The sequence below is a fragment of the Pseudomonas sp. FP603 genome, assembly GCF_030687415.1.
Lineage (GTDB): Bacteria > Pseudomonadota > Gammaproteobacteria > Pseudomonadales > Pseudomonadaceae > Aquipseudomonas > Aquipseudomonas wuhanensis.
Window position 1 is genome coordinate 1943341 of the sequence record NZ_CP117431.1, and the last position, 115343, is coordinate 2058683.

Consider the following 115343-nt stretch of genomic DNA (forward strand, 5'->3'; position numbering starts at 1 on the left):
CAGCGATCTTTTGATCTTGTCTTTTAAAACAAAGTCAAAAGATCGCAGCCTTCGGCGGCTCCAAGGGGAGGCGTGTGTGGGGGCTATTGATTTATTAAATTGCACACAATTCAATTGCTCGCTATGTTTGATCTTCCTTCATTCGGAGTTCGTGCCATGAGCGACAACCTGCTGAGCATCCCTTGTACCACCATCAAGGGCGAGCAAAAGACCCTGGCCGATTTCGCCGGCAAAGCGGTGCTGGTGGTCAACACCGCCAGCAAATGCGGGTTCACCCCACAGTACAAAGGCCTCGAAGAGCTGTGGCAGACCTACAAGGATCAAGGCCTGGTGGTGCTCGGCTTTCCCTGCAATCAGTTCGGCAAGCAAGAGCCGGGCAACGAGGGGGCGATTTCCGAGTTCTGCGAGTTGAATTACGGGGTGAGTTTCCCGCTGTTCAAGAAGATCGAAGTGAATGGTGCCGACGCCCATCCACTGTTCGTGCAGCTGAAAAAGCGCGCCCCGGGCGTGCTGGGTTCCCAAGGTATCAAGTGGAACTTCACCAAGTTCCTGATCGGCAAGGACGGCCAACTGGTCAAGCGCTTTGCTCCAGCGACCAAGCCGCAGGACCTGAGCCGCGAGATCGAAGCCCTGCTCAAATGAACACGTTGTCAGTTGATTCGCTGAAGCTCGACAGTCAGCTCTGCTTCAAGCTGTACGCCGCTTCTCGGGCGGTGATCCGTGCCTACAAGCCGATGCTCGATCAGTTGGGCCTGACTTACCCGCAATACCTGGCGATGCTGGTGTTGTGGGAATGGCAGGAGACGGCGCCGGAGCAGCCGACGGTCAAGGCCTTGGGTGAGCGTCTGGCACTGGATTCCGGGACCCTGACGCCGCTGCTCAAGCGCCTTGAGCAACTGCAGCTGGTGCAGCGTCAGCGTTCGGCGCGCGATGAGCGTGAGGTGCACTTGAGCCTGTCGCCCGCCGGCAAAGCCTTGCGCGATCAGGTCGGGCCGCTCAAGGCCCGGCTGTTGTGCGATAGCGGCGTCGATCTGGATCGCCTGAATGATCTGCGCGATGGCCTCGATCACTTGTTGGGGCAAATCAAAGCGCTGTCGTAGTGGGTATCCACAAGTCGAGCAGGGCGGCCAGTTCTTCCCGGCGGAAAGGTTTGGCCAGGTAGTCACTCATGCCCGCCGCACGGCAGCGCTCGCGTTCTTCGGACATGGCGTTGGCGGTCAGGGCGACGATGGGCAACTGTGGCCAGCGCCCGCTGCGACGAATCTGCCGACTGGCTTCATAGCCATCCATCACCGGCATGTTGCAATCCATCAGCACCAGATCGAATTCGCTCTGCTCAAGCTGATCCAGCGCTTCGCCGCCGTGGGCCGCGACGCTCACCTCGCAACCGAGTTTTCCGAGCATTCCCTTGGCCACCAACTGATTGACCGGATTGTCCTCCACCAGCAGGATGCGTCCGCGTCGCTGGGGTGAGATGGCTTCGATCCGGGCACCGTTGATCGTGGTGAGTTCCGGCTGCAGGATCCGCCGCAACGCCTGGTAAAGCGCATTGCGCGCCAGAGGCCGCGCCTGTTGCTGCAAGGGCGCGAGGGCGTTGACTTGCTCGCTGGGCAGGAAACTGCCGTAAGCGGTCACCAGCAGAATCGGCGCGGTGAAGGTGGGACGCAGGCCAAACAGGCATTCGGGGCAGTCGGTGATCAGCACATCCGGCTGCAGGCCGATCAATCGGTCATCGATGGAACGCTGCTGATAGTTGAGCCCCCATCCAGGCAGCAGACTGCTCAATAGCTCCGCCAGACCGCTGCTGGCGGCGGTAATCGCGACGATGTTGCCCCGCAGTGCTGCCGGGGAAATGGCCCGGGTATGGCAGGGCAGGGGCAGGTCGGCGCAAAACTGACTGCCGAAGCCCGCTTCCGAGCTGATCGTCAGACGCCCCTGCATGGCTTCGCAGAGGCTATACGTCAGCGCCAGGCCCAACCCGGTCCCGCCGAATTGCCGGGTAATGCCGGCACCGGCCTGGGTGAACGGCTGGAAGATCTTGACCTGCGCGTCCTGGGCGATGCCGATGCCAGTGTCGCAGACTTCGATTCGCACACCGTCTTCGAACGTTGAAAGACGCACATCGACCCGTCCGAAACGAGTGAATTTGAGGGCGTTGGACAACAAGTTGCTGACGATCTGCCGGACCCGGGTCGGATCACCGAGCACCAGTGCGGGAAATTGCGGGTCAATCAGGCATGCCAGCTCGACACTCGGCGCGGCGTTCTGGGACAGCAGGTTGGCGGTGTCTTCGATCAGCGAACCAAGGTCGAATGGAATGTGTTCGAGTTCGAGCTGGCCGGCATCGAACTTCGACAGGTCGAGAATATCGTTGAGCAGTTCCACCAGCACTTTGCCCGAGTCATGGGCGATGGACAGCTGTTGCTGCTGCTCGGCATTGAGCGGGCCGTCCAGCGAGAGCGCGATCATCCCCAGCAAACCGTTGAGGGGCGTGCGGATTTCATGACTCATGTTGGCCAGGAACACCGAGCGTGCTTCGGCCATGTCCAGGGCTGTGCTGCGGGCGACTTCCAGTTCCTCGTTGGATTGGCTGAGGCGGGTATTGATCGCCTTGAGCTCCGCGGTGCGGGCCGAGACGATGTTTTCCAGTTGCGAGAGGTAATCGGTCAGGCGGTTCTCGGCGTTGCGCCGTTGCTGGATTTCGGTGGCGATGTTTTCAAACTGCTGATTGGCGACCTCGACCAAGACCCCGATTTCATCGTTTTCATGCCCCGTCGGACACTCCAGCAGTGTCGGTTCCGCGCTGCGCGGATCACGACCACTGAGTTCGCGGATAACCCGCACCAGCGGTTTGGTCAGCATCACGTAAAACAGCGCCAGCAGAATGCCCGTGAGAATCAGGCTGCGCGCGAAGCCGTTGAGCAGGGTCACTTCGGCCCGGCGCAGGAAACGACTGCCGAAGGTGTAGGTATCGACTTCCAGGCGCAAGGTCCCGAGGGATTCGTCCGGCAAGTGGTCGAGATAAAGACGGTCTTCGAACTGCCGGTTGGCGCCGAACAGGAAGTCGCTGATCATCCGGTCATTGTTTTCCAGGCCCGGACGTTTGACGCTGGCCAGCACGGTACTGTTGTTGTCGGTCAATTGCGCGCCGATGATTGCCGGGGAGCGCAACAGACCCAGGGCCAGTTCCTGAGCGAGTTCAGCATCGATGTTGTAGGCGATGCGGGATGCGGGGTTATGGCTGATTTCCAGCAACGACAGTATTTCACGGTTGATGGAGGCGTCTTCGCTGGCATAATCGATGCCTATTTGCAGCAGGCTGAGCAGCGTGCCCAGAATGAAGCCAGCCAGTACCGTAATCCTGGCTTGTTTGTACGACAGCCGGTGGCTGAACTTGATGTCCATGGGATGTTGAACCACTTCCGTTTCCCTTCGCTGCTCAAGCATAGTCGATCATCAATGGATACCGATGTTCTCGCAAAACACCTGGAGGGGGTGTAGACGCTGTGTTTCGTCGCTGTATCGCCATCATTACCGTGAATGAGCCCGAGGAGAAGACGTGGATTCCCGATTGAATGCTTTTCTTGAACGCGCCGATGCCGTTCTGGCTCGTATCGAGCCGTTGCTTCCCGCGCCTCGGCAAGCCATCGACTGGACGCACTGCCTGGCCGCACGCTGGCAGCGCGAGGGGCGCAGCGGTTTTCTGTTGCCGCTGCAAGTGAGCCTGGACACGCGTTTGTCCGACTTGATCGGTGTTGACCGGCAACTGGAGCAACTGGGCCGCAACACCCGGCAGTTTCTCGACGGCATGCCGGCCAACCACGCTTTGCTCTGGGGTTCGCGTGGCACCGGTAAATCGTCGCTGGTGCGCGCCTTGCTGTCGGAACACGCCAAGAGCGGCCTGCGACTGATTGAGATCGAGCGCGATCATTTGGCTGACTTGCCGCGCGTGGTCGAGCAGATCGCCAAGTTGCCTCAGCGCTTTGTACTGTTCTGCGATGACCTGTCGTTCGAGTCGGGCGAGGGCGATTACCGCGTGCTCAAGAGCGTGCTCGATGGTTCGCTCGAACAGGCGCCAGACAACGTTCTGCTGTACGCCACCTCGAACCGTCGCCATCTGGTGCCGGAAAAGGAAAGCGATAACGAAAACTGGAAAAGGGTCGATGGCGAACTCCATCCCAGTGAGGCGGTGGAAGACAAGATCGCGCTGTCGGACCGTTTTGGTCTGTGGCTGTCGTTCTATCCGTTTACTCAGGAGCATTTCCTCAACGTCGTCGAACACTGGATCGGCCAATTGGCCGACAAGGCCGGCCTTGAGTGGCAGCGTGACGAAGAACTGGACATCCTCGCAGTGCGCTGGGCCACGGGCCGGGGCAATCGCAACGGACGTTGCGCGTATCAATTTGCCCGCTATTGGGTCGGGCTGAAGCTGTTGGAGCACAAGGCATGATCGATTTACAAAAGAGCGGCCAGGGCCTGGAGGGCTACGGCATGCTATGGGCACAGCTGGAATCATTGCTGGCAGACGAGCGTGATTTTATCGCCAACGCCGCACAATTTTCGGCGTTTCTGTTCAATCAGCTCGATGACCTGAACTGGGCCGGTTTCTACCTTAATCGCAACGAAGAACTGGTGCTTGGCCCGTTTCAGGGGCAGATCGCCTGTGTACGGATTCCATTCGGTCGCGGTGTGTGCGGAGCGGCGGCGGCCACCTTGCAGACTCAACGGGTTGAAGACGTACATGCGTTCCCCGGGCACATCGCGTGCGACAGTGCCTCGAACAGCGAGCTGGTGGTACCGCTGGTCAAGGACGGTCGACTGATCGGTGTGCTCGACCTCGACAGCCCGAAACTCGCGCGTTTTACTGCGGACGATCAGGCAGGTATCGAGCAACTGGCGGCGATTTTCCTGCGTCTGACCGACTGCTGATCAGGCCATCAAGCCGGCCTTGATCAGCAGGCTTGACGGGTCGACCGCATCAATCTGTCGTGGGTCGAGAAAACGGTTGGCGTACTGCAAATAGACTTCGTCATTGATGAACAGCCCGAACAACTCAGCGTCAATGTGGGCGTCACGGCACATAGTGGCCATGATGCCCAGCGCTTCGCTCAAGGACTTGGCTTTCTTGTAGGGGCGATCGGCGGCGGTCAGCGCTTCGAAAATATCGGCAATCGCCATCATCCGCGCTGGCAAACTCATGTCTTCGCGCTTCAACCGTTTGGGATAACCGGTGCCGTCCATTTTTTCGTGGTGGCCGCCGGCGATCTCCGCGATGTTACTGAGGTGGCCGGGGAAAGGCAGGTGACTGAGCATCAGAATCGTCTGCACCATGTGATGATTGATGATGTATCGCTCCTCGCGGGTCAGTGTGCCTCGGGTGATGCTCAGGTTGTAGAGCTCGCCCCGGTTGTACTTGTAGCGAGGTACGTCGAGCTTGAACCCCCAGGGATTGTCGGCCGGGATCAGTTCGCTGTCGGCGCGTTCGAGCAAGTGTTCGGGTTTATCCGCCAGCAGCGGCTCGCTGACTGGCAGGGTCGGCGTTGGGGTCCGGGCCTGGCGACGGTTCTCTTCCCACGAAACCCCAAGTCGATCATCCAGGGTTCGAGTCCAGGTGCGTTGGGCGATGGTGTTCAGGCGTTGCAGATCGGCCTCGGCCATAGCCTCGCTGCCGAGGTTGCAGCGGGCGATGAACGCGAAATCATCATCCAGCGCCGCCAGGTTCGCATTGCGCAATTGCGCCAGATGCTGCTCGTCACCTCCCAGGGCGATGGCCTGCCAATAGTTGATCCAGGCATCACGCTTGAGCACTTCGAAACGGGTACGGATTTCGTGGATGCGGTCGTTCAAGGTCTCAAGCTTGGTGGCTTTGTCGACCACGTATTCAGGGGTGGTGACCTTGCCGCAATCATGCAGCCAGGCAGCGATGTGCAGGGCTTCCCACTCATCGTCGGTGGGCTGATAGCTGCTGAAGGCCGGGTCCTGACTGGCTGCGGCCGCCTGCGCCAGCATCAGCGTCAGTTCCGGCACCCGCTGGCAATGACCACCGGTGTAGGGACTCTTGGCATCGATCGCGCCAGCCAGTAGTTGAATAAAAGAGTCCAGCAACTGTTTCTGTTTGGCTTGCAGGCGCTGACTTTCGATACTCACGGCGGCGGCACCGGAAACCGCCTGAAGAAATGCGATGCGATCCGGGCGAAGTTTTTCCAGGTCATCCTGCGTGCCGCTGTCGGCCAGCAACAGCACCAGCAGCCCGACGGTTTCGTTATGACGATTGTGCAGCCGGATACCGATCAGATGAACCCGTGGGTACTCCAATGCTAGCAAAACCTTCTGCAAATCCCCCGCTTCTTCGAAACCCAGGCTGGTGACGACATTGTTGGCGTTCGACAATGTCTGCATCCATTGAGGGCTCTGCGGACCCTGAGGTGTGTGTCCTTGAATGGCGAATGACGGCAATGCCTGTGAGCTGCCATTGATGACCAGCGCATGAGGCTCCACGCGATCGTCATCACTTTCCCGCAGGTAGAGCAGGCCGGCCTGGGCCTGGCCGATCTTCACGGTTTCAAACAACACCCGTTGCAGCAAGGGGGCGAAACGGGTCTCGGCGCTCAGGCTGTCGGTGATCCGGAAAAAACTCGCCAGGGTGTCTTTCATGCGTGCCATCGACACGCTCAGTTGGTCGACTTCAAGCACCGGCGAGCGACGGGAGGCCGGAAAATTGAAATCGAAACTGCGAATCGCATCGGCTTCCTGCACCAGGGCGCGCAAGGGTTTGACCAGGATTCTCGAGGTCAGCCAACCCATCGGCAGGCACAACAGCAGCGTCGCCAGGGTAATCAATGCGCCTTGCCAGCGCATACGGTAGGCATCCACGAGCAATTCGTCCTCCGGCACCAGTAGCGCCAATTGCAGCCCCTGCGGGCCACCCTCCTGGATGCTGCTGCGCGCCACGATCCATTGGCGGCCTGCGGCGTTCAGGCGTTTGACCTTGTGGGGGCTGGTGAGCAGGGCTGCGAGGGTGGGGCTCAGGTCTGCGGCTTTGATCAGCCGGGCCGACTGGTCGTCGACGATCAGTTTGCTGCTATCTGGGTAAGCGATGGCATTACCCTCGGCATCGAACAGCACAATTTCGGTACTGGGGGTCACCACATGGTCGGCCAGGGTCGCCGACAGTTCAGCCAGCGTAAGGTCGGCCCCCATCACCGCATGCTCGCCACTGCGCCGGGCCAGAGTGGTGCCGACGTTGTGGGTGGAGAAAAAAAGGTAGGGCTCGGTGGTGATCTGATCATGGTCGCCGCGGGCGCTGGAGAACCAGGCGCGGGCACGGGGATCGTAGGTTTCGTCGGGGTTGTCCTGACGGCTGATGAGGGCCAGGTTCTGATCGAAAAACAATGATTGGGAGCGGATCTGACCGCTGCCTGGGTGCTCGATGCTCCATACCTGAAACGCCGCCGTCTCCGGTGCCTTGACCAGCGTTTTCAAGGCGCCGGTGCGCAAAGGACGAACCATGAAGAAGTCGCCATTGCTGTAGCCCAGGTACAGCGAGGCCAGGTCGGGGTTGTCCTTGAGTGATTGGCTGAAGGGCTTGAGCAACGCCAGGCGCTGCTCAAGGTCGGGCGCCTGGGTCGCCGGATTGTCCGCCAGCAGGCTCAGCAGATGACGAATCGGCTGATAGGTGCGATGCAGGTCCAGACGGACATCCTGCTCGATGCGGTTGAAGAGCTTTTCGCTGCTGGAAAGAATGATCTGGGTGGTTTGCTGATAGTTGAAAATGCCCAGTACCACCCCGGCCAGTAGCAACAGGAAGGTGAACATCACGCTGATATGGATGTGCAGAGGGAACTGGCGTTGATCCGGGCGCAGTGGGCTGGGCATTGCAGCTTTCTCCATGATGATTAACTCACTGCTCAGCCTTCAAGCATAGTTAATGCTCCTTCATTTTGCTTTTGTCATGGCGTGCCATCTGTTGTTGCAATGCCTGCTCCAGTTCGAGCATGGCGCGCTCCATGGACTTGCTACAATCGGCCACTTCATTGTGGTGGAATCTGTTATTGCAGGCCTGTTCGAGCGCCTCGCAGCTGTCGATCAGTCGCGATGCCTGGACGATTCGGGCCGCGCCCTTGATTTTGTGGGCAATGTCGAGGAGTGACTGCCGGTCCTTTGACCCGGATAACGCCAGCAGCGCTTTGCAGTCCAGGCGATTGCTGTTCAGCAGTTCGGTCAACAATCGCTGGTTCAGTGTCGGGTTGCCACCGGTCAACAGGTGCAACCCTTCCAGACTGAAGGCCGGCTCGCGGACCGACGGCGTGATGCCTTCGACCCATTGGCTCAAGGCCGTCAGGCTGAGGGGTTTGAACAGGCAATCGTCCATCCCGGCCAGTTTGCAGCGTTGTCTTTCCTCAGGCTGCGCGTTGGCGGTGAAGCCCAGAACGGTACAGGGAGGGCGCTGCAGGTGCTGTTCATGTTGGCGAATGGCACGGACCAGCTCATATCCATTCATGATCGGCATGTTGCAATCGGCAATCACCAGGTCGAATGGCTGACTTTTCCATGCCTCGAACCCCGCCTCGCCATCCGCTGCGACGTTGAACCGATGCCCCAGAAACTCCAGTTGTTGGCACATCAGCAAGCGATTGGCCGGGTGATCATCGACCACCAGTACGTTCAAGGGGGCAGTGCTCGGGTGAATTTGCGGCTCGACAGGTTCCGGCATTCGTTCCGTCGGCAGGGTGGCCAGGTTCAGCGAAACCCTGACTTGGGTGCCGACTCCCGGCTGACTGTTCAATTGCAGGTTGCCGCCCATCATTTCACACAGATTGCGACTGATTACCAGGCCCAGCCCCGCACCGCCTCTGGCTGACTGGCCGGAGTTATCGGCCTGGACGAAAGGCTCGAACAACCGCTGTTGATCCTCCTCGCTGATCCCTGCGCCACTGTCTTCAACCCGCAACTGCAACTGGACCCGGTCGGGCGCGTCGGTCGGCTGCAACTCGACGTTGATCCTGACCTGGCCCTGTTGGGTGAACTTGATGGCATTGCTGATCAGATTGGACAGCACCTGCTTGAAACGCATCGGGTCCAACACGACATCGGTCGCCGGTTTGGCAGGACTGAATTGCAGTTGCAGTCCGAGATTTTTCTGTCGGGCCAACCCCTCGAAGATCCGCATCACCGACGCTACGGTTTCGGCCAGATTGACGCGCTCCGGGCTCAGGCTCAGACGTCCGGATTCGATGCGCGCAATATCGAGGATATCCCCGATCAGTTCCAGCAGGTCTTTCGCCGAGTGGTACGCGACGTCGATGGCGGGTCGATCCGGATGACTGTGATCGATACGTTTGAGTGTCAGTTCGAGCATGCCGATGATGGCATTCATGGGCGTGCGAATCTCATGGCTCATGGTCGCCAGGAAGGTGCTTTTAGCTCGGTTGGCAGCATCGGCCTGCTCTTTTGCGGCCCGCAGTTCATCGAACAGTTGCCGGCGTTCGCTGATGTCGATCCAGCCGCCAATGATGCCTTGTACGTCACCACTCGAGTCTCGATAGGGGAGAATCCAGTGATAGATCGTCAGCTTGCGGTCGTCGATGTGCAACGGACGGTCGAGAATCAGCGGTGTTCCCTCGGTCATGACGCGCTGGTAGTCCGCCTGATATTCCCGTGCTTCGAAGGCGTTTCCGAGGCTGCCTTGCATGACACCTTTACCGATGATGTCTTCGCGTTTCGCGCAGAAGGTTGCCAGGTAACTGTCGTTGCAGCTTTGCAGCAATCCCTGGCGATCACGCACGTAAATGGGATGAGGTGTGCCATTGACCAGCGATCGCATGAACTCCAGTTGATCGTTCAATGCGCGCTCGGCCGCCTGCCGCTGTTTTATCTGGCGTCTCATGTAGGCGTTCCAGGCAACGGATATCAGCAGCAACACGCCGGCGCTGATAACGATCTGATAGAACACTCGGTGATAGTTACGCCAGGTACTTTGCGTGACCGCTGAATAACCACGCCAGCGGTTGTTGATGATCCCCAGCTCTTCCGGTGCGATGCTCAGCAGTGCCTTGTCGAGGATGGCATTCAGTTCTTTGGCGTCGCGTCCGGTCGCCAGGGAAAACGCTGCCTGTCGGGTGCCAATGGTGGTGGTGATCTGAAGTGTCTGTTCGAAGATCCGCGATGAGATGAAGTAGTTGGCGATCACCAGAGAGTTCACTGCACCTTCTGCCTGGCCCTCGGCGAGCAACTCCACGGCACTGAACGTGTCCGGGGTTTCAACCAGATTGATCCGCGGAAACTCGCTGCGCAGGTAGTCCACCAGTGGATTGCCTTTGGCGATGGCCAGGCGTTTGTCCTGCAGTTGCGTGAGGTTTGTCGGGCTGTCGGCCGCTTTGCGCGTCAGCAGTACAAAGGAATTTTCCAGATAGGGGCGGCTGAAGTTCAACATCGTTTCACGTTGGACGCTGGGGAGCAGGGCAGCGATCAGGTCGGCCTGATGGTTAGCGATCTGCTCGATCATCTCGTCATCGCTGCGGCTGCGCTGGATTTCGAAACGCAAACCGGTGCGCAATCTGATCAGCTCGAGCAGATCAGCCGTGACGCCTCGAAAGTTGCCGTCGCTGTCAAAAAACGTCAGCGGCGCAAACGCTTCATTGACCACGACGCGCACGACCGGATGTTGTGCCAGCCAGCGTTCTTCGCGGTGGCTGAGTTGCAGTTTGTGATCGGTAAGAAGAATGTCGCTGCCGGCACTCCAGCGTTTGGCGATGTTTTCTCGCTCGCTGGTGGGGATGGCCTTGAGTACCGCGTTGATGATCGTGAGCAGATTCGGGTTGCCCTTTTGCACGGCAAAGCTGAAACCATGGGCTTCGTGTTTACCGAAGTTGGCCATGCGGATGTTGTTCAGATACCCCTTGTTGATCATGTAGTGGGTTGAAATGGTGTCGCCGAGAAAAACGTCGGCCTGGTCGAAGGCAACCGCATTGATCGCATTCTGGTAGGACGGATAGGAGGTGATGATTGCCTTCGGATACAGCGCCCTGACCTCGTCCAGAGGCAGATAGTGATACACCATGCTCAGCCGCATGCCGGCAAGTCCATCGGTCAGCGATCTGGTTTCTCCTTCTCGTGTCACCAGCACGGGTTGATCCACCGCATAAGGCGTGGATAGGGCAATGTCGGCATTGTCGGCCTCGAACCCATTGGCGGTGCCAAGCATGTCGACCTGGCCTTTTTCCAGCGCCTCGATCGCGCTCCCCCGGGAGGCGAAGCGCTGAATCTTGACCGGTAACCCTATGGCCTTGCCGAGGATGCCTGCGTAATCGGCGGTGAAACCTTCATAGTCATGGCCGCTGAGGGTCAGGTCGAAAGGAGGATAATCCGGGGCCGATGTACCCAGGATCAATTCACGTTTGTCTTTAACCCATTGTCGTTGTGAGGCATCCAGTTGGACTTCCATGTGCCCGGCCGTCGAGCGACTGAGCAGAGTGTAGTGCTCGCTGGCTGTCTGAGCCGCGAGTACTGAGGTGCTCAGGCATAAACCCGCGGCCATGAGTATTAGGCAATCCTTGAAACGACTGGGCATCCTGTTTCTCACACTAATGCGTTACGTTTTGCCATATCGATGAGTTCAACCAGGGATTTGGCTTTGAGTTTTTGCATGAGTCGTTTTTTATAAGTGCTGACTGTTTTGTTGCTGAGAAACATGCCTCTGGCGATTTCTTTGTTGGTGCGACCCTGAGCGAAAAGTTGTAATACCATCAGCTCTCGATCATTAACGGATTTAAATAATTCCAGGTCGGCCCAGCGCTCATCGTCACGACGAACAGGGTTCAAGGCTTGACTGGGGAAATAGTTGTAACCTGATAAGACCGCTTTGATCGCACTCATCAGTTCACTGAGGTCTTCTTGTTTGCAGACATATCCCGATGCACCGGATTGCATGCAGCGAATACCGAAAAGTGTCGGGCACTGTGCAGTTAATACCAGTGTTTTTAAGGGTGTGCTCATGGCGTTGAAACGGGAGAGAACTTCCAGCCCATCCAGTTTGGGAATGCTGATGTCGAGGATGATCAGGTCAGGCATGCATTCGCGAACCATCTGCATTGCATCGACCCCATTATCAGTTTCGCCGACGACTTTGTAACCTTCATGTTCCAGCAGCATTCGAACGGCAAGGCGGATAACAGGGTGATCGTCGACAATAAAAACGGAGTTCATAATCAAATCCCATACGTGCACAAATAAAGCGCGCACCTTAGCTCAGATAGTTGAGGGGGCGCATGAACTGATGTGGCTGTAGTGGCATTATAGGAAAAGTCCTACAACCGAAGAAGAACAGGACTACGTATCAACTAGGTTTTGCATGAGGAAGGGCAAAAGTTCGGTGGGGATAGTCAAGAGGTTGAAAGCGCTGAGTTAGAGGTGTGAATCTATGTTTTGGTCATGATTTTAGTGTGTTTGGTTTTTTTCATTTTTATGGTGAGGCCAAGGTCAACAAATTTCTGAAGTCTGATTGTTTCAATGGCTTGATCAAGTAACCGAGCAAGGGCAGTCCATGCTCGTAGGCCATTACTTTAAGTTCGTCCAGTTCGACGGATGTCAGGCTGCTCAGAAGTATTGCCTGTCTGATCATCCCCCGGTGACTGGCGTATTCGATCAAATCGAGGCCTGGAAGGTCGGGCAGGCATTGGTCGCACAGAAGGATATCGAATGGTTGCGCAGCCTTGAGCATTTGTTGCAAGGCGCCTTTGGCACTGTCAGTGGCGGTCAGTTGGGTGAAGCCATAACTCTCGAGCAGGTATTGAGTCGCCCGTAGCTGAAAGGGATGATCTTCCACCAGCAAAATGCGCCAATCATGTTTGAACATAGGAGTTTTCATGCGCCATCTGTCGAGCAGGGGGAGTGCGATTATTTCGCGAGACGGCCGAACAATCGATCAGTCAGCTCTGCACAAGGTGTAGGGCGATTCTGTCGACGTTGAAATACAGATGAATGTCGAGAGGCTCGATCAGCCGTTCAGGCGTCTGACACGGCTGATCGAGGCGCTTTTATCCGTGGCTTGAACGACCGGTCATTTCCAGCGCCATTTCACTGGCATAGCTGTCGGTCATGCCGGCGATGAAATCAATCATGCGCAAGAAGGAGGTGTGTAATGGGCCATGAGGATCGGGCGCATTGTTGCCCAACAGGTCGAGTATGCGACGGCTCTTGAAGGATGGCGTACGGCCGTTGTGCTGCTCCAGTGCCGCGCCGCAAAAGGCGTTGAGCAGAATTTCCAGGGTGGTGTAGGCGCCGATTTCATGGAGCGTCTTGCGCTTGTCCTGGAAGATTTTTTTGCGCGCCATGTCCTTGGCATTCAAGACGCAGCGTTTGGCGGGGCCGTGCATGTGTTCCACCAGGTCGCCAGGCAACGTGCCGGCCAGCAGCGCATCCTGTTGCTCGACGAACGCTCGGGCTGCTGCGTTGGTCAGGTGTTCGATGGCTTTGCCCCGCAGGATCGCCAGTTTGCGCCGACGCGAATCCTGCGGACCGAGTTGGCGATAGGTTTGCGGGAGGTCATCGCCCACCAGGTTCAGCAGCAGGGACTCGACTTCGGTGTATTCCAGCAGTTCCATCTCCAGGCCATCTTCCAGATCGATCAGCGCATAGCAGATGTCGTCGGCGGCCTCCATCAGATACACCAGTGGATGGCGCGCCCAGCGCTGTTCGTCCAGCTGGGGCAGGCCGAGTTTATGAGCGATTTGCTCCAACAGCGGCAGTTCGCTCTGATAGCAGCCGAACTTGTGCTTCTTGTAGCCCAGTGAGTCGGCGTGTCGAGCAGTCCATGGGTATTTCAGGTAGGTGCCCAGAGTGGCGTAGGTCAGCCGGGTTCCCCCTTCGAACTGGTGGTATTCAAGCTGGGTAAGCACCCGGAAACCTTGGGCATTGCCTTCGAAATTGAGGAAGTCATTGCGTTCGGCTTCGCTCATCGCATCCAGCCAGCCACGGCCTGCGGCCTGCTGGAACCAGTGGCGGATCGCGTCTTCACCGGAATGACCGAAGGGCGGATTACCGATGTCATGGGCCAGGCAAGCCGATTGCACTACCATTCCCAGGTCGCTTGGTTCGCACCAGTCGGGCAGGGCGCTACGGATGGTTTCACCTACGCGCATGCCCAGCGAACGACCAACGCAACTGACTTCCAGCGAGTGGGTCAGGCGCGTGTGGATGTGATCGTTGCTGGAGACCGGATGGACCTGGGTCTTGCGCCCGAGACGGCGAAACGCGCCCGAAAAAATGATGCGGTCGTGGTCTTTATGGAAAGGGCTGCGGCCGAGTTCTTCCGGGCTGTGCACAGGCTTTCCGAGGCGTTCGCGGGTAAGCAGGGTTTGCCAATCCAAGGCTGGTTTCTCCGTCAGGTGACTGATTCCCTAGCTTCCCGGTTCGCGTCGGTCCGTGCAAGAAGAACTACAGCCCCGCGGCATCGATATCGAGCGGATTAACCTCTCGATAAAGAGGTTAATCCTTGTGGTGGGACCGATTAGTGTTTGCGCGAGTTCTGCATGATCAGCTTGATCAGTGGCCCCAGCGTGACGCCCAAGCGAGCCAGAGTCAGGTTGCCGATACCGCCACCCTTGGCACCCTTACCGGTCAGAAAGCCCAACCCGATCACGGCCGCGATGCCCCAGAGCGGGGCGTGTTTGATACCGAGGCCGTCTTGCAGGTTTTGCGTCATGCCACGCACCCGTTGCAGGGGGGTGCAGCAGGTGTTGGGATTCGTGGCGAATTTCCTGGCGATGCATTTCCATGCGCAGGCGAATCAGCGCCTTGCGCATTTCTGTGCGCGAGCTGTTGCGGGGAAGTTCAGGCATGTTCATGGCAACAGACGCTCCCGATCATTGGCCAACTCTTCCAGGGTGCCGTGGAAGGGCGAGGACTCATCGAAAATCGCTGCTCTCAAGCGCATCGCACAGAACAACGCCGCGAGGGTATAGAACACACAAAGCCCGATGATTGCTGCCAGGCGATAGGTGTCCCAAAACAGGATCAACACCAGCGTCGACAAGCCCACCAGCAATAACAAGGCAAAGACCAGCGTCAGGCCGGCAAACAGTAACAGGCTTACGGTGCGTGCTTTTTGTTCCTGCAATTCAATGCCGAACAGTTCGACATGACTGTGCAGCAGTCCAAGAAACGCGGCACCGAGGCGCCGCGGTGATGAGCCGGTGCCCGTCGCGGACGGGCCGGATTCGCCGATCGCCATATCAGCGCCGAGTGGCTAGCAGGCCAATCAGGAAACCCACGCCAGCCGCGATTCCGACCGATTGCCATGGGTTGGCCTGGACGTAATCTTCCGTGGCAGTGACAGCCGCTTTGCCGCGCTCGCGCACAGAGTCTTCGGTCAATCTCAGGGTTTCCCGCGCGCGCAGCAGACTGTCATGGATCTGCTGGCGCAACTCATCGGCTTGATCGCCAGCCAGGGATTTGGTGTGTTCCAGCAACCTTTCAGTGTCGGTGACCAGCGTCTGAAAATCTTCCATCAGAACTTCTTGAGCAGTCTTTGCTGTGGTGCGTGCCATTGGTGATCTCCGTAAGTGGCTTCTGAAGCGTTCGAGTATGAGCCTTGCGTGAAGGTTCAGTACAAATGACTGGTACAACTTTTGCTGTGTCGTGGTGCGTCAGCCTGCGCCATTGCGCTGTTGCCGGGCATGATTTCAGGAAAACCTTAACTCAAATAATCAAAACTCGCGCAGAGGCAGCGGTTTTGTGCGCCAAACCGGTTCATCCAGATCAGCGCTGCGGTCTGGGTGAGCTGCAACTTGGTGCGTAAGCCATCTGCGCGAACTGCTTTGGTGCTTTTTTCAGCCTTCAGGTCTGCCAATCCATGGAAAATCTGCAAAGTGCTGTGGACAGTCTGGTCCATAGCTCCAATACGTTGTTCATCCTTATCGGTGCGGTCATGGTCCTGGCCATGCACGCCGGTTTCGCCTTTCTCGAGGTGGGTACGGTTCGACAAAAGAACCAGGTCAATGCCTTGTCGAAGATCCTCAGCGACTTCGCCATTTCGACCCTGGCCTACTTCTTTATAGGCTATTGGATTTCTTATGGGGTCACTTTCATGCAACCGGCGGCGGTGATTACTGCCGACCATGGCTATGGGCTGGTGAAATTTTTCTTTCTGCTGACCTTTGCTGCGGCAATACCGGCAATCATTTCCGGTGGCATCGCCGAGCGCGCCCGGTTCGTCCCGCAGTTGTGTGCGACGGCGCTGATCGTGGCGTTCATCTATCCCTTCTTCGAAGGCATGATCTGGAATGGCAACTTTGGTCTGCAAGCCTGGTTGCTGGAACGTTTTGGCGCCAGCTTCCATGACTTCGCAGGCTCCGTGGTGGTTCATGCCATGGGCGGCTGGCTGGCACTCGCGGCGGTGTTGTTGCTCGGCCCAAGGCAAGGTCGTTATCGCGACGGACGACTGGTGGCATTCGCACCGTCGAGCATTCCCTTTCTCGCGTTGGGTTCGTGGATTTTGATCGTCGGCTGGTTCGGTTTCAACGTGATGAGCGCCCAGACCCTGCAAGGGGTCAGCGGGCTGGTGGCGGTGAACTCGCTGATGGCTATGGTCGGCGGTACCGTGTCAGCGTTGATCGTCGGGCGCAATGACCCGGGCTTCCTGCATAACGGCCCATTGGCCGGGTTGGTGGCGATCTGCGCCGGTTCGGACTTGATGCATCCGGTGGGCGCATTGGTGACCGGTGCCATCGCCGGGGCTCTGTTTGTCTGGTGCTTTACCGCGGCTCAAGGCAAATGGCATATCGATGATGTGCTGGGCGTCTGGCCTCTGCATGGACTGTGCGGTGTCTGGGGCGGAATCGCTTGCGGCATCTTTGGTCAAGCCGCCTTGGGTGGTTTGGGGGGCGTGAGCCTGGTCAGCCAGTTGATCGGCACTTCTCTGGGGGTGATTGTGGCGCTGGCCGGCGGTTTTGCGGTGTATGGCGTGATCAATGCGTTGTTTGGTCTGCGCCTGAGCCAGGAAGAGGAGTATTACGGCGCGGACTTGTCGGTGCACAAGATCGGTGCCGTGAGTCAAGATTGAATCACTGTTCCTCATCGTCAGCACCGGGGTAAAAACCGTGCAGCAGGCGATAACGGTCACGCCGTACCTGGTCGACCCGGTCTCGCACCTGCTGGCCGGGTATGCCCAGCATGATCAGCGCGTGTGAGGCAAGCATCAGGCTCGACTCCAGCAACTCGGGTACGACTTCGCTGGCGCCAGCCGCCTTCAACTCGGCCAACTGACTGTCGTCCCGTGTGCGCACCAGGATCGACACACTCGGGTTGAAGCGGCGTGCTTCCTTGAGTATCAATAGTGCGATGTCCGTCTTGTCCACGGCGACCACCAGCAGTCTGGCGCGTTCCAGCCCTATCGCGACCAGCAGCTCGCCGCGACGTGAGTCGCCGTAATGAACACAGCGTTCATTGACGGCTGCTTCCTGAACCCGCACCGGGTCGGTATCCAGCGCAATGTAAGGTTGATCTACATTACGCAAAACCCGCCCGATGGACTGACCTACGCGACCGTAGCCACAAATCACTACGTGATTGTGCAAGCCCGCGTTGAGCGCACTGATTTCTTCGAGTTCGGCTTCTTCGTTGGGCTTGTGGTGCAGGCGCGTGGCGATGTGGGGCGCGGCGCGCAGCAGTAAAGGCGTCATCAGCATCGAGCAGAACGTGGCGGCCAGCAGCAGGCCACCGAAGTCGGCGGGCATCAGTTTGCTCTGCTGCATCTGCGCCATCAGGGCAAAGCAGAATTCGCCCCCTTGAGCCAATGCCAGGCCGCTGCGCCAGGCGGTTTCGACATCGCTGCCGCGCCATTTGACCAGCAGCGCGACCACGGTGCCTTTGATCAGCAGCAATCCCAGCGTCAGGCCGAGAATCAGCAGGCCGTGGCTGGCAAACAGCCGTAAGTCGATCAGCATGCCGATGCTGACGAAGAACACCCCAAGCAGAATGTCGCGGAACGGACGGATGTCCGCCTCGATCTGATGTCGGTAGTGGCTTTCGCCTAGCAGCATGCCGGCGAGAAAGGCGCCCAGGGCTGGGGAGAGGCCAAGCAAGTGAGTCAGCCAGGCCGTCAGCAAAACGATCACCAGCGCCAATAGCACGAACAGCTCTGCGGAGCGGGACGCGGCGACTTCATGGAACAGCCGTGGCAGAAACCAGCGACTGACCAGCAGCAGACAGACGAATAGCACCATGGTCTTGCCCAGCGTCAATGGCAGCGCCCAATACCAGGCCTGATCGCTGCTGCCGGCGAACACCGGCACCAGGGTCAGCAGCAACACCGCGACCACGTCCTGGAACAACAACACGGCGATGGCATTCTGGCCGTGGCGGCTGAAAAGCTCACCGAGGCTGCCCAACTCCTTGCTGACAATGGCGGTGGACGACAGCGCCAAACCGGTACCGAGTAACAGTGCAGGTATGGTTGGCATGCCAAACAGCATCAGCAACCCCCCCAGCACTATCCCGCAAAGCAGCACTTGCAGGCTGCCCAGGCCAAATACCACTTGGCGCAGTGCAAACATTTTCGACAGGGAAAACTCGAGCCCGAGGGAGAACAGCAAGAACACCACGCCCAACTCGGCAAGGTCGGGCAACTCTTCGCTTTCATTCACCCAGTTGAACGCGGTCGGCCCGATCATCAGCCCTACGCACAGGTAGCCCAGCACCGGTGGCAAGCGCAGGCGCTGGAACAGTGCAATCACCACCAGAGAGGAGGTGAAGATGATCAACAGATTGGCGAACACAAAAAACTCCGGTGAGGGTTCTGGCTACTCAAGCGTAGAGGCAAAAAAGAGGCGAGCATCGCGCAAGTGACAGTCGAGGCGAATGATTTGCGTCAGGAGTTTGCCGAAATCTCTTGAAATCAGCCATTGCTCAGACAGATCGGGCAGCGGCTCGACGGCTTTTGATAGCGGGCCTAGAATGAGCGCTTACTTCGATGGGTCTTGTTGTCATGCCTCCTGAATGTCGCCTATTCGGCACCCTTGGTTGCCATCTTTGTGAAGTCGCCGAAGCACTTCTGATGCCCTTTGTCGAAAACGGTTTGTTGGTGGAGTTGGTCGACATCGCCGAAAACGAAGACTGGGTCGAAGACTATGGTTTGCGTATACCGGTGCTGCGGCGTCTTGATAACGGCGCTGAACTCGATTGGCCCTTCGATGCGGATCAGGTTGTAGCGTTCCTGAGCCGCGACGCCGGTTGAAGACGCCCCACCTGTCGCAGTCCTCGTTTCATCCATTGGCGAAAGGTTGGTTATTCGGTTACTGTATGGGCATACAGTTATTCAGATTGCCTGCCATGCGTTCCCTGTTTCGGGTTTGGCAGCCGATCCCGGACGTCAGAGGGATGAGCCTTGGTCAATGTCGAACAATTGAAAAACAGCGTGAACCGGATGTCGGCGGACGTGGTGCGTGAGGCCGTCCTCGAATTGCGTTTGGATGGCCTGGTCACGGAGGGGAAAACGCCCTTCAACAAATTGCATTTCAATACCTGTTTCGCCGAAATTGAAGCCTTGTTCCAGCGTGCGGGCTATCACCGACAACTGGACGTCGTGGGCTATCAGGGTTTGTTGTATGCGCTTTATGATCCGGGTCGCTGGGAAGCGGTCGATGTGCTGCGCTGGCTCAAGGAGTTCACCGAAGCGGCTGCTCGAACACAGTCGATACCGGCCTGAGGATTCTCTTCTAGGTTCGTTCCGGCCACTGTTGGATAATGGCGCCCTGCATTGAGGGTTAGAGCTTTTCGTATGTCCATTTCATCTTTTTCTGCTGCACATAACCAGGCCAGCACGCTCTATCTGCCGCCGGGGCCGTGGCAGACCGTACTCGATTGCCTGTGCGAGCACTTCAGCGCCATCGGTCGTGAACAATGGCTGGACAGAATTGCTCGCGGTCGTGTCCTCGATGGGCAAGGGCTGCCGATCGCCCTGGACCTGCCTTACAAGGAAGGTCTGCGGATTCATTATTTTCGTGAGGTGCCGGACGAAAAAACGATCCCGGTGGTGGAGTCGATCCTCTATGCCGACGAGCATCTGGTGGTAGCAGACAAACCACACTTTCTGCCCGTGACTCCGGCGGGCGAATACGTGGAGCAGACATTGCTGCGGCGGCTGATCCGTCGCCTTGATAACCCGCATCTGGTGCCTTTGCATCGCATTGACCGGCATACGGCGGGGCTGGTGCTTTTTTCAGCCAACCCTCAGAGTCGGTCGGCGTATCAGTCATTATTTCCTACACGCCAGATCGAAAAGCGCTATGAAGCAATCGCCCGGGCATTGCCGGAACATTCCTTCCCGTTGGTCCATAAAAGTCGACTTGTCGATGGCGAGCCGTTTTTTCGCATGCAAGAAGGTCCGGGTGTCAGCAATACCGAGACGGCTGTCGAGGTCAGGGAAAAAAACGGTGAACTCTGGCGTTATGCGCTGTACCCGGTGACGGGCAAGAAACATCAGTTGCGAGTTCACATGACCGCCCTGGGGGCCAGCATCTGCAATGACCCGTTCTATCCGCAGGTGCTCAAGGACGTAGAAGATGACTATGCCAACCCCTTGAAGCTATTGGCTCAGGGGCTGCGATTTGTTGATCCGGTCACGGGGCAGGAAAGAGAATTCGAAAGCACCATCACCTTGCAGTGGTGATCACAGGGCTAACGACTCTGCTTTTCTTCAGTCACGAAAAAGCCCGCTTTTAAAGCGGGCTTTTCTGTATCCGGTTGTCGCCGTAAAGATTACAGATCTTTAACGGTACGGACCTGATCTTTGTTGACGCGGGTGTGCTTGCCATCCAGTTGTTCGAATTCGTAAAAGCCCGATTCTTCATCGTACTTAGGCGCGTCGACGGCCTGGATTTCTCGACCGTCATTCAAGGTGATCACTGTAGGCGATGCGCAACCGGCGAGGGTCGCAAGGCCCAGTGCGAGCATGAAAGTGGCGAGGGTCCGTTGAGTCATGAGTGTGTCTCCGAATGGGAATTCTTTTGATTGCTGAGCTTGAGACGTATACAACGCGCGCAAGTTCCTTCGCGTGTCAGTCTGACACAGTGCGGTGTGTGCTTAACAGTTCTGGCGTATTGAGATTGGCCAGGCGAGGGTCGTTATCCGGGCATTGCAGGGCTGTGGCGCCTAGTTTGCGCATAAGGCGGCCCGGGCTGCGCTCGCCTTCGTTCCAGGCGGTCTCGAAAGCTGCTGAAAGGGCGACGGGAATCATGCACAGCAAGGGTTCCCAGTGTTCGCCATGGCGCAGCATCAGCGGTTTGTCCGGATGTTGCCCGGCGGTTTCACGCATGCTCTGGAGCAGCGCGGCATCGATGCGTGGCACATCGCAGGGCAGCACCAGCAGATGAGGGTGGCGGGCAGCTTTCAGGCCTGCGCGAATACCTGCCAATGGTCCCGGAAAGTCGCCTTCGTCGTCATGGACCAACTGATCCGCATAAGGCGCATATTTTTCCAGGTTTCTGTTGCAGGAGATGATCAGGTCATCACTCAGCGGGCGCGTCTTACGGTGTAGATGCGCGATCAGTGGCTCGCCGTGCCAATCCAGCAAACCCTTGTCCTGACCACCCATGCGTTGGCCGCGACCGCCGGCCAGGAGCAGAATGGAGCAAGGCGCCAGAGGTGTATTCGAAGTCATCGCACTTCTCCATGGGGGCGGCGAATAAATGAGGCGCTGTGATATAACACCGGGCTGTTTCTCCTACAACTGGACGAGCCTATGAAAGCCAAGGCTGATGTACCTTTCGCACCGCTCAACATCGCGGTGCTGACTGTCAGCGATACCCGTACCCTGGAAACCGATACCTCAGGCCAGGTCTTCGTCGACCGTTTGAGCGCTGCGGGTCATAACCTGGCGGCCCGTGTGCTGCTTAAAGATGACCTCTACAAAATTCGCGCGCAAGTCGCCAACTGGATTGCCGATGAGGTCGTGCAAGTGGTGTTGATCACCGGCGGTACCGGGTTCACCGGTCGCGACAGCACGCCCGAAGCCGTGAGTTGCTTGCTGGATAAACAGGTGGATGGTTTTGGTGAGTTGTTCCGGCAGATATCGGTAGCGGATATCGGCACCTCGACGGTTCAGTCCCGGGCCTTGGCGGGGCTGGCCAATGGCACGCTGGTGTGCTGTTTGCCGGGCTCCACCAATGCGGTGCGCACCGGTTGGGACGGCATTCTTGCCGAGCAACTGGATTCGCGTCACCGTCCGTGCAATTTCGTGACCCATCTGAAACAGGCGGCACCCTGTGAATCCCGGGGGTAAGCCAGGCAAGACTGGCAGTCTGATGGCTGTCGAGGTGGCACTGGCGCGTTTACTGGAAATGGCTGACGCCTCGAAGATTGGTGAGCACGAATGCTTGCCGTTGGCACAGGTTCAGGGGCGTGTACTGGCCACTGACCTGGTCTCGACACTTGATTTGCCGCCTTGGCCCAACAGTGCAATGGACGGTTATGCCTTGCATTTGGCCGACTGGACGGGAGAGCCGTTGGTGGTCAGTCAGAAGATTTTTGCAGGCCAGGCCCCTGAGCCCTTGAAGCCGGGTACCTGTGCGCGGATCTTCACCGGCGCGCCTGTGCCCGCAGGTGCCAACTGTGTCGAGATGCAGGAGAACGTCGAGGTTCAGGCGGATGAACGGGTGCGTTTCACCGAGACCATGACCCCAGGAAAGAACATCCGTCCACAAGGCCAGGAAGCCACCGTTGGTGAGCTGATCTTGCCCGCCGGAACGCGTCTGGGGCCAATCGAGCAGGGGCTGGCGGCATCGCTGGGATGCGCTGAGCTGGACGTGGTTCGCAAAATTCGTGTTGCGGTATTGTCTACCGGTGATGAGTTGATTGAGCCAGGTCAGGTCCTTGGGCCGGGACAGATCTACAACAGTAATCGGGTATTGCTCTGTAGCTGGTTGCAGCGCTTGGGTTGTGAGGTGATCGATGCCGGCATTCTTCCCGATGATTTAGCGACCACTCGTGCCCGCCTTGGTGAGTTAAAGGATGTCGACCTGATTCTCTCGACCGGTGGCGTATCGGTGGGAGAGGCCGACTTCCTGGGCATTGCCTTGCGGGAAGAGGGCGAATTGACTCTGTGGAAGCTTGCCATCAAACCAGGCAAACCACTGACGTTCGGGCATTTTCGTGGCGTGCCTGTGATTGGTTTACCCGGCAATCCGGCATCGACCCTGGTGACTTTTGCTCTGTTGGCAAGGCCTTACCTTTTGCGCCGCCAAGGCGTAAAAGAGGTTGAGCCCCTGAAGTTTCAGGTGCCGGCAGGGTTTGTCTGGCCAAAGGCCGGCAACCGACGTGAGTACTTGCGCGGACGTCTGGAGAATGGCCGGGCAATCATCTACAGGAATCAGAGCTCTGGCGTACTGCGCAGTGCTGCCTGGGCTGACGGTCTGGTTGAAGTGCTGGAAGACCGTACGCTGATCGAGGGTGATTGTGTGAGCTTCATCCCGCTGAGTGAAGTCTTGAGCTGATACAGGTACTGGTATTCCCACGCAAGCCCGGTTGATCGCATTGGGCTTGCGTGCATGACCATTCCTTAACGTGCCAGAAGTGTCACGACCTGGTCGAAGCGGCTGTTGGCGATCCAGGCCAGAAGCCCCAGGATCACGGCTGTTCCACCAGCTGAATAGGCAAGCCGGTGTTTGATGGATTTGACGTCATCCCGGACTTCATCCATGTCTCTTCGGATGTACTTGAGGTGTGTCTCCAGTTCAATGACGCGAGGTTCCATATCAACTTCTCCGGCGGATTTTGCGCTGTTTTTGAGTTCAGCCTGATGATTGGCGCGATTTTCTGCGAACGGCGCGACCGGAGTTACCGGTAGTCTGAGGTCATGGCTTTGCATGGAGTAACTGGCTCCTTGCGTTAAAACCATTCAAGTGGTCGATGCCGTTGTTGCTTGCGCTTGTTGAGGCCCTTAAGGGGGTTCCATTCATTGTTTTTCACGTCCCTGTGTAAATTAACGGGTGATGACTGATACCGAGACACAACGGTGTACCAATTGCCCGGTTGGGTCAATTGAGCCGATTCCTCACGTTTTGTAAGAAAAAATACCGCTCTGTAGGACTCACGTTTCCTTCCCTTGGAAATAATTAAAATCCTTTCGACTTTTATGAGGGGCTGCGAGGTCAACATGTCCCATGGATATGCGGATATGGGAGTGGCAAAAATGAGCGAGCGCAAGGCGCTGTTGATTCTACATGGCAAGCAGGCACTCAATGAGGAGGTCCGTGCAGCCGTCGAAGGCAAGCGCCAGCAGGGCTGGGAACTGGCTGTTCGACTGACCTGGGAGGCCGGTGATGCGCAGCGGTTGGTGGATGAAGCGCTGACGGCAGGCTATACGCAGCTGATTGCCGGCGGCGGTGATGGCACCTTGCGTGATATCGCCGAAGCCATGGCAGCGCATTCGACGCAGGCCAGCCTGGTGCTTTTGCCCTTGGGCACCGCCAACGATTTTGCTCGCGCTGCCGGTGTGCCTCTGGAGTCCGCTCAGGCGTTGGACCTTCTGGAGGCTGCCCCGCGAGCCATTGATCTGGGAGAAGTCGGCGGGCAGGTTTTCCTGAACATGGCCACTGGCGGCTTTGGCAGTCAGGTCACGGCCAATACCTCCGAGGATCTGAAAAAAATTCTTGGAGGCGCCGCTTATCTCTTCACGGGTTTATCACGCTTCAGTGAGTTGCATGCGGCCTATGGCGAGTTGCAGGGGCCGGATTTTCACTGGCGCGGCGAATTGTTGGCATTAGGCATTGGCAATGGTCGACAGGCTGGCGGTGGTCATGTGTTGTGCCCGCAGGCGCTGGCTGACGATGGTCTGCTGGATATCAGCATTTTGCCCGCGCCACAGGAAGTGGTCGGTACCTTGAAAGACCTGCTGAGCGATGGCTTTGGAATCGACAACATGTTTGTGCGAGCTCGCTTGCCATGGGTCGAGATCAAGGTCTCGGAGGGCCTTTATATCAACCTTGATGGGGAACCTCTGGAGGGCGATAGCCTGCGTTTCTCGGCGCGCCCGGCGGCATTGCGTGTGCATTTGCCCGAGGGCTCGCCACTGCTGAGCGTCTCGAACCCAGCTAATCGTCCAGACTGATGATTTGTTCGCGCACGGCGAACAGCACCAGGCCGGCCACATCATAGATCTGCAAGCGTTTCATGATCTGTGAGCGGTGCGTTTCGACGGTCTTGATGCTCAGACCCAGGCCATTGGCGATTTCCCGGGTGGATTTTCCGCGAACAATCAGTCGCAGAATTTCCAGCTGGCGTGCCGTCAGGTTGTGCGAGTCTTGGGGTTGCGCCTGATTATTCTGGGTTCGGGTCAGTGCCTGGTTGATGACGGTATGGGCAATGGCCGGGCTCAGGTAGCGTTCGTTATTGCGCAAGGCATCCAGGGCATGTTCGAGCTCGGTGGCCGTGGTGTCCTTGAGCAGGTAGCCATGCGCCCCTGATTCCAGTGCCTGCATGATGAGCGCCGGGTCGGTATGCATCGACAGGATGAGCACTTTGCACTGCGGACGTACTCGCTTGAGTCGCTGCAAGGCTTCAAGGCCACCGGTTTCCTTCATGGAGATATCCAGCAGAATGATGTCCGGGGATAGCTGTTCGACCATTTCGACCAACTGCGAGCCGTCATTGGCCTCCCCGACTACCGCATAGCCGGGAATATCCAGCACCAGAGCGCGCACGCCAGCCCTGATAAGTGAGTGGTCGTCCACCAGAAGTAAGTTACAAGTCAATGCATAACCTTATTCGTACTGGCCCGTTCTAGCGCGCGGGGCGCCCAGGGGAAGAGTGCTTCTATTTGAGTGCCTTTGCCCGGTTCGCTGGTCACGGTCAGTGTGCCACCTAACTGATCGATCCGTTCCGACATCCCGGCCATTCCCCGTTGCCCTTCGCGAGCGGGATCTGCCGCTGGCGCGAAACCCAGGCCATCGTCGCTGATCAACAGCGTCAGGCCTTGGGGCAGGCGTTGCAGGCGGATCAATAGATTTCTGGCCTCGGCGTGACGCAGTATATTGGTAACGGCTTCTTGAGTGATTCGAAAAGCTGCCACCGCTATTTCCTCCGGTATGCCCGTCAGGCGTTGATGGCATTCCAGGCTCCAGTGCACGGAGGTATTGGCCAGGGTCCTGAGTAAATGTGCTCGCAGGCTGGCTTCCAGCCCGAGACTGGCCAGTTGCCGCGGATTGAGGATGGCCGAGACGTCGCGAACCTTGGCCAGGGTTTCGTCCAGCGTATCGCAGAGTACCGAACACTGACCCTGCAGTTCTTCGGGCAATCGACGTTTGAGCCATTCACCTTGAAGTTTTGCGGCGGTCAGCAATTGACCAATGTCATCATGCAGCTCTCGACTGAGCCGGTGGCGTTCGTTTTCCTGCACTTGCAGCAGACGGTCAGCCAGTTCTTGAGGTTGAAACTTTATCGATTTGCGCGAGAGACAATGTCCCACCCAGACACAGGCCAACGCCGCACTGTTGAGCACCAGCAGACTCACCGGCAGAGGGATGGACAAGCTATAGACCAGCAGGCTGCCAAGCGCCGAGCAGATGCACAGAAAAAGCGTGAACCGGCGCGCGTTTTTTCGGGAGGGTGGCCACAGGGTAATTGACTTGAGGCTGGCGTACATAGCGGATGGAGCCAATGGATGTTCGCTGCGGGCAGACCGGCCATTTAGGGGCTGACGGGTCTCTGTGTGGAAATCGTTGTGTGAAGTCGCTTTCAATGGCTGCGGTGCAGTGATCGAAATACAGCTTTCAATGTGCTCGCCTAGAGTCACTCTGTCATTAATTGACGTCAACTAATGGTCGGCATAATACCACTTAAGATACCGTTGGTCGCGTTCGGGTATATACCTCTATACCGTCAGGAAATATAGTTTCTGGACGATAGTTCCACAATGAAAAAACATTCGATTTTTATCGTCGGAAGATATCGATTGCCAGGGATTTTGTTTTTATTGCCAGGCACTCTCTGACGTCGACACAGGGATAACTATTTATTTAGGGCTGTTGTCGACTGGTATTCAATTGCGATATGAGCGCATCAAGTTATAGGGCTGCGTCATGGCAATAAAAAGCGCAAGACGGCTAGAAACTGGTGATTTTAAGCTTGCCGTTCCGAGAACGAAACGAGCCTGAACGGTCTGGAGTGGCTGGGCGGCTGAAATTGACTTTGTCCCACATGAAACGCAAACGCTTCAATCAGCGAGGTCTGTTCAGTGTCATCAAGACTGAGTTGGCCGGTAGTCTGATCGATGAGTTCGAGTTGCCAGGCCATGAGTGTGAAGCAGTCCTTGAGTGCATCCAGGGCTTGATCGTGCAGGTCCATGTGGTTCTGCGCGTGGCTCAGCAGTCCATGAATATGCAGCGAGAACTCCGAGACCGTCGCCAGTGCCAAGGCATCGGCTTTGCTGGACAGCTTGAGAAGGGTGCTGAGCATGCAATCGATGGCGTCCCTGTCATTGCTGATCAGTTGCAAATGACTCAGGCATTCCTCGGATTTGGCCAAGAGTGTTTCAGCCTCGACGAGAAACTCTGGAAATCGCTGAGCCCACTCTTTGGTGTCGTTCGGCATGCTTATCTCCACAACGTCATGTCAGATGAGGGAATGTCGTGCGTGCCGACGAAAAGCACAGGTGTCCCGGCACCGCCAGTCCTTTGTGAAATCGCGCTCCAACAGGTTTGAGCGCCGGCTGGGGAACTCGAGAGGGTGGGTGGCCACTGACCTGCGATCGCACACAAAAGCCTGACTCCGTTCATGCAATGAGAATGGCGTCACATTAATGGCTATTGGATATTGCGAATATCAGGTTGGGCCTGATTGTTACTAGGGGAATCCCTTACACAGGGGAACCTAACGTGCAAACCGAGGTCGCGCCGCAGGGAATGGAGCAGATGAAATCCCGGAGTCAGTAAAGCATGATGTTAATGTGACATCAATGCCTGATCGTGGCATTTTGTCTGGGGGTCAAGGTCCGGCAAAAACAGCCGATAACTCCCTTTAGTGAATTCATCAGAACAAGCCCAGGAGTCATTAATGGCCGGCATTCTCGACACGGTAGACCAACGCACGCAACTGGTGGGTGAGAATCGCCTGGAAATTCTCATGTTCCGGCTGGCCGGACGGCAATTGTTTGCGATCAACGTCTTCAAGGTCCAGGAAGTGCTGCAGCTACCGAAGCTGACCCTGATGCCGCAACGTCATCCCTTTGTTTGCGGTGTGGTCAACCTGCGTGGCCAGACGTTGCCAGTGATCGACCTGTCCCAGGCCATCGGCATGCGCCCGCTGGTGCCAAGCCCCACCAGTACCATTATCGTCACCGAGTACAACCGCTCGGTGCAGGCGTTCCTGGTCGGTGGTGTGGACCGCATCGTCAACATGAACTGGGAAGCCATTTTGCCGCCGCCAACCAGCGCCGGTCGCCAGCATTACCTGACCGCCATCAGCAAGGTCGATGATCAGTTGGTGGAAATCATCGATGTCGAAAAAGTCCTGGCCGAAATCGTTCCATACAACGCCAAGGTATCGCGCGACAAACTCGACGATCCGGTTCTGGAGCTCGCCCGGGGCCGTGAAGTGCTGCTGGTGGATGACTCGAACGTGGCCCTGTCGCAATTGCGCGACACCTTGGGTCAGTTGGGCGTGAAGATGCACATTGCCAGCGATGGCTTGAAGGCGCTGAACATGCTCAAGGCCTGGGCCGATACGGGCGAAGTCATGACTGACAAGCTGCTGATGATCTTCACCGATGCGGAAATGCCGGAAATGGACGGTTATCGCCTGACCACCGAAATTCGTAACGATCCCCGTTTGCGCAGCCTTTATGTGGTCTTGCACACTTCGCTGTCGGGCAGCTTCAACGACTCGATGGTGAAGAAGGTCGGCTGCGACAACTTCCTCTCCAAGTTCCAGCCCGACAAACTCGTCGACGTGGTGCGCCAGCGCCTGATGCTCGACGCAGTTCCGGCCTGAAATGGGCATGTAGGAGCCAGCGGTGCGGCGATCCGACTTGCCGGCGAAGGCGTCCCTAAGAGCGCCTTCGCCGGCAAGCCTGGCTCCTACGAAAAGCGGGCAAGCCCTCGCCACAGGGTCTTTGATTCGGCGATCAAGCTCGTATAGGGTGGCGTTTTTACCCACCAGGGAGCTGGCCATGCGTCTGAGCGCGCTTTATCGTTATCCGTTGAAATCCGGCAAGGGCGAGAGCCTGAATCAGGTCAGCCTGGACAAGCTGGGACTGGACGGCGATCGACGCTGGATGCTGGTGGACGAGGCCAGCGGGCGCTTCCTGACCCAGCGCGCGGTCGCGAAAATGAGTCAGCTGTCAGCGTTGTGGAATGCCGACGGCGGCTTGACCCTCAGTGCTCCGGACCATTCACCGATCGATATTGCGTTGCCCGACGGTGAAGCCGAGCTGCGTGGCGTGACCATCTGGCGCGACACCTTGCGCGTTCCCGATGCCGGCGATGCGGCGGGTGCCTGGGTCAGTGAGTTCATCGGCAAGCCGACGCGCCTGGTGCAAGTGCCGCTTGATCGCGCGCGGACCACCCAGGCGGGCTACGGAAAGGATGATGATCAGGTGGCTTTTGCCGACGGCTTTCCGTTGTTGCTGATTGGTCAGGCGTCGCTGGAAGACTTGTCGAACAAGGTCGGTCGGCCGCTGGAGATGTTGCGTTTCCGGCCCAATCTGGTGATCGAGGGCAGCGAGGCGTATGCAGAAGATAGTTGGAAGCGCGTCCGCATTGGCGACGTTGAGTTTCGCGTGGTCAAGTCCTGTTCACGCTGCATTCTGACCACCATCGACCCGCAGACCGGCGAACGCAGCGAAGATCGTGAGCCGCTGGCGACCTTGCAGAAATACCGCACCGTGGCCGATGGCGCGATGTTCGGTCAGAACCTGGTCAACGACGGTAACGGCCGCCTGGAAGTCGGCATGCCGGTGACGATCCTCGAATAAAGCTCTTCAAGATGAAAAAATGCCCGTGTCCAAGGACACGGGCATATTTTGTCGCTGTGAAAACCCGGGGGTTTAGCCGCGGTATTCGCACAGGTAAGCGGTGTCGACGGCCACTTTCAGCTGGAACTGGCTGTTGGCGGGCACGTTGAACTGGCTGCCAGCGGCGAAGGTTTCCCAGGTGTCGCTGTCAGGCAGTTTGACGGTCAGGGCGCCGGACACCACGTGCATGATTTCACGCTGGCTGGTGCCGAATTTGTATTCGCCCGGTGCCATGACGCCGATGGTCGCTGGACCTTCAGCGGTGCCAAAGGCGATCGACTTGACGGTGCCGTCGAAGTACTCGTTGACTTTAAACATGGGCGGTTCCTCGAAAAGGGCTGAAAAGGGCCGGCCAGTATGCACAAGGTGTCGATAGGCGTCACCTCCTGCACTCAAGGATTAGCGGGGAAAACCAGCGGTAACAAACGCGCAGTATTGCGCGCGTCTTCCAGCGCCCGATGCTGCTGACCGTTGAACTGCAGGCCCGCCAGTTGCAAGGCTCCATTAAGCCCCAGCGGGCGCTCGAGCCGACGAGCCTTGGCGAAGCGTTGCTTGAGATTCATGTGCGGTACCCGGCTCAGGGCGCTGTCGAGTTGCAGGCGCTGCCAGTCCTGAAGCAGTTGCTTGCGGTCGTAATCGCCCCAACTGGCCCAGCCTTCCAGGCGCGCGTGATGTTGACCGAGCCAGCGTTCGAACGAGGACCAGACATCGGTGAGCGGCTGTGCGGCATCGATATTGGCCTGGGTGATGTGGGTCAGTTCCCGGCAAAACGGCGTCAGCAAGGGCCGGCGCAACGGGCGCACGAAGCACTGGAAGTGATCCAGTTCCTGGCCCTTGCGGTCCACGAGGGTGGCACCGATTTCGATGATTTCCATTTCCGTTACTGGCCAGCCACCCTCATCGGTGGTGGCTTCCAGATCAATGACCAACCAGTGAGGCATCGCAGGGTTCCTGGTATCCGCGTCCTGATAGGGCTTGAGCGTAGCCAAACCCGGCGGATCCGCCTAGCGGCTTATTCGACCTCCAACAAAATCTGACGATTTTTTACCTGATCGCCGACCCTGACCTGCAAGCGTTTGAGCACGCCGTCGATACCCGATTTGAGCGGATGTTCCATTTTCATCGCTTCGAGCACCACCAGCAGCTGACCTTTGCTGACCGGGCTGCCCTCACTGACCAGTACATCGACGATCGCCCCGTCCATTGGTGCCTTGAGCGTGCCGGAACTGACACTGGCCTGGCCGCTGACCCGCGCCTGGGTCCGATCGACCAGCCGCAGGCTGCCGGGGCGCGTGAACAACCAGAGTTGCCCGGCCTCGAGGCGATAGGCATGGCGTTGGCGGGTGCCGTCGATTTCCAGGGTGGCCCAGCGTCCGTCGCATCCGATGATCTTCAGTTCGAGGGCACGAGCGCCGATCTGAGCACGGTAGGGTTTGCCGGGTTCAGCGTTCAATTCCACCGGCCAATCATGATCCTCCAGGCCGATTCGGTAGTGCAAAGGCACGCTGGCGTTGTTGCGCCAACCGGCCAGCGGGGCTCGGTGAGCCTGTGCCGACGCGTGATAAAAAAGCGCCGCGGCGATGGCCAGTTCTTCGGCGCTCGGCACATGGGGATGCAGGCAGGGATGATCGGTAAAGTACGTGGGGATGAACCCGGTGCTGAACTCGCCGCCGATGAACTGTGGATGTTCCAGCAGGCTGGCGAGCAAGCGCTGATTGCTCTGTACGCCCAGCAGTACGCTGTCCTGTACTGCCCGCAGCAACTTGCGCCGGGCTTCTTCGCGGGTGGCGCCGTGGGCGATGAGCTTGCCCAGCATCGGGTCATAGAACGGGCTGACAGACTGGCCTTCGATCAGGCCATGGTCGATCCGCACGCTGCCCGGCAACGCAGGCTCCCAGGCTGCGATTCGCCCGGTTTGCGGCAGAAATCCCTGGGCCGGATCTTCGGCGTACAGGCGCACCTCCATGGCATGCCCGTTGAGCTGCACCTGCTCCTGTCGTAGTGGCAGCGGTTGTCCTTCGGCGACGTGTAATTGCCAGGCCACCAAATCGAGGCCGGTGATCAGCTCTGTCACCGGGTGTTCCACTTGCAGCCGGGTATTCATCTCCAGAAAGTAAAACTGCCCGCGAGCATCCAGCAGGAACTCCACAGTGCCAGCGCCGACGTAATTCACCGCGCGCCCTGCCTTGAGCGCCGCTTCGCCCATGGCCTGGCGCAGCTCGGCGGTCATTACCGGGCAAGGCGCTTCCTCGATGATTTTCTGGTGGCGGCGCTGAATCGAACAGTCGCGCTCACCGAGGTAGATCAGGCTGCCGTGCTGATCGCCGAACACTTGAACCTCGACGTGACGCGGGTCGATCAAGGCTTGCTCGAGGATCAGTTCGTCGCTGCCAAACCCATGCAGCGCCTCGGAGCGTGCGGTGCGAATCTGCTCCAGCAACTCTCCAGCGCTGTGCACCAGGCGCATGCCACGACCGCCGCCGCCGGCACTGGCCTTGATCATCAGCGGGTAGCCGATGCGTTCGGCTTCGCGGCTCAGGGTCGCGTCATCCTGTTCGCTGCCCTGATAGCCTTTGATACAGGGCACGCCCGCTTTGATCATGGCGAGTTTCGACAGGCGTTTGCTGCCCATCAGTTCGATGGCCTCGGGGCTGGGGCCGATGAAGATGATGCCGGCCTGTTGGCAGGTGAGGGCGAATTCTGCGTTTTCCGAGAGGAAGCCGTAACCGGGGTGGATCGCATCGGCACACGTGCGCCGGGCGGCGTCGATGATTGCCGGGATGTTCAGGTAAGACTGCTGCACCGGGGCCGGGCCGATGTTCACGGCTTCGTCGGCCATCTGCACATGCAATGCGTCGGCGTCGGCCTCGCTGAACACGGCGACGGTGCGGTAGCCCAGCGCTTGTGCGGTGCGCTGGATGCGGCAGGCGATTTCACCGCGGTTGGCGATCAGGATTTTGCTAAAGGCGGGCATGGGTTATTCCCTTTGTATTGCGGTGAATGTGATGGCCCCATCGCGGGCAAGCCCGCTCCCACAGGATTTTGTGAACGACACAGATCCCTGTGGGAGCGGGCTTGCCCGCGATGCTTTTATGGCGCCCACCCCGGTTTACGCTTCTGCACAAAGGCCATGGTCCCCTCGACCCCTTCATCCCCAGTCACCGCTTCGCTGAACCACTCGGCCGCCTGATCGAGCAGGCCATCCGAAGGTTGTCCGGCACTCGCCAGCAAGAGTTTTTTGGTCGCCGCATTCGCCCCCGGGGCGCAACACAACACATGGGCCAGCACTTCATCGAGGCGCTCGGCCAAGGCTTGCGGGTCATGCTCGACAAAATGCACCAACCCCATCCGCCGCGCCTGGTTGCCATCGAACCGTGCGGCGGTCAGGGCCAGTCGGCGGGCTTGGGTCAGACCAATGCGCTGCACCACGAACGGCGCGATCTGCGCCGGCAGCAGGCCGAGGCTGGTTTCCGGCAGGCCGAATTGCGCCTGATGATCGGCCATCGCGATGTCACTGACACAGGCCAGGCCGAAACCACCGCCAAGCACCGCGCCTTGCAGCACGGTGATCACCACTTGTGGCGCGTGCTGTGGTTTCTTCCAGCAAGGCGCCGAACACGCGGTTCAAATCGCGATAGGCCGTTTGGCCCTGAGTGCGGGCGTTGGCCATGTCCTTGATGTCGGCACCGGCACAAAAATGCCCGCCGGCACCGCCAATCACCAACGCGCGAACCTGCCGGTCATCCCGCACCGCCGCCAGCACTGCACGCAATTCGGCAACCATTTGCAGGTTCATGGCGTTGCGACTGTCGGGGCGGTTTAGGGTGATGTGCAGGACGCCGTTATGCCGTTCTAGCAACAGGGTCTGACAAACGGGAAGGGTGCTCATTTCTTTTTCCCCGGCAGGATGCCCATGAGTTTGCAGATGATCCCCAGCATGATTTCGTCGGCACCGCCGCCGATCGACACTAGCCGCACGTCGCGGTAAGCCCGGGCCACCGGGTTGTCCCACATGAAGCCCATGCCGCCCCAATATTGCAGGCAACTGTCGCTGACTTCCCGACCGAGTCGCCCGGCCTTGAGTTTGGCCATGGACGCCAGACGGGTGACATCCTGGCCTTTGATGTATTGCTCGGTGGCCTGATAGACCAGCGCCCGCAGGCATTCGATTTCGGTTTGCAATTCGGCCAGGCGGAAATGGATGACCTGATTGTCGATCAGCGCATTGCCGAAGGTTTTGCGCTCCTTGCAGTACTCGATGGTGCTGTCGACGCAGTATTCCAGGCCTTTGATCATGTTCGCCGCGCCGAACAATCGTTCTTCCTGGAACTGCAGCATCTGCATCATGAACCCGGCGCCTTCGTGGCCGATGCGGTTGCGTTGCGGTACGCGCACGTTGTCGAAGAATATCTGGGCGGTTTCCGAGCTGCGCATGCCGAGCTTGTCCAGGTGCGAGCTGAGGCTGATCCCGGGGCTGTTCATTGGCACCATGATCAGCGACTTGTTGATGTGCGGTTTGTCGTCCGAGGTGTTGGCCAGCAGGCAGATGAAGTCGGCGCTCGGCGAGTTGGTGATCCACATCTTGCTGCCGTTGATCACGTAGTCATCGCCGTCCTTGCGGGCGGTGGTTTTCAAACCTGCTACGTCGGAGCCGGCGCCGACTTCGGAGACGCCGATACAGCCAACCTGCTCGCCGGTGATCGCTGGCCGCAGGAACTCTTCACGCAGTTCATCGGAGCCGAATCGTGCCAGAGCCGGGGTACACATGTCGGTCTGCACGCCGATGGACATCGGAATGCCGCCGCAATGAATGGTGCCGAACTCTTCGGCCGCCACAATCGAATAGCTGTAATCGAGCCCCATGCCACCGAATTTTTCCGGTTTGGAAATCCCCAGCAGACCGAGGTCGCCCGCCTTGCGGAAGATCTCATGGATCGGAAAACGCCCGGCCTTTTCCCATTCCTCGACATGAGGATTGATCTCGTGATCGACGAATTGGCGGATGGTGCGACGCAGTGCTTCGTGTTCCTGGGTGAAGATCATTTTTTATTGTTCTCCTGTCGAACCCGATCGTTCCTTTGCTGCGCATGGGAACGATCAATCAAAACCTCGCGACGCCGAAACTGTTGGGTTGCAGCGAACGAACCTCGGCCTCATGGCAGATATCCAGCAGGTACCCGAGCAGGGTCCGGGTGTCCCGCGGATCGATCAGCCCGTCGTCCCACAGATTGGCGCTGCCATACAGCGCTGTGGACTGGCTGTCGAGTTTCTGCGCGGTGACCTGTTCCAGCATGTCGAGCATTTTCGGGTCGGGCACCACCCCGTCCTTGAGCTGTTTGGCTTCGGTGACGATCCGCAACACTTTGCCGGCCTGGGCGCCGCCCATCACCGCGGTGCGGCTGTTGGGCCAGGCGAAGATGAAACGCGGGTCGAGGCCACGGCCGCACATCGCGTAGTTGCCGGCACCGTAGGAGCCACCGACGACGATCGTCAATTTAGGCACCCGAGCATTGGCCACCGCTTGAATCATTTTGGCGCCGTGCTTGATCACCCCTTGTTGCTCCGACTCGGTGCCGACCATGAAACCGGTGGTGTTGTGGAAAAACAGCAGGGGCGTCTGGCTCTGGTCGCAGAGCTGAATGAACTGTGCAGCCTTGCTCGCACCTTTGGGCGTAATTGGGCCGTTGTTGCCGATGAAGCCGCAGGCTCGACCCTGAATCTGCAAATGCCCGCAGATTGTTTGCGGGTCGAACTCGCCCTTGAATTCGAGGAAGTTCGACGCGTCGGCAATCCGCGCGATGATTTCGCGCACGTCGTAGGATTTTTTCGGGTCATCCGGGATCAGGCCCAGCAGTTCGTCGATGGGGTAGAGCGGTTCTTCCCACTGACGTTCGGGTAACCATTGCAACTGATCGTTCCATGGCAACAGGCTCATGATCTCGCGCACCTGGCGCACGCCATCGGCATCGTTCTCTGCCAGGTATTCGGCGGTGCCGGCGGTTTGCGCGTGCATCTCGGCGCCGCCCAGTTCTTCGTCGGTGGCGACTTCACCGGTGGCGGCCTTGAGCAGTGGGGGACCTGCGAGAAACAGCTTGGCCTTGCCGCGCACCACCACCACGTAATCCGACAACCCCGGCTGATAAGCACCGCCTGCCGTGGCCGAGCCATGGACCACGGTGATTTGCGGCAAGCCCATGGCCGACATCCGCGCCTGATTGGCAAAACTGCGCGCGCCTTCGACGAAAATCTCCGCCGCGTAATTGAGGTTGGCGCCTCCGCTTTCCGCGAGGGTGATTACCGGCAGTTTGTTTTCCATGGCGATCTGTTGCAGGCGCAGTGATTTTTTCAAACCGCTGGGGGAAATGGTTCCACCCTTGATCGCGCTGTTGTTCGCCACCACCAGCACTCGTGCGCCGGACACGTAACCGATCCCGGCGATCAAACCGCCGCCGGCCGAGCTGCCGTCCTTGTCGTCGTGCAACTTGTAGCCGGCCAGGCTCGCCAACTCGAGGAACGGTGCGCCGGGGTCGAGTAATAAATTGAGGCGTTCACGGGGTAGCAGTTGCCCGCGCTTGTCGAACCTGGGCTTGGCTTCGGCGGCTTTGCTCAGCAGGTTCTGCTCGAGCTGACGGACCTGCTCGATGCCGGCCAGCATGGCCACCCGGTTGCGGGCAAACGCTTCGCTGAACGGATCTACCTGGGACTGGATGACCGGCATGGTTATTCCTTGTCCTTGAGCTCGTCTGGTTTGGACGCGTCTGGTTTGGGCACGTCGGGTCTGAGTACTTCGGGTAAATACGCGCGGTGAAAGCCGTTGTAGGAGTGACTGTTCTGCGCCTTGTGCATCGGCCAGGCCCGCCCGCCGAGGCTGGCGGCACCGTCGATGCGTAGCGTGCTGCCGCTGACAAAAGCGGCTGCCGGGCTGAGCAGGAAAACAATCGCCGCGCTGATTTCCGATTCGGTGCCAATGCGTTTGAGTGGTACGTGTTCGCACAAGGTCGGGATCACGGCCCGGAACGCACCTTCGTAGGTGTCCATGCCGCTGGAGGCGACCCAGCCTGGCGCGACGGCGTTGACCCGCACGCCGGCATAGCCCCATTCAAACGCGGCGGTCTTGGTGAAGTTGTCCATGCCCGAGCGCGCCGCACCTGAGTGGCCCATGCCGGGCATGCCGCCCCACATGTCGGCGAGCATGTTGACGATGGCGCCGCCGTGCTTGCTCATGGACTGATTGAACACCTCACGGGCCATCAGAAAACCGCCCACCAGGTTGGTGCGCAGTATGGTTTCGAAACCTTTCTGATTGATCGACGCCAGGGGCGAGGGGTACTGCCCGCCAGCATTGTTGACCAGTCCATGAATCGGTCCGTGTTTGCGGATTAGTTCGCTGACCAGTTGCGTGACGGCGTCTTCATCGCGGATATCGCAGACCTGCCAACTGGCTTTACCCCCGTCTTCGGTGATTTCGGCGGCGACCTTTTTCAGTTTCTCGGTATTCCGTCCCACCAGCAGCACATGCGCGCCGAGGGCTGCGAGCTCGTGAGCGGTGCAACGGCCGATGCCGCTGCCGCCACCGGTGACGATGATGTTTTGGCCGGCGAACAGGTCGGGTTTGAAAATCGAGTCATAAGCCATGGCGACAGTCCTCTAATTGACCTGATCGGCGATGCGCTGCGGCACCGGAATCTGGATCTCCAGCAGTTGTTGGGCGAAGGCCTTGCCTTGCGGATCGATCCGCAGGCTGGCCACGCCACCGCCGCCGAGCGCGTTCTCCAGAAGAAAATTAAAGCTCTGAGTGCCTGGTAAATACCAGCGTTCGACACGCCCGTGGATCGGATCGAGGACATGGCTCATCCAGTCGACCATCACCGCAGGTGTCAGCGCTTCGGCGATCCACGGCAGGTAGTCGGGATGGCGGGCCATGACGCCGATATTGCTGTGATTGCCCTTGTCGCCGGAGCGCGCCACGGCGAGTTTGATCAGGGCCACGCTGGCGTCGGCGCGTTCTGTGGGTTGGGGCGGATCGAACGGTAGCGGCAAGTCATCCGGGTCGAGTACATCGAGGGCGGGCAGGGCGCACGGGTGGCGCTCACCGGCGAGGTCGATTTCCAGGCTGCAGGCCGTTTTGTCGATCAGGAATGAAAACAGCCGGATCAGCGGGTACACCGTCGGCCGCCCGCCGACGATCCCGGTCAGCCCCGGCGCCATGCCGGTGGCGGCCTGGGCGATTTCCCGGGAAAACAGAATCAAGGCTTGTTTGCTCGGATGGCGCACGGCGAGTTTGATCACCACTTCGCGGCTGTCCTGGCGCTGGCCATGAGGGCCATAAGTGGCTTCGCTGCCCAGCAGTTCGATGTTCACTTCGCTGTAGGGCGCCCAACCGCGCTGGCAGAAGATTTCCGCGGTCTTGTTGATGATCGCCTGGCTGACCCGTCGGGCCTTGGCCACGGCATCGATCCCGGCGATCAGGCAGCTGGCGGTACAGCGAAAACCGTCCGGATAGGTGGCGCTGACCTTGTACTGATCGGTCGGCGGCAAGCCTTTTGCGCCATGCACCTGCACCGCGTTTTTGCCTTGCTGCACGAGTTTGACCTGACTGAAGTCGCACACCACATCGGGCAGCAAATAGGCCTGCGGGTCACCGATTTCATAAAGCATCTGCTCGCCCACCGTCAGGGGCGTGACCAGGCCACCGGAACCATCGGGTTTGCTGACGATGAACTGGCCGTCGGCGCCGACTTCGACGATCGGAAAACCGATGTGTTCATAATCGGGCACGTCGTGCCAATCGGTGAAATTGCCGCCGGTGCACTGGGCGCCACATTCAATAAGGTGCCCGGCCAATGCAGCCTGGGCGAGTTTGTCGTAGTCGTGCCACGACCAGCCAAACTCATGCACCAGCGCGGCGCTGACCACGGCGCTGTCGACCACGCGCCCGGTAATCACAATGTCGGCACCCAGGCGCAAGGCTTCGACAATGCCTGGCGCGCCGAGGTAGGCGTTGGTCGACACACACATCGGCGGCAGGGGTGCGCCACTGAACATCTCATGCAGGCCAAGGCTGCTCAGGTGTTTGAACTGGGGTTGCAGGTCGTCACCCGACAGCACGGCGATCTTCAACGTCACCCCGGCCTTGTCACAGGCAGCTTGCAGGGCAGCGGCGCAAGCCTGTGGATTGACGCCACCGGCATTGCTGATAACGCGAATCTTCTGTTCCGCGAGCTGGTTGAGGAGGGGGCTAAGGACTTCGATGAAGTCGCTGGCGTAGCCGGCCCCCGGATCCTTCATCCGCGCCCCGGCCATGATCGACATGGTGATCTCGGCCAGATAATCGAACACCAGATAGTCCAGTCGTCCACCTTCCACCAATTGCGCGGCGGCGGTCGAGGTGTCGCCCCAGAATGCGCTGGCGCAACCGATACGGATTGTTTTAGGCGCAGCCAATTCCATAACCACCTCCGGCAGAAGTGCTTCGAGACTACCAAGCAAGCGCTTGGTTTGTAAACGACTGAAATATCTTCTGCCCAAGCGCTTGCTTGGTCGCCCCCGCCAGCTTAAATTGCCCGCGCAACCCCGCTGTTTTCGCGGGCAGCGGCGTAATTGATTGATCGACTGTAGGAGAGAACGGGTGGACGAGCAAAAAGCCCTGAGGGTGATGCGCGAATTGGTCGACAGCGGCCAATTGACCGACCCGGACAGCGCCCGCGGCAAAACTGCTGCAAGTGGCCGCTCACCTGTTTCGCAACAAGGGTTATGAACGGACCACTGTGCGCGATCTGGCCAGCGCGGTGGGTATTCAGTCAGGCAGCATCTTTCATCACTTCAAAAGCAAGGACGAGATCCTGCGGGCCGTGATGGAGGAGACCATTCGCTACAACACCGCGTTGATGCGTGCAGCGCTGGCCGAGGCCGGCAGTGTGCGCGAGCGGGTTCTGGCGCTGATTCGTTGCGAATTGCAGTCGATCATGGGCGGCAGCGGCGAAGCCATGGCGGTGCTGGTGTATGAATGGCGTTCGCTGTCAGCAGAAGGCCAGGCGCAGGTTCTGGCGCTGCGCGATATTTATGAAGACATCTGGCTGCAGGTACTGGGCGAAGCCAAGGACGCCGGGTTTTATCCGTGGCGACGTGTTCATCACCCGCCGTTTCCTGACGGGCGCGTTGTCCTGGACCACCACCTGGTTTCGTGCCGATGGCAGCATGAGCCTCGATCAATTGGCTGATGAAGCGCTTATTCTGGTGCTTGAAGAACGGCAGTGAGCCGTCTATCTCGGCAAGAAACTGGCTAAGTTAGCAAAACCGCCTAGCTTGAATGCATTGATGGGTATTTTTCTCGGGGAGTAGGCTGTTTTGATGTCTTCACCAATTCGGACAGCGTCCCGGCTTTTGCTGGCGGCGCTTGCAGTGTGCTGCGTGTTGCCGTCCCAGGCTGCACAGTTGGTGCGGGTCGGTGCCGCGCATTTTCCACCCTATACCGTGCGTCCGGAGTCCGGTGCCGACACCGGTCTGTTGCCGCAACTGGTGGAAGCGCTGAATCGGGTGCAAACCGACTATCAGTTTGTGCTGGTGCCCACCTCCATTCCTCGACGTTTCAACGACTTCAAGGAAGGCCGGGTCGATATGGCGATTTTCGAGAACCCGGACTGGGGCTGGAAAGACATCCCGCATAGCCTCGTCGACATGGGCCTGGAAGATGCAGAAATCTTTGTCGCGCAGAAGAAACCCGATCGCGATGAGAGTTACTTCAAGGACCTGATGGGCAAGCGCCTGGCCCTGTACAGCGGCTATCACTACGAGTTTGCCAATTTCAATGCCGATCCCAAGTACCTGGCCGACGCCTACAAGGCCACGTTGACCTATTCCCATGACAGCAACTTGTTGATGGTGCTGCGCGCACGAGCAGACATTGCTTTGGTGACACGTTCCTACCTGAGCGATTACCTGCTGCGCAACGAGAAAGTCGGCGAACAATTGTTGGTGTCCCAACGCATTGATCAGGTCTATCACCATTACGCCCTGATTCGCCCGCAGGCACCCATTACTGGCGAAGCATTCGGCAAGTTGCTGCAAGGCCTGCGAAACAATGGCCAGATGCTGAAGATTTTCGATCCCTACAAAATTGCCCTGGTGCCGGTGGGCAAGCACTGACAGATAGAGTTTCCAGGGGCAGGGGGGGCGGACGACCATTCATCTGGTATTTATGTTCTGCTGTTCGAATGGTCGAATTGACAGTAGACGCTTCGCCTAACGTGGTCTTAGCTCCTTTCCTGTGTCCGACCCCATGGAGGGGTTGGCGCTCATTCAGAAAGGATTTCTGTCATGACAACCCCCTCGTTGGTTTCTCTCTCCTGTGTGCCCGCTCCTGTGGTGCCACAAGCCGTCAACGATGTACTCATTCTGAAAAAACCTGATGATTCGGCCGGTGTCACGGTCGAGGTGGCGCGTTGGCCATTCATGGTGGTTAATCAAAAGACAACGCTGCATGTCTGCGGTCAACAAGCCGACGGCTCGCCAGTGATGCTGCGAGTGGCTGACGCCGAGCCCGTCACGCAACAAGAGTTCCAGGAGGGCTGGCGTCGCAATATTGCCTGGGCGTCTTTGCAGAATCTGAAAGACGGGAGCCATCTCGCGTTTGTTTTTCAGGCGGCGCTGGATGGAGGCAGTTGTGCTAGTCCGGTGCTGTTCCCGACATTGTGTCTTGAGGTTCAGGCGCCTTTTGACGATACAACGACCTTCTCGGAAAAAGACGGTACCAATAACTGGAATGGCTGGATGAGGGGGGAGGCTGCGGCTGATCCACGGGATCTCACCATCACCAGAGATGGAGATATCTACGTATTATTCGACAACACCTACACCAACAACTCTGCCGGGACAGTGTTGAAAAAGACCTTTCAGGGGCTGGAAGTGGGTCGGTCCTATGAGTTCGGGGTGACCGTGCGCAGGTGGAATGACAAATATTCAGTTCCGGTGCTGTCACTCAACAGCGGAGCGCAAGTCATTGCCCCCGCGACGGAAATTTCGTCAATGGCCTGGGCTCCGCTCAAAGGCACGTTTACCGCGAGTGCATCACAGATGGAGTTGCAGATCGTTAACCATGTCGCCACCGGAAACGGCAACGACTATGCCTTCCGCGAAATCTGGGTCAGGTCGATCTAGCGCCTGCGTAACGTCAATGGCCTGGAACTGATCCGGGCTGTGCATGCCACCGCGAACGCTGATTAAGGTTCGCGGTGCTTTTCGTTAAATTTCCCTGCCTGGCTCACGTCACCTCAGTTAACTGTCGACGATTACCGTGAGCCCGACCCATGTCCAATCTGAATGACCTGACCGCCCTGGCCTTGCCGTCAGGCAACCGTCTTGTAGCCGATGAAACCACAAGTCGCCTGAGCCTCAGCCTGGAAGGGCAGCCGCTGATCGAACTGCTGCTGACCCGCGAGCCCGAATTGCATTTGCGGTTGGAAGAGCGCTTCGGTCGTCCTGACGGTCAAGCATTCTGGGCAGCTTGTTATTGGCTGTTTGCCCGTGATGCGGCTTGTCAGCGTCTGACCTGGCAACTCGATGATGTGCCTACCGAAGCCTTGCTCAGCGGATTGCTGATCGCGACCGAAGTCACCGGCCAGTATCACTGCGAACGCACGCTGTTCTGGCAATTGCCTCAGCCTTGGCTGGGTGAGTCGTTGACCGGTAGCTATCCACAGCAGATGGTCATCAGTGACGGCAAGCGCCACCCCCTGCGTGCGGTGAAACCCCGTGGTGAGGTCTATCGGCGCTTTGATGTGCGGCTCGGTGCATGGGTTTCCCTGCGTACACTAGAAATCGAGCAGGACCTGGCGCGTTTCAACCGCTGGCAGAACAGCCCGCGGGTGGCGAGTTTCTGGCAAGAGGAGGGCAGTCTCCAGAAGCATCGCGAATACCTGAGCAAGCTTGAAGCCGACCCGCACACCTTGACGCTGATCGGTTGCTTCGATGATCAGCCGTTTGCCTATTTCGAAGCCTATTGGGCCAAGGAAGATCGCATTGCGCCGTTCTATGATGCCGGCGATTACGACCGTGGCATTCACATGCTGGTGGGCGAAGAACATCACCGCGGCCCGCACAAAGTGGCGAGCTGGCTATCGGCGCTGGTGCATTACCTGTTTCTCGATGATTCGCGCACTCAGCGGGTGGTCGCCGAACCTCGCGCCGACAACGCGAAGATGATCGGGCACATGCACAATCAGTGTTTCCACTGCGAAAAAGAGTTCGACTTCCCGCACAAGCGCGCGGCGCTGATGATGCTGGGGCGTGAGCGGTTTTTTGATCGGTGTTCGTTGGCTTGATGCGTAAGGCTCAAGGGCTGTGGCGGTCTTGAGTCAGCCTTCGTGGGCAAGCCTCGCTACAGGGAATCGCATTCCCCCTGTGGAGCGAGGCTTGCCCGCGAAGCTTTTAACGGCGTGCGAACGTATCCGCACGATTACCCGACACCTTGCGGCAATGCACCAGCGCGTCACGAATCATGAAGTTCACCAGGGTGGGCGATACGCCGAGTTCCTTGGCGATGTCTTTTTGCGGCACGCCGTGCAAGCGGTACATCTCGAAGGCGTAACGGGTGCGGCTGGGCAGCTCCGTCAGCGCATCGGCAATGTTTTCCAGGGTCGAGAAATTCATGTGCGAGGTTTCCGGCGAAGCGCCCTGAATCACCACGTTCAGACCTTCCTCTTCCGGGCCCGAATACTTCTGCTCCAGCGCCTGCTTGCGGTAATGATCGATCGCCAGGTTGCGCACGATCTGGAACAGGTAGCTGAGCTGCGCCTTGATTGACGATGTGATCTGCGGCGCCGATTGCAGTCGGAAGAACGCATCCTGCACCACGTCTTCGGCGCGTGATCGGCAACCGGTGATGCGGGCGGCAATCTTGACCAGAATCAGTCGGTTGTCGACGAAAGCCTGAAGTAGCGGTGAATCGCACCTGCTTGTGGATACTTGTTCCGTCATTGGAAATCACCTTGCTGCAAATAGGGTCGTGGGACGACAGGGGGATCGTCGTCGTCCTACATATCGAGCGGTAAATTATGTTGAATGATAATGATTGTCAATTGAGAAAGAGAATTAATGCTCCACGAAAGAGCAGAGTGAGAACTGCGACACGCTGACTCACCTACCGACCTCAAGCCTGCTGGCGCTCTAGCCTGGCGACTAATTATTTCAAGACCTCATCCGTTCTCATTGGTGAATGGCTGCGGGCGCAAGCCCCGGCCAAAACAGCATTCCCAAGCCTTGCGCGGTCGGCGAAGACCGCGTCCTGCATGCCCATGAACGGGTGTGACGTACGAAAACCGATTCCACTTGCAAGCCGAATTCAGGCAGGAAACCTCATGACCGACGCGTTCGAACTCCCCAGCACACTGGTCCAAGCCCTTCAGCGCCGCGCGGCCCTGACGCCGGATCGGGTGGCCTTGCGTTTTCTCGCCGAAACCCAGGATCAGGCTGTGGTGCTCAGTTATCGTGAGCTCGATCAACGGGCGCGAACCATTGCCGGCGCGTTGCAGGCCGAGACGTCGTTTGGCGATCGCGCGGTGTTGCTGTTTCCCAGCGGCCCGGATTACGTCGCGGCGTTTTTCGGTTGCCTGTACGCAGGCGTCATTGCGGTGCCGGCCTATCCGCCTGAGTCGACCCGCCGTCATCACCAGGAACGCCTGCTGTCGATCATCAGCGATGCCGAACCGCGCTTGCTGTTGACCAGCGCCGACCTGCGCGACGCGTTGCTGCAAATCGACGAGGCGCCGCCGCTGCTGTGTGTCGACACCCTCGACAGTGCCTTGGCTGAGCATTGGGTTGCGCCAGACTTGCACGGCGATCACATTGCTTTCCTGCAATACACCTCCGGCTCCACGGCGTTGCCTAAAGGCGTGCAAGTCAGCCACGGCAACCTGGTGGCCAACGAACTGCTGATTCGCCACGGATTCGGCATCGATCTGAACCCCGACGACGTGATCGTCAGCTGGTTGCCGCTGTACCACGACATGGGCTTGATCGGCGGCCTGTTGCAGCCGATTTTCAGCGGCGTGCCGTGTGTGTTGATGTCGCCGGCGTACTTCCTCGGTCGGCCATTGCGCTGGCTGGAGGCGATCAGCGAATACGGTGGCACTATCAGCGGCGGGCCGGATTTCGCCTATCGACTGTGCAGCGAACGGGTCAGCGAATCAGCGCTGGAACGCCTCGACCTGAGTGGCTGGCGCGTGGCGTATTCCGGTTCCGAACCGATTCGCCTCGACACCCTTGAGCGCTTCGCCGAGAAGTTCGCGGCCTGTGGCTTTACATCGGACAGCTTCATGGCTTCCTACGGCCTGGCGGAAGCCACGCTGTTTGTTGCCGGCAGCCCGCGCGGTCAGGGCATACCGGCGTTGCACGTGGATGATCAGGCCTTGGCGCAGAACCGTGCCGAGCCGGGCGATGGCAGTCCGATCATGAGTTGCGGCATCAGCCAACCGGATCACGCAGTGCTGATTGTCGATGCCGTATCGCTTGAAGAACTTGCCGACAATGCGGTCGGTGAAATCTGGGCTGCCGGGCCGAGCATCGCCCATGGCTACTGGCGCAACCCCGAAGCCACGGCCAAGACATTCGTCCAGCACGCCGGTCGTACCTGGCTGCGCACCGGCGACCTGGGCTTTTTGCGTGATGGGGAACTGTTCATCACCGGCCGCCTGAAAGACATGCTGATCGTTCGCGGTCACAACCTCTATCCGCAGGACATCGAGCAGACCATCGAGCGTGAGGTGGAGGTGGTGCGCAAAGGTCGCGTGGCCGCATTCGCAGTCAACATCGAGGGGCAGGAAGGCATCGGCATCGCCGCGGAAATCAGCCGCAGCGTGCAGAAAATCCTTCCACCCGAGGCGCTGATCAAAGCCATCCGTCAAGCGGTGGCCGAGGCGTATCAGCAAGCGCCGAGTGTGGTGGTATTGCTCAATCCGGGAGCGCTGCCGAAGACATCCAGCGGCAAATTGCAACGTTCGGCCTGCCGCAATCGTCTGGCCGATGGCAGCCTCGACAGCTATGCGCTATTCCCGTCGGCAGACATCGCAAACCCATCTGAAACTGAATCGGGCTCCGAGCTGCAAACCCTGATCGGCCAGATCTGGTGTGAGCAATTGCAGGTCAAGCAGGTCAACGCCGACGATCACTTCTTCCTGCTCGGCGGCAACTCCATCGCCGCCACTCAAGTGGTCGCACGCCTGCGTGAAGCGTTGGGGCTGGAGCTGAATCTGCGCCTGTTGTTCGAAGCGCCCACCCTCGGCGCATTCGCTGCCGCGCTCGCCCGGCAACAACAGGATGGCGGCGTGGCCCAAGGCGCGATCATGCCCTTGTCGCGCAGTGACGCCATGCCGCAATCGCTGGCGCAAAACCGTTTGTGGATCACCTGGCAACTCGACCCGCAGAGCAGCGCCTACAACATTCCCGGTGCCTTGCGCCTGCGTGGCGAACTGGACGAAGACGCCTTGCGCGCCAGCTTCCAGCAACTGATCGAACGTCACGAATCCCTGCGCACACGGTTTTTCGAACGTGATGGCGTAGCCCTGCAACAGGTCATTGCTGTTGGTGAGTTCAACCTGCAAGTGATCGACATCAGCGACCTGCCGACCGTCGAGCGTGAAGCCCGCGCGCAGCAAATCCGCGAGAGCGAAGCCCGCACCCGGTTCGATCTGGAGAAAGGCCCGCTGCTCTGGGTGACGTTGGTGCGCCTCGACGATGAGGATCATCAACTGCTGGTGACCCTGCACCACATCATCGCCGACGGCTGGTCGCTGAACGTGCTGATCGACGAATTCTCGCGGCTGTACGCGACCGCTTCTCAAGGCCACACCGCCAGCCTTCCCGCCTTGCCGACGCAATACGCCGACTACGGCAGTTGGCAGCGCCAGTGGTTGGCGCAAGGGGAGGGCGAGCGTCAACTCGCTTACTGGAAAGAGCAGTTGGGCGTTGATCATCCGACCCTGAGCCTGGCCACCGATCATCCGCGTTCGGCGCAACACATTCACAGCGCCGCCCGCCACACGCTGCGTTTGGACGCGAGCCTGAGCGATGCCATTCGCCAGACTGCCCAGGCCCATGAATCGACGCCGTTCATGCTGTTGCTCGCGGCATTCCAAAGCCTGCTGCATCGCTACAGCGGTCAACGCGACATCCGCATCGGCGTGCCGAATGCCAACCGTCCGCGCCTGGAAAACCAAGGGCTGATCGGCTTCTTCATCAACACCCAGGTGCTGCGCGCCGAGGTGGATTCGCGACTGCCGTTCATTGAATTACTGGCGCAAACCCGTCAAGCCGCATTGGGCGCGCAAGCGCATCAGGATCTGCCGTTCGAACAACTGCTCGAAGCCTTCCCGCAGGCCCGCGAGCAGGGCTTGTTCCAGGTCATGTTCAACCACCAGCAACGGGATCTCAGTGCGTTGCGTCGCTTGCCGGGACTGCTCGCCGAAGAGCTGCCGTGGCACAGTCGCGAAGCCAAGTTCGACCTGCAACTGCACAGCGAAGAAGACCGCAACGGTCGCCTGAGCCTTTCGTTCGACTACGCCAGCGAGTTGTTTGACGTGGCGACTATCGAGCGACTGGCCGAGCATTTCGCCAACCTGTTGCGAGCCATTTGTGAGCAACCGAAAGCCGCTATCGGCGAGCTGCAACTGCTGACCCCGAGTGAGCACGATCAGCAATCCGCCTGGAGCGCCGCACCCTGCACACCGGCCAGCCAATGGCTGCCGGAGTTGCTCAACGACCAGGCGCGCCAGACCCCGGAGCGCACCGCGCTGCTGTGGGATGGTGGCAGCCTGGACTTCGCTGAACTGCACGCCCAGGCCAACCGCCTGGCGCACTACCTGCGCGACAAAGGCGTCGGCCCGGACGTGTGCGTGGCCATCGCCGCCGAGCGTTCGCCACAGTTGCTGATTGGCTTGCTGGCGATCATCAAGGCTGGCGGCGCTTATGTGCCGCTGGACCCGGATTACCCGGCCGAGCGCCTGGCCTACATGCTCAGCGACAGTGGCGTCGAGCTGCTGCTGACCCAAACCGAACTGCTCGACCGCATGCCGGCCACCGATGGCGTCAGTGTGATCGCCATGGACGCCCTGCATCTGGAGAACTGGCCAAGTCATGCGCCGGGTCTGCATCTGCACGGCGACAACCTGGCCTACGTGATTTATACCTCCGGCTCCACCGGTCAGCCGAAGGGCGTTTGCAACACCCATGCGGCGCTCGCTGAACGCCTGCAATGGATGCAAGCCACCTACCGTCTGGACCAGACCGATGTGCTGATGCAAAAGGCGCCGATCAGTTTCGACGTGTCGGTGTGGGAATGCTTCTGGCCGCTGATCACCGGGTGCCGCCTGCTGCTCGCCGGTCCCGGCGAACACCGCGATCCGCATCGCCTGGCGCAACTGGTCCAGCAATTCGGCGTGACCACACTGCACTTCGTACCGCCGTTGCTTTCATTGTTCATCGACGAACCGCTCAGCGCCGAATGCACCAGCCTGCGCCGACTGTTCTCCGGCGGCGAAGCCTTGCCCGCCGAACTGCGCAATCGCGTACTGGAGCACTTGCCGGCAGTGCAACTGCACAACCGCTACGGCCCGACCGAAACGGCGATCAACGTCACCCACTGGCACTGCTCAACGGCTGATGGCGAGCGCTCCCCGATTGGCCGGCCATTGGGCAACGTGCTGTGCCGGGTGCTCGACAATGACCTCAATCCGGTACCGGCCGGTGTGCCGGGTGAACTGTGCATCAGCGGTATCGGTTTGGCCCGAGGTTACCTCGGTCGTCCAGGTTTGACCGCGGAACGCTTTGTGGTCGATCCGCTGGGCGAGCAAGGCACACGTCTGTATCGCACCGGCGACCGTGCCCGCTGGACCGCCGACGGCGTGATCGAATACCTCGGTCGTCTCGATCAGCAAGTCAAACTGCGTGGTTTTCGTGTTGAACCGGAAGAAATTGAAGCGCGTCTGTTGGCGCAGCCCGGAGTCGCCCAAGCGGTGGTGCTGGTGCGCGAAACGGCGGCGGGCGGGCAGTTGATCGGTTACTACACCGCCGCCGATTCCACCGAAGACGTCGATGTTCAAAGCGCACGCCTGAAAGCCGCGCTGGCGGCTGAGCTGCCGGAATACATGGTTCCGGCGCAACTCATGCGTCTGGATGAAATGCCCCTGGGCCCGAGCGGTAAACTCGACCGGCGCGCCTTGCCTGAGCCCCAGTGGCAAGTCCGCGAGCACGTCGAACCAGTCACGGCCCTTGAGCAACAAATCGCCGGTATCTGGCGCGAAGTGCTGGGCCAAACGCAGATCGGCCTGCGCGACGACTTCTTCGCCCTCGGTGGCCACTCGCTGCTGGCCACGCAAATCATTTCCCGCACCCGCCAGGCCTGCGACGTCGAGTTGCCGTTGCGGGCGCTGTTCGAGGCCAGTGAACTGGGCGCGTTTGCCGAACAGGTTCGCTTGATCCAGGTCAGCGGCAAAACCAACAAACAGCCGCCGATCGAGAAAGTCGATCGCAGCCAACCGGTGCCACTGTCCTATTCCCAGCAACGCATGTGGTTCGTCTGGCAAATGGAACCGGACAGCCCGGCCTATAACGTCGGCGGCATGGCGCGGTTGCGCGGCGTGTTGGATGTCGGGCGTTTCGAAGTGGCGCTGCAAACGCTGATCATGCGTCACGAAACCCTGCGCACGACCTTCCCGAGCATCGACGGCGTGGCCCGGCAACAGGTGCATCCGGACACCGGCCTGCGCATGGACTGGAAGGATTTTTCCGCGCTGGCGGTCGACACCCGTGAACAACGGGTACAGCAACTGGCCGATGACGAAGCCCATAAGCCTTTCGATCTGGAAACCGGGCCGCTGCTGCGTGCCTGCCTGGTCAAGACCGCCGAGCAGGAGCATTACTTCGTCCTGACCCTGCACCACATCGTCACCGAAGGCTGGGCGATGGACATCTTCGCCCGGGAACTGAGCGCGCTCTACGAAGCCTTCGTCGATGACCGCGATTCGCCGCTGCAACCGCTGCCGGTGCAGTACCTGGATTACAGCGTGTGGCAGCGCCAGTGGCTGGAGTCCGGCGAACGTCAGCGTCAGCTCGATTACTGGACCGCGCAACTGGGCCGCGAACATCCGCTGCTGGAATTGCCGGCCGATCGTCCGCGTCCGCCGGTGCAAAGCCATCAGGGCGAACTGTTCCGCTTCGACCTGAGCGATGACCTTGCGGCGCGGGTTCGTGCCTTCAACGCCTACAACGGTCTGACCCTGTTCATGACCATGACCGCAGCGCTGGCGGTGCTGCTTTACCGCTACAGCGGCCAGACCGATCTGCGCATCGGTGCGCCGGTAGCCAACCGCATTCGCCCGGAAAGCGAAGGGCTGATCGGCGCGTTCCTCAACACTCAAGTGCTGCGTTGCCAGCTCGACGGGCAGATGTCCGTCGGCGAGTTGTTCGAGCAGGTTCGCCACACCGTGATCGAAGGCCAGTCCCATCAGGATCTGCCGTTCGATCATCTGGTTGAAGCCTTGCAGCCAACCCGCAGTGCGGCTTACAACCCGCTGTTCCAGGTGATGTGCAACGTGCAGCGCTGGGAATTCCAGCAGAGCCGCACCCTGGCCGGGATGACCGTCGAGTACTTGGCCAACGATGCGCGAGCGACCAAGTTCGACCTTAACCTGGAAGTCACCGACCTCGACCATCGCCTCGGTTGCTGCCTGACCTACAGCACCGATCTGTTCGACGAACCGCGCATTGCGCGCATGGCCGGGCACTGGCGCAATCTGCTGGAAGCGTTGCTCGCCGATCCGCAACAACGCCTCAGCGAACTGCCGTTGCTGGAAGCCAGCGAACAGCAAAATCTGCTCGATAGCCTCGGCATCGAGCCGGGCGAACATCGCCTCGATCAATGCATCCATCACCTGTTCAGCGAGCAGGCGCTGGTGCGCAAGGACGCGCCGGCTCTGACGTTCGCCGGGCAAACCCTGAGCTACGCCGAGCTCGACAGCCGCGCCAATCGTCTGGCCTGGATGCTGCGCGAGCGCGGTGTCGGGCCGCAGGTTCGGGTCGGTCTGGCGCTTGAGCGTTCGCTGGAGATGGTCATCGGCTTGCTGGCGATCCTCAAGGCTGGCGGCGCCTATGTGCCGCTGGACCCGGAGTACCCGCTGGATCGCCTGCACTACATGATCGAAGACAGCGGCCTCGGTTTGCTGCTCAGCGATGCGGCGATGTTCGCGGCGCTCGGTGAATTGCCGGCCAGCGTCGGCCGCTGGTGCCTGGAAGAAGACGCCGCTGCACTGGCCAACTACCCGGCCAGCGAGCTGCCATTCATCAGCCTGCCGCAACATCAGGCGTACCTGATTTACACCTCGGGCTCTACCGGTAAACCGAAAGGCGTGGTGGTGTCCCACGGTGAAATTGCCATGCACTGCCGCGCCGTGATCGAACGCTTCGGCATGCGCCCGGATGACTGCGAGTTGCACTTCTACTCGATCAACTTCGATGCCGCGACCGAGCGTCTGCTGGTGCCGTTGTTGAGCGGTGCGCAAGTAGTTCTGCGAGCTCAAGGCCAGTGGGATGCGCAAGAAATCTGCGGGCTGATTCGTCGCCATAACATCAACATCCTCGGCTTCACCCCAAGCTACGGCAGCCAGTTGGCGCAATGGCTGACGACCCAGGGCGAAACCCTGCCGGTGCGTATGTGCATCACCGGTGGCGAGGCCCTGACCGGCGAACACTTGCAACGAATTCGCGCGGCGTTTAAACCGAGCCTGTTTTTCAACGCTTATGGCCCGACCGAAACCGTGGTCATGCCGCTCGCCAGCCTGGCACCCGAGCAACTGGAAGAAGGGCTGGGCAGCGTGCCAATTGGCAGCGTGATTGGCGCTCGCGTCGCTTACATCCTCGACGCCGATCTGGCGTTGGTGCCGCAAGGCGCGACGGGAGAATTGTTTGTCGGTGGTGCCGGTCTGGCGCAGGGGTATCACCAGCGCCCGGGCATGACCGCCGAACGGTTTGTTGCCGATCCTTTTGCAGCGAACGGCGGACGTTTGTACCGCACCGGCGACCTTGTTCGTCAGCGTGCCGATGGTCTGGTGGAATACCTCGGCCGTATCGACCATCAGGTGAAGATCCGTGGTTTTCGCATCGAACTGGGCGAGATCGAAACCCGTTTGCTGGAACACGAATCCGTGCGTGAAGCAGTGGTGCTGGCCCTCGACGCACCGAGCGGCAAGCAGTTGGTCGGCTACCTGGTCACCGACGTCGCCGAACAGGATGAAACGCAACAAGCTGCATTGCGCGAAGCGCTGAAGGCGCACCTCAAATCTCAGTTGCCGGATTACATGGTGCCGACGCACTTGATCCTGCTGGCCAGCATGCCACTGACCGCCAACGGCAAGCTCGACCGCCGCGCACTGCCGGCCCCGGACCCGGAGTTGAATCGTCAGCAATACGTGGCGCCGAGCAACGAACTCGAGCTGACCCTGGCTGGCATCTGGTGCGAAGTGCTGAACGTGCAGCAGGTCGGCCTCAACGACAATTTCTTCGAACTGGGCGGCGATTCGATTCTGTCGATCCAGGTGGTCAGCCGTGCGCGGCAGAAGGGCATCCACTTCAGCCCGCGTGACCTGTTCCAGCACCAGACCGTGCAGACGCTGGCCGCCGTCGCAACCCGCACCGAGCAGATCACCGCCGAGCAAGGCCTGTTGAGCGGTGAATCGCGTTTGACACCGATTCAGCACTGGTTCTTCGACACTGAAATCCCGCAGCGTCAACACTGGAACCAGGCGTTGCTGCTGGAGCCGACCGTGGCGCTCGATCCGCATCGTCTGGAGCAAGCGCTGCTGGCGGTGATCGAACAGCAAGACGCTTTGCGCTTGCGCTTTACCGAAGTCGCCGGCCATTGGCAGGCCGAGCACCAGGCGGTTTCCGACGCAGCAGTGCTGTGGCAGGTGAAAGTGCCGGCCATAGACAAATGCGTGGCGCTGTTCGCCGATGCCCAACGCAGCCTCGACCTTGAGCAAGGGCCGCTGATGCGGGCGCTGCTGGTGGATGATCCCGAGGGGCAACAACGGCTGTTCATTGCCATTCACCATCTGGTGGTGGACGGGGTGTCGTGGCGGGTTCTGCTGGACGATCTGCAAACGGTTTATCGTCAACTCGAATCCCGGCAGTCAGTAAAACTGCCGGCGAAAACCAGTGCCTTCAGGGACTGGGCTGCACGCTTGCAGGCTTATGCCGGCAGCGAATCCCTGCGTGAAGAATTGAGCTGGTGGCAGATGCAATTGGCCGGCCCCAGCGCTGAATTGCCATGTGATCGTCCGCAGGGCGGACAGCAAAATCGTCACGCGCAAACCGTCAGCGTGCGCCTCGACAGCGAGCGCACCCGCCAACTGTTGCAACAGGCGCCGACGGCCTATCGCACCCAGGTCAACGACTTGCTGCTGACCGCATTGGCCCGTGTGTTATGCCGCTGGAGCGGTGATGAATCGGCGCTGATTCAACTCGAAGGCCACGGCCGCGAAACCCTGTTCGACGAGATCGACCTGACCCGCACCGTCGGCTGGTTCACCAGCGCCTATCCGCTGCGCCTCACCCCCGCGAATGAGCAGGGTGCGTCGATCAAAGCGATCAAGGAGCAACTGCGCGCGGTGCCGCACAAAGGCCTGGGGTATGGCGTGCTGCGTTACCTGGCCGATGACCTGTGCCGGCAGACCATGGCCGCGCTGCCGGAGGCGCCGATCACCTTCAATTACCTTGGCCAGTTCGACCAGAGTTTTGGCAGCGATGCGCTGTTCCGTCCGCTCGATGAGCCGGTCGGCGCGGCCCATGATCCACATGCTCCGCTGCCCAACGAGCTGAGCGTCGACAGTCAGGTGTATGGCGGTGAGTTGGTGCTGCGCTGGACCTTCAGCGCGGAACGTCACGACCGGCAAACCATTACCGACCTGGCGCAGGCGTATCTGGGCGAATTGCAGAGCCTGATCCAGCACTGCCTGAGCGACCACGCGGGCGGCCTGACGCCGTCGGACTTCCCGTTGGCCAGACTGACTCAGCCACAACTCGACGCACTGCCGGTTCCTGCGGCGATGATCGAAGACGTCTATCCGCTGACCCCGATGCAGGAAGGCATGCTGCTGCACACCTTGCTCGAACCGGGCACCGGCCTCTACTACATGCAGGACCGCTACCGCATCAACAGCGAACTCGACCCCGAGCGTTTCGCCCTGGCCTGGCAAGCGGTAATCGCCCGTCACGAAGCCTTGCGCGCATCGTTCTGCTGGAACATCGGCGAAGACATGCTGCAAGTGATCCATAAACCGGGCAGCACGCCGATCGAGTATCTGGACTGGAGCGCGGTGGCCGAAGCCGAGCAAGAGCCGATGCTGCAGGCGCTGCTGAAAAGCGAGCGCGAGGCCGGGTTCGATCTGCTCAATCAGGCGCCGTTCCACCTGCGCTTGATCCGCGTGGGCGCGGCGCGCTACTGGTTCATGATGAGCAACCACCACATCCTCATCGATGCCTGGTGCCGTTCGCTGCTCATGAACGATTTCTTCGAGATCTACACTGCCCTCGGCGAAGAGCGGGAAGCGCAACTGGCCGTGCCGCCGCGTTATCGCGATTACATCGGCTGGCTGCAACGCCAGAGCCTGGCCGAGGCGCGGCAGTGGTGGCGGCAGAACCTGCAAGGTTTCGAGCGCACCACGCCGATTCCGAGCGACCGGCCGTTCCTGCGTGAACATGCCGGCGACAGCGGTGGCATGATCGTCGGCGACCGCTACACACGGCTCGATGCCCGGGATGGTGCGCAATTGCGCGAACTGGCCCAAGCCCATCAGCTGACCATCAACACCTTCGCCCAAGCGGCGTGGGCCCTGGTGCTGCGTCGCTTGAGCGGTGATCGCGACGTGCTGTTTGGCGTCACGGTGGCCGGGCGTCCGGTGGAAATGCCGGAGATGCAACGCACCGTCGGGCTGTTCATCAACAGCATCGCCCTGCGGGTGAAAATGCCCGAAGACGATCAGCGTTGCAGCGTTCGTCAGTGGCTAACCGGTTTGCTCGACAGCAACATGCAACTGCGCGAGTACGAGTACCTGCCGCTGGTAAGCATCCAGGAAAACAGCGAACTGCCGAAAGGCCAGCCGCTGTTCGACAGCCTGTTCGTGTTCGAAAACGCCCCGGTGGAAGTCTCGGTGCTGGACCGTGCGCAGAGCCTCAACGCGACCTCGGATTCGGGCCGCACCCACACCAACTTCCCGTTGACGGCGGTGTGTTATCCGGGTGATGACCTTGGCTTGCACCTGTCTTACGACCAGCGTTATTTTGACGAATCAACGATCGAGCGCATGCTCGGCGAATTCAAGCGACTGCTGCTGGCGCTGGTCGAAGGTTTCCATGGCGACATGGCCGATCTGCCGCTGCTGGGCGCAGAGGAGCAGGACTTCCTGATTCACGGCTGCAACCAGAGCGAACATGATTATCCGCTGGAGCAGAGCTACGTCGAACTGTTCGAAGCGCAGGTTGCCGAGCATCCGCAGCGGATCGTCGCCAGTTGTCTCGATCAGCAACACACTTATGTCGAGCTGAACCAGCGCAGCAACCGTCTCGGCCACGAGCTGATTGCGTCGGGAGTTTGCCTGGATCAGCCTGTGGCGCTGCTCGCCGAACGTAACCTCGATCTGCTGGGCATGATCATCGGCAGCTTCAAGGCCGGCGCCGGTTACCTGCCGCTGGACCCGGGCCTGCCGAGTCAGCGCCTGAGCCGGATCATCGACCTGAGCCGCACGCCGTTGCTGGTCTGCACTCAGGCGTGTCGTGAACAAGCCATCGCACTGCTGGAAGAGTTCGGTTGTGCCAACCGACCTCGATTGCTGGTCTGGGAAGACGTGCAGGCGAGCGACGTTTCGGTGGCCAATCCGGGCATTTACAGTGGCCCGGACAACCTCGCCTACGTGATCTACACCTCGGGCTCCACCGGCCTGCCGAAAGGCGTGATGGTCGAACAGTGCGGCATGCTTAATAACCAGTTGAGCAAGGTGCCGTACCTGAAATTGAGCGAGGCCGATGTGATCGCCCAGACCGCCTCACAAAGCTTCGATATTTCGGTCTGGCAGTTCCTCGCGGCGCCGTTGTTCGGCGCTCGGGTGGACATCGTGCCGAACAGCATCGCCCACGATCCGCAGGGGTTGCTGGCCCATGTTCAGAGCCAGCGCATCACCGTGCTGGAAAGCGTGCCGTCACTGATTCAGGGCATGCTCGCCCAGGACCGCATGAGCCTCGATGGCCTGCGCTGGATGCTGCCGACCGGTGAAGCGATGCCGCCGGAACTGGCGCATCAATGGTTGCTGCGTTACCCGGAGATTGGTTTGGTGAACGCCTATGGCCCGGCGGAATGTTCGGACGATGTGGCGTTCTTCCGCGTCGACCTGGCTTCGACGCGCGGCAGTTATCTGCCGATTGGCACGCCAACCGACAACAACCGTTTGTACCTGCTCGATGGCGCGCTGGAACTGGTGCCGTTGGGGGCGGTGGGTGAGTTGTGCGTGGCCGGCATCGGCGTGGGCCGTGGCTATGTGAGCGATCCGTTGCGTACCGCTCAGGTGTTTGTGCCAAACCCGTTCGGCGCACCGGGTGATCGTCTGTATCGCACCGGGGACCTGGCCCGACGTCGCAGTGACGGCGTGCTGGAATACGTCGGGCGCATCGACCATCAAGTGAAGATCCGCGGTTACCGCATCGAACTGGGTGAAATCGAGGCGCGTCTGCATGAACAGCCGGAAGTCCGCGATGCGGCGGTCGGGGTGCAGGAGGGCGTCAACGGCAAGCACCTGGTCGGCTATCTGGTGGCAGCGGATTCGGCGCTCAATCCAAACGAACGACTGGAGCGTATCAAGCAACGTCTGCGCGCCGAGTTGCCGGAGTACATGGTGCCGCTGCACTGGCTGTGGCTCGACAAGCTGCCGCTCAACGCCAACGGCAAACTCGATCGAAAGGCCTTGCCGGCGCTGGAAATCGGCCAGTTGCAGAGCCAGGACTATCAGGCGCCGCGCAATGAACTGGAACAGACACTGGCGGATATTTGGTCTGAGGTGTTGAAGGTCGAGAAGGTCGGTGTGCGTGACAACTTCTTCGAGCTCGGTGGGCATTCGCTGCTGGCCACACAGATCGCCTCGCGGGTGCAAAAAGCCCTGCAACGCAACGTGCCGCTAAGGGCGATGTTCGAGTGCAGCACGGTGGCGGAGTTGGCCCAGTACATCGATGGGTTGGCGGCGAATGACATTACTGAGGAGAAGGTGGATCGGTTGAATGACCTGATGGCAGAGCTGGAGGGCCTTTAACCCGGGTTGACTGCCGAGCCTATGGGGCTCAGGCTTCCCGTGCCTTTTCAATGGATCAGATTTCACCAGGGAGACAGTCGATGCCCTTCGTAACGGTTGATGGACAAGCGCTTCACTACATAGATCAAGGCACAGGCCCTGCGGTGCTGCTGGCGGGCAGTTACCTGTGGGACCAAGCCATGTGGGCGCCGCAGATTACGGCGCTGTCGCAGCACTATCGGGTCATCGCTCTGGACCTGTGGGGCCATGGCGAATCCGGACGGATGCCCGAATGCACAAAGTCGCTGGATGACGTAGCACGTCAGGCGCTGGCCTTGCTCGATCATCTGGACATCGACCGCGTCACGCTGGTCGGTCTTTCGGTGGGTGGCATGTGGGGCGTTCGCCTGGCGCTGTCGGCACCGCAACGGCTCAACGGTCTGGTGTTGATGGACACCTACGTCGGCGTCGAACCGGAACCGACCCGCCAATACTATTTCTCGCTGTTCAAGCAGATCGAAGACAGCGGTGTGATCTCGCCGCAACTGCTCGATATTGTGGTGCCGATATTCTTCCGTCCGGGCATCGATCCGCAGTCGACGCTGTTTCAGGATTTCCGGGCCAGACTGGCGGCGCTGCCGGCTGACCGCCTGCGTGAAAGCATCGTGCCGATGGGGCGGATTACCTTTGGGCGTGATGATCTGTTGCCGCGTCTGGGTGAACTGAACCCTGAAACCACGCTGTTGATGTGCGGCGATCAGGACAAGCCGCGGCCGCCGTCGGAAACCAAGGAAATGGCCGAGTTGATCGGTTGCCCGTATGTGCTGGTGCCGGAGGCGGGGCATATCTCTAATCTGGAGAATCCGCAGTTCGTGACTGAGGCTTTGCTGGCATTTCTAGCTCAGAGAAATTAGTCGGTCATACAGACGCCATCGCGGGCAAGCCCGCTCCCACAGGAGGTCGAATAACCCTGTGGGAGCGGGCTTGCCCGCAATGGCGTTACCGCTGTCACCACAAATCCGACGGCTGAATTACTTACTTAGGCCCCAGAATCTTCACCAACTTCTCCGGCGTCGGCGCGCCTTGTTGCTGTTGCAGCTGACCTTTGTCATCCATATAGAAAATCGCCGGAGTGGCGGCCAGTTCCAGGTCTTCCATCAACTGCATGTTCGCCGCGAGTTTCGCTTGAATCGCCGGTGGCACGTCTTTCAGCGGCTTGAGCGAACTGCCCTTGCCGGATTTCTCGTGGTCTTCCAGGGCTTTCTGCGGGTCCTTGGCGGCCAGCAGCGCGGCGGATTTGCCGGGACTGTCTTCGCGAATGATACCGACCATGATGTGCCGCAACTGCACCTTGCCAGCCTTGACCCACGGCCGCGCCTGTTCCCAGAACATGTTGCAGTACGGGCAATTCGGGTCGCTGAACAGATAGACGATTCGCGGTGCATCCTTGTTGCCGTCACCGATCCAGTTGCTCGCTTCCATCTTGCCCCAGACTTCCTTGGCCATCGGCGCGTAGACCAGTTTTTGCAACGGCGCGCTGCTCAGGTCATTGCCGTCGGCGTCGTACAGATTGCCGACCAGCACATGCTTGCCGCCCGGGGTCAGGTACAGCGTCATGCCGCGGTTCTGGTACTGCGCCGCATAACCGCGCAGGCCGTCGGGCGCGTCGAAGGTGCCGACGATTTTGGCGCCCTTGGCTTCGATCTTCTTGATCGCTTCAGGCAACTCTTCGGCCTGTACCGACGGCAAGTGCAACAGGGCGGCACCCAGGGTCAACGTCAGCAGGTGGCGGAGGCGGAGCATGGCAGTTTCCTTGAAGGCGTGGCCGAGGTGGCCGGGTTCGGGGTGTCGAAGTTTTCCAGGGCGCGAGCCAGGCTGGCTTCAGAGAGTTCGCCCAGATGGCTGCCCAGCAGATACCCGTCAGGGCTATAGAACAGCGTAGTCGGCAATGCCATGGAACCCACCGCCTGACTCAATCGACCGCTGCCATCGAACAGCACGTTGGTCAGGCTCAGGCCCTGGGTTTCGAGGAAGGTGGCGACGCTCTGCATGCTTTCGGACTGGTTGACGAACAGGAACGTCAGGTCCGGGCGTTGTTGTTGGGCGTTTTCCAGCACCGGCATTTCCCGGCGGCACGGCGGGCACCAAGTGGCCCAAAGGTTGATGACCAGCGGACCGCCCTGGTAGTCGCTGAGCGGAATGGTCTGGCCGGCGGCATTGCGCAGGGTGATCTGCGGCAGGCGCGTGCCTTGTTCGTAAATACCCAGGGAGAACGTCGCCAGCAACCAGAACACCAGACCACTGACCACGCCAAAGCCCAACGGCCGACGCATGCCCGGGCGACGCCAGCCTCGGTACAACGCAGCCAGCAAGAGCACGACCACCCCCGGCCAGGCGAGAAAACCACCGTCGCGCAGGTCGATGATCTGCCACGGATCGTTGCGATACTGCGCCCAGTAGGCGATCACGAAACCGACTCGGGCCGCCAGCATGCCCAGCAGGAACAGGCTGAACAGCACCGACTCCGGGTTCTCGCCGCCACGCTTGGCCACCCGCCAGCCGACAAAGGTCGCCAGCGCCAGGGCACTGATCAACAGCAGGTGATTAAGCGCGATGGCAAAAGTGCCGAGGGTAAGGGTCAGCATTAACGAGCGTCTCGGGTGGTGGTCCAGCGTTGCAGGAAGGTGCCGGCATCGACCTCACCGGTGATGCGCTGGCTGCGGCGCTCTTCACCATTGGGGCCTATCCACAAAAGGCTTGGCGGCCCCGGCACTTTATAACGACCGAGCAGTTCGCGGCTGGCGGCATTGTCGGCGGTGACGTCCAGCCGTAGCAAGCGTACATCGCTGAGCGCATCCAGCACCTGTGCTTTGCCGAAGACCTGTTTTTCCATGACTTTGCACGACACACACCAGTCGGCGTAGTAGTCCAGCAGCACCCACTGGCCCTGAGCCTTGGCGGCATCGAGCTCGCGTTGCAGGGCGGCGGGTTCCTTGATCGTAGTGAATGCATCATGCGCGCTCGGCGCGGCAGTGCCGATACGGCCGGCGCTGTACACCTGCAACGGCTGATACGGATCGTCACTGCCGCCCGCCGCACCGACCACCAGCAGGCTGCCCCATAGACCCAACAGCAGCGAACTGGCGCCGAACAGGTGGGCAATTCGGCCAAAACCTTCAGACTGCTTCCAGGCACTGTAAGCGGCGATCAGCAACAAGGCACCGCACAAGCCGAGCCACAGCGATTCATCCAGCACCGGGCGCAGCATCAGCAGCGCGGTGGCGAGGAACAGGAAACCGAACACGCCTTTGAGCAGGTTCATCCAGGCACCGGGTTTGGGCAAAAAGCGATTGCCGACCGTCACCAGCAGCAACAGCGGTATGCCGATGCCGATGCCCATGGCGAACAGAATCAGCCCGCCGTGCAGCGCATTGCCGCTCTGCGCGATATAGAGCAGGGCACCCGCCAATGGGGCGGTCATACACGGTCCCACCAGCAGGCCGGACAAAGCCCCGAGTACACCGGCACCGATCAGACTGCCACCGCGCTGATTGCGCGAAACATGTTCCAGCCGATCCCGCACGACTACCGGCAATTGCAGTTCGAAGAAACCGAACATCGGCAAGGCCAGCAGCACGAACACCGCCGCAAAGCTGCCCAACAGCCATGGATTCTGCAGCAGCGCCTGAAGGTTCGCCCCGAGCAGCGCGGCCAGCACGCCCATCGCCGCATACACCAGCGCCATACTGACAACGTAACTGCCGGCCAGGGAAAAACCGCGTTTGGGCGTGGCGCCACTGCCCACGATCAATCCCGCCAGAATCGGCAGCATCGGCAAAGAGCAAGGGGTGAACGCCAGCAGCAGCCCCAGGCCGAAGAACACCAGCAGGCTCCAGCCCAACGCCCGTTGCTGCAGGCCGCTGGCCAGGGCCTGGTCGGGCGCCTCTTCAGCAAACGCGGTAAGGACGTTACTTGCGCCAAGGTCGACCACTTGAGTCTGCGGCGGATAACACAACCCGGCATCGGCGCAGCCCTGGAAGCCTACTTTTATCTGACCAGTGGCTCCGGCCGGAATCTTCAGCTCCAGGCCCTGGCGATAGACTTGCTGTTCGCCGAAGAACTCGTCGCTGTGGGACTCACCCTCGGGCAGAGCTGGCACCTGCTCCGGGGCCAGACCGTCGAATTTCAGGCGTTTCTGATACAGGTAGTAATTGTCGGCAATTTGCCAATAGAGCTGGGTTTCCCCGGATTCAAGGCGTTCGGAGGTGAAGGCGAACGCTTTTTCCACCGGGAGAAAATCGGGTTTGGTTTCGAACGGATTCGTTCCAGCCTGGGCCACACCCGAGATCAACAGAACAAAGAATAAAAACAGTCGACGCATGGGTAAGCCTTATCCCTGTGCAAGTGAGGTGCACAGTGGCGGGCGGCGATTAACCGACGATTAACCACACTCGCCTTGTGACAATGGCTCTTGCGGCATAATGTCCGCTTAATCGGCTACCAGCTTAATCACCTTTTTTCTACGGGGCTCACCATGCATGTACTGGTTTGCGAAGACGATGAGCTGATCGCCAGCGGTATCGTTGCCGGGCTAACTGCCCAGGGCTTGACCGTGGAGCATGTCGCCACCGCCTCGGCAGCCCGGGCGATGCTCAAGGTTGCCGAATTCGACGTCATGGTGCTCGATCTCGGTCTGCCCGATGAAGATGGCCTCAAGCTGTTGCAGCAGTTGCGTCACCATGGCCTGGAAATCCCGGTGCTGATCCTCACCGCGCGGGATTCGGTCACCGACCGGGTCGACGGCCTGCAAGCCGGCGCCGACGACTACTTGCTCAAACCGTTCGACCTGCGCGAACTTGCCGCGCGTCTGCACACCTTGTTGCGACGTGTGGCGGGGCGCAGCGTCAACCTGATTGAACACGGTCGTTTGACCTACGACCCGAGCAGCCGCGAAACCCTGCTCGGCGGCCAATCGGTGGATTTGTCACGCCGTGAGCAATCGCTGTTGCAAGCCTTGCTGCACAATCGCGGCCGGGTACTGTCCACCGAACAACTGAAGGACAGCGTCTACGGTTTCAACGACGAGCTGGAAAGCAATGCCCTTAACGTCCACATCCATCACCTGCGGCGCAAACTGGGCAATGGCATCGTCGAGACTGTGCGTGGCCTGGGCTATCGCCTGGGGCCGGCCGATGGCGGAGAACAATCGAAGTGATGAGCCTGCGTTTGCGGCTGAGTCTGACCCTCGGCGCCGCGTTTGCGCTGATCTGGGCCCTGGCCGCCGCCTGGATGCTCAGTGATCTGCGCAACCAGATGATGTTTTCCCTCGACCAGCGGCTGGTGGCGTCGGCGCGGATGGTGGCCGGGCTGCTGGAGCAACTGCCGGCGTTGCCGAGCAAGGGCGAAGGCACTCATTTCAGTGCAGAGCAGCTGAGTATTCCTGGCGGTATGGCCTGCCAGGTCAGCTCGTTGCGCGGTGAAATTCTGGCTCGCAGCCACAGCAGCCCCGAACAAACCCTGGAAGCCGAAAAAATGGGCTTCCACGATCAAATGATCGACGGCGCACCGTGGCGCAGCTTCACCCTGGCGCGCGGTGATGTGCGCATTACCACCGCCGACCGACAAATCGAGCGCGAAGCATTGAACATGTCAATCCTCCTGGCGGCTTCGGTGCCGGTCGGCGTGGCGCTGCTTGGTTGCCTGTGCCTGTTGTGGCTCGGCATCGGTCAGGGGCTGGCACCGCTCAATCGTATGCGCGATGCGCTGATGCGGCGCAGCGCCGATTCCCTGGAACCGTTGCAAATCCAGCCGCTGCCCAGCGAGCTGCAACCACTGCTGGAAACCCAGAATCAGTTGTTCCAGCGCATCGGCAAGACCATCGAGCGCGAACGGCGGTTGACCGGTGATGCCGCGCACGAGTTGCGCAGCCCGCTGACCGCCATCAAAACCCACCTGCAAGTGGCGCGCATGACCGAAGGCAGCGCCCGCGATCAGTCTCTGGCGCGGGCTGAAGAGGGGGCCGACCGGTTGCATCGCACGCTTGAGCAATTGCTGCTGCTGGCGCGCGTGGAGGGCAGTCTGTCGTTCGATGATGGCGTGCAATGCAGCGCCGAGCAGGTGGCGAAACTGGCGATTCAGGATGCAGCCAGCGGTGATCGTCAGCGGATCAAGTTTCAGTTGCCGGCCATATTCTCCGATGCGCCGCTGCAAATGCCCGCGGTGCTGTCGATTGCCGCATTGCGCAACTTGCTCGACAACGCCCTGCGCCATACCCCGGGCGATGGAGCCGTGGAGCTGAGCCTGGAAACCACTGGCGATCGCGTGCGTTTTTTGGTCCGCGATCACGGCCCGGGGATTGCCGAAGACGACCTGCAACACCTGACCCAACGCTTCTGGCGCAACGGCCAGAGCACCGGATGCGGCTTGGGTCTGGCGATTGTCCAGGCCATCGTCCAGCGCTGCGGCTGCACCCTGCATTTCGACAGCCGGCCGGATGGCTTGCGGGTTGAATTGACGATGCCGTTGCAACCCATCTAACAAACGACACGCATCCAGTGTGGGAGCGGGCTTGCTCGCGAAAGCGGTAGTGGCCTAAGCGCTGACCTTAAGCCCTACCAGCCCGGCAATGATCAACGCCACACTGGCGAGTCTGAACAGTGCCATGGATTCACCAAACAAAATGATCCCGGCAATCACCGTGCCCACCGCACCCACGCCAGTCCAGATCGCATAGGCCGTACCCAGCGGCAATTCCTTCATGGCAAGGCCCAGCAGGCCAAGGCTGATCGCCATGGCGGCAATGGTCAGTGCGGTTGGGAGAGGGCGGCTGAAACCGTCGGTGTATTTCAGGCCGACGGCCCAACCGACTTCGAACAGACCAGCAAAAAACAGAATGATCCAGGACATTTGAGACTTCCATCAATGGATGGGGTCGTCCCCAGATTAATCACTCGATCGAGCCGCGAGGTCGTCCCCGCATTGCGCAATAGAGTGCCCCATCATTAACCCGAGGATCAAGTTTTCGGCTTAATCCGCCGCCTGCTGAGCCGCGATTTGCCGGTCTTCTTTCTCGCTCATACGACGGAAGTATGTCGAGAGCAGCGCCCCGGAAATGTTGTGCCAGACGCTGAACAATGCGCTTGGCACCGCCGCCAGCGGCGAGAAGTGTGCACTGGCCAGGGCCGCACCCAGGCCGGAGTTCTGCATGCCGACTTCCAGTGCCAGGGATTTGCGCTGGGCCAGTGGCAGATTGAACAGGCGCCCGGTGAAGTAACCCAGCAAATAGCCGAAACTGTTGTGCAGCATCACCACGGCCATGATCAGCAAGCCGGATTCGGCAATCTTCGCCTGGCTGGCGGCCACGACGGCGGTGACGATGATCACGATGCTCACCACCGACACTAGCGGCAACACGTCTACCGCGTGACGAACCCGATCACCGAGTACGCGCTGGGCAACCACGCCGAGCACGATCGGCATCAGCACGACTTGCAGGATCGACCAGAACAGCTCCATGAACGACACCGGCAACCAGGCCGAGGCCAGCAGCCAGATCAGGGCGGGTGTCAGCAGCGGAGCGAGGAGGGTGGTGACGGCGGCAATGGCCACCGACAACGCCAGATCGCCACGCGCCAGCCAGGTCATCACATTCGACGAGGTGCCGCTCGGGCAGCAGCCGACCAGAATCACACCGACGGCGATTTCCGGCGGCAGGTGGAAAACCTGGCAAAGCAACCACGCCACACCGGGCATGATCACGAAATGGGCAACCACGCCCAGGGCCACGCGCCACGGATGACGCGCGACTTCGGCGAAGTCTTCGAGCTTGAGGGTCAGGCCCATGCCGAACATCACCAGCCCCAGCAGCGGCACGATGGCGCCTTTCAAGCCGATGAACCAGGTCGGTTGCAGAAACGCCACGACGGCGAAAATCAGTACCCAGTAAGCGAAGGTGTTGCCGACAAAACGACTCAATGCAGCGAGTGCGCGCATGGCCTGATCCTTGTTATATAAGTGGGATTTCCAATTTGGAAATCCAATCAATGTGGGAGCTGGCTTGCCTGCGATGGCGGTGTGTCAGACTACATTTAAGCCGTCTGATACACCGTCATCGCAGGCAAGCCAGCTCCCACATTTGATCCGGTTCCTTCAAGGAGAACCGGTTTTTCAGATACCTTGCGGGATCTCTTCACCACCCAACGCTTCAACCATCGACGGCAGGAAGTCGCCGAAGGTCAGCATCATTAGTGTGAAGCTGGCGTCCAGTTGGCCCAGGGCTTCGTCGCCACCGTCCTGTTCCGCCTGATCCTGCAGCAGGTCTTCGAACTTCAGGCGCTTGACCACCATTTTGTCGTCAAGCACGAACGACAGTTTGTCCTGCCAGGCCAGCGACAGTTGAGTGACCACTTTGCCAGTGCTCAGGTGCAGCTGGATTTCTTCGCTGGTCAGGTCCTGACGCTTGCAGCGCACGATGCCGCCGTCTTCGTGGGTGTCACGCAGTTCGCACTCGTCCAGCACGAAGAAATCATTCGCGGCTTTTTGGGTGGTGACCCACTCGGTCATGGTGGCGGTCGGCGACATCTTCACCGTCAGCGGACGCACTGGCAGCGAGCCGATCACTTCGCGCAGAGTGGACAGCAGGTCTTCGGCACGTTTCGGGCTGGCCGAGTTAACCAGGATCAGGCCCTGTTTCGGCGCGATGGCGGCGAAGGTCGACGAGCGGCGGATAAAGGCGCGGGGCAGGAAGGCCTGGATGATTTCATCCTTGATCTGATCGCGTTCCTTTTTGTAGACCTTGCGCATTTGTTCGGCTTCGATCTCTTCGACCTTTTCCTTCACCGCGTCGCGCACGACGCTGCCAGGCAGAATGCGTTCTTCCTTACGGGCGGCGATCAGCAGGAAGTCGCCGCTGATGTGTACCAGCGGCGCGTCTTCGCCCTTGCCGAATGGCGCGACGAAACCGTAGGTGGTCAACTCCTGGCTTGCACATGGACGCGCCAGCTTGGTGGCCAGTGCAGTTTCCAACGCCTCGGCATCAAAAGGCAGATCTTGGGTCAGGCGATAGATAAGCAGGTTTTTGAACCACATGGGATGAGTCTCTCCTTTATACAAAGGGGGGCATTATTGTCCTCCGGGTGCCATAGGCCAACCCTTCTCTAAGCCTTTGGAAGGCCTGATAAAATTAATTTAAAAAGTGCTTGCCAGAGGTTGGGTCGCTCCGTAGAATGCGCGCCACACCGAAAGTGAAGGGTGATTAGCTCAGCTGGGAGAGCGTCTGCCTTACAAGCAGAATGTCGGCGGTTCGATCCCGTCATCACCCACCATTCGCTTTAGTGTTACGCGCAGCGGTAGTTCAGTCGGTTAGAATACCGGCCTGTCACGCCGGGGGTCGCGGGTTCGAGTCCCGTCCGCTGCGCCATATTCGGTAACCTGGAACGCTGAACGCCAGGTCACCACGGAAAAGCCCGCTAACGCGGGTTTTTTTCTGTCCATAGTTATGTGTAAGTTGTTCCTGCAGGTCGCGTCGTTTTACCGGTTTTCAGATTTTTTTGATTTTTTATCAATTAAATCAACACTTTATGAAAATCTGTGGCACAATGCGCCCCGCAACGAAGGTAAAGGGTGATTAGCTCAGCTGGGAGAGCGTCTGCCTTACAAGCAGAATGTCGGCGGTTCGATCCCGTCATCACCCACCACTTACTTTCAACGCTACGCGCAGCGGTAGTTCAGTCGGTTAGAATACCGGCCTGTCACGCCGGGGGTCGCGGGTTCGAGTCCCGTCCGCTGCGCCATATTCGGTATCTGGAACGCTGAACGCCAGGTCACCACGGAAAAGCCCGCTTAATGCGGGCTTTTTGCTGTCCGGGATTTGGCTTTGTGCTGGATCCGCTGAAAAAAACGATCTGTCAGGTCAAGTGCAATCCATGTGGGAGCGGGCTGCTAACTGGCATTGCCTATTGTTCGACGTTACGACTGTGCCGGTAATCGCTGACGGCCTCGTACACCGCTTTGCGCAACCGGTTGATCCCGCCAATCGGCCTATGGGCCTCAAGCCCGAACCATGGATTGAACGATAGATTGTCGCATTGCAGGTTCAGCGCCGGGGTGTCGAAATCCTGGGCAGGCAGTTTGATTCGGGCCACGGTTTCGAAGGGCGCGTCGCTTTCGCTCCACTCGATACTGGTGTCTTCGATCGGCATGTACTTGCCCGCGTCCTGACGCTGGATCTGCAAGACGAAACACGCCGGCACCCGATCGGTCGACAGCTGCTGGTTCAGCGCACTGCGCAGGAAGTTCGGCAGGTTTTGATTTTGCGTGGGTAGCACGTAAGCCGGGCAGCTATCAGGATCCGGCATCACCCGGAATTTGGCGTTGGCTTCACCAAACTTGTACGGCGAAACCGAAAAGTAAGTGGTCTGCGTCGGGCTTGCCGGGGCAGGGGAGAGCGTCGCCAGCGCAATAAACAGATGGCGAACCTGCCAGGTGCGCGGGTCCCAGCCCGGGAAGAACGCCATCGCCTTTTTGCCATCAGCCTGAGCGGCCACATTCTGACGATACTCCGCGACATCGCTGACAAAGAAGTTAGGATGGTTGAACATCACGAAATCCTGTTCGTTGCGCCCTTGTCGGTCACTCAGCAACTGTTTACCAGGCACATCGAACAGTTTGATCGCCATGCCCCGAGCATCGCGGATGCTGTCGAACTGCGGATACGCATTGCCATTGGACAGCCGTATCGTCGCTTGCCAGGTTTTGCCGGGCTCGCTGAACACGCCTTGACGTAACGCCACCGCCAGATCCGGCAGCACCTGAACCTCGGCCTTTACGCAGCCATGGGCCTTGGCATGGGCATCGCGCAGGTAGCGGGTACTTTCGCGGTGTTGATCGACGATACGCACGGCCGTCTGGATGATGTCCTGGGTCATTGCCGCTTCGCCGTCCGGAATCAGTTCTTCAGCCGATACCGGGCCGCGATGCTGCCAGGCGGACCAGGCCATGATCAGCGCCCAGCCGAGCAGGCCCAGACCCAGCAACCACAGCAGGGTTTTGCCGAGGAAGGCGCCCAGGCGCAACCAGAGAGTGATCAGCATGGGTCAATCCTTTTGACTGAGAAGGCGGTCTGGCAATTGCGACTCCATCGGGCCGCCCAATACTTTCAGGTATTCCAGCAGCGCCCAGCGTTCCTCCGGTTGCAGCAGGCGACCAATGACGCCGTTCCCGCGCTCGCCTGCGCGGAACTCGTGGCCGCTGTTGTGATTGCCGGTGATGCGCGTGTCGAACACAAAACCGTTGGTGAAGGCTTCGGTGCGATAACCCAAATGTTTGGGGTCGTATTCGAAGGTGCCTTTGTAGAACGTGGTGGCGCGTTCGTTCTGGGGCGAGAGCAGTTGATAAATGCTCGGTACCGAACCGTTGTGCAAAAACGGCGGCGTGGCCCAGACGCCCGCCAGTGGTCGGGCTTTGTAGCTGCGCAACTCTTGAACGCCGATCGGCAGGCCGAATCCGTCCAGGTTCGGGCGCTCTGCGGGTGTCACATTGGCTTTGCGGTAGGCTTGGTTGCCCACGAAAGCAGTGACATAAGCGAGCCCCTTGGCCACGGACAATTGGCTCATATCCAAGGGTTCTGTGGGTTTGGGATGCAGTTGTACATCCAGTTGCGCAAGCTCTGCCGGATCCCACTGCAAGGCCGTCAGATCGAAGCGATGGTCGGCAATGTTGTTGGCGGCGCCGGGGTCTGTGCCAATCACCTCCACAGGCAGTAATTTCAGATGTTGCACGGGTCTGCTGTCGCTTTGGGTGACGCGGGGGACATGACACCCGGCGCAGTTTTCAGCGAACAGTTCGCGGCCTTTTGCGGCCAGGGGTTTGTCGATGTTGCCCAACAGGGCTTCCGGCCAGGCAGGCGGTTTGAGTCGTTGCAGGGTTTCTTCGATCCGGTGCAGATCGCGCACCCGGACGCTGGACGGGTAGCGGTCGTCGCCCTTGAGCGGCTGCCCGCTGCTGTCGAAGAAATTCAGCGTGGCGCCCACACCCAAGGCTTCGCCGATATTACGGGCCATCGGTTGCTGCGCCGAACCGTTCCACTGCACCCAGTCGAAGGTCCACATGTCCCACAGTTGCGGGTAGTCCACCGGAGCGTTAGCCACGCGGTAGTTGGCGGGTGAAATCGCGTCGCCGAAGCTGGCGTTGGCAATTCGCCCGAAGGCATCGGTGCGGCCGGGGCCTTCTTCGGTGGGGTAGAGGCCGCGATGGGTATCGTTCCAGGCCACTTTCAAGAAGGTATCGAGTGAGACTTTAAAATCCTGGCGTAGTTGCTGATGCCGCGCGTCGTAGTCCTGACCCAGAACGTTGCGGGCGAAGCGTTCGAATTTCCAGGGGTTGTAGTAAGTCGAGGCGAGGCTGGCCACCAGTGCCTGGCCGAAGCTGCCGCCACGCAGGGTCGGAACGCTGGACGGCAATACATGCTGGGCCGAGCCACCGTCGATGCGCACGGCTTGGCCATTGAAGCGCAATTCGCCGGTGTGGCAGGCGGCGCAAGTGATGTCCAGAAACTCGTCCTGGCTGCCGGGGTTTTGATGACGGGCAAAACCGACGGGCAGGTTACCAGGGTTGTTCGGCGTGGCTTTCTGGCTCGGGTCGATCAGAAAACCAAAGCGTGCGAGGTATTCGGGAGCGGCGAATCGGCGCTGCGAGAAGGGCAGTTCCAGGGCGTTGAACCAGTCATAGCGCAAGCCTTTGACTTGGGTACCCTGAGGCGTGAAGTAGTAAGCCTGGCGGTCAGCGGCGCTCCATTGCTCCAGGTAATTCACCTGTTGCGCCGGTGACCAGGCTGGCAATTTCGGGTTGGCGACATAGTACAGCACCACGGCGAGGCCAAGCCCCAGCAGTACTGCGATCAGAATCAGCAAGCGGATTATGAGGCGCACGATAAACATCCTTGTCAATTTGTAGCTCTCTTATGCCTCAGCTGACGAGGTGCGGCAAGAGGCCATTACGCCAGAGGCTGTGGGAACGGGTCCTTGAGTCTGTAAGAGCCAAATGACAGAAGCTTCATCCTTCTATGGCCGAAATGCGTTTAAACACCTGAACTTATCAGACGTTTCCTGCTCTCATGCCGGTAGCCATTGGTCGTGGCGGCCTGATAAGCTCGCGGCTTTACTCGATTGCCCTTTAGGCGCATGAACAAGGAAATAGCATGAAACAGCATCGGTTGGCGGCGGCGGTGGCCCTGGTTGGCCTGGTACTTGCGGGTTGTGATTCGCAGACCAGCGTAGAGCTGAAAACCCCGGCGCAAAAAGCTTCCTACGGTATCGGTCTGAACATGGGCAAAAGCCTGGCTCAGGAAGGCATGGATGACCTGGATTCCAAAGCGGTAGCCCAGGGCATCGAAGATGCCGTCGGCAAGAAAGAACAGAAGCTGAAAGATGAAGAGTTGGTTGAAGCCTTCGCCGCACTGCAAAAGCGTGCTGAAGAGCGTTTGGCCAAGATGAGCGAAGAGTCGGCAACTGCTGGCAAGAAGTTCCTTGAAGAAAACGGCAAGAAAGCGGGTGTCGTCACCACGGCTTCCGGCCTGCAGTACGAAGTGGTCCAGAAGGCGGATGGCGCACAGCCTAAGCCTACCGACGTAGTGACTGTTCACTACACTGGCAAACTGACCAATGGCACCGTTTTCGACAGTTCCGTCGAGCGCGGCAGCCCGATCGATCTGCCAGTCAGCGGTGTGATTCCGGGTTGGGTCGAAGGCCTGCAACTGATGCACGTTGGCGAGAAGTACAAACTGTACATCCCTAGCGAACTGGCTTACGGCGCCCAAAGCCCGAGCCCGGCGATTCCAGCCAACTCGGTGCTGGTATTTGACCTGGAGCTGCTGGGCATCAAGGATCCAGCCAAACAAGACGCCACCAAGTAATCCGCGTCTGCTCGAAAAAACAACGCCTCGCTTATGCGGGGCGTTGTTGCATCTGGAGTTCGTTGAAGGTAAACAAAACGAACGGATGCGGTACGCTGGAGTCATAGCCAGTGACAGTGCCCGAGCTAGACGTACCGGCGCGCCAAGTCAATGAAATCTTGGGTTTTTTTATGTGAGTAAAAAACGCCCGATCTGAGTCAGACCCTTATGAAACGGGGCTTTCAGCGATGAAATGCAGCTCTGTTCACAAGGTTATCCACAATTTGTGTGGATAACATTTCAGCGGGAGGAAAAGATGAAAATGCCCTGGAATTTCGCTCGTTTCCTGCCACTGGCCGGGCGTCTGCTCGCCCGTGGCCGTTTGCCGACCCTGCTGTTTGCTGTTGCCAGCAAAGGTGCCAGCCAGGGTAATCGTCTGGGCAAGCTCAAAGACGATCTGCGGCTGTTGCAGGCACTCTGCCTGGCCTACTGGCGTGGCGAATACCGGGCCATCAGCCCGAAAGCATTGGTCTCGGTGGTGGCCGGCCTGATGTATTTCCTGAGCCCGGTCGATGCCATCCCGGATTTCATTCCGGTATTCGGCATGCTCGACGACATTGCCGTGCTGGCCTGGTTGATGAAAGTCCTCGATGACGAACTCAACGCCTTCCGTGCCTGGCGCAAGCGTCAGTTGCCGGAAAAGCTCGCAGTGGTCGAACGCCTGCCTGATACCCCGGAACAACTGCAACTTCAGGGCCCGAAAAAAACCTGAACCGATTCAGGATCATCCATATTCATACCCCCGCGACCTTGGCCGCTGTTAGGATTACACTTCTAGGGAAAAGCGCCGACTCGCTAAGTGTCGTTGTCCTACGGGGTAGTCATGGATATTCAGATAATTACACGCGAAGGCGAACCCGAATATGCGGTTCTGCCATGGGCTCAGTATCAGGCTCTACTGAAAGCAGCAGGCATCAAGCAACAACCACCGCGTGACGCCAAAGTGCCTCCCGCGGCGGCACCAGACCAGATTCTTCCGGGTCTGGATCAACTACGCAATTTGCGCGAAGGGAAGGGCATCGCCATTGAGGCGCTGGCCCGCACGGTAGGCATCAGCCCGTCATATCTCGCCTTGATCGAAAGCGGTGAGCGTCAACCCGACGCTGCTATTCGCCGCAGCCTCGCCTGGGAATTGACGGTGCCAGGATGGAGGGATGAATCGTGAGCGTACGCATCAGTCGTCAACATTGGGATGGATTGCTGGGGGAGCTGGATCAGGCGCGCCGTCAGCGCCATCTTTTGACTTATCGGGCGTTGCTGGAGCGTTTGCAGCTACCCACGCCCGCCATGCAAACCTTGACCGCAGCCCTTGAGCACCTGGCCGCGCTGGATGCCAGAGCCGAGCAGCCGTTGCGCAGCTCGTTGGTGATCAGCCAGGGCGCCAGCCGCTTGCCGCGCACCGGCTTCTTCGAATGCGTCGAGCGCCTCGGGCGCTTCTCCGGACCGTCCGATGGCGTGGCTGCCGCGTCCTGGCATGCCTCGGAAGTGGTGCGGGTGTTCGAATACGAGTACCCCGAGTCGGCGGAAGCCTGAGTGTTCCTGCGACTCAAGGCGCGGGCCGGTTACTGGCTGGCCCGCCGGTTGTTCCACTGGTCGTGGTTTGTGCGTCAGCCGCGAGGCTGGAGTTGGCTCGAGGGCCAGTTCGCGCGTATGGCGAACCTGGGTGATGTCGGCGCCCAGAGCTTCTACGGCCACATCCTGACCTTTCGCGGTGTCGGTCTTGGGGCTCGCGAGGAGGGGGTGCGATTACTGCGCCTGGCCGCGTTGGCGGGGGATGGCAAGGCGGCCTATCAGGTTGGCGTGATCAGCCTGGCGGGGACGCCGAGCAAGGCGCCGGATCCGGTGGAAGCAGCTCGCTGGTGGGAAATGGCGGCGAAGGCCGGGCATCCGCTGGCCGAAATCAAATTGAAAGAGTTGGCGTCTCGTGGTTCTGTAGATTAAACCAATTGCATGTCTGACAAACGAACGTGGCGTGAGGGGAACCTCCCGCCACGTTTGCGTTTTTGCCTTCTTGTTGATTAATGGAGTGATCATTAGCGAATCGCCCTACATCAACATCATCCTTTCCCGACTTCTTTCCTGATTGATCCCCCGCAAAGTCTCGCGCGTTTATTGCCGGGCAGATCCATCGGAGATTTCGGCGCATCAAGCGCCACCAGTTCGGCGTTTTTTATCGTCTGTGTTTTATGGTAGCTGTGCGCGGGGCGCTTTCGAGTGCGCCGGGTGCCTAACGTCCCGGTCTTCCACACTTGCGTACAGCCGCCACCTATTGCGTGGAAGTGATTTCTGGCAGCTCCGATCCATACGTTAGGAATCAAACAATGACAGCAATTACCCCTGATCCACCCTACGAAAATCCAACTCCCCACCCCAAAAACTGCTTCATGGCGCTCACCAGCAACTGCACCGACATGCCCACGCTGTTTGTCGATACCCACGCGCCACTCGATATTTTGACCGACGCTGCCAGCTATCGAATTCGCGCCGTCACAAAGGTACTTGAGAACCTGTCCATGCGCGGCCCCGGCACATTCTTCGTGTGGTGTTTGGCCTGTGATGCCATCTCTGCCAATTGGCTAGCATCGAATTGTCCGCAGGACTGGATGGGCAAGGGGACTGATATTTTTGAAGGAAACAAATCAGTCCCCTTTTTTTCACACTTTTTTCCGCAAAAGCTTTTCCGATCTTCACGCGGATGCGAGACGTTGGCCACCGCAGCAACCTTCAAGCCTGATCTTCAGCCATCTACCATCGATCATGACGAGACTCACGGGGCGCACCGCTCGGTCGATCCTCACCTGGGTAAAGCGCTGAAACCCACGGGGTGGCGTGGGGTCAGCTCGAGGAAGAGATGGCAGCCTCAACGCTCCATGACATAGGTGCCAGGTGCGGGGCAAAGGGGCGGGTACTTGCGCGAGCCGAGCTTCTTCGGTGCCGGCAGGATGTCGCCCGAGCGCTGCCCGATCCATTCGCGCCAATGCGGCCACCAGCTGCCTTGCTGGCGCTCCCCGGCGTTTTGCAGCCAGGTCTCCGGGGTCTCGGCGGTGGCAGGCGCCGCGTAGTAGAACGACTTGGGGTTGCCCGGCGGGTTCACCAGGCTCTGCAGATGGCCGGCGTTGGACAGCACGTAGGTTGTGTCCTCACCCAACAGCCGGGCAGTGCCGTAGCAACCCTGCCAGGGGGTGATGTGGTCGGTGGTGCCGCCAACCACATAGGCTCCCACCTTCACTTGGGTCATGTCGATCGACTCGCCGGCAATCTCAAGGGAGCCCGGGTTGCTGTAGGGGTTCTGCTGGACCAGGTCGAGGTAGTCCGCGTGCAGTTGGGCGGGTAGCTGCGTGGTGTCGTTGTTCCAGGCCAGGATGTCGAAGGCCGGCGGCTTATTGCCAAGCAGGTAGTTGTTGACCCAGTAGTTCCAGATCAGGTCGTTGGGCCGCATCCAGGCGAACATGCGGGCCATGCTCTGGCCGCTCAGCACGCCCTTGCGCCGGGAGCTGGCCTTGGCTGCGCGCAGGGCGGAAGGGGTGGCGAATAACCCCAGGGTGGTGTCGTCCAGCACCGAGGGCATGTCGAGTACGCACACGGCCCAGCTGGTGTTGGCCACCTTGGGGCCTTCGCCACGAGCCGCCAGCCAGCCCAGGTAGGCGGCCAAGGTGATGCCCCCCGAGCAGGAGCCCCACATATTCACATCCGGGCTACCGGTGATCTTGCGCGCCACGTCCACAGCCTGGTCGAGGCACAGCGCGTAATCGGACAAGCCCCAGTCACGGTGCTCGCTGGTGGGATTGCGCCAGCTGATGACGAAGAAGTTCACGCCGCTGTCCTGAATCCACTTGATCAGGCTTTTCTCCGGCGACAGATCGATGGCGTAGTACTTGTTGATTTGCGGTGGCGACATCACCAAGGGCCGGGCATAGACCTTTTCGGTGGTGGGCGCGAACTGCAGCAGCTCGAACATCTCGGTGCGAAATACCACTTCGCCCTTGGCCGTGGCGATGTTTTCCCCAACCTTGAACGGCGTGCTGTCGACCTGCCTCGGAAGCCCACGGTTGTTCAGCATATCCTCGCCGAATTGGCGGAGGCCCCTGGCCAGGCTCATGCCACCGGTGTCTACCAGCTTGCGCAGCGCCGCCGGATTGGTCAGCGGCGAGTTGCTCGGTGCCATTGCATCGGCCAGGAGTGCTGCTACGAATCGGGCTCGGCTCTTTTCCAGCGGGGCAAGGTCGGTGGATTCGATGAAGCGGGTCAGCTCACTTTGCCCGGCCAGGTAGGCCTGCAGCAGCGCGCGCAGGAAGGCGTTGGATTGCCAGGCCGGATCGACGAAACGCTTGTCCTTCGGGTCCGGCGCGATATCGGAGTTGCCGCCGACGATGCCGCGCAGCTCCTTCAGGTAGCCACCCAGATGAGCGCCAGCCTTGAGCGGCGACTTACCCACGGCCTTGAGCAGGTAACCGGCCGAGCTGGCCAGGTCCGCCGCGCGCATGCTGACTAGCGGATTGCCTGCCAGGGCCTGATTGGCAGCGATGCCGATCTGCTTTTGTTGCTGGGGGTTGTCCGGGAGATCGCCATCCTTGCGAGCGCGACGTTTTCGGCCGGTCACCGGGGGGCGCTGGGTGGGGGTTACGGTCTCGCTCGCTCGGGTAGATCTGCTCATGGCGGCTCTCGTGTTTCTGGCGCTGGGCCCGGTTGCGGTGTTTGTCTCCGACTCTAGGGTGCAGCGGGTGCGGCCACCTCGCATCGCACGACAGCGAATTTACATTTCATGACAAGGGGCATCGTGGACTGACGAGCTGAATGGGCGGCCTGCGGGACAGTCAGTGGCTACTGGTTGCCGTGCATGGTGAAATCTGGGGGAAGAAAAAATCGTAAAAAGTGGGCAGATTTATTTTCCGTTCCCAAACGAGCGCTTATGGCTGTGGGGGAGGGCAGACATCGGCCAGAAGCTGCCACTCGCATTCAACACGAGCACATCAAATTCAACTCCAGCCTACTGATCGAAGATCTGACGAAACAAGCGAACAGCCCAATCGACACTGTGATGGGGCATCCCCGCAATCAATGTCTATGCTTTGACCTGTGTGCAAAACGCTCCCACCGGTAATCCGTGCTGTTCTACCTGCCAACAAAAGAAAAACAGGCCCATGAAACCGATTCCCTCCCTTGCCGTTGTAACCCTTGCCTCGATCATGGCCGCGATCGGCTTTACGGCCCATGCATCCGAGGTGCCGTTGGGTAGCCATTCCATGGAAGGTCACATCGTCACGCGGGTGCTGGCCGTTGATCCGGCGAATCATCAAGTCACCATAGAAGACGCCAACCAAAGCCCGGTATCCATCCAGCTCACGGAAAAAGCCAAGACCCTGAACAATTTGAAGGTTGGCGACAAGGTCGATATCCACGTTATTCGCTCGGTCGCCTATGTGCTCGACACGAATGTCGACGCTGCGCCAGGGGGCAGCAACGAATCAGTCCGTACCACCCAGCACAATCCTGATCCGGGCGGTGAGGCGGTTCGAAAGGTCAAGGTCACTTCAAAGATCACTCGCATTGACTTGAAAAAACATGAAGTGACCTTGCTTCCGTCGGAAGGCGAACTGACCGTCCTGAAGGTCGAGGACCCGCAGCTTCAGGCCAAAATGAAGAAGCTCCAGGTGGGTCAGACAATCAATGCCATCTACACCGAGGTCATGAAGATCAAAACCTCGCGTTAAGGTGCCTGACAAGCAAAGACCTTGAAGAAGGCTGCTACGGACGCTTCGATATGACAGATTTGTTGAATGCTATCGCGCTTGGATTACTGGCGTTACTGCCACTGACCAATCCGCCTACAACAGTGGCTTTATTTATCGCCCTGAGCAAAGGCCTTACCCAAAAAGAAAAAAACCAACAGGCGCTTGCAACTTCGCTCTATGTTTTTCTCATCATGGCACTGACCTATTACATAGGTGAGTTTGTGATGGACGCTTTCAACATTTCCATTCCAGGCTTGCGAATGGCAGGCGGTGGCATTCTCATAATAATGGGCTTGAAGATGCTCTTCCCGCCGCCTGTCCAGGCTTCTGCTGCCGCCAACAGCCCAAAGGAACAGGCTAGTTTCGCCTTCATTCCGCTGGCCATGCCCAGTACTGCCGGGCCAGGAACCATCGCGATGATTATCAGCGCTTCCGCGACCATTAAGCACAGCACGTTATTTCCAGCCTGGGTGCTATTAACCGCGCCGCCGTTAATCTTCTTGTTTACTGCGATTATTCTCTGGGTCTGCCTGCGCAGCTCAGGATTAATCATGAAAATAACAGGGGAGTCAGGCATTGATGCGATATCACGCCTGATGGGCTTTCTACTCGTATGCATGGGTGCTCAGTTCGCCATAAACGGGTCGGTAGAAATAGTACAAACCATCATTGACAATAACTTTCATTTACCCCGCCCTCAGTAGCTCAATCTCCAGGCTACGGGCGGCTAAAACGTGGGTGTCTGCTACCCTTGGTTTTGTCATCGAGGTCGGTTGTTTTCACTCCCTGACATTGATCCAGCCTGCTCAAGCCTGCCTGACCACATGAGGTGGGGCGATGCGCACTTCTCTAATGGAGAAAATCAAGCCAGGCTTCAGCGAAGCCTTCCGCCACGTTTGCTTTTTTGAGCGAAATTTTTGGGCGGGGTCTTCGGGCGGCGCCTAGTGATGGATTAGTCCTGGAATTGTGTGGTACCCGCGAAGGCGTCAGATCAATCAGCGATGCCCAATGAGCAGTTCTTCTTCAGGTCCGGACACCGCCAGGCTATCAATTACATGCACGCTATACCCCGGCACATTCTTCGCGTGGTGTTTGGCCTGTGATGCCATCTCTGCCAATTGGCTCGCGTCGAGTTGTCCGCAGGCCTGTGGATGCAGATGCACCACGCCGATGGACAGGGACAGTAACGGGAATTCCTGCCGCACACCCTGGCGGTTGGGGGCGATGAAGCAGCCGGCTTCGAGGTGTTCGCTGCGGTAGAAGCGTCGGCATTGGCTGTGGAAGTCGTCCAGCAACTGGTTCAGGCGTTTGCGCCAGTCTTCCGGGCCGAGCACCAGCAGGAAGTCGTCGCCGCCGATATGGCCGACGAAGTCGCGGGAAGGGTCGATGCGGTCGTTCAGGCATTGCGCCAGGCACAGTAGGACTTCATCCCCGCGACCGTAGCCGTAGATGTCGTTGAAGGGTTTGAAGCTGTCGATGTCCACGTAGCAGATCATCGATTCCCGTTCCTGTTGCAGCAGGCGTGTCAGGCATTGCTGGATCGGCACGTTGCCCGGTAGCAGGGTCAGCGGGTTGGCGTAGCGGGCTTGCTGGATTTTCAGTTCGGTGATCAGCTTGAGCACGTCGATCACTCGGCCAAGCCCCAGATAGCCGCCGTTGAGGGTGATGATGAAGTCTTCTTCGATACGCTGGCGGGCGCGGCTGGTGATCAGGCGGCTGACCTGTTGCAGCGACTGGCTCAGTTCCACGGCGAGGAAGTCGTCGCTCATCAAGCGGCTGATGGGCTTGCGGGCGAACAGGTCGGTGGCAAAGGGCTTGAGCAAGGCATCCGAGAGCGAATGACGGTGGACAATGCCGCAGGGCTGGCCTTGTTCGTCGAGCACCGCCAGGGAGTTCAGGTTGGCTTGGCGGCGGAAGGCTTCCAGCACGGTGGCGGTCGGGGTGGCGCTGGTCACCGCCGGCTGGTCGTTGAGCAGGGCGCTGAGGTCACTGACTTCCTCATTCAGTATCGCGGCGACGCTGTTCGGTTTGGGCATCAAGGTTCGGGCATCTCGGGGCGGATGCTCTTGAGGCCGACAGAGCAGATAACCTTGCAGCAGATCAACGCCCATTTCAGTCAGTACGGCGAGTTCTTCCTGCAATTCGATGCCTTCGGCGATCACTTTTGCCCGCGAAGCCTTGGCGATCTGCAGGATCGAGCCGACGAATTCACGCTTGAGCGCGTCCTGATGAATGCCGTCGATAAAGTGCCGATCGATCTTGACGTAGTCCGGGCGCAATTCAGACCAGAGCCGCAAGCTCGAATAACCGGCACCCAGATCATCCAGCGCAATAGAAAAGCCCATCGCCCGATAGTGATGCAGGGCGTTTTGCAGCAACTGGAAATCGTCGGTCGGGGTCTGTTCGGTGAGTTCGATCACCACCTGGCTCGGAGGTATGCCGAAATCCTGCAGCAGTTGCAGGGTGCGTCCGGGTTGGTGGGGGCGGCTTCGAGCAGGGATTCCGGGGATACGTTGAGGAAGAGTTTGCCGGGCAATTGCTGTTCATTGAAGCGGCGGCAAGCACTTTGACGGCAAGCGATTTCCAGTTCGCTGAGGCGACCGGCCTGGCGGGCTATCGCGAACAGGGCGACAGGGGAGTGCAGTGGGCTGTTGGAGGGGCCACGGCTGAGGGCTTCGTAACCGATGATGCGTCGTTCAGAGAGGGAAATGATCGGTTGGAACAGGCTGTGCAAACCGCTTTGAGTCAGTATCGAGCTCAAGGCACTCAGCTGTTCGGTCGTGGTCATGGCGTTCTCTGGCGATAAAAAAAGGACTGGGCGTGCTCTCGTTAAAGAGCACGCCCAGTCCTGTATTTCACGACAGAATGATGACTGTTTGATGACGCTCCGGGGAGCGTCAACATTAAATTGCCATCATCTTGCTTGTAACAACTTAGTGCTTGGCAACCGCGGTGTTGAGTTTCAAGTAATCCAGCAGAATCCGCCCGGTCTCGCTCAGATAAGCATCGTCTTCTGGCTTGGTCTTGTCCTGCTCGACCGCGATGGCATCTTCGTCTTCTTTCTTCAGCTCTTTGAGCGGCTCTTCGCCCTTGGCCTTGCGACGGATGTTTTCCATGGCCAGTTGCTTGGCTTCGATATCGGCGTGTTGTGCACGACGGTCGGCTTCATTGAGGCTGACGGTTTTTTCGCTCATCAACTTCTGCGCCAGGGCCAGTTTGTCGCGGATGAACACGAACTCCGCGTCCTTGGCCGTGCGCACGTCATGCTCGGACTTGAGCTGCGTGATGTACGGTTTGAACGGGTCAAGCGCAGGCTTGATGGCCGCACGAATGGTGTCCCATGGCATGGCTTCCGGCAGGGCGCTTTCACCGATTTCCTTGGTGTCGATGATCGACGGGTAATCGATGTCCGGCAGCACGCCCTGATGCTGGGTGCTCTGACCGGAAACCCGGTAGAACTTGGCCAGGGTCAGTTTCAGTTCGCCATGGTTGAGCGGCTGAATGGTCTGCACGGTGCCTTTACCGAAGGTCTGGCCGCCGATGATCAGCGCGCGGTGGTAGTCCTGCATGGCACCGGCGAAGATCTCCGAAGCCGAGGCGGACAAACGGTTGACCAGCAACGCCATCGGGCCTTTGTAGAATGCGCCCGGGTTTTCATCTTCCAGCACATCGACCCGGCCGTCGGCGTTACGCACCAGTACGGTCGGACCTTTATCGATGAACAGACTGGTCAGCTCGGTGGCTTCCTGCAAGGAACCGCCGCCGTTGTTGCGCAGGTCGATGACCACGCCGTCGACCTTGTCTTTCTGCAACTCGGTCAGCAGCTTCTTGACGTCGCGGGTGGTGCTCTTGTAGTCCGGATCGCCAGCACGGAAGGCCTTGAAGTCCAGATAGAAGGCCGGGATCTCGATAACGCCGAGCTTGTAGTCCTTGCCATCCTGCTTGAGGTTGAGGACCGACTTCTTCACCGCCTGGTCTTCGAGTTTCACCGCTTCGCGGGTGATCGGCACGATCTTGGTGGTCTGGTCGTTCGGCGCATTGCTGGCCGGAATCACTTCCAGGCGCACCACGGTGCCTTTCGGACCACGAATCAGTTTGACCACTTCGTCCAGGCGCCAGCCGACCACGTCGACCATTTCTTTGTTGCCCTGGGCCACGCCGATGATCTTGTCGGCCGGTGCAACCTGTTTGGTCTTGTCGGCCGGGCCGGCAGGCACCAGGCGCACGACTTTCACTTGATCGTTGTCGCTCTGCAACACGGCACCGATGCCCTCGAGGGACAGGCTCATGTTGATGTCGAAGTTTTCCGCGTTATCCGGCGACAGATAGTTGGTGTGCGGGTCGTAGGACATGGCGAAGGTGTTGATGTACGCCTGGAAGATGTCTTCCGGGCGGGTCTGGTCCAGACGCGACAACTGATTCTTGTAACGCTTGGTCAGGGTTTCCTGAATCTGCTTCGACTCTTTGCCGGAGATCTTCATCCGCAGCACTTCGTCCTTGACGCGTTTGCGCCACAGGTCGTCCAGCTCGGCGGTGGTCTTGAGCCAAGGGGCATCCTTGCGATCGACCAGCAAGGTTTCCTTGGCGGTGAAGTCGATCTTGTCGACGCCTTTGTTCAGCTCGGCAAGGGCAAAGTCCAGACGCGCCTTGACGCGGTCCAGGTAGCGCTTGTAGATGGTGAACCCGGCGTTCAGGTCGCCGCTTTTGAGGAAGTCGTCAAACTGGGTTTTCCATTTGTCGAATTCGGCAATATCGCTGGCCATGAAGTAGCTGCGCGATGGGTCCAGCAGCTTGATATAGCTGTCGTAGATGATCACGGAGCGTGCATCGTCGAGCGGTGGCTTGCTGTAATGGTGACGCTTGAGCAGTTCGACGACGTTCAGACTGGCGATGACTTCGTCGCGATCGGGCTGAAGCTTGTCCCAGCTGTTGGCTGCGAACGAATTGCTCGACATCGGCAAGAGACCGAGACCAATGACAAGAGCGAGGGCGGTGCTGGGGAAAAAATGCTTCATGCTGATTCGACGCGGGGACAATTGATCACGCATATTAGGCCGTCTTTGAAGTCGCCGGTTCCCACAAGGGCCGGTCGCATAATGCAAGAAAGCCCGGCGCTATAGCTTCGGGCTCAGTCCAGACTCACTATGGAGGCACTGTGAAAGCATTGCAAGGCGTTGAGGGGCGAGTGGAGTGGGTTGAGGAGCCGAGTCCTACGTGCGATGTAGGACAAGTTCGTATCCGAGTGGCGGCAGCGGGACTCAATCGAGCCGATTTGTTACAGAAAGCGGGCCTGTATCCGCCACCGCCGGGGGCCAGTCAAGCACTGGGTCTTGAGTGTTCGGGGGTGATCAGCGAGGTCGGTCCGGGCTCGTCCTGGCAGGTAGGCGATCGTGTTTGCGCCTTGCTGGCCGGGGGTGGGATGGCCGAAGAGGTAGTTGTCGACGGACGGCATGTGCTGCCAGTTCCCGAAGGTTTGTCCCTGGCCGAGGCGGCAGCGTTGCCGGAAGTGTATGCGACCGTTTGGCTGAATTTGTTTCAGCTAGCCGCGCTCAAGCCGGGTGAGAAAGTTCTCCTGCACGCCGGGGCCAGTGGAATCGGTTCAGCTGCCATTCAGCTGTGCAAGGCGTTTGGTAACCCGTGCTGGGTCAGCGTCGGTTCTGCCGAGCGTCTGGCTTACTGCGAAGCGTTGGGCGCACAGGGTGGCGTAGTGCGTAATGGCGATCTGGATAGCTTGAACGATCTTGGGCCGTTCGACGTGATTCTCGATCCGGTGGGTGGCAATTACGCGGCGTTGAATCTCAAGCTGCTGGCTCGCGATGGTCGATGGGTGCTGATCGGCTTGATGGGCGGTCGTGAGGCGCAGCTGGATCTGGCGCAGGTACTGGCCAAGCGTGTGCAACTGTTGGGGTCGACCCTGCGCAGTCGCGACGAGCAGTTCAAGGCCGATTTGTTCAGCGATCTTGGCCAGCACGTCTGGCCGCTGTTTGGCGAAGGGCGTTTGAGCCCGCAACTGGCCAGGACATTTGCGATCAAGGATGCCGAAGCCGCGTTTGCGGAACTGGCGACCAATAAGGTGTCGGGGAAGTTGGTGCTGGTGATCGACGAAAGCCTGACCTGAGACTTGGTACGGCGCAATCTTTGTGGGAGCGTGGCTTGCCCGCGATTCAGGCGGCGCGGTGTGTCAGTTAAACCGCGTCATCGTTCGTCGCGGGCAAGCCACGCTCCCACAGGTTCTCCGTTACTTCCAGATATGGATCGGCCAGCCGGCCTTTTCGGCATGTTCAAGCAGCACCGGGTCCGGATTCACTACGTGTGGGAAATCCACCTTCAGCAGCAGCGGCAAGTCATTGCGTGAGTCGGAATAGAAACTCGCACCTTCCAGGTTTTCCTCTTCCGCATCCAGCCATTCCAGCAACCGGGTGATCTTGCCTTCGCGGTAGGTCAGGGTGCCGACGGTATTGCCGCTGTACACCCCATGCGCCACTTCCAGCTCAATGGCGAGAATCTCGTCGATGCCCAGACGGTCGGCAATCGGCTTGACCAAATGCGTGCCCGAAGCCGAGATCACCAGGATCCGGTCGCCGGCCTTGCGGTGGGCGGCGATGGCTTTGGTGGCGTCGCTGAAGATGATCGGTTCGATGAAGTCTTCTACCCAAGGCGCCACCAAATGCTCGAGCTCTTCCGGGGTACGGCCGATCATCGGCTCGAGGCTGAAGGCCATGTAGTCCTCCATGGCCAGGTGGCCCCTGCCATAGGCATCCATCAATTCCTTGTCGCGACGCAGGAAGGATTCGCCATCGACCCAGCCGAGACGGGCCATCTGTTCGCTCCACAGCGAGGCGCAGTCGCCGTGGATCAGGGTTTCGTCCAGATCAAAAATTGCCAGGGCCATCAGTGCAGTTCTCTCTTCAACATCAACGAAGTCATCAGGCTACCTCACGCAGGGCCGTCGGATCGATGGAAAGTGCCAAACGCTGACCATCGGGATGCAGGTCGGCCGCCGAGCGGTTCAGTACATCCACCACCAATTCCACGCCCCGGGCCTCGACCCGATAGCGAATCACGTTGCCTAACAGGCTGTGGCTGCGGACTTGGGCATCGAGTTCGCCATTGAGGCTCAGTTCGATGGCCTCCGGGCGAATCGCGAGGCGATGGGTGATCGGTCGTTGCAACAGTTTCGTCGCGCTGTCGGGGTCCAGCAGGTTGTAGTTGCCGATGAAGCCTGCGGCAAAAACATCGACTGGCGCGGTGTAGAGGGTTTCGGCATCGCCGCTTTGTACGATCTTTCCCTGATTCATCAGGAAGATTCGGTCAGACATGGTCAGGGCTTCTTCCTGATCGTGAGTGACGAAGATCGTGGTCAGACCGAGTTCGCGCTGGATCTGACGGATCTGTTCGCGCAGGTGCTTGCGAATCCGCGCATCCAATGCCGACAGCGGCTCATCCAGCAACAACAACCGAGGCCGGGTCACCAGCGAGCGAGCCAGGGCGACACGCTGGCACTGGCCACCGGACAGTTGATGCGGGTAACGGGCGGCGAAGTCGTTCAGCTCCACCAGACTCAGTACTTCGGCGACGCGCTTGTGACTGTCGTCGGCGTTGACCTTCTGCATGCGCAAACCGAAGGCGACGTTCTGCTCCACGGTCATGTTCGGGAACAGTGCATAACTCTGGAACACCATGCCGATCCCGCGTTTTTGCGGGCTCAGCGGAACGAGGTCGTGACCCTCCAGCAGAATCTTGCCGCCGTCCACCGAGGTCAGCCCGGCGATGCAACGCAGCAGGGTGGACTTGCCGCAACCGGACGGGCCGAGCAGGGTGACGAATTCACCTTTCTTGATTTCGCAATTGATGTCGGTAAATACAGGTGTGCCCGCGTAGCTTTTTTGAAGATGTTGGACGCTGACGTAGCTCATTCGCTTTTGTCCTTGTTCAAGATATTGGCTGCCCAGGTCAGAACCAGCACAAAAAAGAAGTAGGAAATCACCACCGCGCTGGTGAAGTGGCCGCTGCTGTTACGCATGTTGTTGAGGTAGACCTGCAAGGTTTCGTAGCGGGTGCCGACGAGGATGTTGGCGAACACGAACTCACCGAACAGGAACGAGAACGACAGCAGCAACGCCACCATCAGGCCCTTGCGCAGGTTCGGCAGCACCACCAGGAACGCCGCTTGCCAGGTGCTGGCGCCGAGCAGTTGCGCAGCGTCCATCAGGTCGCGCAGGTTGATCGCTTGCAGGTTGTTGGTAATCGCCCGGTACATGAACGGCAGCGCCACGGTGAAGTAGCAACCGATCAGAATCCAAGGCGTGCCGACCATCGCGAACGGCCCCGAACCGTAGAGCTGCAACAACCCCACCGACGACACCACTGGCGGCACCGCGAAGGGCAGCAGGATCAGGATATTCATCAACGCGTCGAGTTTTGGGAAGTGGTAATGCACCACGAACAGCAGCGGCAAAATCAGCACCACCGACAGAATCAGCGAGCCGACGCAGACCAGCAACGATTGCCCGAACGCGTCGAGAAAGCGCGGATCGCTCCACAGCTGGATATACCACTTGAAGGTAAAACCGCTGGGCATGATCGTCGCGGACCAACTGCTGGATATCGAGTAGATCAGCGTTCCAAGCAGCGGCAACAGCAGAATGGCAAACAGCAAATACGCCACGACGCGGTGATAGACACCGACGGGGCCCAGTTCAGCGCGAGACATGGTAGCTCCTCTTCAACAGCAGCTGATGCACGATGGTCACCAGGGTCATCAACGCCACCAGCACCACGGCCAGGGCGCTGGCCAGGTTCGGGTCGAGGGAAATGTCGCCGGAGACCATCGCCGCAATGCGGATCGGCAACACGTTGAAGTTGCCGGTGGTCAGGGCGTAGACCGTGGCGTACGCGCCGAGGGCGTTGGCCAACAGGATGACGAAGGTGCCCAGCAGCGCCGGGGTCAGCACCGGCAAACCGATGTGCCGCCAGAATTGCCAGCCGTTGGCGCCAAGCAACGCGGCGGACTCACGCCAGTCTTCGCGCAGGGCATCGAAAGCCGGGTAGAGCAGCAGCACGCCCAGGGGGATCTGGAAGTAGGTGTAGAGAATGATCAGCCCGGTTTTCGAGTACAGGTTGAAATCCTGAATGATCCCCGCCTGTTTCAACATGATGGTGAAGGTGCCGTTGAACCCCAGCAAAATGATGAACGCGAAGGCCAGGGGCACGCCGGCGAAGTTGCTGGTCATGTTGGCGAAGGCATTGACGAAGTTGCGCAGTTTCGAGTCGACCCGGCGCAAGGAGTAGGCGCCGAGTACGGCGATGATGATGCCGAACACGCTTGACCAGAAACTGATCTCGAGGCTGTGCTGGATCGCCTGCAAATAGAACTTCGAATTGAAGATTTTGCTGAAGTTGGCCAGGCCCCAGCCGAACTCTTCCGATTCCAGGCTGTTGATCATTACCCAGAGCAGCGGGGCGATCTGGAACACGAAGAAGAAAATCGCGAAGGGCACCAGGCACAGAGCGGCCAGCCATTTACCGCGGGTCATGGCGTTCATTTGAGCAGCTCCCGGCACACAGGTTTGTCGTGGGGTACGCCCAGCAGTTCGCAGACGGTGCCGCAGATTTCGGTCTGTTTCGGTGCGGCGGTTTTGTTGAAGCTGAAGGCGTCGCCGAGGACGAACAGCGGCACTTCGCGTTCTTCGGGCAGCAGGCCGTTATGGGAGCGGTCGTTGTTCATGCCGTGGTCGGCTGTCACCAGTACTTGGTAGCCGGCATCGAGCCAGCCTTGCAGGTAGTCGGCGAGGATGATGTCGGCCGAGCGGGCGCTGTTACGGTACTGCGGGGTGTCGAGGCCGTGTTTGTGCCCGGCATCGTCGATATTCATGGGGTGGACCAGTAGAAAATTCGGCGCGTGGCGCAGGCGCAGGTTTTCGGCGTCGGCGAACAGGTGCGAGTCCGGGTAGTGGTCGCTCCAGTAGAAATGACCGTGCTGGATCGGCAGTTTGGGGTCGTCGGTATGGCGATCCCGGGCGGCCACGAACGGCGAACGGTTATACAACTCGCTGACCCAGTGATAGGCCGCGGCGGCGGTTTTCAGGCCGGCGTCGGTGGCGTAATGGTAGATGCTGCGCTGGTTGGACAGGCGCGAGACGTTGTTGTGAACGATGCCGCTGTCGATCGGCGTAACGCCGGTCAGGATGCATTCGTAAAGCGGTCGGGACAGGGCCGGCAGTTCGCACTCCAGCTTGTAGAGTGCCGCGCGTCCTGCGCCAACGTAAGCCTGCAGATGCCCCATGGCGTGGCGCGCGACTTCGTAATTGAGGCCGTCGAGCACGACAAGGATGACGTTGTGCTTCATAGGGCTGGGACTCCGCAAAACAGTGAATATCGTCAAACCTGTAGGAGCGAAGCTTGCTCGCGAAGGCGGACTGTCAGCCAACATCAATGTTGAATGTCAGTCCCTCTTCGCGGGCAAGCCTCGCTCCTACAATGGATCTCCATCAGATCCCCGAATGGGGATCTACCGTGTTACGGCATATTGATAATGACTTCTTCCTGCCACTTCTGCGGCAGCGCTTTGGAGGTCTTTTCCCATGCGTCGGCGTCTTTGATCGGCGTAACCTTTTTGTACTGCTCGTTAGGCAGCAGCTTGGCCTTGACCTCTGCCGGCAGAGTCAAGTGCTCGGCGCGGATCGGACGGGCGTTGCCTTTCGCCAGGTTGATTTGGCCGGCATCGCTGAAGATGTATTCGCGGGTCAGCTTGGCGGCGTTCGGGTTCTTCGCGTATTTGTTGATGATGGTGGTGTAACCGGAAATCACCGAGCCATCGGATGGAATCAGCACGGTGTAATCATCCGGATTCGCCATCTTGGCCTTGTAGCTCAGACCGTTGAAGTCCCAGACCACACCGACTTCGATTTCACCTTTTTCCATGGTGGCGATCGTCGGGTTGGCCATGGACAGCCGGCCTTGCTTGGCGATGTCAGCGAACAGCAACAGGGCTGGCTGAATGTTTTTCTCGTCACCACCGTTGGCGAGGGCGGCGGCCAGTACACCGTTGGCCGCCTGGGCCGCGGTGCTGACGTCACCGATAGAGACTTTGTACTTGCCGGTCTTGAGGTCGGCCCATTTGGTCGGTGCTTCAGAACCGTGCAGCAGCTTTTTATTGATGATGAACGCGATGGTGCCGGTGTAGGCCAGCGCCCAGTTACCGTCCTTGTCCTTGGCCCAATCCGGAATCTGTGCCCAAGTGGTGGGCTTATAAGGTTGCACCACGCCCTGCTTGACCGCGATCGGGCCGAAGGCGGCACCGACGTCGCCGATGTCGGCGCTGGCGTTGTCTTTTTCGGCGGCAAACTTGGCGATTTCCTGGGCCGAGCTCATGTCGGTGTCGATGTGTTTCAGGCCATATTTCTTGGCCAGGTCTTCCCAGGTGCCTTTCCAGTTGGCCCAGTCATCGGGCATGCCGACGCTGTTGACTGCGCCTTCCGCTTTCGCAGCGGCTTCCAGGGTTTTCAGATCATCCGCCGCCATGGCGGAGGTGCACAGGGCAATGGTCGAGCCTAACAGTGATGCCAGGAAAAACTGTTTCATCCGAAGCTCCTTTGGGCGTTTTCAACGCTGCGATTGCGGTTATGTTGGTCTAGGTCAGCAATACCTGAGCCAATTTAGGCGGGTTGGATGACATTTTGATGTCGACGACCGGTCGGCCTGAATTTTCTGCGCTCGGATACGCGGGGTGCGAGATAAGCGTAGACCATGGCTAAAGAGCTGATATGAAAGGGACTTGGCCATGAAATTGCAGGTGTCTGACGCAACCGTTCGGCGGCTTTGTCATCTGCCAGTCATGTGCAGTGCCTAGGCTTGCAGGCAGTTGAAGGAACCGATTTGAATCACGGTTCTGCCCTGAATCAGTGCTGGTCTAGTCCAGATAGGTAACGTTGATGCGCATCGAGACAACCAAAGCGGTGACAGCCATCGGGCAGGTTCTGCAGGAACAGCTCGACCACGGCTTGTTGGCGCCCGGGAGCAAGTTGCCGGCAGAGCGCAAGCTCAGTGAGTTGTTCGGTACCACGCGGATCACCGTGCGTGAGGCTTTATTGCAGCTGGAGGCCCAGGGCCAGATTTATCGCGAGGAGCGACGCGGCTGGTTCGTGTCACCACCGCGACTGGCTTATAACCTGATGCAGCGCAGCCACTTTCACGCGATGGTCAGTGCGCAGGGGCGAGTACCGTCCACCGAGGTAATTTCGGCACGGTTGCAGCCAGCGTCGGCGGCGGTATGCGCCTGGCTGCAGTTGCCGGCGCTGTCGAGCGTGATTCAGATCTGCCGCTCGCGACGGATTGACGGGCGATTGGTGCTGTATGTGGAGCACTACCTGAACCCGCAGTTTTTCCCGGGGATTCTGGACTTCGATCTGAATCAGTCGATGACCGAACTGTATGCGCGGCATTACGACTTGCATTACGGGCGGGTGCGCTTCGAGATTGTGCCGACCGCGCTGTCGGTGGACGCCGCGGCGGCGTTACGGGTGTCGGTGGGCAGCCCGGGGTTGCGGATTGCCCGGGTCAATTACGATCAGCACCAGCGGCTGATCGATTGTGACCTGGAGTTTTGGCGCCATGATGCGATTCATGTCGGGGTGGATGTGGTTTGAACCCCACCTACGCAGATTGTTCGCCACCGGGGGTGATCACCTGAATGCTCATGCGCGGTGTCGCCAGATCCAGCCCGGCCTCATCCAGATGCCGCTTCAGCGATAAATTGAATGCCCGGGACACTTCCCACTGCTTGATCGGCGCAGTCTTGAAGCGGGCGCGAAGAATCGCATTGCCTGACTCGAAACTTTCGACCCCCTGGATCTCCAGCGGCGACCAGATGTTGCGCCGTTGCAGCGGGTCGGTGCGCATTTTCTGGCCGACGTCGCGCATCAGCTTGATTGCCTCGTCGATGTCCATGTTCGAGGGCACCGCCACCCGGAAGATCGCGTAGCCGAATTCCCGGGAGTAGTTCTTGATGCTTTTGATTTCGCTGAACGGAATGGTGTGGACGATGCCGTCGATGTCCCGCAGGCGCACGGTGCGAATGGTCAGGCCTTCGACCGTGCCCAGGTGGCCGCCGACGTCCACGTAGTCGTCGATGGCCAGGGAGTCTTCGATGATGATGAACAGCCCGGTGATCAAGTCGGCCACCAGCGATTGCGCGCCGAAACCGATGGCCAGGCCGATGACACCGGCACCGGCCAGCAGCGGCGTGACGTTCATGCCCATGTTCGCCAGGGCGACGATCAGCGCAATGATGAAAATCGCCACGAACAGCACGTTGCGGATCAGCGGCATCATCGTCTGTGCGCGGGCATTGGCCTGGCCTTTGCGCGAGCGGGTGAGGGCGTGGTGCACGGCGGTGTCGCTGAGAATCCAGATCAGCCAGGCAAAAATCAGCGTGCCACCGAGGCTGAACAGTTTGACGCTGACTTCATGGCCTTCGCCTTCGGTGAAGCGGATCAGCGACATACCCCAGACCCGCAGGCCGAGTTCGATAAATGCCAGCCACACCAGCAGATGGGCGAGGGTGTAGAAGAAGCTTTTCAGGCGATCCGAATACAGCGCATGGCGCTTGGGGCCGCGCTGTGGCTTGAGTGAATGACGGCGCACCAACCCGTTGATGACCATGCACAACACCAGCAGCACGGTACAGATCAGCGATTGACGCAAGGCAGTGCTGGTATCGCCGGCGGAGACAAAGGTGGCGAACAGCGAGATGCCCACCAGCACCAACGCAGGCAGATACCAAAAGGTGCCGAGAATTTCGATTGTGTCGCTCAAGGCTCGGCGAGTCAGGCGTCGGGACAGTGGCTGGTTGCGGATCAGGTGTGCGATGGGCCGACGGAAACGCAGAATGAAAAACCCTGTGAAGATCGCCGCCAGCACATTTGCAAATGTCGCAGCGGTGTGTGCCAGGTGGCTGCCGAGGCTGGCGATCAGGCGTGGGTCGTTCAGGGCTTCACCAAAGGCGGCGAAACTGCCGATCAGCCACAACGGGCGAAAGGCCTGATGCCGCAGGATGTACAGGGCGCGATGGCGATGCGGGCCATCGAGTACGGAAAACGCAATCACGCAGATCGCCGAGAAACAGGTGCCGACCACCAGCGCATAGGCCAGCACCATGGCCAGGCTTTTGCCCAATGACGAAGGCAGGGCGTAGGTCATGTAAACCGTCATGACCAAGGCAATCAACCATGGCCCGAGTTTGCGCAAGGCGAAGCGCAGCATGTCCAGCGCCTTGGGGTGTTGCGGTAATTCTTCGGTGAGGCCAAAGCGCATGCGTACCCGGTGCCCGAGCCAGATCAGAGCGGCGGCCAGCAGGCTCCAGACCATCAGAATTACAGCGAACGCGAAGATGATCGGCAGCCATTCACTGGCGGGCAGCAGCAGCGCCGCCAGTTCATCCTTGGCCAGATCGACCTCTTCGGACCAGCGATTGAGCGGGCTGTCGGCACCGGAAAATTGCTTTTCGAAACCGGCCAGCGTGCCGCCGATCAGCCCCAGCACACCTTCTTCAGTGGTCGGCTGAGCCTTTTGGGTGGCATCGCGAAGTTTTTTCAGGTCCGTCAGCAGCTGGGTGCGCTGCTGATCGTTTTCCAGAGACTTGATGACTTCGTCCAGCGATTGCCCCAGCGGCTCTTGTGCTTGCGGCTGGGTTTTCGCCGAGCCGAGCAGCCCCGGCAAACCGACCGCCTGGGCAGGTGCCATCGGCAGCACTGTCATCAGGCAGACAAGGAACAAACACGGCAGGGCAAAAAGACGAGCGAACACGGTCAACCTCGGATGAGCGAATCGGCCGAGTGTACGAGCCCGTCAAAATCAATGCGAGCCGGGGCGCGAGATTTTATTCGTTGAGTTTGGCGAGGATCTTGTAGATCACGGTGGCGAGGATCATCAGCATGCCAACCCACATCGCGAACACACCAACGTTCTTGTCGCGAAAGTTGAAGCCGATGGCCAGCATGATCATCCCGGAAAGAATCGGGATCAGCATGGAGTGGAACGAAGACATCGAAATCATGGTGACAGCCTTGTCGGGGAGGGGTATTGCAAGTCTAGGCGGCTTTCGGGCGAGCGGAGGTGATGAAGATCATCGTGGCGAGGGAGCAAGCTCCCTCGCCACAAAAGCAGGACTACGGCAATTCGCGGCAGGCGTAGAACGCGCTCAGCACTTTGACCAGGTGCGCCAGGTCATGGCTGCCGCACAGCTCGCGGATCGAGTGCATGGCGAACGTCGGCAGGCCGATGTCCACGGTACGCACACCCAGGTGGCTGGCGGTGATCGGGCCGATGGTCGAGCCGCAACCCATGTCGCTGCGCACCACGAAGCTCTGCACCGGTACTTCTTCGGCCATGCACAAATGGCGGAAGAACCCGGCGGTTTCGCTGTTGGTGGCGTAGCGCTGGTTGCTGTTGACCTTGATTACGGGGCCGGCGTTGAGCTTCGGGCCGTGGTTGGCGTCGTGCTTGTCGGCGTAGTTCGGGTGCACGCCGTGGGCGTTGTCGGCCGAGACCAGCAGGGATTTCTGAATGGTCCGTACGAATTCATCGCCTTCGGGCAACAGACGGCGCAGGGTTTGCTCAAGCATCGGACCGTCGGCGCCACAGGCCGAGCAGGAACCGACTTCTTCATGATCGTTGCAGACCAGCACGCAGGTTTCGTCGGTTTCAGTCGTCAGCAATGCTTGCAGGCCGGCGTAGCACGACAGCAAGTTATCAAGGCGCGCACCCGCAATGAAGTCGCCATGCAGGCCGATGACCGCGGCGCTTTGGGTGTCGTAGAAGCTCAGCTCGTAATCGAGCACCACATCGGCGTTCAGGCCATGTTCGCGGGCCAGTTGGTCGGTGAGCACGGCGCGGAAGTCCACGCGCTCGTCACCGGCGAATTGCGCGAGAATCGGCGGCAGTTCGGTCTGGGCATTGATCGCCCAGCCCATGTTGGCTTCACGGTTGAGGTGGATGGCCAGGTTCGGAATGATCGCGATCGGTGCCTTGAAGTCGATCAACTGGCTCTCGACCTTGCCATCACGGCGGAACGTCACGCGGCCGGCCAGAGACAGGTCACGGTCGAACCACGGCGCCAGCAGTGCACCGCCATAGACTTCGACGCCCAGTTGCCAGAAGCCTTGGCGTTGCAATTCTGGTTGGGGTTTGACCCGCAGGCACGGGCTATCGGTGTGCGCGCCGACCAGACGGATGCCGCCGTGCAGGGGCGAATGACGGCCCATTTTGAACGCGACGATCGAAGAGTCGTTACGGGTGACGTAGTAACGACCGTTGGCTTCGGTGGTCCAGGGCTCGCGCTCGTCGAGGCGCATAAAACCGGCCGCTTCCAGACGCTGAACTAGGCTGGCGGTGGCATGGAACGGGGTAGGGGAGGCCTTGAGGAAGTCGATCAGGCCTTGGTTCAACTCTTCGCGCATAAGAAGCTCCAGACAGCAGTGGCGCCAGTTTAACGTATTGGTCACAGAATTGGCGGCGGGCTGCTGCGGGTGCTACGAGTTTACGTCTTCAATAGAACCCTGTGGGAGCGGGCTTGCCCGCGATGGCGGCGGGTCAGGCAACATCGATGCTGGCTGTGCCGACTTCATCGCGGGCAAGCCCGCTCCCACAGTTTTTATCCCATTGGCCAGTCAGAACGGTGCCGGGCACTCGAAGCGCAGGCGTTCGCCCGTCTGGGGATGAGTGAAGCTGAGCATGCTCGCGTGCAGGCACAAGCGTGGCCAGGCAGCCAGTGCTTGCTCATGGGCGTAGAGCCCGTCACCCAACAATGGGTGACCTATCGACAGCATATGCACACGCAACTGGTGAGAGCGGCCGGTGATCGGCGTCAGTTCGACGCGGCACCAGTCGCCACAACGCTCCAGCACTCGCCAGAAGGTCAAGGCGTGCTTGCCGAACTCATGGTCCACCACATGGCGTGGCTTGGTCGGCGGGTCATAGCGCAGGGGAAGATCGATGCTGCCACTGTCCAGTTCCGGTTGTCCCCAGCACAGGGCGGTGTAGGCCTTTTCGGTTTCTCGATCGTGAAATTGCCGAGACAGCTCGCGATGAGTGTCCGGGTCACGGGCCAACAGAATGATGCCGGAAGTTTCCCAGTCCAGCCGATGGACAATTCGTGCTTCCGGGTAGCCGTTTTCTTGCAGGCGCGTAATCAGGCAGTCCTTGTTGTCATCGGCCCGGCCGGGGACGGAGAGCAACAGGGTCGGTTTGTCCACCACCAGTACGGCGGCGTCCTGATGGATGATGCGGATGTTGGACAGCGGCATTAAAACAGCCTCGTAACAAACGCCAACGGCGGCTCAGGCCCCCTCCAGTCATGGAAGGGCCCTGAGCCGCCGTGGCTCCCGCCGGATCGACTCAGCGATCTGGCAGGGTGATATTGAGTTCCAGGATCGAGCAGCTGCCCTGGTTTTCCAGAGCGACGTGCACGTCATCGGACCCGATATTGACGTACTTGCGGATCACTTCCACCAGTTCCTTCTGCAAGGCTGGCAGGTAATCCGGTGTACTGCGCTGGCCGCGTTCATGCGCCACGATGATCTGTAGACGCTCTTTCGCTACCGAGGCGGTACTGGGCTTTTTGTTGGCACGAAAGAAGTCAAAAAGGTTCATTACCTACCTCCAAAAAGTCGCTCGAAGAATCCCTTCTTCTCGACATCGAGGAAACGATGGTCCACGGTCTTGCCCAACAGACGATCGACAGCATCGCTGTACGCCTGGCCGGCGTCGCTCTGGTCGTCGAGAATCACCGGCACGCCCTGGTTGGAGGCCTTGAGGACGGCTTGCGATTCTGGAATCACGCCCAGCAGGGTCACCGCGAGGATTTCCTTGACGTCTTCGACGCCGAGCATTTCGCCGTTGACGACGCGCGTAGGGTTGTAGCGGGTCAGCAACAGGTGTTCCTTGATCGGGTCTTCGCCGTTTTCGGCGCGACGGGACTTGCTGGCCAGCAGGCCCAGCATGCGGTCCGAGTCACGTACGGAGGAGACTTCCGGGTTGGTCACGACGATCGCTTCATCGGCGAAGTACATGGCCAGGTGGGCACCTTTTTCGATACCGGCCGGGGAGTCGCAGACCACGAATTCGAAGTCTTCTTTCAACTGCATCAGGACTTTTTCTACGCCTTCCTGGGTCAGCGCGTCTTTGTCGCGAGTTTGACTGGCGGCCAGTACGTAGAGATTTTCCAGACGCTTGTCTTTGATCAGGGCCTGTTGCAGGTTGGCTTCGCCGTTCACTACGTTGACGAAGTCATACACCACGCGGCGCTCGCAACCCATGATCAGGTCGAGGTTACGCAGGCCGACGTCGAAGTCGACGATGACTGTTTTGTGACCACGCAGAGCGAGGCCGGTACCGATAGCGGCGCTGGTGGTGGTCTTACCCACACCACCCTTGCCGGATGTAACCACGAGAATCTTGGCCAAGGTGTTTTACCCCTAAGGAAAAAGGACGTTTAGCCCCTGAAAAACATCTCTTGAAAAACTACTGCAGTCGGACAGCCTTGGCTGGAATCCGGTTCTGAGCGGCGCTTACCCCCGGTAAACACTGCTTTTAGCCTTTTTCCTACTTCGTTTGAGCCGTTTTCGCTACGTTTTAGAGATGCTTGGAAAATGCGGCAGTATCCGTTAAAGCCGAATGATGTTCAACACGTCACCCGACAGGCTGACTTGTACGCCCGCGCCCCACAATGGATCGCGACGCAGGTCTTCGGAAACCTTGTAGTGACCGGCGATGGAGACCAGTTCAGCGGTCATTTGCTGACAGAAAATCCTGGCTTTCGTGTCACCTTTGACGCCGGCCAAGACACGACCGCGCATCGCGCCGTATACATGGATGTTCCCATCGGCGAGAAGTTCCGCCCCCGGGCTGACCGACGAAATCACCACCAAATCGCAACCCTGGGCATAAATCTGCTGGCCGCCGCGTACTGGCGACGTGATGATTTTGGTTGGTTTGATGGTCGGTTCCGGTGGTTTTTCCGGTTTTTTCACAACAGTGCCTTCGTGCGGGTCGAGCGGTCGCTCACGGGCGCCAGACGGCGGCAGCACCGGCAGATCGACCGCGATAGCGGCGGCAATGTCTTCGATGCGGCTGGCACGGATCGCCAGGGTGCGCAGGCCATGCTGGCGGCAGATGCGCATCAGCCCCGGCAGATCAACCGAGCCTTCACTGGCTGGAAGTTTGTCCAGGGCCAGGACCAGCGGCGCGTTGCTAAAGAAGTTGGGCGCTTGGGCGACCTTGGCGGCCAGTTGCCGATCAAGGCTCTCAAGGTCGTTACGGGCCAATTCCAGCACCGTAATGGCGAGCATGCTGCCCTTCAACTGGAACACGGGATCTTGGTCTAGCGGTTCGGTTTGGCTCATGGTCGGCATACAACGGCTTGTCACTAAAAGTGCCGAGACTTATAACGAGAACGCCCGCGGGCCGCAAGCCGGGTCGAACGATGTAGAATGCGCGGCCACTGTCTTGACGGAACCTTTAATGGATCGCCCGCGTTTTCGAACAGCATTTCTTTCTCCGCGTTTCTGGCCGCTGTGGTGTGGCTTGGGGCTGTTGTGGCTGATTGTGCAGTTGCCGTATCCGGCGTTGCTGGCGATCGGTCGCGCCCTGGGTGCATTGATGTACCGGGTGGCCGGCGACCGACGGCGCATTGCCAAGCGCAACCTTGAGCTGTGTTTCCCTGAAAAATCCGCTGCCGAGCGCAAGCGCCTGCTCAAGGAGAACTTCGCGTCCACCGGCATCGCCTTCTTCGAGATGGCCATGAGCTGGTGGTGGTCGCGCAAGCGTCTGGCGAAACTGGCCCATGTCGAAGGCCTGGAGCATTTGAAGCAGGCCCAGACCCAGGGCAAGGGCGTGATTCTGATGGCGGTGCATTTCACCACGCTGGAAATCGGCGCGGCGCTGCTCGGTCAGCAACACACCATCGATGGCATGTATCGCGAACACAAGAATCCGCTGTTCGACTACATCCAGCGTCGTGGCCGCGAGCGGCATAACCTCGACTCGCTGGCGGTGGAGCGCGATGACGTGCGCGGCATGCTCAAACTGCTGCGGGCAGGCCGAGCGATCTGGTACGCACCGGATCAGGACTACGGCGCCAAGCAAAGTATCTTCGTTCCACTGTTCGGGATTCAGGCGGCGACTGTTACCGCCACCAGTAAATTCGCCCGGCTGGGCAAGGCGCTGGTCGTACCGTTCACTCAGCAACGTCTGGCTGACGGCAGTGGTTATCGGTTGGTGATTCATGCGCCGCTCGAGGGCTTTCCCGGCGAGACGGAAGAGGCTGACTGCATTCGAATCAACCAGTGGGTCGAGAGTGCTCTGCGCGAATGTCCGGAGCAATACCTCTGGGCACATCGCCGCTTCAAGAGCCGTCCACCGGGCGAACCGAAGCTGTACGCCAAACGCGGTTGAGTCACCGATGCCTTTAAGCGCCATGGAGTGTTGCGATGAGTTCTGCTGAACCGGTTACAGGGTTGATACTTTCCGGCGGCGGGGCTCGGGCGGCTTATCAGGTGGGTGTGCTGGCGGCGATTGCCGAGCTGCTGCCGGTGGGGGCGGCGAATCCGTTTCCGGTGATCGTCGGCACCTCCGCCGGCGCGATCAACGCGGTCAGCCTGGCCAGTGGGGCGATGGACTTTCGCGGCGCAATTGAGCGTCTGACCGCCTTCTGGCAAGGTTTTCGCAGCCATCTGGTGTTGCGCAGCGACTGGCCGGGAGTGATCCATCAAGCCACCCGTTTTGTCAGTCACAATCTGATGGGGATTGGCGCTCCGGTGCCAGTGGCCCTGCTCAACAGCTCTCCGCTACGCGGTTTACTCAACGATAAACTGCACATGTCCGGGATTGCCGAGGCCATCGCGCAAAAGCAATTGAAGGCGGTGGCAGTCACGGCGTTTGGCTATGAGTCCGGTCAGGCCGTCACGTTTTATCAGGGCGGCGGCACCATTGAGTCCTGGTTGCGCCATCGGCGAATCGGCGTGCCGACCCAGCTGACTGTCGACCATCTGCTCGCCAGTTCCGCGATTCCATTGCTGTTCGCACCGGTAAAAATCGGCGAAGAATATTTCGGCGATGGCGCGGTGCGTCAATCGGCACCGATCAGCCCGGCCCTGCACCTGGGCGCCAGTCGCGTGCTGGTGGTGGGCGTCAGCGGCAACCCGCGCGGGATCGATCCGCAACAGCCGCTGCAACGTGCCTACACCGGTCAGCAGCCGACCCTGGCGCAAGTCGGTGGGCACCTGCTCAACAGTACGTTCATTGACAGCCTGGAAAGTGACATCGAGTTGTTGCAGCGTCTGAATCAGTTCAGCCATCTGCTGCCCGACGGCACGCCGAGTCGTGCATTGGGAGCAGCGCCGGTGGATGTGCTGGTGATTTCGCCGAGTCAGCCGATCGATGAAATTGCAGCGCGGCATCGGCAGGAGTTACCGGCGGCCTTGCGTCTGTTTTTGCGCGGGCCGGGGGCGACCAAGACCAGCGGGGCGGGGGTGCTGAGTTATTTGCTGTTCGAGGCGGGGTATTGCAGCGAGTTGATCGATCTGGGGCGGCGCGATGCGTTGGCCAAGCGGGATGAGTTGTGCCGGTTTCTGGGGTTGGTGGAGCCTGCTGTTCCGGCTTGAATCGGCGGTGCGGCTATCGCGGGCAAGCCACGCTCCCACAGGTTTTGTGTCGTTCACCGATGATGTGAACGACACAAAACCTGTGGGAGCGTGGCTTGCCCGCAATGCTTTTTGCGATTAGAAGTGGAACTTCACCAGGAAGCTCGTGTTGCTTTGATCGGTCTTGAAGTACTGGCTGTCCTTGATCCCGTACTTGTCTGACCAGTAGTCGTATTCGACGCCGACGTACAACTGCTTCTCGCCAATGTTCAGGGCTTTGCCCAAGTCGTATTTGACTTGTGGGTTGAAGTGCAGGTTGGCGTGGTAGTCGCCTTTGGAGTTCGAGTCATTGTCGACCACCCAGTCCATGAAACCATCGATCAGGATGTTCGAATCGCCCACGGGAATGGTGTAGGACCAGACCGGGGTGATCTGCCAGACATTGTCACCCGGGCGGCTGCCTTCGGTGTGACGCTGGTAGAAGTTCAGCTGGAAGTAGTCGAACCCGGGAATCGCCAGGTCGAAACCAGGACCGATCAGGTAGGACTCGGTATCGCCCTCACCGAACTCGTACGTCATGGCCAGCAGCACGTCTTTGACCGGGCCGAATTCGATCTTCTGGTCGAGGACCTTGCCCAGTGAAATACGTGGCTGGAACTCCCCGTAATAGGTGTTTGGGCCGGCGTTGAAGTCTTTTTCGCCGTTGTAGAAGATCTTGTCGAGGAAGAAGAAGTTATCCCCGTATTTCCAGGCATCGGCGTGCTCGAAGGTGACGGTTTGCTGAATGCGCGGGTTGACCTGGAAGTCCTTGCCATAGAGGTAGGTCAGGCTGTTGTTCTGCCATTGCAGCAAGTCGCCGGCCATTGCCTGGCCCCCGGCCAGCAAGGATCCCGCAAGCATAAGGCTGGTGCACGTACGTTTCATTCGGTTGCTCCCAAAAAGTAGGTGGTTCCACGTTATTTTTTTAAGGTCGGCGCTCTGGTGTGGCGCCTTTTTTCTTGTCGCTGAAAAAATTATCCATTCGGTCAGCTTTAGTGCTGTTAGCAAGAGCTGAGCCAAGGCTTTTAAAAAGCAAAAAAACTCCCGTTCGGCGGCTCAAGAGCAGTCGATTGAGAGTGGCTTTGGAGTGCCTTGGTACCGTCCAGCGCCGGGATAAGTTGGCTTTCTGGTCAGGAATTAAATCCGGGCTTTTTTTTAGACCAGATTCGGGCGGCCGCGGAGAATACTGACTCCTTGGCCAGGTCTCAAGTGCCCCGCAACAGCGCACCAACGACAGGTTTGGAGCACGGTTGCGGATCATCTAGAAATGCACCTTCACCAGCAGGCTGGTGGTGTTCTCGTTAGTGTCGAAGTTGGCGTTGTTTTCGATGCCGTATTTGTCTTTCCAGTAGCTGTATTCGACGCCGACGTACACCTGTTTCTCCCGCCAGCCCAAGGCCTTCCCCAGGTCATATTTGATCTGCGGGTTCAAGTGCAGGTTGGCGTGGTAGGTGCCATGTGAGTTCTGGTCGTTATCCACGACCCAGTCGATGTAGCCGTCGATCAACAGGTTCGAGCTGCCCAATGGCAGGGTGTAAGACCAGGCCGGCGTGATTTGCCAGACATCGTCGCCGGGACGCGAGCCTTCGGCCTGGCGAAAGTAGAAGTTCAAGGTGAAAAAATTGAAGCCCGGTACCGAGAGGTCGAAACCGGGGCCGATCAGATAGGCCTCAGTGTCGTCTTCGCCATTCTCGTAAGTCATGGCCAGCAACACGTCCTTGATCGGGCCGAATTCGAAACGGCGGTCGACGATTTTGCCGAAAGACAGGCGTGGACTGAACTCGCCGTAATAGGCGTGAACGCCTTTGTTCCGGTCTTTCTCACCGTTGTAGTAAGTGCTGTCGACGAACAGGAAGTTGTCGCCGTACTTCCAGCGGTCGGCGTGCTCAAAGGTTATCGTCTGCTGGATCGACGGGTTGACCGCGAAATCCTTGCCATACAGATAGCTCAGGCTGTTGGTCTGCCACAGCAGCAAATCCCCGGCCATGACTTGACTGGCGGCCAATAAGCCACTGCCCAACAGCATGTTTGTCTGTGTCCGAATCATCTGTTGCTCCCTCTTGTTTTTATTGTTTGAGGCGCAGGCAGCCGCTGACTGCGACCATGCGTGAGCCGGCCTGCCTGTCATGCGTGTATGACTTACGGGTAAATCGGTGAAGGGGCGGCCATTGCACCGCCCGTCATGGAATCAATGCGGGTGGGCGTGGCAGTCGTTGACGGTTGCGCGTTCGTGGCCGCCAAGAATGTTGAACAACAGGTTCAACGCCAGGGCGCTCAGCGTGGCCATGGCTATGCCGCTGTGGGTGATCGGGCTCATCCACATCGGCAGGTGCGCGAAAAATTCCGGGCGCACCACCGGGATCAGCCCCATGCCGATGCTCACCGCCACCAGCAATTGGTTGCGGCGGTCACCGATGTCGGCTTCCTGAAGAATCTTGATCCCGGTGGCGGCGACCATGCCGAACATCGCAATCGCCGCGCCACCCAGTACCGCCGGTGGAATCGATGCCACCAGGAACGCCGCTTTCGGCAACAGGCTCAGTACGATCAGCAAACCGCCGGCGACGATGGTCACTGAACGGCAGCGCACGCCGGTCATCTGCACCGCCGGTCATCTGCACCAGGCCGATGTTCTGGGCGAAAGAGGAGTGGGTGAAGGTGTTGAAGAAACCGGCGAAAAACGAAGCGCCGGCATCACAGAGCAAGCCGCGACGCAGCATCCGTGGTGTGACGTCCTGCCCCGTGATTTTGCCCAGCGCCAGGAACATCCCGGTGGACTCGACGAAGATGATCACCACCACCAGGCACATCGAAAGGATCGGTGCGAGGTGGAATTGCGGCATGCCGAAATGCAGTGGCGTGACGATCTGCAGCCACGGCGCCTGGGCCATGCCGTTGAGGTCGACCATGCCGATCACGCCGCAGATGACATAGCCCAGGCACATACCGATCAGCACCGAAATGTTGACCCAGAAACCACGCATGAAGCGATGGACCAACAGAATCGTAGCCAATACCAATGCAGCGATGGCCAGGTAAACAGGCGAACCGAATTGAGCCGCGTCAGCACCGCCACCGGCCCAATTCACGGCCACGGGGAACAGCGACAAACCGATCGAGGTGATGACGGTGCCGGTCACCAGCGGCGGGAAGAAGCGCACGACTTTAGACATGAAAGGGGCGATGAGCATGCCGAAGAAACCGGCGGCGATGGTCGCGCCGAAGATCCCTTGCAGGCCGATGCCAGGCATCCCGGCCATGGCCACCATGCTGCCGACCGCGGCGAAACTGGCGCCCATCATCACCGGCATGCGAATGCCCATCGGGCCGATGCCCAGCGACTGGACGATGGTGGCGATGCCAGCCACCAGCAAGTCGGCGTTGATCAGGAAGGCGATTTCTTCACGGCTCAGCCCTGCGGCCTGCCCGATGATCAGCGGCACCGCGATGGCTCCGCCGTACATCAGTAGAACGTGTTGCAGACCGACCAGGATCAGTTGCAAAAGGGGTAAACGCTGAATGGCGGGTGCGTCGGGGATGCGGGCTTCGGATAGCTCGGACATGCAACACCTCGGATCTTTTTTATTCTTGTGATTTACAGCCGCAGTGCTGCTGGCAGCTGTTTTCTAATCAGGTGGACCGCGTTGCGGCCAATCGCAGGCAAGCCAGCTCCCACACAGGCAATGCAAACCCTGTGGGAGCGAGGCTTGCCCGCGAAGCTTTTGCTACTTATTGGGTTTGGGCCCCCTGCACAATCCACGCACCAATCAAGTCACGCTCCTGCTGGGTCATCTGGGTGATGTTGCCCAGTGGCATGATCTGGCTGGCAACAGCCTGGGCCTGGATGCGCGGGGCCTGGAGCTTGATCTGCTCGGGGGTATCGAACATCACGCCCGCCGGCGCCGCGCTGAACAGCGGGCTGGTGGGTTTGGCCGAATGGCAGACCGTGCAGCGCTCCTGGATCACGTCGTGCACCTTGTCGAAGGCAGGACCGGCATTTGATGCCTGGGCGGGTGCAGTTTCAGGGGCCGCCGCCGGTGCAGCTTCAGCCGGTTTCTTGCCGCCGCCCAGGGCGGTTTCCGGCAGCGGCTGGTACTCGATGGTCCCAGGTGCCTTGGCCACTTCAGGGGCACTGGACATCGGCGCCGGCCCGGTCACGTAGGCCAGGCAGATCATGCCGACCGCCGCAGCGGGCAGGGTCCAGGCAAACTTGTGGCTGTCATGACGGGTGTTGAAGTAGTGACGCACCAACACCGCCAGCACCGCGATCCCGGCCAGGATCAGCCAGTTGTATTGGCTGCCGTAGGTGCTCGGGAAGTGGTTGCTGATCATGATGAACAGCACCGGCAAGGTGAAGTAGTTGTTGTGCCGCGAGCGCAGCAAGCCTTTGGCCGGCAGCGCCGGATCGGGCGTGCGGTTCTCGGCAATCGCTGCCACCAAGGCGCGCTGCGCTGGCATGATGATGCGGAACACGTTGCCGACCATGATGGTGCCGATGATCGCGCCGACGTGCAGGTACGCACCACGACCGCTGAACACTTTGCTGAAGCCGTAAGCAGCGCCAATGATCAGCACAAACAGGATGAAGCCTAGCAGGGCAGGGCGCTTGCCCAGGGCCGAGTCGCAGAGGAAGGAGTAGACAAACCATCCGACGAACAGCGACCCGATGCCCAGCAGAACACCTTCAGGGCCGGTCAGGCTGCTGCCTGGAGCGAGCAGGTACAGCGTCGGGTTGGAGTAGAACACCACGCACAGCAGCGCGACCCCCGACAGCCAGGTGAAGTAGGCTTCCCATTTGAACCAGTGCAGGTTGTCCGGCATGGTCGGTGGAGCCAGTTTGTATTTTTCCAGATGGTAGATACCGCCGCCGTGGATCGCCCACAAATCGCCCGCCAGCCCGTTTTTCGGGTTGACCCGGTTGAGGTTGTTTTCCAGCCAGACGAAATAGAACGACGCGCCGATCCAGGCCACGCCAGTGATCATGTGAACCCAGCGCACGCTCAGGTTCAGCCATTCCAACAGATGTGCTTCCACAGTCTTTACCTCTCGCCTGTCACTCTGTCGTCGAGTGATCAGACCTTCTCTTATTGGTGGGGGGCGAGGATCAAACGCTCATCCTCTTTGAAAAAATGCTCATCGCAGTTATTGCCTGTGCCACTGCGATCAACCACCAGGAAGTCATCCCGCTTTTCGATCGTCAGCACCGGATGGTGCCAAACGCCGCGATGGTAATTAATGCCCTGCCTGCCGTTGGTGACGAAGGCGCGGACCAAGCCTGATACAGGTACATCGCCAAGTGGCGCGACCACGATCAGAAAGGGGTTGCCGAGCAGCGGAATGAAAGCCTGGCTGCCCAGCGGGTGACGCTCCAGCATGCAGATGGTCAGCGGCATGTCCTGCGCGTCGGCGCGGAAGATGCTGATGATCGCCTTGTCCTCTGGCGTGGCGGTTTCGACCACAGCCAGTTTGTGAAAGCGCATGGTCGAACCGTTGTTGATCATGAAGTGATCGCTGCCGTCGGTTTCGATCACGTCACCGAAAGGGGCGAAGGCTTCTTTGGTCAGCGGTTCAATCGTCAATGTGCGCATGCTGGTCTTCTTATCCAAATTCTGTGTTGTTTGTTCTATCGCCATCGCGGGCAAGCCCGCTCCCACAGGTTTTGTGAACGCCACAATTCCTTGTGGGAGCGGGCTTGCCCGCGATTGGGGCGACGCTTATTTAACGACCTTGCCGAGGACTCGCAGGCGGCTCACACCACCATCCGGGAACACGTTCAGGCGGATGTGGGTGATCGGGCCCAATGCCTTGATCTGCTCGGCGAAGGTGTGTTCGGCGTGCATTTCCAGCTTCTGGCTTGGCAGCAGTTCGCGCCAGAACAGCGATTGGGTTTCGATCTGGCTGTCGGTGCCGCCCTTCACGAATGCACCCTGGATCGAACAGGTGTCCGGGTAGTTGCCCTTGAAGTGCAGGGTGTCGACGATGACTTTCTCGATCTCGCCCGCATGGCCCAGCGCGACGATCACCCAGTCATTGCCCGGCGTACGACGACGTGCGGTTTCCCAGCCGTCGCCCATGTTGATGCCACGGCCCGGGTTGAGGATGTTGCTCATGCGGCCGAAGTGTTCGTCGGAGCAGGCGAGGGCGCGACCGCCGTTCAGGGCTGCAGCCAGGTCGACTTGTTCGTTGTCGCCAACGGCCGACCAGTCGCGGAACGGAATGCCGTACACGCGCAGACGGGCCACGCCGCCATCCGGGTAGATGTTGAAGCGCAGATGGCTGAACGGCTGGTCATTGTTGATTTCGTGGTAGTGGTGGCTGTTGCCTTGCAACTCGACGGCCGACAGCACTTCAGTCCACTGGGTGTTTTCGTCCGGCTCGCCCGAGGACAGGAAGCAGGCTTCCAGGGAGGCCGATGGCGGGTAGTTGCCGGTGAAGAATGAAGTGTCGATGTCCACGCCTTTGATCGAGCCCGGTACGCCCAGGCGGATCACCGCGCTGTCGTAGCCTTCGAAGCGCTTGCGGCGCGACTCCCAGCCGTCCATCCACTTGCCGTTGTCATCGAACACGCCCTCTTTCCACACGGCTGGGGTCGGTTGGAACAGACGGTTGGCGTCTGCGAACCAGTCATCGGTGACCGAGATGATTTTGGTGCCCAGACGGGCGTCGGCCAGGTTGACGAACTTCTCGAAAGGTACGGCGTAAGCTTTCATTCTTCTTGTCTGCCTTTAATAAGTTGGCTTGGGATGCTTGCAGGGCCCTGGGCTCGTTCTGCGTTCGGGAACTTGCTCGGGCCAAGATCGCTATAGGGTCAGTAATCGGAACAGGGCAATCTTGTTGATCTCCGCCAGCGCGCATTTGAATTCGGTGTCGACCGAGTTGTGAATGCGCGTTTCGAACGCTGCGAGGATCTGATGCCGGTTGCTGCCTTTTACCGCCATGATGAAGGGAAACTTGAACTTGGCTTTGTAGGCGTCGTTCAGCTCGGTGAAGCGCTGGAACTCTTCGGCCGTGCATTGGTGAATACCCGCGCCAGACTGTTCTTCAGTGCTGGCTGCGGTAAGCTGGCCCTGGACGGCGGCTTTGCCGGCCAGGTCCGGGTGAGCGTTGATCAAGGCCAATTGGCTGTCGTGATCAGCGCTCAACAGGATGTCGCTCATGCGCTGGTGCAGGGTTTCGATCTCGTCGATCGAAGCGTCCTGGCCCAGGTCGAAGGCCTTCTCGGCCACCCATGGCGAATGTTCGTAGATGTCGGCGAAGGCGGCGACAAACGCGTCGCGGCTCAGGGTCGATGGCTTCAGGGTTTGGAAGTGGCTCATTTCGCGGCCCCTTGATACGGGTGGGTTTGGTGCCAGTGGCGAGCGATGTCGACGCGACGGCTGAACCACACCTGTTCATGACTTTTAGCGTATTCGATAAAGCGTTTGAGCGAGGCCAGACGCGCCGGACGGCCGATCAGGCGGCAGTGCAGGCCGATCGACAACATCTTCGGTGCTTCGGCGCCTTCGGCGTACAGCACATCGAACGCGTCTTTCAGGTATTCAAAGAAATCGTCGCCCTTGTTGAAGCCTTGGACCTGGGTGAAGCGCATGTCATTGGTGTCCAGGGTGTAGGGGATCACCAGGTGCGGCTTGCCAGTCGGGTTATTCGGTTCCCAGTAGGGCAGGTCGTCGTCGTAAGTGTCGCAGTCGTAGAGGAATCCGCCTTCTTCCATCACCAGTCGACGGGTGTTCGGGCCAGTGCGGCCGGTATACCAGCCCAGTGGGCGCTCGCCGGTGATTTCGGTGAGGATGCGGATCGCTTCGAGCATGTGCTCGCGTTCCTGCGCTTCGTCCATGTACTGGTAGTCGATCCAGCGGTAGCCGTGGCTGCAGATCTCGTGGCCGGCATCGACCATGGCGCGGATCACGTCCGGGTGGCGCTGGGCGGCCATGGCCACGGCGAAGATGGTCAGCGGAATGTCGAATTCCTTGAACAGTTTCAGAATCCGCCAGACGCCGGCGCGGCTGCCATACTCGTAAAGGGATTCCATGCTCATGTTGCGCTCGCCTTGCAGCGGCTGCGCGGAAACCATTTCCGAGAGGAAAGCTTCGGACTCTTTATCGCCGTGCAGGATATTGCGCTCGCCACCTTCCTCGTAATTGAGCACGAAGGACAGCGCGATGCGGGCATTGCCCGGCCAGTGTGGGTGAGGAGGGTTACTGCCGTAACCGATCAGGTCGCGTGGATAGTCAGCGCTCACTGCAGTCTTCCTTCTTGTTCGTGTCGACTTGGTCAAAGTCAGGGTGTGTGTGGCGGCCTGGTGATGAGAGGGCAGGCTGGCGTCACAGCGATGAGGTGATTGTATACAACTTTATGTTCACTTTGTAAGCCTGATTTTTTGCATTTTTTACTGACTGCCCGCTTTGCAGCGTACTGCAAGAAACCTGCCTGAGTGGTCAGCTAATGGATGGAAGGTCCGCTGATCTCATGGTTCGGCACAAGATTGACTGGCAAACCCCTCATGACGGCAGTAGCGATAAAAATGTCGTTTTTATTGTGTACAATTTTTTTGAAAAATGTCTTAATCAGTCGCTCGCCGCAGCTTTTCGTGCTCCGAAACGGTGCGGTCTCCTTTTCAACTGACTTCGGGAGGCGCGAGGTCTGACTGCTCCACGCAGGCAGGCGCGCAGAATCAATGGGACGTTTGACTACACACGTTTTGGACGCTGCACACGGTTGCCCGGGCAGTTCGATCAAGGTCGAGTTGTACCGCGTTGAAGGTTCGCAGCTGGAATTGGTCGCCACTGCGCTCACCAACAGCGATGGCCGTGTCGATTCGCCGCTGCTGCAAGGGGATGACTATCGGTCCGGGGTCTATCAGCTTCAGTTTCACGCGGGCGATTACTACCGCGCCCGTGGGGTTCAGTTGCCTGAGCCTGCGTTCCTGGATGTGGTGGTGCTGCGTTTCGGCATCTCTGCGGAACAGGATCACTACCATGTGCCGTTGTTGATTTCGCCGTACAGTTATTCCACGTATCGAGGCAGTTGATCCCCCAAGCAGCTGCCTCCTCCGAGAAGCGACTGCGCATATAGCTTCTTTGGTCTTTCGCCCGCTCACACTGCGGGCTTTTTTTGCCTTTAGAAATGTGCTGACGGGTCTGGCGCCATCGCGGGCAAGCCCGCTCCCACAGTGAACTGTTGCGTTCACAGGACCTGTGGGAGCGGGCTTGCCCGCGAAGCTCTTGCTTTTAACGGCTCAACAACGATGCCGTACCAGCCCCGCTAAACAACCCCGCACTCACCCGATTAAACCAGCTCTGCCCCTTGCCGCTACGCAAATACCGCGCCGCGCCATGAGCCCCCAGCCCATAAGCCAGCTTGCACAGCAAATCCAGCACGGTCCAGGTGACAATCATCACCAGCAACTGCGGCAGGAACGGTTGCTCGGCACTCAAAAACTGCGGCAGGAAAGCGGCGAAGAACAAAATGTCTTTCGGATTACTCGCGCCGAGCATGAACGCGCGCCCGAACAGTGCGCGAAAGCGTGGCACCGGCGCAGCCTGGGGCACTTCGGCGCCTTGGGATGGCTGACGCGATTGCTGCCAGCTCTGCCAGGCGAGGTAGAACAGGTACAGCGCACCGACGATTTTCAGGGCGCTGAACAGCTGTTCCGACGCCAGCAACAATGCGCCCAAGCCAAGCGCCGAAGCACTGAGCAGGCAGATCGACGCAATCACGCCTCCCAGAAATGCCGGGTAAGAACGGCGTAAGCCGTAATTCAGACTGTTGCTGATCATCAGCAAAGACAGTGGCCCCGGGATCAGGATTACCACCAGCGCAGCGCCGCTGAACAGCAGCCAGGTTTCCAGACTCATCACTTTCCTCCCTATGCACAAAAGCCCCACCCGACGGGGTGAGGCTGGTTTGAAACGCGTACCGCGTGACGCTTACAAGAAAATGAACTTGGCGATGAAGATCGCGCAGAGCACCCACAGGCTGACGGAAATTTCCTTGTACTTACCGGTGCCGGCCTTCAGCGCCACGTAGGTGATGAAGCCCAGCGCGATGCCGTCGGCGACCGAGAAGGTCAGCGGCATCATGATCGCGGTAACGATCGCCGGGATGCTGTCGGTCGCTTCGTCCCATTCGATGTGCGCCATGCCGCCCATCATCAGCATCGCCACATAAATCAGCGCACCGGCGGTGGCGTAAGCGGGGATCATGCCAGCCAGCGGTGCAAAAAACATTGCGGCAATAAATAGCACACCTACGGTCACAGCGGTAAGACCAGTCCGACCACCCGCCGCTACGCCAGCAGCACTTTCCACGTAGCTGGTCACCGGCGGAACGCCGACCACCGCACCGAACACGCTGGAGGCACTGTCGGCTTTGAGGGCGCGGGAAAGGTTTTCGATCTTGCCGTCGGCGTTCACCAGGCCGGCGCGCTGTGCGACACCCATCAAGGTGCCGGCCGTGTCGAACATGTGCACGAAGAGGAAGGCCAGCACCACGCTGATCATGCTGATGTTGAACACGCCGGCGACGTCCATGGCCATCCAGGTCGGCGCCAGGCTCGGCGGGGCGGACATGATGCCCCCGTAGTTCACCAGGCCCAGGCCCCAACCGGCCAGGGTCACGGTAATAATGCTGATGAGAATCGCGCCGAATACTTTGTGGTAGCTCAGGACCGCAATCATCAAGAAGCAGATGGCCGCCAGTAGAGGGCCAGGTTCACGCAGGGAGCCGAGCTTGATCAGAGTGGCCGGGCTATCGACGACGATACCCGCGGTTTTCAAACCGATCAGCCCCAGAAACAGGCCCACACCGGCGCCCATGGCAAAGCGCAAACTCACTGGAATGCTATTGAGCAGCCATTCACGAATCCGGGAAAAGGTCAGGAACATGAACAACACACCGGAGACGAACACCGCACCGAGCGCGGTTTCCCAGTTGTAGCCCATGGTGCCGACCACGGTGTAGGTGAAGAACGCGTTCAGGCCCATGCCCGGCGCCAGCCCGACCGGCCAGTTGGCGTACAGCCCCATCAGCAGGCAACCCAGCGCGGCGGCGATGCAGGTGGCGACGAACGCCGCACCGTGGTCGATGCCGGCATCGGCCATGATGTTCGGGTTGACGAAGATGATGTAAGCCATGGTGATGAAGGTTGTCAGACCGGCAATCAGCTCGGTCTTCACCGTGGTGCCGTGCAAGCTGAGTTTGAAGATGCGCTCCAGCCAGCCATTGCGTAATGGCGGCGAGAGATCCAGCGTCGAGGCTTCGGATTTGCGGCTTTCCACAGCGAGTACTCCTCAAGAGTTTTATTGTTATTTCCAGGGCCGGACCCATGAGGGTGGCAGCGACCCTTTGAGGTGCTTGCGAATTTGTTGACCTGTTGGTCAGGAACTCGCACGAAACGAATTATGCTTTTGTATACAAATAAAGCAAATAATGTTTTTGATTTTGTAGACGAAAAGTTTGGCAATAGGGATATATCGACAAGAAGGTCGCCTTCGCGGGCAAGCCTCACTCCCGCAGGTGAGCGCATTCCCCTGTGGGAGCGTGGCTTGCCCGCGATAGCTTTAGATCAGTCGATACACATGTCGCGGGTAGAGCGGTTCAGTCAGCTGCCACCTGACTTTTCCCCATCGCGAGGTTCACCGCCAACCACCCATTCACCGCCGTCTCCCCAGCCTCGGCAAACACCCGCTCCAGCAATTTCACCTGCTCGCGCCGTAGCGACTGCTCGAACCGCGCGCCATCGTCGGTCAGTTCCAGCAACCGCTTACGTTTATCGGTTTCGGACGCGACGCTGTTTACCAAATGCATTTCCACCAATTGGCGAAGCGGAATGTTCAGCGCCTGCTTGCTCACGCCCAGTAACGCCAGCAATTCCTTGACACTGAGGGCAGGGTAGCGGGCGATGAAAAACACAATGCGTTGGTGCACCCGGCTTAAGCCGCGACGCTCGAGCATTTCGTCGGCCTTGGCGGTGAACGCCTGGTAACCGAAGAAAAACGCTTCCATGGCTTGTTGCTGAGTGCTGGGGTTTTTAAGGTCAAGCATATTGACGTATCCGCTCGGTCTGTCGTAATTTCGGTCAACCAGTTTGACTCATTTTTCTCAGGCCTCGCTACCGGTGACCCCATGGCTTTTTCCGAACGTGTCTCGCGCCTTAAAAGTTCTTTGATCCGTGAAATCCTCGCCGCCGCCCAGCGTCCGGAAGTGATGTCGTTCGCCGGCGGCTTGCCGGCTGAAGCCATGCTGCCGAAAGTCGAATGGGCCGACATGCCGCTATCCATGGGGCAATACGGCATGAGTGAAGGCGAGCCGGCGCTGCGTGAGGCGCTGGCGGCCGAAGCCCGAGCGTTGGGCGTGCCGTGCGAGGCGAGTCAGGTGCTGGTGGTCAGCGGTTCCCAGCAAACCCTCGATCTGGCGGCCAAGCTGTACATCGACAAAGGCACCGAGATCCTGCTTGAAGCGCCGACTTACCTGGCAGCGTTGCAGATCTTCCAATTGTTCGGCGCCAACTGCATCACCGTCCCACAGGAAGCCGATGGCCCGAACCTGGCGCAATTGCGCAGCCGCCTGGAAAAACACAAACCAGCGTTCATTTACCTGATTCCGACGTTTCAGAACCCATCGGCGGTGCGCTACAGCGAGGCCAAGCGCGATGCAGTGGCGGCGTTGCTCGACGAGTTCGGCGTGACCCTGATCGAAGACGAACCCTACCGCGAACTGACCTTCGACGGCGGCAGTGCCACGCCCATTGTCAGTCGCTTGAACAAGGCCAGCTGGATCTACACCGGCACCGTGTCGAAAACCCTGTTGCCGGGCCTGCGGGTCGGTTACCTGATCGCCAGCCCAGACCTGTTTCCGCACTTGCTGCGGCTCAAGCAATCGGCCGATCTGCACACCAACCGCATCGGGCAGTGGCAAGCGCTGCAATGGATCGGCACCGAAAAATACCAGCAGCACCTGAGTGAGTTGCGTGACTTCTATCGGGTTCGTCGGGATGCGTTTCAGTCGGGATTGGAAATGCACTTTTCCGATCTAGCGGAGTGGAACGTGCCGCAGGGTGGGTTGTTTTTCTGGCTGACGCTCAAGCAGCCGCTGGATACGCGCACGCTGCTCAAGGCTGCGCTGGCGGCGGATGTGGCGTTTATGCCGGGCGAGCCATTTTTTCCTGAGCCGGACAAGAACCCCGGTCATCTGCGGCTGAACTTCAGCCACATCGACCCGGCGCGGCTGGACGAAGGGCTCAAGCGATTGGCGACGGTGGTGCGTCAGGCACAGGCGGCAGAAGCGGCTTGAGAGGATGCAGAAACAAATAAACCGGCGTATGGGCCGGTTTATTTTTGTCTGAGGTTTGTGGTGGCTGGTCTGGCCTCATCGCGGGCAAGCCCGCTCCCACAGTGGATCTGTTTTAAACACAGATCCCATTTACTCTACAAATCCCTGTGGGAGCGTGGCTTGCCCGCGATGGCGCCGGTCGAAACACCACAAAACCTCAGGCAGCCGCAAACCGCTTATCCAGATAATCAATGATCACCTTGGACTCATACATCCAGGTGGTCTGGCCATTCTCTTCGATGCGCAGGCACGGCACCTTGATCTTGCCACCTTGCTCCAGCAGGGTCTGGCGATCCTGTTCGTTGTTCTTCGCATCACGCAGTGCCACCGGAACGTTCAGACGACGCAGGGTACGGCGGGTTTTCACGCAGAACGGGCAGGCGTGGAACTGATAAAGGGTCAGGTCCTTGGCGGCCGCTTCGACCTGAGCTTGAGCGGCGGCAGGGCGCTGCTTCTTGCCTGGACGAGTGATGAAGTCGATGAAGATGATCAGTTGGCCGAGGCCGACACGAAGCGCTTTTACGAACACGGATAAGCCTCACAGGGGTAAACAGAAAGGCGCGCAGCTTACCTGATTTTCGCAGGCGAAAAAAAACCGGCGATCAGTGCCGGTTTTCTTCGTGCTGCGAGTTACTTGATCAGGCTGAGAAACTCGCTGCGGGTGGCCGCGTTTTCGCGGAACTCGCCGAGCATCACCGAGGTGATCATCGTCGAATTCTGTTTCTCCACACCGCGCATCATCATGCACATGTGCTTGGCCTCGATCACCACCGCAACGCCCAGGGCGCCGGTGACTTGCTGGACCGCGTCGGCGATCTGGCGGCTGAGGTTTTCCTGGATCTGCAGGCGGCGGGCGTACATATCGACGATACGCGCGACTTTCGACAGCCCAAGAACCTTGCCGCTCGGGATGTAGGCGACATGAGCCTTGCCGATGAACGGCAGCATGTGGTGCTCGCACAACGAGTAGAGCTCGATGTCCTTGACCAGCACCATCTCGCTGTTGTCGGAGCTGAACAAGGCACCGTTGGTGACCTCTTCCAGTGTCTGTTCATAACCGCGGCAGAGGTACTGCATGGCTTTGGCGGCACGTTTTGGCGTGTCGAGCAGGCCCTCGCGGGAGGCGTCCTCGCCCAATTGGCCGAGAATCTCGGTGTAATTCTGTTCCAGTGTCACAGGGGCTGATTCCATAAGGGTTTCAGAGGGGTACTGTTTCAGGCTGTACCAATTTTGTACCAATCCAGCTGTTTTCGAGCTTCCCGAGTTCACCCCAGTCGGTGCTGGAGTTTATCCATCGGGCGTAGGTCGATAGCAGCATCTGAACGCTATGACCGAGCTGAGTGGCAATAAATGCAGGGTTCATACCCGCCATGAGGCACATGGTAGCGTATGTGTGTCGGCAGTTGTATTGCCGGCGGGCGCGAAGCTTCAAATCGCTTAGCGCGGCCTGGAAGTGTTTGTCGGTCACACTCGACTGCTGGATGAACTCGAAGTTCTTGGTGGGCGGGAACACAAACGGCGACTCCGCCTGCTTGCGACGGCTCTGCTTCGCGCGTGTTTTGGCCATGCGCTCGGCTTGTTCTATCGCGTGCAAAGCGCGACTGTTGAGCATGACCTGGCGGATATTGCGGGTTTTGGTCCGCTCTTCGATCTTGTAGTCCGCGACGATCCGACACACATTGACCAGGCGCTTTTCCTTGTCGACCTCCTCCCAGCGCAGAGCTGCGATCTCGCTGGGGCGCATGCCGGTATAAAAGGCGAATTCGAAGTACGCCGCGTAGATTTGCATTGAGTGGGTCAAGGTCTGGTACAGGTGATCGATGATCTTATTGGCCTCATCCACCGTGAAGGGGTCAATCGGCTTCTTAGCTTTCACCGGCAGTTCGATGGACTCGACCGGGTTGCGGGTGATCAGCCCGTCCTTCACTGCGGTGCCGAACACCGTGGTCAGGCGCTGGATCGCCGCGCGCTTCACGCCCGGCGTTGGCCACTCGGTGTTCGCTACAACTTTGCGCAGCATGACCGACGTGATGCTGTCGATGGGCAGCATTGCAAGGTAGGGCATCCAGTACAGATTCAGTGAGCCGAGGTAGTTCTTGCGCGTCCCCGCCACGATCTCGCGACTGTTGAGCCACTCCTGGGCGTACTCCCCGAAACGGGGAGTCGCCGAGTAGTTGGCGTACGTGGAGTTGGGGAACAGTTCGGCATAGCGCTGATCATCCAGCACGCCATGCTTGATCAGGCTGGTTACGTGAGCGCGTAGGTCGGCGGCAGCCTTAATCCCCTTCGGCGTTTGGGGATAGGGGAGGGTTTCGCAACGGCGTTGCCCGTTCCAGGTGAAGCGAATGCGGACGGACTGTCCAGCAAATTCAACTCCGGTGGGCAATCCCATTGGCTTTCGAGCCATGCCTCGTATCTCCTGATGCTGTAATAAATGCGGCTGTCGATGGTGTTCCAGACGCCTTTGGGAATGACTCCTCTGGCTCGCTTGCCTTGCAATGCTCGGCGGGTCGTGCCGACCAGTTCGGCCATTTTCTCCTCCGGAATTTTGTCGATCTGGCAAATCTCAACAGCCGGTTCGGGGGCGATTGGGTCTAGAGGCGTGTGCATATGCTGTGTTCCTTGTTTGAGCCAGCTGCCGGATCTTTGGTGAGAGGACGGCAGCCGGATTTGGGTAACCTAGCCTCTGAAATCAAGCCGCTTCTGTTGCTGCTTGGGCGTCGAGGTAGTCGGCGAGGTCATGTAGGTAAACCACGGGTTTAGCCCGCGCTGAGCTGTGCAAGCGTTTGATGTTCAACGGAATGCGGCCTGCCTTGATTTCCTTCAGCAAATAGCGGTCGGTTCGGATGTGTGAGAAGTACCGTTCGCGTACTTCGGCAATAGACGGGCAAGGTGTATCGAATTGCTTTCTAAGCTGGGTGAGGGTGCTGGTCACGCTGCATCCTCCCCGTGCCCCTCGGCTTGTGGCAGCAGCTTCAAGCGAATCAACTCCGCCAGACCTTCTTTGCTGCGACCCATAGCTGCAGCGCAAACGTGACCTTTTTTGTCCGCTACAACCGCCCCATAAGGAAACTCTGGAGAGTTGGTAGGAGTGACGTAAGCCGTCTGACCTTCCAAGATCACTGCGTTGACGCTACGGAAAACCTCAGCAAGTTCCACGCTCAGCGGGGGCATGCTTTCGAGCAGTTGGACGGCTTCTGTTGCCGCACCAACGAGCGTCGCCCGGCTGATAACTCCAGGGCAATTCAGGTAAATCGGAATCAGTTTTAAGGTCCCTACTGCTTGCGTATATGCGTTGTAGTAATTGGTCTTCATGCAGCGACTTCCTTATCCGTGATT

At 59.3% G+C, this 115343-nt stretch carries 95 protein-coding genes, 4 tRNA genes and 6 pseudogenes (1 of these 105 running past the window's edge); 39 read left to right on the plus strand and 66 right to left on the minus strand.

Translation table 11 applies throughout. From position 1 onward, the window contains the following. The first annotated feature begins 156 nt into the window (after positions 1 to 156). Together PSH65_RS08940 and PSH65_RS08945 are read left to right on the plus strand one after the other, a co-directional pair. On the plus strand, positions 157 to 642 hold the full coding sequence (locus PSH65_RS08940) for a glutathione peroxidase (protein WP_008009392.1): 486 nt from the start codon (positions 157 to 159) through the stop codon (positions 640 to 642). Further along, positions 639 to 1100, plus strand: coding sequence for a MarR family winged helix-turn-helix transcriptional regulator (locus PSH65_RS08945; protein ID WP_007895038.1), 462 nt, complete (start codon positions 639 to 641; stop codon positions 1098 to 1100). Before PSH65_RS08940 ends, PSH65_RS08945 begins: the two co-directional genes overlap by 4 nt. Here the strand turns inward: PSH65_RS08945 and PSH65_RS08950 are convergent. Continuing rightward, positions 1084 to 3405: a response regulator gene (locus PSH65_RS08950; RefSeq protein WP_305426960.1), complete on the minus strand. Its 2322-nt coding sequence runs from the start codon at positions 3403 to 3405 to the stop codon at positions 1084 to 1086. The two genes, PSH65_RS08945 and PSH65_RS08950, sit on opposite strands and share 17 nt — an antisense overlap. A 154-nt stretch (positions 3406 to 3559) precedes the next feature. Here PSH65_RS08950 and PSH65_RS08955 point away from each other — a divergent pair, with 154 nt between their 5' ends. After that, positions 3560 to 4450, plus strand: coding sequence for an ATP-binding protein (locus PSH65_RS08955; protein ID WP_305425872.1), 891 nt, complete (start codon positions 3560 to 3562; stop codon positions 4448 to 4450). Next, entirely contained in the window at positions 4447 to 4929 is a 483-nt protein-coding gene (locus tag PSH65_RS08960) for a GAF domain-containing protein (protein WP_007940023.1), read from the plus strand. The genes PSH65_RS08955 and PSH65_RS08960 overlap by 4 nt, the downstream gene beginning before the upstream one ends. Here the strand turns inward: PSH65_RS08960 and PSH65_RS08965 are convergent, their stop codons facing one another. The 8 genes and pseudogenes from PSH65_RS08965 to PSH65_RS09000 all read right to left on the minus strand — a co-directional run bounded on the left by PSH65_RS08965 (position 4930) and on the right by PSH65_RS09000 (position 15545). After that, positions 4930 to 7875 carry an HD domain-containing phosphohydrolase gene (locus tag PSH65_RS08965; protein ID WP_305425873.1) on the minus strand — a complete coding sequence of 982 codons (2946 nt, stop codon included), beginning with the start codon at positions 7873 to 7875 and terminating at the stop codon, positions 4930 to 4932. Between the two features lie 49 nt (positions 7876 to 7924). Then, positions 7925 to 11569, minus strand: coding sequence for a transporter substrate-binding domain-containing protein (locus PSH65_RS08970; protein WP_305425874.1), 3645 nt, complete (start codon positions 11567 to 11569; stop codon positions 7925 to 7927). 8 nt (positions 11570 to 11577) lie between these two features. Then, entirely contained in the window at positions 11578 to 12204 is a 627-nt protein-coding gene (locus PSH65_RS08975) for a response regulator transcription factor (protein WP_305425875.1), read from the minus strand. A gap of 256 nt (positions 12205 to 12460) precedes the next feature. Next, the gene (locus PSH65_RS08980; RefSeq protein WP_305425876.1) at positions 12461 to 12865 is read right to left on the minus strand and encodes a response regulator; all 405 of its coding nucleotides are present in this window, start codon (positions 12863 to 12865) and stop codon (positions 12461 to 12463) included. A 169-nt stretch (positions 12866 to 13034) separates the two neighbouring features. Further along, entirely contained in the window at positions 13035 to 14366 is a 1332-nt protein-coding gene (locus PSH65_RS08985) for a deoxyguanosinetriphosphate triphosphohydrolase (protein ID WP_305425878.1), read from the minus strand. A 140-nt stretch (positions 14367 to 14506) separates the two neighbouring features. Further along, positions 14507 to 14843 (minus strand): annotated as a pseudogene (locus tag PSH65_RS08990) (hypothetical protein). After that, the gene (locus tag PSH65_RS08995) at positions 14840 to 15229 is read right to left on the minus strand and encodes a phage holin family protein (RefSeq protein WP_007895049.1); all 390 of its coding nucleotides are present in this window, start codon (positions 15227 to 15229) and stop codon (positions 14840 to 14842) included. The pseudogene PSH65_RS08990 and the gene PSH65_RS08995 overlap by 4 nt, the downstream one beginning before the upstream one ends. A 1-nt stretch (position 15230) precedes the next feature. Further along, positions 15231 to 15545: a YqjD family protein gene (locus PSH65_RS09000; protein ID WP_008009371.1), complete on the minus strand. Its 315-nt coding sequence runs from the start codon at positions 15543 to 15545 to the stop codon at positions 15231 to 15233. 305 nt (positions 15546 to 15850) lie between these two features. On the opposite strand from PSH65_RS09000, the gene PSH65_RS09005 reads away from it, so the two are divergent. Next, complete coding sequence (locus PSH65_RS09005) at positions 15851 to 17059, plus strand: ammonium transporter (protein ID WP_305425879.1); 1209 nt, start codon at positions 15851 to 15853, stop codon at positions 17057 to 17059. 1 nt (position 17060) lies between these two features. Here PSH65_RS09005 and PSH65_RS09010 read toward each other — a convergent pair whose 3' ends face one another. After that, positions 17061 to 18773: a monovalent cation:proton antiporter-2 (CPA2) family protein gene (locus PSH65_RS09010; protein ID WP_305425881.1), complete on the minus strand. Its 1713-nt coding sequence runs from the start codon at positions 18771 to 18773 to the stop codon at positions 17061 to 17063. Positions 18774 to 18982: 209 nt separating this feature from the next. Between PSH65_RS09010 and PSH65_RS09015 the strand changes: the two genes are divergently transcribed. From PSH65_RS09015 to PSH65_RS09025, 3 genes are all read left to right on the plus strand, one after another. Beyond that, the gene (locus PSH65_RS09015) at positions 18983 to 19231 is read left to right on the plus strand and encodes a glutaredoxin family protein (RefSeq protein ID WP_301271539.1); all 249 of its coding nucleotides are present in this window, start codon (positions 18983 to 18985) and stop codon (positions 19229 to 19231) included. A gap of 150 nt (positions 19232 to 19381) precedes the next feature. Next, positions 19382 to 19702, plus strand: coding sequence for a hypothetical protein (locus tag PSH65_RS09020; RefSeq protein ID WP_007895054.1), 321 nt, complete (start codon positions 19382 to 19384; stop codon positions 19700 to 19702). 72 nt (positions 19703 to 19774) lie between these two features. Next, entirely contained in the window at positions 19775 to 20665 is an 891-nt protein-coding gene (locus PSH65_RS09025; protein WP_305425883.1) for a pseudouridine synthase, read from the plus strand. Between the two features lie 89 nt (positions 20666 to 20754). Here PSH65_RS09025 and PSH65_RS09030 read toward each other — a convergent pair whose 3' ends face one another. Both PSH65_RS09030 and mobA read right to left on the minus strand, forming a co-directional pair. Beyond that, positions 20755 to 20976 carry a YgdI/YgdR family lipoprotein gene (locus PSH65_RS09030; RefSeq protein ID WP_007895056.1) on the minus strand — a complete coding sequence of 74 codons (222 nt, stop codon included), beginning with the start codon at positions 20974 to 20976 and terminating at the stop codon, positions 20755 to 20757. Between the two features lie 76 nt (positions 20977 to 21052). Next, positions 21053 to 21655, minus strand: a complete 603-nt coding sequence (gene mobA / locus PSH65_RS09035) for a molybdenum cofactor guanylyltransferase MobA (protein WP_305425884.1) — start codon at positions 21653 to 21655, stop codon at positions 21053 to 21055. A gap of 81 nt (positions 21656 to 21736) precedes the next feature. On the opposite strand from mobA, the gene moaB reads away from it, so the two are divergent. Together moaB and glp are read left to right on the plus strand one after the other, a co-directional pair. Continuing rightward, positions 21737 to 22276, plus strand: a complete 540-nt coding sequence (gene moaB / locus PSH65_RS09040) for a molybdenum cofactor biosynthesis protein B (protein WP_007940044.1) — start codon at positions 21737 to 21739, stop codon at positions 22274 to 22276. Then, positions 22260 to 23486, plus strand: a complete 1227-nt coding sequence (gene glp, locus PSH65_RS09045; RefSeq protein WP_305425885.1) for a gephyrin-like molybdotransferase Glp — start codon at positions 22260 to 22262, stop codon at positions 23484 to 23486. The genes moaB and glp overlap by 17 nt, the downstream gene beginning before the upstream one ends. 65 nt (positions 23487 to 23551) lie before the next feature. Here glp and PSH65_RS09050 read toward each other — a convergent pair whose 3' ends face one another. After that, complete coding sequence (locus PSH65_RS09050; protein ID WP_305425886.1) at positions 23552 to 23860, minus strand: hypothetical protein; 309 nt, start codon at positions 23858 to 23860, stop codon at positions 23552 to 23554. A 324-nt stretch (positions 23861 to 24184) separates the two neighbouring features. Between PSH65_RS09050 and yegS the strand changes: the two genes are divergently transcribed. Next, positions 24185 to 25102 (plus strand): lipid kinase YegS, encoded by a 918-nt coding sequence (gene yegS, locus PSH65_RS09055; protein WP_305425887.1) that lies wholly within the window; start codon positions 24185 to 24187, stop codon positions 25100 to 25102. Here the strand turns inward: yegS and PSH65_RS09060 are convergent. The 3 genes from PSH65_RS09060 to PSH65_RS09070 form a co-directional block, all read right to left on the minus strand. Continuing rightward, positions 25086 to 25745 (minus strand): response regulator transcription factor, encoded by a 660-nt coding sequence (locus tag PSH65_RS09060; RefSeq protein WP_305425889.1) that lies wholly within the window; start codon positions 25743 to 25745, stop codon positions 25086 to 25088. The two genes, yegS and PSH65_RS09060, sit on opposite strands and share 17 nt — an antisense overlap. Beyond that, positions 25742 to 26635, minus strand: a complete 894-nt coding sequence (locus tag PSH65_RS09065) for a sensor histidine kinase (protein WP_305426961.1) — start codon at positions 26633 to 26635, stop codon at positions 25742 to 25744. Before PSH65_RS09065 ends, PSH65_RS09060 begins: the two co-directional genes overlap by 4 nt. Before the next feature lie 476 nt (positions 26636 to 27111). After that, a complete protein-coding gene (locus PSH65_RS09070; RefSeq protein ID WP_305425890.1) occupies positions 27112 to 27582 on the minus strand; it encodes a hypothetical protein in 471 nt (156 codons plus the stop codon). Between the two features lie 462 nt (positions 27583 to 28044). Here PSH65_RS09070 and PSH65_RS09075 point away from each other — a divergent pair, with 462 nt between their 5' ends. Both PSH65_RS09075 and PSH65_RS09080 read left to right on the plus strand, forming a co-directional pair. Continuing rightward, positions 28045 to 28980, plus strand: coding sequence for a chemotaxis protein CheV (locus tag PSH65_RS09075; protein WP_305425892.1), 936 nt, complete (start codon positions 28045 to 28047; stop codon positions 28978 to 28980). Between the two features lie 178 nt (positions 28981 to 29158). Beyond that, on the plus strand, positions 29159 to 29962 hold the full coding sequence (locus PSH65_RS09080) for an MOSC domain-containing protein (protein WP_305425894.1): 804 nt from the start codon (positions 29159 to 29161) through the stop codon (positions 29960 to 29962). Positions 29963 to 30034: 72 nt separating this feature from the next. On the opposite strand, the gene PSH65_RS09085 is transcribed toward PSH65_RS09080, so the two are convergent. From PSH65_RS09085 to PSH65_RS09120, 8 genes and pseudogenes are all read right to left on the minus strand, one after another. Further along, the gene (locus tag PSH65_RS09085; protein ID WP_305425896.1) at positions 30035 to 30319 is read right to left on the minus strand and encodes a pyrimidine/purine nucleoside phosphorylase; all 285 of its coding nucleotides are present in this window, start codon (positions 30317 to 30319) and stop codon (positions 30035 to 30037) included. Positions 30320 to 30393: 74 nt separating this feature from the next. Next, a complete protein-coding gene (locus PSH65_RS09090) occupies positions 30394 to 30942 on the minus strand; it encodes an exonuclease domain-containing protein (RefSeq protein ID WP_305425897.1) in 549 nt (182 codons plus the stop codon). Positions 30943 to 31013: 71 nt separating this feature from the next. Continuing rightward, positions 31014 to 32975 (minus strand): acetyl/propionyl/methylcrotonyl-CoA carboxylase subunit alpha, encoded by a 1962-nt coding sequence (locus PSH65_RS09095; RefSeq protein WP_305425898.1) that lies wholly within the window; start codon positions 32973 to 32975, stop codon positions 31014 to 31016. Between the two features lie 116 nt (positions 32976 to 33091). Next, positions 33092 to 33890 (minus strand): annotated as a pseudogene (locus PSH65_RS09100) (enoyl-CoA hydratase/isomerase family protein). Then, positions 33887 to 35044, minus strand: coding sequence for a citronellyl-CoA dehydrogenase (gene atuD / locus PSH65_RS09105; RefSeq protein WP_305425900.1), 1158 nt, complete (start codon positions 35042 to 35044; stop codon positions 33887 to 33889). The pseudogene PSH65_RS09100 and the gene atuD overlap by 4 nt, the downstream one beginning before the upstream one ends. Before the next feature lie 58 nt (positions 35045 to 35102). After that, positions 35103 to 36719 (minus strand): geranyl-CoA carboxylase subunit beta, encoded by a 1617-nt coding sequence (gene atuC / locus PSH65_RS09110; protein WP_305425901.1) that lies wholly within the window; start codon positions 36717 to 36719, stop codon positions 35103 to 35105. Positions 36720 to 36721: 2 nt separating this feature from the next. Then, positions 36722 to 37636 (minus strand): SDR family oxidoreductase, encoded by a 915-nt coding sequence (locus PSH65_RS09115; protein ID WP_305425903.1) that lies wholly within the window; start codon positions 37634 to 37636, stop codon positions 36722 to 36724. A 12-nt stretch (positions 37637 to 37648) separates the two neighbouring features. After that, entirely contained in the window at positions 37649 to 39451 is a 1803-nt protein-coding gene (locus PSH65_RS09120) for an acyclic terpene utilization AtuA family protein (protein ID WP_305425904.1), read from the minus strand. A gap of 178 nt (positions 39452 to 39629) precedes the next feature. Between PSH65_RS09120 and PSH65_RS09125 the strand changes: the two are divergent. The 4 genes and pseudogenes from PSH65_RS09125 (at position 39630) to PSH65_RS09140 (ending at position 43320) form a co-directional block, all read left to right on the plus strand. Further along, positions 39630 to 40258 (plus strand): annotated as a pseudogene (locus tag PSH65_RS09125) (TetR/AcrR family transcriptional regulator). A 93-nt stretch (positions 40259 to 40351) separates the two neighbouring features. Beyond that, positions 40352 to 41146 (plus strand): ABC transporter substrate-binding protein, encoded by a 795-nt coding sequence (locus tag PSH65_RS09130; protein ID WP_305425905.1) that lies wholly within the window; start codon positions 40352 to 40354, stop codon positions 41144 to 41146. Between the two features lie 171 nt (positions 41147 to 41317). After that, positions 41318 to 42157, plus strand: a complete 840-nt coding sequence (locus PSH65_RS09135; protein WP_305425906.1) for a sugar-binding protein — start codon at positions 41318 to 41320, stop codon at positions 42155 to 42157. A gap of 149 nt (positions 42158 to 42306) precedes the next feature. Next, positions 42307 to 43320, plus strand: a complete 1014-nt coding sequence (locus PSH65_RS09140) for a GNAT family N-acetyltransferase (RefSeq protein WP_305425907.1) — start codon at positions 42307 to 42309, stop codon at positions 43318 to 43320. 106 nt (positions 43321 to 43426) lie between these two features. On the opposite strand, the gene PSH65_RS09145 is transcribed toward PSH65_RS09140, so the two are convergent. After that, positions 43427 to 43975, minus strand: a complete 549-nt coding sequence (locus PSH65_RS09145; RefSeq protein ID WP_007894994.1) for an RNA polymerase factor sigma-70 — start codon at positions 43973 to 43975, stop codon at positions 43427 to 43429. A gap of 380 nt (positions 43976 to 44355) precedes the next feature. On the opposite strand from PSH65_RS09145, the gene PSH65_RS09150 reads away from it, so the two are divergent. Further along, positions 44356 to 57339: a non-ribosomal peptide synthetase gene (locus tag PSH65_RS09150; RefSeq protein ID WP_305425909.1), complete on the plus strand. Its 12984-nt coding sequence runs from the start codon at positions 44356 to 44358 to the stop codon at positions 57337 to 57339. An 80-nt stretch (positions 57340 to 57419) separates the two neighbouring features. After that, complete coding sequence (locus tag PSH65_RS09155) at positions 57420 to 58232, plus strand: alpha/beta fold hydrolase (protein ID WP_305425911.1); 813 nt, start codon at positions 57420 to 57422, stop codon at positions 58230 to 58232. A 121-nt stretch (positions 58233 to 58353) separates the two neighbouring features. On the opposite strand, the gene dsbG is transcribed toward PSH65_RS09155, so the two are convergent. The 3 genes from dsbG to dsbD are packed head-to-tail and all read right to left on the minus strand — an operon-like array spanning position 58354 to position 61699. Then, positions 58354 to 59121, minus strand: coding sequence for a thiol:disulfide interchange protein DsbG (gene dsbG / locus PSH65_RS09160; protein WP_305425912.1), 768 nt, complete (start codon positions 59119 to 59121; stop codon positions 58354 to 58356). Further along, positions 59097 to 59963, minus strand: a complete 867-nt coding sequence (locus PSH65_RS09165; protein ID WP_305425913.1) for a TlpA disulfide reductase family protein — start codon at positions 59961 to 59963, stop codon at positions 59097 to 59099. Before PSH65_RS09165 ends, dsbG begins: the two co-directional genes overlap by 25 nt. After that, positions 59963 to 61699: a protein-disulfide reductase DsbD gene (gene dsbD / locus PSH65_RS09170; protein WP_305425914.1), complete on the minus strand. Its 1737-nt coding sequence runs from the start codon at positions 61697 to 61699 to the stop codon at positions 59963 to 59965. The genes PSH65_RS09165 and dsbD overlap by 1 nt, the downstream gene beginning before the upstream one ends. A 153-nt stretch (positions 61700 to 61852) precedes the next feature. On the opposite strand from dsbD, the gene PSH65_RS09175 reads away from it, so the two are divergent. Together PSH65_RS09175 and PSH65_RS09180 are read left to right on the plus strand one after the other, a co-directional pair. After that, positions 61853 to 62533, plus strand: coding sequence for a response regulator (locus PSH65_RS09175; RefSeq protein ID WP_038982275.1), 681 nt, complete (start codon positions 61853 to 61855; stop codon positions 62531 to 62533). Beyond that, entirely contained in the window at positions 62530 to 63855 is a 1326-nt protein-coding gene (locus PSH65_RS09180) for an ATP-binding protein (RefSeq protein ID WP_305425915.1), read from the plus strand. The genes PSH65_RS09175 and PSH65_RS09180 overlap by 4 nt, the downstream gene beginning before the upstream one ends. 54 nt (positions 63856 to 63909) lie before the next feature. Here the strand turns inward: PSH65_RS09180 and sugE are convergent, their stop codons facing one another. From sugE to rdgC, 3 genes are all read right to left on the minus strand, one after another. Next, on the minus strand, positions 63910 to 64224 hold the full coding sequence (gene sugE / locus PSH65_RS09185) for a quaternary ammonium compound efflux SMR transporter SugE (protein ID WP_008013928.1): 315 nt from the start codon (positions 64222 to 64224) through the stop codon (positions 63910 to 63912). Between the two features lie 120 nt (positions 64225 to 64344). After that, entirely contained in the window at positions 64345 to 65310 is a 966-nt protein-coding gene (locus tag PSH65_RS09190) for a bile acid:sodium symporter family protein (RefSeq protein ID WP_305425916.1), read from the minus strand. A 174-nt stretch (positions 65311 to 65484) separates the two neighbouring features. After that, a complete protein-coding gene (gene rdgC / locus PSH65_RS09195) occupies positions 65485 to 66405 on the minus strand; it encodes a recombination-associated protein RdgC (protein ID WP_258616096.1) in 921 nt (306 codons plus the stop codon). Between the two features lie 160 nt (positions 66406 to 66565). Here rdgC and PSH65_RS09200 point away from each other — a divergent pair. From PSH65_RS09200 to PSH65_RS09215, 4 genes are all read left to right on the plus strand, one after another. Beyond that, positions 66566 to 66641: transfer RNA gene (locus PSH65_RS09200), tRNA-Val, on the plus strand. A gap of 18 nt (positions 66642 to 66659) precedes the next feature. Further along, a tRNA-Asp gene (locus tag PSH65_RS09205) sits at positions 66660 to 66736 on the plus strand. Between the two features lie 201 nt (positions 66737 to 66937). Continuing rightward, positions 66938 to 67013 (plus strand) — tRNA-Val (locus tag PSH65_RS09210). Positions 67014 to 67032: 19 nt separating this feature from the next. Continuing rightward, positions 67033 to 67109: transfer RNA gene (locus PSH65_RS09215), tRNA-Asp, on the plus strand. A 162-nt stretch (positions 67110 to 67271) separates the two neighbouring features. Here the strand turns inward: PSH65_RS09215 and PSH65_RS09220 are convergent. Next, positions 67272 to 68408 (minus strand): catalase family protein, encoded by a 1137-nt coding sequence (locus PSH65_RS09220; RefSeq protein ID WP_305425918.1) that lies wholly within the window; start codon positions 68406 to 68408, stop codon positions 67272 to 67274. A 3-nt stretch (positions 68409 to 68411) separates the two neighbouring features. After that, positions 68412 to 70244 carry a di-heme-cytochrome C peroxidase gene (locus PSH65_RS09225; RefSeq protein WP_305425919.1) on the minus strand — a complete coding sequence of 611 codons (1833 nt, stop codon included), beginning with the start codon at positions 70242 to 70244 and terminating at the stop codon, positions 68412 to 68414. Between the two features lie 269 nt (positions 70245 to 70513). Here PSH65_RS09225 and PSH65_RS09230 point away from each other — a divergent pair, with 269 nt between their 5' ends. The 6 genes and pseudogenes from PSH65_RS09230 to PSH65_RS09255 all read left to right on the plus strand — a co-directional run. Next, entirely contained in the window at positions 70514 to 71227 is a 714-nt protein-coding gene (locus PSH65_RS09230) for an FKBP-type peptidyl-prolyl cis-trans isomerase (RefSeq protein ID WP_305425920.1), read from the plus strand. 295 nt (positions 71228 to 71522) lie between these two features. Further along, the gene (locus PSH65_RS09235) at positions 71523 to 71978 is read left to right on the plus strand and encodes a YkvA family protein (RefSeq protein WP_258616082.1); all 456 of its coding nucleotides are present in this window, start codon (positions 71523 to 71525) and stop codon (positions 71976 to 71978) included. 111 nt (positions 71979 to 72089) lie between these two features. Further along, a complete protein-coding gene (locus PSH65_RS09240) occupies positions 72090 to 72431 on the plus strand; it encodes a helix-turn-helix domain-containing protein (RefSeq protein WP_305425921.1) in 342 nt (113 codons plus the stop codon). Continuing rightward, positions 72428 to 72799, plus strand: coding sequence for a hypothetical protein (locus PSH65_RS09245; RefSeq protein ID WP_007898892.1), 372 nt, complete (start codon positions 72428 to 72430; stop codon positions 72797 to 72799). Before PSH65_RS09240 ends, PSH65_RS09245 begins: the two co-directional genes overlap by 4 nt. Next, positions 72800 to 73207: a sel1 repeat family protein gene (locus PSH65_RS09250; protein WP_305425922.1), complete on the plus strand. Its 408-nt coding sequence runs from the start codon at positions 72800 to 72802 to the stop codon at positions 73205 to 73207. 380 nt (positions 73208 to 73587) lie between these two features. Continuing rightward, positions 73588 to 73788 (plus strand): annotated as a pseudogene (locus tag PSH65_RS09255) (hypothetical protein); the annotation flags it as partial. A 338-nt stretch (positions 73789 to 74126) separates the two neighbouring features. On the opposite strand, the gene PSH65_RS09260 reads toward PSH65_RS09255, so the two are convergent. After that, the gene (locus tag PSH65_RS09260) at positions 74127 to 75920 is read right to left on the minus strand and encodes an alpha/beta fold hydrolase (protein ID WP_305425923.1); all 1794 of its coding nucleotides are present in this window, start codon (positions 75918 to 75920) and stop codon (positions 74127 to 74129) included. 487 nt (positions 75921 to 76407) lie between these two features. On the opposite strand from PSH65_RS09260, the gene PSH65_RS09265 reads away from it, so the two are divergent. Continuing rightward, complete coding sequence (locus tag PSH65_RS09265) at positions 76408 to 76977, plus strand: hypothetical protein (RefSeq protein WP_305425924.1); 570 nt, start codon at positions 76408 to 76410, stop codon at positions 76975 to 76977. A gap of 50 nt (positions 76978 to 77027) precedes the next feature. Continuing rightward, positions 77028 to 77702, plus strand: a complete 675-nt coding sequence (locus PSH65_RS09270; RefSeq protein WP_305425925.1) for a MarC family NAAT transporter — start codon at positions 77028 to 77030, stop codon at positions 77700 to 77702. Between the two features lie 291 nt (positions 77703 to 77993). On the opposite strand, the pseudogene PSH65_RS09275 reads toward PSH65_RS09270, so the two are convergent. Further along, a pseudogene (locus PSH65_RS09275) lies at positions 77994 to 79786 on the minus strand (bifunctional diguanylate cyclase/phosphodiesterase). Positions 79787 to 79931: 145 nt separating this feature from the next. Beyond that, a complete protein-coding gene (locus tag PSH65_RS09280) occupies positions 79932 to 82013 on the minus strand; it encodes a carboxy terminal-processing peptidase (RefSeq protein ID WP_305425926.1) in 2082 nt (693 codons plus the stop codon). Positions 82014 to 82153: 140 nt separating this feature from the next. Here PSH65_RS09280 and PSH65_RS09285 point away from each other — a divergent pair, with 140 nt between their 5' ends. Beyond that, positions 82154 to 83116, plus strand: a complete 963-nt coding sequence (locus tag PSH65_RS09285; RefSeq protein WP_305425927.1) for a zinc-binding dehydrogenase — start codon at positions 82154 to 82156, stop codon at positions 83114 to 83116. Between the two features lie 120 nt (positions 83117 to 83236). Here PSH65_RS09285 and PSH65_RS09290 read toward each other — a convergent pair whose 3' ends face one another. The 6 genes from PSH65_RS09290 to PSH65_RS09315 form a co-directional block, all read right to left on the minus strand. Then, positions 83237 to 83890 carry an HAD family phosphatase gene (locus PSH65_RS09290; RefSeq protein ID WP_305425929.1) on the minus strand — a complete coding sequence of 218 codons (654 nt, stop codon included), beginning with the start codon at positions 83888 to 83890 and terminating at the stop codon, positions 83237 to 83239. 34 nt (positions 83891 to 83924) lie between these two features. Further along, positions 83925 to 84914: an ABC transporter ATP-binding protein gene (locus PSH65_RS09295; RefSeq protein ID WP_305425931.1), complete on the minus strand. Its 990-nt coding sequence runs from the start codon at positions 84912 to 84914 to the stop codon at positions 83925 to 83927. After that, positions 84911 to 85711 (minus strand): ABC transporter permease, encoded by an 801-nt coding sequence (locus tag PSH65_RS09300; RefSeq protein ID WP_305425933.1) that lies wholly within the window; start codon positions 85709 to 85711, stop codon positions 84911 to 84913. The genes PSH65_RS09295 and PSH65_RS09300 overlap by 4 nt, the downstream gene beginning before the upstream one ends. Further along, positions 85698 to 86543 carry an ABC transporter permease gene (locus PSH65_RS09305; RefSeq protein WP_370694681.1) on the minus strand — a complete coding sequence of 282 codons (846 nt, stop codon included), beginning with the start codon at positions 86541 to 86543 and terminating at the stop codon, positions 85698 to 85700. The genes PSH65_RS09300 and PSH65_RS09305 overlap by 14 nt, the downstream gene beginning before the upstream one ends. Beyond that, positions 86540 to 87346: an alkaline phosphatase family protein gene (locus PSH65_RS09310; protein WP_305425935.1), complete on the minus strand. Its 807-nt coding sequence runs from the start codon at positions 87344 to 87346 to the stop codon at positions 86540 to 86542. Before PSH65_RS09310 ends, PSH65_RS09305 begins: the two co-directional genes overlap by 4 nt. 170 nt (positions 87347 to 87516) lie before the next feature. Continuing rightward, positions 87517 to 88581 (minus strand): ABC transporter substrate-binding protein, encoded by a 1065-nt coding sequence (locus tag PSH65_RS09315; RefSeq protein WP_305425936.1) that lies wholly within the window; start codon positions 88579 to 88581, stop codon positions 87517 to 87519. A gap of 350 nt (positions 88582 to 88931) precedes the next feature. Here PSH65_RS09315 and PSH65_RS09320 point away from each other — a divergent pair, with 350 nt between their 5' ends. Then, positions 88932 to 89645, plus strand: a complete 714-nt coding sequence (locus PSH65_RS09320; protein WP_123360108.1) for a UTRA domain-containing protein — start codon at positions 88932 to 88934, stop codon at positions 89643 to 89645. Between the two features lie 7 nt (positions 89646 to 89652). Here the strand turns inward: PSH65_RS09320 and PSH65_RS09325 are convergent, their stop codons facing one another. The 7 genes from PSH65_RS09325 to minC all read right to left on the minus strand — a co-directional run bounded on the left by PSH65_RS09325 (position 89653) and on the right by minC (position 96398). Beyond that, positions 89653 to 91803 carry a mechanosensitive ion channel family protein gene (locus tag PSH65_RS09325; RefSeq protein WP_305425937.1) on the minus strand — a complete coding sequence of 717 codons (2151 nt, stop codon included), beginning with the start codon at positions 91801 to 91803 and terminating at the stop codon, positions 89653 to 89655. A gap of 73 nt (positions 91804 to 91876) precedes the next feature. Further along, on the minus strand, positions 91877 to 92053 hold the full coding sequence (locus PSH65_RS09330) for a hypothetical protein (protein WP_167344810.1): 177 nt from the start codon (positions 92051 to 92053) through the stop codon (positions 91877 to 91879). Between the two features lie 112 nt (positions 92054 to 92165). Further along, a complete protein-coding gene (locus PSH65_RS09335; protein ID WP_007898846.1) occupies positions 92166 to 93455 on the minus strand; it encodes a M18 family aminopeptidase in 1290 nt (429 codons plus the stop codon). 210 nt (positions 93456 to 93665) lie between these two features. Next, positions 93666 to 94301, minus strand: coding sequence for an RluA family pseudouridine synthase (locus tag PSH65_RS09340; RefSeq protein WP_030131660.1), 636 nt, complete (start codon positions 94299 to 94301; stop codon positions 93666 to 93668). A 91-nt stretch (positions 94302 to 94392) separates the two neighbouring features. Next, positions 94393 to 94647, minus strand: a complete 255-nt coding sequence (gene minE, locus PSH65_RS09345; protein ID WP_007940845.1) for a cell division topological specificity factor MinE — start codon at positions 94645 to 94647, stop codon at positions 94393 to 94395. Next, on the minus strand, positions 94647 to 95459 hold the full coding sequence (minD, locus tag PSH65_RS09350) for a septum site-determining protein MinD (RefSeq protein ID WP_007940844.1): 813 nt from the start codon (positions 95457 to 95459) through the stop codon (positions 94647 to 94649). Before minD ends, minE begins: the two co-directional genes overlap by 1 nt. Positions 95460 to 95660: 201 nt before the next feature. Beyond that, positions 95661 to 96398 carry a septum site-determining protein MinC gene (minC, locus tag PSH65_RS09355; protein ID WP_305425939.1) on the minus strand — a complete coding sequence of 246 codons (738 nt, stop codon included), beginning with the start codon at positions 96396 to 96398 and terminating at the stop codon, positions 95661 to 95663. 118 nt (positions 96399 to 96516) lie between these two features. On the opposite strand from minC, the gene PSH65_RS09360 reads away from it, so the two are divergent. After that, a complete protein-coding gene (locus PSH65_RS09360) occupies positions 96517 to 97449 on the plus strand; it encodes a lipid A biosynthesis lauroyl acyltransferase (RefSeq protein WP_305425940.1) in 933 nt (310 codons plus the stop codon). Between the two features lie 35 nt (positions 97450 to 97484). Next, the gene (locus tag PSH65_RS09365; protein ID WP_305425941.1) at positions 97485 to 98657 is read left to right on the plus strand and encodes a patatin-like phospholipase family protein; all 1173 of its coding nucleotides are present in this window, start codon (positions 97485 to 97487) and stop codon (positions 98655 to 98657) included. A gap of 117 nt (positions 98658 to 98774) precedes the next feature. Here the strand turns inward: PSH65_RS09365 and PSH65_RS09370 are convergent, their stop codons facing one another. The 8 genes and pseudogenes from PSH65_RS09370 to puuE form a co-directional block, all read right to left on the minus strand. Continuing rightward, complete coding sequence (locus PSH65_RS09370; RefSeq protein ID WP_305425942.1) at positions 98775 to 99560, minus strand: outer membrane protein OmpK; 786 nt, start codon at positions 99558 to 99560, stop codon at positions 98775 to 98777. A 376-nt stretch (positions 99561 to 99936) separates the two neighbouring features. Beyond that, positions 99937 to 100722, minus strand: a complete 786-nt coding sequence (locus PSH65_RS09375) for an outer membrane protein OmpK (RefSeq protein ID WP_305425943.1) — start codon at positions 100720 to 100722, stop codon at positions 99937 to 99939. A 141-nt stretch (positions 100723 to 100863) separates the two neighbouring features. After that, a pseudogene (locus PSH65_RS09380) lies at positions 100864 to 102238 on the minus strand (nucleobase:cation symporter-2 family protein). 166 nt (positions 102239 to 102404) lie between these two features. Continuing rightward, positions 102405 to 103709, minus strand: coding sequence for a urate hydroxylase PuuD (locus PSH65_RS09385; protein WP_305425944.1), 1305 nt, complete (start codon positions 103707 to 103709; stop codon positions 102405 to 102407). Positions 103710 to 103759: 50 nt separating this feature from the next. Next, positions 103760 to 104263: an ureidoglycolate lyase gene (locus tag PSH65_RS09390; RefSeq protein WP_305425945.1), complete on the minus strand. Its 504-nt coding sequence runs from the start codon at positions 104261 to 104263 to the stop codon at positions 103760 to 103762. 126 nt (positions 104264 to 104389) lie between these two features. After that, a complete protein-coding gene (alc, locus tag PSH65_RS09395) occupies positions 104390 to 105385 on the minus strand; it encodes an allantoicase (RefSeq protein WP_305425946.1) in 996 nt (331 codons plus the stop codon). Between the two features lie 90 nt (positions 105386 to 105475). After that, complete coding sequence (uraD, locus tag PSH65_RS09400) at positions 105476 to 105991, minus strand: 2-oxo-4-hydroxy-4-carboxy-5-ureidoimidazoline decarboxylase (protein ID WP_305425947.1); 516 nt, start codon at positions 105989 to 105991, stop codon at positions 105476 to 105478. Next, positions 105988 to 106914, minus strand: a complete 927-nt coding sequence (gene puuE, locus PSH65_RS09405) for an allantoinase PuuE (RefSeq protein WP_258616035.1) — start codon at positions 106912 to 106914, stop codon at positions 105988 to 105990. Before puuE ends, uraD begins: the two co-directional genes overlap by 4 nt. Positions 106915 to 107349: 435 nt before the next feature. Between puuE and uraH the strand changes: the two genes are divergently transcribed. Beyond that, the gene (gene uraH / locus PSH65_RS09410; protein ID WP_007898824.1) at positions 107350 to 107703 is read left to right on the plus strand and encodes a hydroxyisourate hydrolase; all 354 of its coding nucleotides are present in this window, start codon (positions 107350 to 107352) and stop codon (positions 107701 to 107703) included. A gap of 199 nt (positions 107704 to 107902) precedes the next feature. Here uraH and PSH65_RS09415 read toward each other — a convergent pair whose 3' ends face one another. From PSH65_RS09415 to PSH65_RS09425, 3 genes are all read right to left on the minus strand, one after another. After that, positions 107903 to 108529, minus strand: a complete 627-nt coding sequence (locus PSH65_RS09415) for a LysE family translocator (protein WP_305425948.1) — start codon at positions 108527 to 108529, stop codon at positions 107903 to 107905. 72 nt (positions 108530 to 108601) lie between these two features. Next, entirely contained in the window at positions 108602 to 109951 is a 1350-nt protein-coding gene (locus tag PSH65_RS09420) for an NCS2 family permease (protein ID WP_370694682.1), read from the minus strand. A gap of 319 nt (positions 109952 to 110270) precedes the next feature. Next, the gene (locus PSH65_RS09425; RefSeq protein WP_305425950.1) at positions 110271 to 110717 is read right to left on the minus strand and encodes a MarR family winged helix-turn-helix transcriptional regulator; all 447 of its coding nucleotides are present in this window, start codon (positions 110715 to 110717) and stop codon (positions 110271 to 110273) included. An 81-nt stretch (positions 110718 to 110798) separates the two neighbouring features. Here PSH65_RS09425 and PSH65_RS09430 point away from each other — a divergent pair, with 81 nt between their 5' ends. Continuing rightward, a complete protein-coding gene (locus PSH65_RS09430) occupies positions 110799 to 111965 on the plus strand; it encodes a PLP-dependent aminotransferase family protein (RefSeq protein WP_305425951.1) in 1167 nt (388 codons plus the stop codon). A 196-nt stretch (positions 111966 to 112161) separates the two neighbouring features. Here PSH65_RS09430 and PSH65_RS09435 read toward each other — a convergent pair whose 3' ends face one another. The 6 genes from PSH65_RS09435 to PSH65_RS09460 all read right to left on the minus strand — a co-directional run. Then, positions 112162 to 112533 carry a glutathione S-transferase N-terminal domain-containing protein gene (locus PSH65_RS09435; RefSeq protein ID WP_305425952.1) on the minus strand — a complete coding sequence of 124 codons (372 nt, stop codon included), beginning with the start codon at positions 112531 to 112533 and terminating at the stop codon, positions 112162 to 112164. Positions 112534 to 112634: 101 nt separating this feature from the next. After that, positions 112635 to 113180, minus strand: coding sequence for a GTP cyclohydrolase I FolE (folE, locus tag PSH65_RS09440; protein ID WP_123496264.1), 546 nt, complete (start codon positions 113178 to 113180; stop codon positions 112635 to 112637). A 22-nt stretch (positions 113181 to 113202) separates the two neighbouring features. Continuing rightward, the gene (locus PSH65_RS09445; RefSeq protein WP_305425953.1) at positions 113203 to 114411 is read right to left on the minus strand and encodes a site-specific integrase; all 1209 of its coding nucleotides are present in this window, start codon (positions 114409 to 114411) and stop codon (positions 113203 to 113205) included. A gap of 285 nt (positions 114412 to 114696) precedes the next feature. Further along, complete coding sequence (locus tag PSH65_RS09450; RefSeq protein WP_305425954.1) at positions 114697 to 114939, minus strand: pyocin activator PrtN family protein; 243 nt, start codon at positions 114937 to 114939, stop codon at positions 114697 to 114699. After that, the gene (locus PSH65_RS09455) at positions 114936 to 115319 is read right to left on the minus strand and encodes a hypothetical protein (RefSeq protein WP_305425955.1); all 384 of its coding nucleotides are present in this window, start codon (positions 115317 to 115319) and stop codon (positions 114936 to 114938) included. Before PSH65_RS09455 ends, PSH65_RS09450 begins: the two co-directional genes overlap by 4 nt. Continuing rightward, positions 115316 to 115343, minus strand: the 3' portion of a protein-coding gene (locus PSH65_RS09460; RefSeq protein ID WP_305425956.1) for a hypothetical protein. It continues 245 nt past the right edge of the window; only the last 28 of its 273 coding nucleotides appear in the window; the start codon falls outside the window, past its right edge; it ends in the stop codon at positions 115316 to 115318. Before PSH65_RS09460 ends, PSH65_RS09455 begins: the two co-directional genes overlap by 4 nt.

Excerpts from the sequence above, each read along its gene's own strand:
- PSH65_RS08940 (WP_008009392.1), top strand. The coding sequence starts at position 157 with ATGAGCGACAACCTGCTGAGCATCCCTTGTACCACCATCAAGGGCGAG.
- PSH65_RS08945 (WP_007895038.1), top strand. The coding sequence starts at position 639 with ATGAACACGTTGTCAGTTGATTCGCTGAAGCTCGACAGTCAGCTCTGC.
- PSH65_RS08950 (WP_305426960.1), bottom strand. The coding sequence starts at position 3,405 with ATGGACATCAAGTTCAGCCACCGGCTGTCGTACAAACAAGCCAGGATT.
- PSH65_RS08960 (WP_007940023.1), top strand. The coding sequence starts at position 4,447 with ATGATCGATTTACAAAAGAGCGGCCAGGGCCTGGAGGGCTACGGCATG.
- PSH65_RS08965 (WP_305425873.1), bottom strand. The coding sequence starts at position 7,875 with ATGCCCAGCCCACTGCGCCCGGATCAACGCCAGTTCCCTCTGCACATC.
- PSH65_RS08970 (WP_305425874.1), bottom strand. The coding sequence starts at position 11,569 with ATGCCCAGTCGTTTCAAGGATTGCCTAATACTCATGGCCGCGGGTTTA.
- PSH65_RS08975 (WP_305425875.1), bottom strand. The coding sequence starts at position 12,204 with ATGAACTCCGTTTTTATTGTCGACGATCACCCTGTTATCCGCCTTGCC.
- PSH65_RS08980 (WP_305425876.1), bottom strand. The coding sequence starts at position 12,865 with ATGAAAACTCCTATGTTCAAACATGATTGGCGCATTTTGCTGGTGGAA.
- PSH65_RS08995 (WP_007895049.1), bottom strand. The coding sequence starts at position 15,229 with ATGGCGATCGGCGAATCCGGCCCGTCCGCGACGGGCACCGGCTCATCA.
- PSH65_RS09000 (WP_008009371.1), bottom strand. The coding sequence starts at position 15,545 with ATGGCACGCACCACAGCAAAGACTGCTCAAGAAGTTCTGATGGAAGAT.
- PSH65_RS09005 (WP_305425879.1), top strand. The coding sequence starts at position 15,851 with ATGGAAAATCTGCAAAGTGCTGTGGACAGTCTGGTCCATAGCTCCAAT.
- PSH65_RS09015 (WP_301271539.1), top strand. The coding sequence starts at position 18,983 with ATGCCTCCTGAATGTCGCCTATTCGGCACCCTTGGTTGCCATCTTTGT.
- PSH65_RS09025 (WP_305425883.1), top strand. The coding sequence starts at position 19,775 with ATGTCCATTTCATCTTTTTCTGCTGCACATAACCAGGCCAGCACGCTC.
- PSH65_RS09030 (WP_007895056.1), bottom strand. The coding sequence starts at position 20,976 with ATGACTCAACGGACCCTCGCCACTTTCATGCTCGCACTGGGCCTTGCG.
- mobA (WP_305425884.1), bottom strand. The coding sequence starts at position 21,655 with ATGACTTCGAATACACCTCTGGCGCCTTGCTCCATTCTGCTCCTGGCC.
- moaB (WP_007940044.1), top strand. The coding sequence starts at position 21,737 with ATGAAAGCCAAGGCTGATGTACCTTTCGCACCGCTCAACATCGCGGTG.
- PSH65_RS09050 (WP_305425886.1), bottom strand. The coding sequence starts at position 23,860 with ATGCAAAGCCATGACCTCAGACTACCGGTAACTCCGGTCGCGCCGTTC.
- yegS (WP_305425887.1), top strand. The coding sequence starts at position 24,185 with ATGAGCGAGCGCAAGGCGCTGTTGATTCTACATGGCAAGCAGGCACTC.
- PSH65_RS09065 (WP_305426961.1), bottom strand. The coding sequence starts at position 26,635 with ATGTACGCCAGCCTCAAGTCAATTACCCTGTGGCCACCCTCCCGAAAA.
- PSH65_RS09070 (WP_305425890.1), bottom strand. The coding sequence starts at position 27,582 with ATGCCGAACGACACCAAAGAGTGGGCTCAGCGATTTCCAGAGTTTCTC.
- PSH65_RS09075 (WP_305425892.1), top strand. The coding sequence starts at position 28,045 with ATGGCCGGCATTCTCGACACGGTAGACCAACGCACGCAACTGGTGGGT.
- PSH65_RS09080 (WP_305425894.1), top strand. The coding sequence starts at position 29,159 with ATGCGTCTGAGCGCGCTTTATCGTTATCCGTTGAAATCCGGCAAGGGC.
- PSH65_RS09085 (WP_305425896.1), bottom strand. The coding sequence starts at position 30,319 with ATGTTTAAAGTCAACGAGTACTTCGACGGCACCGTCAAGTCGATCGCC.
- PSH65_RS09090 (WP_305425897.1), bottom strand. The coding sequence starts at position 30,942 with ATGCCTCACTGGTTGGTCATTGATCTGGAAGCCACCACCGATGAGGGT.
- PSH65_RS09095 (WP_305425898.1), bottom strand. The coding sequence starts at position 32,975 with ATGCCCGCCTTTAGCAAAATCCTGATCGCCAACCGCGGTGAAATCGCC.
- atuD (WP_305425900.1), bottom strand. The coding sequence starts at position 35,044 with ATGATCTTCACCCAGGAACACGAAGCACTGCGTCGCACCATCCGCCAA.
- atuC (WP_305425901.1), bottom strand. The coding sequence starts at position 36,719 with ATGCCGGTCATCCAGTCCCAGGTAGATCCGTTCAGCGAAGCGTTTGCC.
- PSH65_RS09115 (WP_305425903.1), bottom strand. The coding sequence starts at position 37,636 with ATGGCTTATGACTCGATTTTCAAACCCGACCTGTTCGCCGGCCAAAAC.
- PSH65_RS09120 (WP_305425904.1), bottom strand. The coding sequence starts at position 39,451 with ATGGAATTGGCTGCGCCTAAAACAATCCGTATCGGTTGCGCCAGCGCA.
- PSH65_RS09130 (WP_305425905.1), top strand. The coding sequence starts at position 40,352 with ATGTCTTCACCAATTCGGACAGCGTCCCGGCTTTTGCTGGCGGCGCTT.
- PSH65_RS09135 (WP_305425906.1), top strand. The coding sequence starts at position 41,318 with ATGACAACCCCCTCGTTGGTTTCTCTCTCCTGTGTGCCCGCTCCTGTG.
- PSH65_RS09140 (WP_305425907.1), top strand. The coding sequence starts at position 42,307 with ATGTCCAATCTGAATGACCTGACCGCCCTGGCCTTGCCGTCAGGCAAC.
- PSH65_RS09145 (WP_007894994.1), bottom strand. The coding sequence starts at position 43,975 with ATGACGGAACAAGTATCCACAAGCAGGTGCGATTCACCGCTACTTCAG.
- PSH65_RS09150 (WP_305425909.1), top strand. The coding sequence starts at position 44,356 with ATGACCGACGCGTTCGAACTCCCCAGCACACTGGTCCAAGCCCTTCAG.
- PSH65_RS09155 (WP_305425911.1), top strand. The coding sequence starts at position 57,420 with ATGCCCTTCGTAACGGTTGATGGACAAGCGCTTCACTACATAGATCAA.
- dsbG (WP_305425912.1), bottom strand. The coding sequence starts at position 59,121 with ATGCTCCGCCTCCGCCACCTGCTGACGTTGACCCTGGGTGCCGCCCTG.
- PSH65_RS09165 (WP_305425913.1), bottom strand. The coding sequence starts at position 59,963 with ATGCTGACCCTTACCCTCGGCACTTTTGCCATCGCGCTTAATCACCTG.
- dsbD (WP_305425914.1), bottom strand. The coding sequence starts at position 61,699 with ATGCGTCGACTGTTTTTATTCTTTGTTCTGTTGATCTCGGGTGTGGCC.
- PSH65_RS09175 (WP_038982275.1), top strand. The coding sequence starts at position 61,853 with ATGCATGTACTGGTTTGCGAAGACGATGAGCTGATCGCCAGCGGTATC.
- sugE (WP_008013928.1), bottom strand. The coding sequence starts at position 64,224 with ATGTCCTGGATCATTCTGTTTTTTGCTGGTCTGTTCGAAGTCGGTTGG.
- PSH65_RS09190 (WP_305425916.1), bottom strand. The coding sequence starts at position 65,310 with ATGCGCGCACTCGCTGCATTGAGTCGTTTTGTCGGCAACACCTTCGCT.
- rdgC (WP_258616096.1), bottom strand. The coding sequence starts at position 66,405 with ATGTGGTTCAAAAACCTGCTTATCTATCGCCTGACCCAAGATCTGCCT.
- PSH65_RS09220 (WP_305425918.1), bottom strand. The coding sequence starts at position 68,408 with ATGCTGATCACTCTCTGGTTGCGCCTGGGCGCCTTCCTCGGCAAAACC.
- PSH65_RS09230 (WP_305425920.1), top strand. The coding sequence starts at position 70,514 with ATGAAACAGCATCGGTTGGCGGCGGCGGTGGCCCTGGTTGGCCTGGTA.
- PSH65_RS09235 (WP_258616082.1), top strand. The coding sequence starts at position 71,523 with ATGAAAATGCCCTGGAATTTCGCTCGTTTCCTGCCACTGGCCGGGCGT.
- PSH65_RS09240 (WP_305425921.1), top strand. The coding sequence starts at position 72,090 with ATGGATATTCAGATAATTACACGCGAAGGCGAACCCGAATATGCGGTT.
- PSH65_RS09260 (WP_305425923.1), bottom strand. The coding sequence starts at position 75,920 with ATGAGCAGATCTACCCGAGCGAGCGAGACCGTAACCCCCACCCAGCGC.
- PSH65_RS09265 (WP_305425924.1), top strand. The coding sequence starts at position 76,408 with ATGAAACCGATTCCCTCCCTTGCCGTTGTAACCCTTGCCTCGATCATG.
- PSH65_RS09270 (WP_305425925.1), top strand. The coding sequence starts at position 77,028 with ATGACAGATTTGTTGAATGCTATCGCGCTTGGATTACTGGCGTTACTG.
- PSH65_RS09280 (WP_305425926.1), bottom strand. The coding sequence starts at position 82,013 with ATGAAGCATTTTTTCCCCAGCACCGCCCTCGCTCTTGTCATTGGTCTC.
- PSH65_RS09290 (WP_305425929.1), bottom strand. The coding sequence starts at position 83,890 with ATGGCCCTGGCAATTTTTGATCTGGACGAAACCCTGATCCACGGCGAC.
- PSH65_RS09295 (WP_305425931.1), bottom strand. The coding sequence starts at position 84,914 with ATGAGCTACGTCAGCGTCCAACATCTTCAAAAAAGCTACGCGGGCACA.
- PSH65_RS09300 (WP_305425933.1), bottom strand. The coding sequence starts at position 85,711 with ATGTCTCGCGCTGAACTGGGCCCCGTCGGTGTCTATCACCGCGTCGTG.
- PSH65_RS09305 (WP_370694681.1), bottom strand. The coding sequence starts at position 86,543 with ATGAACGCCATGACCCGCGGTAAATGGCTGGCCGCTCTGTGCCTGGTG.
- PSH65_RS09310 (WP_305425935.1), bottom strand. The coding sequence starts at position 87,346 with ATGAAGCACAACGTCATCCTTGTCGTGCTCGACGGCCTCAATTACGAA.
- PSH65_RS09315 (WP_305425936.1), bottom strand. The coding sequence starts at position 88,581 with ATGAAACAGTTTTTCCTGGCATCACTGTTAGGCTCGACCATTGCCCTG.
- PSH65_RS09320 (WP_123360108.1), top strand. The coding sequence starts at position 88,932 with ATGCGCATCGAGACAACCAAAGCGGTGACAGCCATCGGGCAGGTTCTG.
- PSH65_RS09330 (WP_167344810.1), bottom strand. The coding sequence starts at position 92,053 with ATGATTTCGATGTCTTCGTTCCACTCCATGCTGATCCCGATTCTTTCC.
- PSH65_RS09335 (WP_007898846.1), bottom strand. The coding sequence starts at position 93,455 with ATGCGCGAAGAGTTGAACCAAGGCCTGATCGACTTCCTCAAGGCCTCC.
- PSH65_RS09340 (WP_030131660.1), bottom strand. The coding sequence starts at position 94,301 with ATGCCGCTGTCCAACATCCGCATCATCCATCAGGACGCCGCCGTACTG.
- minE (WP_007940845.1), bottom strand. The coding sequence starts at position 94,647 with ATGAACCTTTTTGACTTCTTTCGTGCCAACAAAAAGCCCAGTACCGCC.
- minC (WP_305425939.1), bottom strand. The coding sequence starts at position 96,398 with ATGAGCCAAACCGAACCGCTAGACCAAGATCCCGTGTTCCAGTTGAAG.
- PSH65_RS09360 (WP_305425940.1), top strand. The coding sequence starts at position 96,517 with ATGGATCGCCCGCGTTTTCGAACAGCATTTCTTTCTCCGCGTTTCTGG.
- PSH65_RS09365 (WP_305425941.1), top strand. The coding sequence starts at position 97,485 with ATGAGTTCTGCTGAACCGGTTACAGGGTTGATACTTTCCGGCGGCGGG.
- PSH65_RS09370 (WP_305425942.1), bottom strand. The coding sequence starts at position 99,560 with ATGAAACGTACGTGCACCAGCCTTATGCTTGCGGGATCCTTGCTGGCC.
- PSH65_RS09375 (WP_305425943.1), bottom strand. The coding sequence starts at position 100,722 with ATGATTCGGACACAGACAAACATGCTGTTGGGCAGTGGCTTATTGGCC.
- PSH65_RS09390 (WP_305425945.1), bottom strand. The coding sequence starts at position 104,263 with ATGCGCACATTGACGATTGAACCGCTGACCAAAGAAGCCTTCGCCCCT.
- alc (WP_305425946.1), bottom strand. The coding sequence starts at position 105,385 with ATGAAAGCTTACGCCGTACCTTTCGAGAAGTTCGTCAACCTGGCCGAC.
- uraD (WP_305425947.1), bottom strand. The coding sequence starts at position 105,991 with ATGAGCCACTTCCAAACCCTGAAGCCATCGACCCTGAGCCGCGACGCG.
- uraH (WP_007898824.1), top strand. The coding sequence starts at position 107,350 with ATGGGACGTTTGACTACACACGTTTTGGACGCTGCACACGGTTGCCCG.
- PSH65_RS09415 (WP_305425948.1), bottom strand. The coding sequence starts at position 108,529 with ATGAGTCTGGAAACCTGGCTGCTGTTCAGCGGCGCTGCGCTGGTGGTA.
- PSH65_RS09425 (WP_305425950.1), bottom strand. The coding sequence starts at position 110,717 with ATGCTTGACCTTAAAAACCCCAGCACTCAGCAACAAGCCATGGAAGCG.
- PSH65_RS09430 (WP_305425951.1), top strand. The coding sequence starts at position 110,799 with ATGGCTTTTTCCGAACGTGTCTCGCGCCTTAAAAGTTCTTTGATCCGT.
- PSH65_RS09445 (WP_305425953.1), bottom strand. The coding sequence starts at position 114,411 with ATGGCTCGAAAGCCAATGGGATTGCCCACCGGAGTTGAATTTGCTGGA.
- PSH65_RS09455 (WP_305425955.1), bottom strand. The coding sequence starts at position 115,319 with ATGAAGACCAATTACTACAACGCATATACGCAAGCAGTAGGGACCTTA.